The following is a 115,343-nucleotide window of genomic DNA, read 5'->3' as shown; positions in this document are numbered from 1 at the left end:
GCACGAGTAGATCTGTGACCAACTGTTTGCGCGGCCAGAATCCCGTGCCGTGAGTTCGACGAGCGATGTCCGGAAAGCGCTCAGCGTAGGTGATCGCGATCTGTTCGAGTTTGATCATGGACGGGTTCAGGGCGCGGCTCAGTGCCGTCCTCGCGATGGTGGTCAACGCGACTTCCAGATTGTCGAGATCAGGTGCAGGTGGTTCTGGCACAGGCCAATCCGTGCGTTGGACGGCCCAGCCGAGAACCGAGCGGAAGACTGCTTCCTTGGTGGGGAATCGTGTGTACAGCGTCGGTTTGGTAGTGCCGGCCGCGGCAGCGATGGCATTCATCGACGTCCCCTCGTATCCATGCTCGAGGAACATGGCGAGGGCGCCTTCACGTATGGCGTGATCCAGTGCGGTGGCTTGCTCGAGAGTGGGGCGCCCCCCGCGGCTTCGGCGTGCTCCGGCTGCGCCCGGTTCGGACCTGTGCGACGTCATGAACATCAGTGTGCCAGTCGAACTCAGCTATAGACAGAAAACTAAACCCATGGGTAAAGTTAATTCCGGGGGGCAACATCGACTGGAGGCACAATGTCAGGGACGACCACACAGCGAGATGAGATTGTCGAGCGACTCGACGCGCGATTCCAGGAACTGCGTCAGCAGGTACCGGTACTGAAGCAGCGGGCGGACGACGAGGGGATCACCGAAATCGCACGGCGTGAGGACATGATTCCGCTGCTGTTTCCGCATACCACGTACAAGAGCTACCCGGAATCGTTGATCGCTAAAGGTCAATGGGCGCAGCTTAATCGGTGGCTCGATTCGCTTTCGGCGCATCGCGTCGAGGGAGTGGACGTGTCGGACGTCGTCGACGTCGACGGGTATATCGATGCCCTCGAAGCTGTCGGGCACCTGGTGTCGAGTTCGAGTGGGACCAGCGGGAAGAGTTCCTTCCTCAACAAGTCCGTACAGGATCGCGAAGTGTCCATGCAGAACATGCTGGACTGCCTGACGGACTTGGGGATTCATCGCGACAACTCGTGGCACGTTATCCCGGTCGGGCCGGAAACGGGTCTGAGTGGACACAACGCCCTGCGTGATCTCATCTACAAGGAGTACGGCCGACCGGACGGAATCGAGCGGCCGTCGGGCGCGGAGGCAAGCGGTCACTATGCGTATATGGCGCGTCTGTCTGCCATGCGTAAGGCAATGGCAGACGGGACCGCGGCACCGGACGAGCTAGCTACCCATGAGGCGTCAGCCGCCGCGCGCCAGGCGGAAAACGAACGCCGTCTGCGGCATTGGGCAGAGCAGATCATCGAACACCGCACCGAGAAGATCTTTTTCAATTCTCAGTTCCCGAACCTGTTCCGCCTCACCGAGATTCTGCGAGAACTCGGAATGAAGGAGGGAGACATCACGGGGGAGAACGCGATGACTGCGGGCGGCGGGCTCAAGGGCATGTCACTGCCGGCTGACTACCAGAACCAGATCTTTCGAATGCTGAATATCGATCCGAGCCGGTTCTTTCACTACTACTCGATGCAAGAGTTGAATATTCGTTTGCCGAAATGCGCGTCGGGTCGGTACCACGTTCCTTCGGAGCTGGTTCTGTTCGTTCTCGACAAGAACGGCGAAGCGCTTGCACCCGAGTCGGATGGCAAGGTGGAAGGCCGCGCCGCGTTCTTCGACACTACCGTCGACGGACGTTGGGGCGGAACGATCACCGGAGACAAGATCTCGGTCGAACTCGGTGACTGCTCCTGTGGCCGAACCGGCCCCACGGTTGACGCAGACATCACCCGCTACTCCGATCTGGCAGACGACGACAAGATCACCTGTGCCGGCACCACGGACGCGTACGTCCGCGGATTCCTCGAGGACTGAGAGAAACTTCAATGACTACGTCATCAACACTCGCACCGAGTAAGTCCAAGATCCGTGTACCTCATTTCATCCGAGGCAAGCTCGTCTGGGGTGAGGACACCGAGTATCTGTCGCGGGACTTCGGGGTTCCGTTTGTCACGCCGGCTCTGGAACTGAACAGATTGTTCGTGCCACGCACCGAACCCGGACCGGCATTCGACGTGCCGGTCACGGACATCATCGACTTCCTGGTCGAGACGGCAAAGCATCTCACGCTAGAGACAAACGAGTACCTGCAGGAATCCCTCGAGATGACCCTTCAGGTCAGTGCGCTGCCCAGGAGAATCATCGAGAACACCTTCGCGCGGCCGGGCCAGTTCCTGACGCGGGAGGCGCTGGAATACCGTCTTGACCGCACCTTCGGTGATCGCAACCTCCTCGACGGATGGGTGGAGCGCACCGACCCCAACGGTCGTGTGAGCCGGGTCCGGGCATTCCCACCCCGCCTCGTGCACATGCTTGCCGGAAACTCGCCGAGCGCCGCTATGACATCGATCGCAGACGCGGCGCTTGTCAAGGCAGTCAACGTCTTCAAGATGCCATCGGCTGACCCGTTCACCACCGTGGCGGTACTGCGCACCATGTCCGACATCGAACCCGATCATCCGATCCTGCGCTCGATGTCCGCCGTGTACTGGCGCGGCGGTGACGAGAAGGTCGAGAGCGTGCTCTACCGCTCCCAGTACTTCGACAAGCTTGTGGCGTGGGGTGGTGGCCCCGCCATCGAGAACGCCGCGAAGTACGCCGGTCCCGGCTTTCAGCTGATCTCCTTCGACCCCAAGGTCTCGATGTCCGTCATCGGACGTGAAGCCTTCGAGTCCGAAGAGACTCTCCGCGAGGTCGCGGAGTTGGCAGCGTCCGACGCCACTATCTTCAACCAGGACGCCTGCCTCGCGGCGCGTCACATTGCCGTCGAGGGTGACATCGAGCAGGTGGATCGCTTCTGTGCGTTGCTGTGTGAGCGTCTGGGAGTCGACCGCGACTTTGCCGAGGCCGTTGGTCCCAAGACGCCGCGCGATATTCGCGAAGAAGTTGAGGGCATGCGATTCCTCGAGCCCGACTACCGCATCTGGGGCAGCTACGACGGCAGTGGTCTTGTTGTCCGCTCACCGGAACCGGTGGACTTCCACCCGACCAACAAGACGGTCAACGTCGTCCCCATTGCATCGATGGCCGACGCGGCGCATTTCGCGACGGTGGCAACACAGACCGTGGGTGTTTACCCGACACACCGCAAGGCCGAGGTACGAGATCGCCTGGCAACAGCAGGAGTTCAGCGTGTGGTGAAGCTCGGTAGCGCGTTGACCGGCAGTATGGGCAGCCCGCACGACGGCATGTACCCGTTGCATCGATTCGTCAACTGGGTAGTGGACGACGATGCCTGAAGCCGTGAGTGGTGCAGGCATGCCGCTGCGAGTGCTCGGCAGATCCGGACTACGAGTCAGCGAAATGTGTCTGGGCGCCATGACGTTCGGAACGGACTGGGGCTTCGGAGCCGACGAGTCCATTTGTCAGGATATCTACAAGGAGTTCCGCAGCGTCGGCGGTAATTTCATCGACACAGCCAACAATTACACCAACGGTGCGAGCGAGACGATTCTCGGGCGGCTGATCGCGTCCGAGCGTGACGATGTTGTCGTGAGTACCAAGTACACGCTGCCGACACATCCGGGTGATCCCAATTCCGGTGGAAATCATCGGAAAAGCTTGCGTCGCAGTGTCGAAGAGAGTCTGCGACGCCTCGGCACCGACTACATCGACTTGTTGTGGGTGCATGCGTGGGATCGGCAGACGCCGGCCGAGGAGACGCTCCGCGGACTTGACGATCTGGTCCGCAGTGGCAAGGTCTTGGCGATCGGTATCACCAATACTCCGGCCTGGGTGGTTGCCCGCTCGAACGCAATCGCCGAGTTGCGCGGTTGGAGCGCCTACTGCGCCATGCAGGTCGAATACTCCTTGGTGGCACGAAGTCCCGACCGTGAGCTTCTTCCGATGGCGAGCGAATTGGATTTAGCCCTGTGTGCCTGGAGTCCTTTGGCTCGCGGCCTACTTGCCGGAAAGGGAGACCCCGAACGACTCTCGCCTGCCGGTCGGGAGGCCCGAACCGTTGCCCAAGACATTGCGGCCGAACTGGGAGTCAGCCCCGCGCAGGTTGCCTTGGCGTGGGTCATACGTCGGGGGCTCATGCCGTCGATCGGCGCGCGCACGGTGGAACAGCTTCGAGACAACCTCGGCGCTCTGCAGGTGATGCTCGACGAAGGGCAGCAGGAGCGTCTCGACGCAGCATCGCGGGTGCGACTCGGCTATCCGCACGATTTCCTGAACGAGCGGCGCGCGGTGTTGGAGCCGCAGGAGTTGTAGCAGCTTCAATTTCTGAAAAGCATCGACAAAGGGTCGGCACTTTGTTAGATTCTCGACATTAGAGTCGGCTTATTACGTCATCTTGTAGATGGGAAGTGCGTTGGACAAGCTCGATCATTGGATCGCCGGTAGTGCGGTGATGCCGACCAGTGCCGACTACATGGCTGTCACAGACCCGGCAACCGGATGTGAGGCAAGGCAACTCGCGTGCGGCAATGCTCACGACGTCGACCTGGCGGTTCAGGCCGCATCTGCTGCCGAAACGGCATGGAAGCAGATACCGGCGCTTGCTCGGGCGCGGTTGTTCGGTGACCTCGCCCGGGCCATGCGCGCCGATTCTGCGGAGTTGGCCCGGTTGGAGATCAGTGAAACCGGTAAGCCGGAGGCCGTTGCACTGGCTGAAGTCGAGAACTCCGCGACGTACTTCGATTTCTACGGCGGGTTGATCGGCATGCCGGCCGGTGACACTCTCGACGTGGCACCGGATCAGCATGTGTACACCCGCCGTGAGGCTTTCGGAGTAATCGGAGTCATCACGCCGTGGAATGTGCCACTGAACCAGGCAGCGAGGGCGTGCGCACCAGCTTTGGCTGCCGGCAACACGGTGGTGGTCAAGCCGTCGGAGAGCACGTCGGCGTCGACGGTTCGGTTGGCTCAACTCGCGACCGAGGTGGGTTTTCCGGCCGGAGTCTTCAACGTGGTTCTCGGTACGGGGCAGGATGCGGGTGCTGCTTTGGTGGCCCATCCGGATGTGTCCAAGGTGGCATTTACGGGTTCCGTGGGAACCGGCCGTGCTATCGGGCATATTGCGGCAGACCGAATCATCCCGGTCACACTGGAATTGGGTGGAAAGTCCGCCAACATCGTCTTTGCCGACGCCGATGTGGAGAAGGCCGTCGCAGGTTCTCTCCTCGCTTTCACGGCCAATGCCGGCCAGGTGTGTTCCGCCGGCACAAGGCTCCTGGTTCATCGGTCGATCCACGACGAGGTCGTACAGAAATTGGCTGCGGGTGCCGCAGCGGTGCGTCCCGGGCGCGATATCGGTCCACTCATTACCAGGGCGCAGTTCGAACGAGTGCAGGAATACTTCAAGATCGCGGAATCCGAAGGTGCACAGGCTGTAACCGGAGGAACAGTCTCTGTGGTGGCACAGGAGACCGGCGGCTTCTACATCGATCCCACGGTGTACATCGGAGTCGACAACTCGGCCCGGATCGCGCGCGAAGAGATATTCGGACCCGTGGTTCTCGTGCTCGCGTTCGATACCGAAGACGAGGCGATCGAACTGGCCAACGACTCGGATTACGGACTGGTAGCCGGTGTTTGGACCAGCAATGTGTCGCGGGCACTGCGGGTCAGTGAGCGGATCCGAGTTGGTCAGGTGTTCGTCAACACCTGGTCAACCGGATCCGTGCAGACTCCGTTCGGCGGGTGGAAGAACAGCGGTTACGGGCGCGAAAAAGGTGTGGAGGCACTCCATCACTACAGCCAGGTCAAGTGCGTGACCATCAAATTCGAGGGAGATTCACAGTGACACAAGATAGCCCGCTCGATCTGGCTCACCAGACCGTCTTCGAGGCCGGCCTGGCGGTGCGTAGGGAAGTCCTCGGTGCCGAATACGTCGATGCGGCAATGACCCGTAATGCCGGGACTGACGGCGAAGAGTTGCAGAAGTTCGTGAGCGAGTTCGTGTGGGGCGGTGCCTGGACAAGGCCAGGCCTGGACCGACGGAGTCGTTCGCTGATCAATCTCGGAATTCTGATCGCCCTCAGCCAGCCCCATGAGTTGTCCGTCCACGTTCGCGTGGGTCTGAGCAACGGCCTGACTCGCACAGAGATCACCGAAGCTGTTATCCACGCCACCGCCTATGTGGGAGTGCCCATGGGTATGGCGGCGATGCGTGTGGTTCAGGAAACCCTGACTGCCGAACTGGGCCCCTCACCGCGGAGGTCTCGGCATGAGCGTGATTCCGTTGCCGGGTAAAAGTGTCGGTCTTGTCGGACTGGGTGCGATGGGCGGCCCGATAGCCCGCAACTTCGTCAACTCCGGCCAACCGTTGATCGTCCGTGACGCCGATGCCGCGTCGCAGCAACGGTTTCTCGACACTCATCCGAGCGCTGTGGGCACAACGGATTTCGCGGACTTCGCGAAGTGCGACGTGGTGGTGCTGGTCCTGCCGACCAGTGACATCGTAGATGCCGTGGTTCTCGGTGAGGGGGGACTACTGTCGCAACTGCAGGCAGGTAGCACCATCGTAGACATGGGGTCGAGCATTCCGGACCGCACTCAGAAGTTGGCTGGAATAGCCGCCGAGCAGGGTGTTCGAGTTGTCGACGCCCCGGTCAGTGGCGGAGTCGGACGTGCACTGAAGGCGGATCTTGCCGTGATGGCGGGCGGTGACGCCGATGTGGTTGCAGAGGTTCTGCCGCTCCTGCGTGCCACAGGAACGGCAATCATCCACGTCGGTCCGGTTGGGTCGGGGCACGCTGCAAAGGCACTCAACAACCTTCTTGCAGCCAACGGTCTTGTCGCCGCAGCGGAGGCCATGTTGGTGGGCCGCAAATTCGGTATCGATCCGACGACGCTCCTTTCGGTGATCAATGCCAGTAGCGGCCGGAACCAGGCAACGGAGACGAAGTATGAAAAGTTTGTTCTGTCAGGAACATTCGACTCAGGATTCGCCGCAACTCTGATGCGCAAGGACATCGGAATCGCTTTGGATTTGGCTCGTTCTCAGGACATATCCACTGTTCTCGGTGACACGCTCGGCAAGATCTGGGAAACCGCTGTCGACGGGTTGGCTCCAGGAGCAGACCAAACCGAGGTTGTGCGATACCTCGAGGAGCTTGCGCAGGTGTCGCTTCACGATTAGCTCCGTGTAGGTGATGCGAGGCGCGTACCCCTCATTCCACGACACCCCGTCGGATGCGAAGATGATTCGAATCCAACGGGGTTTCGAATTCAGCGGAGTGAGGTGGTCATGGCTTCATCGCCGCGGCGCGTGGGTGCCGAGAAGTCGAAGACGCGAGATGTTCTGCTGGACAGTGTCGAGAAGATGATGCTGGACACCGGCTACGCCAGCGTGACCTATCGATCTTTGGCAGCAGAGGCCGGTGTGACCGCGAGCCTGGTCCAGTATTACTTTCCCACTCTTGACGACATCTTCCGCGCCGCAATTGCGACGTACACCGATCGCAACCTCGCGGTACTGCAATCTGCGCTGCAGAAACGAGCCGAAGATCCGTTGCATGTGTTGTGGGAATACAGCTGGGATGAAGCCACAAGTGCTCTGATGACGGAGTTCATGGCTCTCGGCAATCACCGTGAGTCAATCCGTGCTGAAATCGCCGAAGTCACCGAACGGGTCCGGCAACTGCAGATGGACGCCGTGGCTCGCAAGTTCGGGCCGGGTGCTCGACCGGACGGCCGGCTGTCTCTCGGCGCAATGGTGTTGCTGATCACCGGGATTCCCAAGTTCCTCAATCTGGAATCGGGTATCGGCGTCGACACTGCGCATGCCGAAGTGGTGGAAGCACTCGAGGGCTACATCGATTCGGTGGAGCCTCGCATCACGCAGACTGCGCGCACCAAGCGACCGCGGACGTAAGAAACGGATCGCGAACTTTTCTCGAAAATTGGTACGACTGTATAGCAAGTGCGGTACTGTCCTGTAGTGCGCGAGCTCGCTTGACCTCAGACTGCTTACCGAGCGCCAAAAGTACCTCTTCCCAGTATTTTTCGAGAAACGTGCCGATCGAGGAGTTCTTCTTGCCTGCTTCCATACGTCCCATCACGTCGACCGTCGGACTGGAGGTCACAGGTCTGACTGCCGACGATCTCATGAAGTCGGACTCTGCCCGAGAGATTCGGCAACTCCTGGACCGGCATGGGGTCCTGGTGTACCGCGAGATCAACATCGACGACGACGCCCTGTTGGCTCTCAGTCGTGCACTGGGCACCGTCGTAGTCCAATCCACCGGCGAGCACCGCCTCCCGGAGATTCAGACCATCACCATGGATCCGTCCAAGACGAATGCAATTCTCGCGTCGTATCGAGCGGGAAACTTCCACTGGCACATCGACGGTGCCACACAAGTCATTCCGCAGCAGGCGACGCTCCTGAGCGCTCGAGAGGTCGATCCAGCCGGGGGCGACACCGAGTTCGCCAGTACGTACGCGGCCTATGACGGCTTGAGCGACGAGGAGAAGGCCGAGTTCGAGTCTCTCGAGGTTGTGCACACGTTTGGGCATGCACAGTCGCTGGCGAACCCGGATCCCGACGAAGCAACCAGGCGAGCCTGGGCGCGGGTACCAGCGCAGGTTCATCCGTTGGTATGGACCAGAAAGAATGGACGGAAGTCGCTGTTGCTGGGCGCTACCGCGTCCGAAGTTGTCGGTTGGCCGATCGAGCGAAGTCGTGCGTTGTTGGATCGACTGCTCGAGTGGTCCACACGCCCCGAATACGTCCTGCGCCAGGTGTGGCGCAAAGGTGACCTGGTCATCTGGGACAACACCGGAATGCTGCATCGAGCGACGGAGTTCGAGCCCTCGTCTCAGCGTCTCATGCACCGCACGACCTTGGCGGGGGAGGAATCAGTCTGTCGTGGTTAAGGTCTGTGGTGGTTGAGGATTGGCCGAGTCCGTGAACACTATTTGCGACTATGACATGCGTCTGGGCTTCGCATCGTCTTTGTTGGTGATGCGAAGCTTGCACGCCGTATATGGTTCTGGCAGAGTCGGGTTCAGTCTCGGTGAACTGGCCCTTGGCGGGTGGTGGAGCGGCGGCGTCGTTGTTTCGGGTCGATCGCGGCTGGTGGGATGAACCAGGGTTTGTGATCATCGCCCATTTTGATTTCCCAGATTCCGCGGAACCCGCTGGTGCTGTGAATCAATCGGTGGTGGCTACGGCAGAGGAGGGTGAGGTTGTCCATCACCGTCAGTCCACCGACCGACCAGGGTTTTATATGGTGCGCGTCGCACCAAGCAGGTACCGCATCACAGTTCGGGAAGGCGCAGCCTTTGTCCCGGACGATCAGCGCGGTGCGTTGTTCGGGTGTGACGAGGCGTTTGTGTGGGGTCGCATCGAGCGGTGCGCCGTTGCCGTCCATCAACACTGTGGAGAGCATGCAGTCACAGGCGAGCATCCGGGTCAGGCTCACACCGAGCGGACCCATCCACGGCATGTATCCGACGTCCAGATCTTCGACATCAGGCTCGTCACCATCGGATTCGCTGCGCATGGTGGCGCATTCGCGATGCTCCGCAAGATCTTTCGCGGTGATGTGCACGTTCACGTGCGGACGCTGACCACCGTCAACACCGGTGACGGCATTGTCGAGGTACCGGCGAATCAGTTCCGTGAAGGCGTCGGCGGTGCGCTTGGCAGCCGACCGCTGATCCGGGGTCCCATCCGCGGCCGGTTTCGGCATCGACAAACCCGAAAGAGCCGATAACAGCATTTCACCGGTGAGCGCGTCGAAATCACCCTTGATCGCGACCCGACCGTTAAGCGTCGGCGAAATCCGCAAGACGTTGAGATCGTCGTCCTCACCGGGCGGGGTGTCGTCGGATTCGAAGATCCGCTCCAGGACCGCAATCGCGTAGCGGAGTTTGATGGTGGTCGCCTCCACACCGGATGCCGCAGCGAGCAGAGTTGCCATGCAGGACGGTAACGCACTGTCGGGCATTCCTTTTGGCGGAGATTCGCAGAACGCGACGATTATTGCCGCATGATCGAGCGAAAGGTCCCCGGCCTCGAACTGCGCAGCAATGTCGGGGAACACCCGCAACGCGGCGCCAAGGGCAGCGATCTTGTTACCGGCCGCGTTCTGCAGCATCGTATTCGCCGCCAACCACCGACCCACACCGCGGTAGCACAGCACCTGCTCGTCCGGATTGAGTGCCAACTCGTCGACCGCGGCAACCCGAATCGCTTCCAACCGAAGAATTTCCGCCGATACGCAGACTGCAACGTCTCGAACCTCGGCCGCTCGTAGCCGCCACAACCTGCCACGCACACCCGCAGCCGAACCGGCTACAACATCCTCCACCGAAACAAAATCGCTCACCGTAGTCATCAAGGCCTCCCCACCCTGACCCAATTATAGTCGAACAAACATTCGAATCAAGAGACATTTCGGGCACATTTCGGCCGAATGATATTTGTAGCCAGAATCTTTGACCAAAGCCGAAGTGGTTTCAGGAGCCGTGACGACCGGCGCGCTGAATCGAGAGTCGATGCTCGTACCGTTCCGACGCATGCACCGTCAACGAGATCTCGACCGGAACTCCATTGCCGTTCCGGTAGACCCGCTCGATGTGCAGGGCGGGTCTGCCCGGCGGGGTGTGCAGAATTTCGGCGATGTCGTCGGATACGAGAATCGCGGTGACAGTTTCTTCAGCTCCGGCAACAGGACCCGCGACGCTACCGACCGAGGCAAGGATGGTCCCGGGAGTACGGACTGTCGGGATCAGGTTCTCCGATATCAGTGTTTCGGCGACGTCGGGCGGAAGAATGATCGTGTTGACCGCATACGGCTGGTTGTCGATCCAGCGCCGAACCTTCAACTGCGCCACAACAAGACTGTCGAGTTCGAGCTTCTCGGCGTGGACACGGTCGCGTTTGAGTTCGAGAGGCGAGATGACTTCCATCTCGGTGCCCGGCCACTCCTCGAGTTGTTCGATCGAATCGGTGGAGCGGACGGAGCGGCCGGTGCTGGGCTGATCCGTCGGAAATGTTCCCCGACCGCGGACGCGATATACCAGTCCGTCCGCCACAAGCTCCTGAAACGCTCGCCGCACCGTTTGCCGTCCGAGGCTGTACTCGGTCATGAGTTCGGTATCGGTGGGCAGCGGAGTGTCCTTGTCGTACCTGCCGGCAGCGACCGCTTCGGCGAGCGTCAGAGCCAGGCGCCGGTACCCCGGTAGATCGGTACTGCCCGACAGGACTGACCCGCCCATCTTGTTCTCCCAGATCATGGTCGATTGACTGCCGATAGTGTCATCGGCAACGCTATCCCATTCGGAAGAACCGGCGTGAGTCAGACGCGATTCGGTAGAGCGGCGTTGACCGCGTCGTCGAGCAGTCCGAGATTACCGTCCAGCTCGGTGACGATCTTTCGGACGACGCCCACGTCCTTGCTCAGGAAATCTCCGACCGAATCTGCGAATGCAGACACTGAGCCCTTGGCTGAAACACTGGTCAGTGCACGGCTGTTGGAACTGCCGTATGGCAGGGCCGCGAGCAGATCGCCCTCGTCGATGCCGAGTTGTGTTCCCAGTGCGACAGCTTCGGTGAGAAGGCCGATCTGAGCGGCGAACAGAGCATTGTTGACTAGCTTGACCCGCTGTCCGTTGCCAGTGGGGCCGACATAGAGAACTGGATCTGCGTAGCTTTCCAGGGTCGGCTGGATGCGTGCCAGGGTGTTGGCATCGCCGCCGACAAAGAGGGTCAACCTACCTGCGGCGATATCGTGCGGTCCACCGCTGACCGGTGAGTCCACGACTGCGACACCAAACTGTGCTGCGTGCTCGGTTACGGCTTCAGCTGTGCGCGGGCTTCCCGTTGTATGCAACACCAGGGTGGATCCGCGAGGCATCGACGCGAGCAAGTCGCTGCCGAGACATATCTCGCGAACCTGCTCGTCCGTGAAAACGCAGATGATCACGAGGTCGGTATCGCCGCCGACCTCTGCGAAGGTGGACACGGCCTGCGCACCGGAGGCTTCCAGCGCAGTTTTTGTTGCGGCGGAGCGTGCAAGCCCGCGAACCTCGTGACCGGCTTCGACGAGACGGCTGACCATCGGTCCGCCCATCCGCCCGGCGCCGATGAACCCGACGCGTGTCATCGGCGGTGATCCATGAGTTCGAGGGTGGCGTCAGCTGCGGTCAGGACGACTCCGGTGGGTGCTTGGGCTGTTGTCGCGAGATCTGCAATCAGCCCGACGTCCTTCTGCAGCAATGTGCCCGCGTGCTGGGCGATACGCTCGAGCGTTCCACCGGCAGAGACGATCCGGCTCAGCGCGAAGCTGTTTGCCGTGCCGTGTGAGATCACGTCTCCGAGGCGGTTGGGATCAACACCGAGCGACTGGCCGAGCGCAAGCGTGTTCGCGGCTGTAGCCAAATTTGCCGTGAAGAGGAGATTGTTGAGCAGCTTCGTGATCTGACCGGACCCCAAAGGTCCAAGGTGAACAACAGGATTCGCGTACATCGAGAATACGGGACGGACGCGTTCGAAGTCTTCGTCGCTGCCGCCCACCATCACCAGAAGGCGGCCCTCGGTTGCGGCGATGCCACCGCCACTGACGGGAGCGTCAACGACGGAGATTCCTCGAGTAGCCGCTATTTCCCCGAGTTCGCGACAGGTATCCGGGTGAACCGTGCTGTGCACGGCAATGATTCCACCTGGCTTCATGCCCGCGAGGACGCCGTCCTCACCCGTGACAACGTCGAGAACATCGGCGTCGCTGCCGACGCAGATGCACACGAGATCGCTTGCCGCGCCTAGTTCCGCCGCAGATTCGGCGAACTTGGCTGCGGTGTCGGCAAAGGGAACGCGGGCTTCGGGACGTCGTGCCCACAGCGTGGTTTCGTAGCCGGAGTGGACGATTCGCCGTGCCATCGGCGCGCCTTGGCTACCGAGTCCGATGAATCCTACGTGCATCGCGGGTCCTCCTAGAGTGATCATGAAACCTCCTGTAGCTGTGGCCGCCAGAACAAGCCGAGAAGTACGGCGGTGCCGACCGCGCCCACTCCGAGGGCGATACCGCCACCTGCCCACCCGGAGAGTTCGATGTTCAGTGCGCCGTCGAGCGATATGCTGCCTGGCCCGAGCATGGCTGCGGCGAGCGCTACAAGCGCGAGCACCATCACATACTCGTAGCCGTCACGAAAGATGAAGAATCCGTTGGGGCGGTGTGCCAGTATCCCGGCAACCAGCATGACCGAGATGACGGCCGCACAGGCAAACGGATTCAGGAATCCGACGATCAGCAAGACACCGGCACCGACTTCGGTGACCACGCTCATCCAGGCCTGGAATGTGCCGTTGCGTAGTCCGAGTCCGCTGAACCAGCGAGCCGTGCCCTCGATCTTTCCTCCACCGACCCAGTGATTGACTCCGTGAGCAATCATGGTCGAGCCCACGGCCAATCGGATCAGTAGAAGTGCAACATCTGCGGAATTCATGGGGTCACCTTCCGTGGCTCGCGTGCGCGGCCGTGCTGTCGTCTGTTGTCAGGTCTGCGAATTCGGATCGGCCGGCGATGCATTCCTCGACAAACGCCAAGACGCGGAGGTGATATGCAGTCGCGGTGTAGCCAAGGCTGAGGTTGTGTCCACCGTCGAACTGCTTGTCCACGACTACTCTCGGCGCAGCGGTGAACAACTCGGCGACGGTGAGCAACGCCTCGGGATCGTTACGCCACACATGCTCGTATTCGCCTGCAGTGAAATGGACGGGAATATTTACGCGTGCAGCAAGATTCGGAAAGTTCTCGCGGGGCCAACTTCGCACCACGTCACCTTCGTACTTCGGTGTCCGGGATGCGATCGGAAGACCGCCGAACAGTTCTTCCGGGTACAGCCGACTCGGCTGCCACAGCAACTCGCGCACGGCGATCGGATCGGCGTTGCGGGCGGTGACGCCCAGGATTTCCTGGGCAAGGGGCTGTTGCTCTCGGCCGGTGCCGGAGAGTTCGATTCCGAGGAAGGCGTCTCCGCGATCGTCCGCGGCCAACCTGGTGGCCAATTCGCAGCCGATGGAGTGAGCCAATACGAATATTCCTGCGCCGCGGTCGATTCCCTCGAGGTGACGCTCGAGCGCCGCATACGTTACGTCGACGCGAACATCGGGATCGACCAATTCGGTCGCATGGGGATTCGAGCTGCCGTAACCCGGCCGGTCGAGCGCCAGCACGGTGAATCCGAGGGCTGCTGCGGTGTGCAACAGCGACAGGCGGGGGTGCCCGGGGCAGTCGAAGTACGCAGAGTTTGTTGCTCCGCCATGCACAGCGAGAATGACCGCGCGCGGTTCTGGAACCTCGATCAGCAACGCGGACATGGGAATACCGTCGACATCGACGATCCGGTGTACGGGAACGGGGCCTGAAGCGGTCGTGCCAGCCGAACTGGCTACTACGGTATTCGTGGTGCTCATGTATCCGTCCTGAAAAATAGCGAGCAGGGTGAGCATTGAAACTTCGCCTTCACGAATGCGTTTCGTGAAGGCGAAGTCTCGAATCAGATGTGGTAGTCGTACGACTTCAGGTAGCCGCCGCCGTCGACGCGCATCTGCATGCCGGTGACGTAACGAGCTTGCTCCGACGCGAGGAAGAGGACGGTTTCGCTGATGTCCTCGGGCTCGACCCACGGGATCTGCATTGCCTGCTGAACCGGGAAGGACAGCACAGCGTCTTCACGGCCCGGGTTCTCGAGGTCGGGGCGGAATGACTTGTACATCGATTCGTTGTGCAGCATGTCGGTGTTGCAGTTGGTGGGGTGCACAACGTTTGCGCGAATTCCGCGAGGTGCGAGGTGCGTCGCCAGCTCGTGTACGTAGTGGGAGAGTGCACGCTTGGAGAATACGTAGGCAACTCCGCCGAGGTCCTTACCTGGTACATCGACCTTGCTGGTGTCGATCATGGACGCCGTCGAACCGGTGGCGATGATCGAGGCGCCCTTGCCCAGGTAGGGCAGCGCTGCCTGGATGGCATTGATGGTGCCGACGAGGTTGGTGTCGACGGTGTCGGACCAGGCCGCGATATCCGGTTCGCCGCGCATTCCGGCGACGCCTGCCTGCGCGACAACGATGTCGAGGTGACCCAACTCGGCAACGCCGCGCTCGAGTGCCGCACGCAGTTCGTCGACCTTACGGACGTCGGCCTTGGCAGTGACGATGCGGCGACCGTGCTTCTCGACGAGACGAGCGGTCTCCTCGAGATCCTCAGGAGTGGCCATCGGGTAGGTGATGGAATCGAAGTCGGCGCAGATGTCGACGGCGATGATGTCGGCGCCCTCTTCGGCCAAACGAACCGCATGGCTTCGGCCCTGACCTCGTGCTGCGCCGGTGATGAACGCAACCTTGCCTTCAACGCGTCCCATGGTGAATCCCTTCGTTTGATGTGTTGGGTTGTTCAAACTGGTTGCGCAACAGTGTTATTTGCCACGCGTGCAGCGGAAGGACTTAGGTGTTGCGGCCGCCGTTGACGCCGAGGATCTGACCGGTGATGTAGCCGGCCTCTTCGGAGATGAGGAACGCGCAGGCTGCGGCGATGTCTTCCGGTCGGCCGACGCGCCGAACCGGTGTCTTGGCAATGTGGTCTTCGACGGTGCCGCCCAGGAGGCGCTTGCCTTCGGCCGTACGCAGCATCGGGGTGTCGATGAATCCCGGTGGCACGGCGTTGACGGTTATTCCTTCGGGGCCGAGTTCCAGCGCCAAGGACTTGGTGAGTCCGTTGACCGCGGACTTGGACGCGACGTAGTGAGTCATGAACGGCTGCCCGGAATGCGCGCTGGACGACGAAATATTGACGATGCGTCCCCAGCCGGCTTCGAGCATGTCGGGGAGCGCCGCCTGGCAGCAGTGGAATACGCCGTCGAGGTTGACGTCGAGGACGCGCTTCCAATCGTCGAACGACAGTTTCGTGAATCGCTGGAATCCGTCGAGGCCGGCTGCGTTCACCAGAATGGTGACGGGACCCAACTCGGTGCGGATCTCCGCCAGAACCTCGTCCAACCGCGCGCGGTCCGTGACATTAGCTGTGTACGAATACTTTTCGTCCGACGGTGTGAGGTCGATCGTGGCAACGTTGTAACCGTCGGCGCGCAGGCGTTCTGCGACAGCGCGGCCGATACCCGAACTGCCACCGGTGACAACTGCAGTTCGCGTGATCTGAGTACTCACGTTTTCTCCGTTCGCGGATTCGCTCATGCCCACGGCTCATTGCCGAGGATGGTGGTGCGGTGCATCGTTCGCTCCGACTTGGGGTCGTAGGGAAGTGCGCGGTGCAGCATTCCGGTGTTGTCCCAGATGACTACGTCGTCGACCTCCCACGTATGGCTGTAGGAGAAGCGCTCCTGAGTGGTCCATGCGAGCAGTTCGTCGAGGAGCGCCCGGCTTTCGTCGGGCTGCATTCCGACGACGTGGTCAGCCGTTGCGCCGAGGACGAGTGACTTGCGTCCGTCGCGGTGTTCCCAGACCAAGGATGATTCATGGGTGGGCAGACGGCGCCAGGATGCAAGTTGCTCGTCCGTGGGGTTCGGCTCGATAAGTCGCTGCGCAGCTTCGAAGCTGTGTACGACGCGAAGATCGTCGTAACGCTTACGTTCCTGCTCCGGCAGGTTCTCGTAAGCCGCGTAGGTGCTGGCGAATTCGGTGCCACCGCCAGTCATGGCCACGTGCCGTGCCGTCAGCATTGTCGCCTTGGCCGGCACGTCGTTGGTGGTGTCGTCGATGTGCCAATTGAACGTGCCCCGAAGGTATTCGGCCGACGGGTTCTTGGCCGGGTCGAGCGTGACCTTGAAAATTTCCTTGCCCGCGGGGGCCAATACCGGTCCGAGCTTGCGGCTGAATGCGACCTGAGCCTCGTCGTCGAGGTGCAAACCGCGGATGAGCAGTACCCCGCGCCACTTCAATGCCTCCAGGCATCTCGCAACTACAGCCTCGTCGTCCAAGCTGTCGATACCGATGACCTCTACGCCCAATGCCGGGCTGAGCGCCTTAGTCTCCATCAGAAGAATCTCCCTTCAATTTATGAGAACCATACTCTCGCCTTCATGATGCCCGCAAGAGTCGAAGAAGGGCAGATCACTCGGGTGGAAGTCCGGCGATCGGGGAACGCGGTTCGTTCCTGTGGGGCTATGCGAGAGTCTGTCTGATTGCTACAATTCCCGGAGCGAGAATGCAGTATTCTCATTTGTGAGAATGACGTATTCAAATCAGAGGGAGGCGAGATGCACTCGATGGATATCAGGAGTGACCTCCTGATTTACCGCGTACCTGCTCTCGCTTGAAGTTCTGAGCGATTTTCACGATTACGGGGAGACTGGCATGTCATACATCGCTTCGATAGGGACGTACCTACCGTGTTGGGGAACGTCGGATTCCCGTGTGCCGGGTGACGACGAGGACGCGATTACTCTCGCGGTCGAGGCCGGCAGAGCGGCGTGTAGCACCAGCACCTCCGTAGAACACGTCATTCTGGTGAGCCGGGATCTGCCGCTGCTGGAAAGCAGTAATGCCGCGGTTCTGCTGGCCGGACTCGGACTCGATCCAGAGCTGGAGGTGGTCGAGCGCCTCGGCGGCGCACCCGCAACGCTCGACGCCGTCAGTAATGCTCGGCCGCGGACACTGATCATCGGCGTCGACCTTGAACCGGCAGGGGCAGCCGCCGTACTGACGTCGGACCACGGACTGCGAGTCCGCACCGCTGCTCGGGTGTCGCGCAGCCTTCCGGTGCGTACTCGTAACTCCATTGGCGTTGTACATGATTACGGCGATCCGCGGTTGCTCAAGGAACGCGGATTTGTTGCATCGCTGTCAGCTGCGTGGGTGGATGCACCGGTTGCGGTAGCCGGTGTCGAGCACAAGCAGGCCACGACGTTGTGCGCGGCAGAGCCGGTTCGGCTACCGACACTCGGCGCGAGTTCGGGTCTGTTTGCCCTTGCTGCCATGGTCGATTCGGGAAGCACCGGATCGCTCGTCGGTGTCGAGCAGGCCAGCCTCTCGGGAGTCCGGGTCGCGGACGGCACTGCTGAGGTACACCGCCGGGAGCCCGCGCCGCGTCCCAAAGTGGAAGGCCAGTTCGTGCCGGGCGCCGATATTCCGATTTCGCTGGCAGCCTATGAGCGTGCCTTCGACGCAAAAGTCCGGTGGGAAGCGGGAAAATACGAGGACAGCGACGACCTGGACTTTCCCCCTCGCTATCGGGTCGACAACGACGGCACATTGCAGACGGACTACACGTTTGTGCCACTACCACGAACCGGGTCGGTGTATACCGAAGTAACCGTGCATGTTCCGGTTCCCGGACTGAAGACTCCCTACTCCTTGGTGATCGTGGAACTCGACGACGTCGACGTTCGAGCGCTCGTCAAGGTGACCGGCGTCGAACCGGGAACTGTTGATCTCGGCGATCGTGGCCGGATGGTTCTACGCCGGGTGGCGATCCGCTCCGGGGTGCCGGACTACGGATACGCATTCGAACCGGAAACAGCATTTCTGATCGAGCAGGAGGCGGTATGAGAAACGTGGCGATAGTCGGCGCGGGGATGACACCCTTTGCCGAGCATTTCACCCTGGGTATCAAAGACCTGTTGCCCATGGCGTTCTCCGAATGCGCCGCCAGTATCGACAAGGGCTTGGACAAGTCCGATCTGCAGGCGGCCTGGTTCGGTGCGATGGGAACTCCAGACGGCTTTCCGTCCGGCATTCTCGCGGACACTCTCGGCCTGGCAGACATCCCCGTAACACGCATCGAAAACTCCTGTGCAACAGGCCATGATGCCGTGCGCAACGCGCTGTTCGGAATCGCGTCCGGTGCCTTCGACGTCGCAGTGGTCGTAGGAGCGGACAAACTCCGCGAGAGTGCGTCCAAAGACATGCTGTGGGAGTGGGAAGCTATGGCCCGCGACATGGCGTGGGATTACCCGCTCGGTCTGGTGGCTCCGGCCGGCTTCGCCTTGCACGTGCGTCGCTACCTGCACGAATCTCCTGCCACCCGGGAGCATATGGCCATGGTGGCCGTCAAGAATCATCTTCACGGCGTCAATAACCCGAAGGCCTGCAAGCGGTTCGAGATCACCATCGAGGAAGCTCTGAACGCACCGACCATCGTGACGCCGTTCAGTGCCTACGATTGCGCTCCACAGAGTGACGGCGCGGCAGCGTTGGTGCTGGCGGCAGAAGACGTCGTGGAGAGATACACCGATCGTCCGGTCTGGATCCGCGGCGTCGGCTTGGGCCTGGATTCCGTCATGCACCAGCACAAGCGTGACATGACGTCGTTCCCCGCCACGGTTCGCGCTGCGAAGCAGGCCTTTTCGATGGCCGGCATGACCCCTTCCGACGTGGATGTCGCAGAGGTACACGACTTCTTCACCGGCATCGAGTTGATCAGTTACGAGGATCTCGGCTTCGCCGACCGGTTCGAGGGGTTCAAACTCATCGAATCGGGAGCTACCGGAATCGGCGGCTCCATACCGGTGAATCCGAGTGGAGGTCTGATCGCCAAGGGGCACCCGCCGGGAGCAACCGGTGTCGCGCAGTGCGTCGAGTTGTTCGAACAGTTGCGCGGTGATGCCGTCAATCAGGTTGACGGTGCCCGGATCGGTTTGGCACACAACGTCGGTGGACCGACAGCCGTTGCAGCAGTGACCATTTTGGAGGGGCCGAACGTCTGACAGTAATAAGTACCGAGAACTTCAGGCAGTGGGCGAGCGTCGAGCGACGCTCTCCCGCTGCTGCCCAGAAGGCGACGCGCGAATCACCGACATGGTGTGTGAGCGCGTCGTCAATGGTGCTCTTTTGCAGTGCAACTGAAAGCTGATCGACTGTGTCGATAGCTCGAGATTTGCCGTAGCCGCCTGTGTTCACCCGCCAGGCGGCTGGTCTTGTTGTCGTGGCCCGTGTCGGGCGTTTTCACCAGTGGCGCCGAAGATCTCGATAATCGTCTGTGTGTTTCTTCCTTCCTGGGTACTCGATTCCGGTGACGTGGGCATTCATCGACGTGCGGACCTGCGCAGAACCATTTTCCTTGACACTTTGCGCAATAGTGTCTAGTTTTATGATCGCTCAGCCAGGTGCCGCTCAGCCAGATTTACTGCGGCAGGGTTTGCCGTTGCAAGCCGAGCCCGGGTGGGTTGATCTCCGTTCCGCGCATTTCTCGAGGGGGTAGCAGTGTCCGTGGGTGACGTGACGGAATTTTTTCTGGGCCGGCGGCGGGCGCCGATTTTACCGATTGCCTTGCAATAGACACTGATTCATTGCAGTGATCGAGGTGGGGTCGCGCTCCTGGTGTCGATTCGCCTTGTGAGAGTCGGTGTTTCAGTGTGTTCGACGGGGGAAATACTGTAATGCGCACTCGGCGACGAAGGTTCGGTACCCACTGTGATCTTGACCTCATTCGGCAACTCGTGCTAAGAAGGTGCTCAGCATTTTAGTGTGAAAGCTGAGATCCGCACAGGTGGTCATCATCTTTCGGGGGCAATGCTCAGTTCGGAAGGTGGAAGATCACTCGGTAGCGGTGACGGCAGGTTCGACGCAATGCGTGCCCACTCTCGTATGCGGCGGCGGACTGAACTTGTGGGCGAACGGAAAGTGGAAGATCCATGGAGATCCCAGATCGAAGTTTTGGCCAGAAGCGTTCTGCATCAAGTGAAATCACGAGTTGGATGCACGGGTATACGCGACGGCATCCCGTTGCCGCACTGGAAACGGTTGGTGGACAATGCGTTCTCGGGCTTCGTGCGATCCAGTACTTGGTGATCGACATCGCGACATTCCGCTTTCCAGTAGCGGAGTTCGTGCGTCAGACGGCCTTCATGGCGTCGGCATCCGCCGTTCCGACTCTGTTTGTCGCTATACCGATCGGCGTGACATTGTCGATTCAATTCGGCTTGCTCGCCGGACAGGTCGGTGCGACATCCCTGGCGGGCGCTGCCAGTGGCCTCGCGGTGATCAGACAGGGCGCTCCGATGGTCGCTGCATTACTCATGGCATCGGCAGCGGGATCGGCGATATGCGCTGACCTCGGATCTCGCAAGATCCGCGACGAGATCGATGCGTTGGAGGTCATGGGGATTTCGGTGATCCGCAGGCTTGTGGTGCCCAGGCTTGTAGCGGCGATTACGGTTGGTGTTGCACTGACGGGGCTCGTCTGTTTTGTGGGATTCTTTTCCGGCTACCTGTTCAACACCTTTGTCCAGAACGGCACTCCCGGCAGTTTCGTGTCGACATTTGCATCCTTTGCCACCGTCGGTGATTTCTTCCTGACGATGATCAAGGCAGTGCTCTACGGCGCGATCGTGGCAATCGTCGCCTGCCACAAGGGACTTACCACTCGCGGTGGACCCGCAGGCGTTGCCAACTCGGTCAATGCCACAGTGGTGGCGTCGATCTTGCTCCTCATGGTCGTGAACGTGGTCCTGACACAGTTATACGTGTTGATGTTCCCGCGGACGGGTTTCTAGATGGCATCGCGGTATTACCCGCCGGGTATGAGGTCAGCGGTCAAGGTGGTCTCGGCGCAGGCAACAGTTGTCATGCGTCTGGGTCACATGGTCACCTTTCTGGGCCGGGCACTGGCCGCAGTTCCCTGGACCTTGAGGCATTACCGGAAGGAATTTCTGCGGATTCTTGCCGATGTCACATGGGGCAACGGTTCGATCGTAGTTGGCGGCGGAACGGCGGGTGTGATCATCGTTCTGGGTGCCGCGGCGGGGGCGATCGTGGGAATCGAAGGCTACAACGCGTTGCATCTGCTCGGTTTGGAGCCGGCGACCGGGATGATCGCGTCGACCGCAACAACGAGGGAACTGGCACCCATCATGGCGTCGTTGGCTTTTGCCGCGCAAGCAGGATGCCGCTTCACAGCGCAACTGGGTGCGATGCGGATCTCGGAGGAGATCGACGCGATGGAAGCGCTGGCGATCCGTCCTATCCCGTATCTCGTGACAACGAGGCTGATGGCATCCGTGGTTGCGGTGGTGCCGCTGTATCTACTCTGCCTCGCCTTGAACTACGTTGCGGTGAAGGTAGTCATCGGGCTGTCGGGTGGGGTGTCGACAGGTACCTACGAGCACTACTTCCGCCTGGTTCTCAGCGCGACGGACATCGGTTACTCGTTGGTGAAAGCTGTTGTCTTCGTGATTATTACCTCTACCATTCAGTGCTACTACGGTTTCTTCGCGTCCGGTGGCCCACAAGGGGTCGGGACTGCCGCCGGCCGAGCGATGCGTGCCAGCATCTCTGCGATGATTGTCGTCAATCTGCTACTGACAGTAGCGTTCTGGGGCATCGGCTCCGGGGCAAGGCTCGGTGGGTAGCTGATGCCGATACTGTTCGAAGCCGACGGCCGAGGCCCCTCTGCGACAACACTTCTCCTGCACGGTGTTGGTGCGCTGATTGTCGTGGCGCTGCTGATCACCGGATTGATCGCGAAAATGAACGGAGTCTTCGACAAGGCATTCGAGGTTACAGCGGTTCTTGCCGATGTCGGGGACGGATTGCCTGCGCGCTCGGACGTGAAATTTCGAGGCGTGCTGGTCGGAGTGGTGAACAGTGTGGATACATCGAGCGGCGGCGAGTCGAAGTATGTCGACATCGCTCTGAAACCGGAGTACGCGGCCGGGATTCCGGCAACAGTCACGGCTCGTGTTGTGCCCAGCAACGTCTTTGCCGTGTCGTCCGTTCAATTGGTCGACAACGGGAGCGGCCCCCCGCTGTCACCCGGCACGGAAATCCCGCAAGACGAAAGTCTGTCGACGGTACAGTTGCAGACCGCGTTGACAAAACTCCGTGAAATCGTCTCTGCTACAGCACGTATCGGGACGGATCGCACACTCGGAATGCTCGCGGCCGTTGCGGCGGCAACAGACCGTCGGGGCGCCGATATCGTCACTGCAGGTGAGCAAGTCCGCCGAATTGCCGCCGAACTCGGTGAGTTGACCACACCGAACGGTGAACCTTCCAGCTTGGGTGCGTTGTCCTCTGCCATCCGCGGTCTCCAAGAAGCTGCACCCGACCTTCTTGATGCCGTACACCATTCCGTCGTACCCATGCGGACCTTGGCGCAGAAGGATGCCGCGTTGACCGCGCTGCTGACTGCCGGTTCGACAACACTGTCGGAAGTCGGTTCCGTTCTCGACAACAACACGGACAAGATCGTCGCTATCACCACACAACTTTCACCGGTTCTCAGCGTAGTTGCCGACGGCAGTACGGAATTCGCGCCCATCGTCACGCGGATGAAAGTCATATCCGACAAGTGGTTCAGCGAGTTCTGGCCGGTGGGTCAGCAGAACGCGACGGGAAAATTCCTGTTCCAATTCACACCGCACAAGATGTACACCCGCGCCGATTGTCCCCGCTACGGTGAGTTGGCCGGTCCGAGTTGCGCGACTGCGCCGGAGACCGCCGCGCCACCTGTGGTAGCTGACGGCGTTGCCCGTCAATTCGACTTTGCCCCGACGTCCGGAGGGAATGTCGGTCCGGTCGGAAGTGCCCAGGAGAAGGAACTTCTGGGCGATCTTCTGGGAGGCGAATCGACCCCTGCCGACGAGTTCATCCTCGGACCGTTGGCCCGGGGCAACACCGTGCAGGTGACACCCGAACCCGACGTGCCACTCGAACTCGAGCAGGGGATCCGATGAGCTATCGAAAACCCTTGATCGGAATCGCCGTGTTCCTGCTGATCTCCTGTGGCCTCACATGGACGGTGTTCGTCACACTGCAGCGCGGTGTTCAGGGCGAGACTAAATCCTTTACCGCGGTCTTCACCGACGTATCGGGATTACGCGCCGGCGACGACGTGCGGATGGCTGGGGTTCGGGTGGGGCGCGTCGATTCGGTCAGTCTCGACGGAACGCTCGCGCGGGTGGCTTTTCGGATCGAATCGGACCAAGCGCTGTACGGCAACACCAAAGCCGCGATCACGTATCAGAACATCATCGGACAGCGCTATCTCGGGTTGTCCCTCGGTGAGCAGGGGGAACCTCGAGTTTTGGTGAGTGGGGACGAGATTCCGGTGGAGAACACGGAACCATCCTTCGACATCTCGATTCTTCTCAATGGTTTCGAACCGCTGTTCAGCGTGCTCGATCCGCAGCAGATCGACAATGTCACAACCGCGATTGTCAGTGCACTGCAAGGTGATTCCGGATCGATCACCACATTGGTATCCGAGACGTCGACCCTTGCCGAGTCGTTTGCCGGCCCGGACAAGATTCTGGGCGACATCATCGTCAATCTGGACGGCATCGTTCACAGCCTCGCACTGCAGAGCACCAACGTCGACACGATGATCACGCAGGCACGGACGATCTTCGAACAGCTGGCAGCCAGGCGCGGCGAAATGGTCGACTCGTTGGATTCGATCGCGCTCGTTGCCGATCAAGTAGCGACACTGTCGAGCGACGTCGCCCCAGACCTGAGTGAGTTCCTCACTCGAGAACCGGGTTTCGCCCAGCACTTCCTGGACAACAAGGACACCTTCGGATACTTCGGTTTCAACTTACCGCCGATGTTGAAAGGGCTTGCGCGAGCGAGCCAGGACGGAAGTTACATCAACACGTACCTGTGCAATCTCAATGTCACCCTCGTCCCGGCGATCAGTGCCGTGATCCCCGCGATCGTTGCGCAGTCGACGCCCGGTGGTCAGATTACCCAGTCGAAGATTTGCAGGTAAGCGAAAGATGATCAGAGAAGCCACATCGAATTACGCTCGGAGACTGCGTAAGCCCCTCGAGGATCGCAGTGCACTGGGGATCGGGGTCTTGACGGTGGCAGGTCTTGCCATCGCGATGGTCGTTGCCCTCTGGGTTACATCTGCGGGAATCGGCAAGGTCAGCTACGACGCCGAATTCACTCAGGCCGCCGGAGTCAGCGCGGGGGACGCGGTCACCATCGCGGGTGTTCCAGTGGGAACCGTCGATGGTGTTCGACTCGCAGGAGATCACGTTGTCGTGACCATGCAGATCGACGAGGGTGTCTCACTGGGAGCCGGTACCGCAGCTTCCATCAAGTTGACGACGTTGTTGGGATCGCGATACGTCGAGATCCGTCCCGGCGGTGACGGTGACATTGCCGATCATCGGATCGGGTTGGCCAACACCGAAGTTCCCTACGATCTGCAGCAGACACTGGATAATGCGACCACCACATTCGAGCAGGTTGACGCGGAGAAGATCGGGCAAACACTTACCACGTTGTCCGATCAACTGGAGGGCACACCTGCGCTCGTACCGCAGGTACTCGCGAACATCGAGAACTTGTCTTCGGTGCTGGCCGAACGGCGCGGACAGATCGGTTCGCTGCTGACCAGTACAAGTGAGGTGACAACTGTAATCCGCGGGCAGCAGAACAGTCTGGGTGAGTTGGTGCGCAACGGCCGTGACGTGTTGGCTGAAATCAACGCCAGACGGGAAGTAGTCGACCAACTACTCGTATCGACCACCGCACTCGTAGACCAACTGCACAGCGTCGTTGTCAATGACAGTCCGGCAATCGACGAACTGATCAACAATCTGAATGGCCTGCTCCAAAGCCTGAGCAACAATGACGATCTGCTGCGCAACACATTGGAGATCCTGCCGGTTCCGTTGCGCAACTTCGCCAATACCTCCGGGACCGCCAACGAAGTCGATTTCACGGCCCCCGCTGGGCCTTTCATCGACTCGTGGATGTGCGCTGTCAGCGGCCATGCAAACGAGATGAACTTGCCGCCCTATCTGAAGGACTGCAAATGAGATCTCTCATATCGATAGCGAAGGTCGCGTTGGTAGTTGTTCTCGCTACTGCCGGTTGTTCGGGTATTCGCAGCGCAACCTCGATGGACAATACGATCACCGTCACGGCGCAATTCGACAGTGGCGCAGGACTGTACGAAGGGAACTCCGTCTCGGTTCTCGGCGTTCCGATCGGTTCGGTGACCAGCATCGTCCCCCGCGGCACCGTGGTGGAAGTAACGATGAGCCTCGACAGCGGAGTCAAGATCCCGGAAACTGCGCAGGCAGTAACTGTGTCGACGTCGGTGTTGACCGACCGTCATGTCGAAATCACTCCGCCATACCGGGACGGCCCGGTGATGACGGACGGCGACATCATCCCGATGGACCGAACAAAGACTCCCGTCGAATTCGATCGACTGATCGCCATGGCGGACAAGATGGCGATCGAGTTGCAGGGCGATGGAGAGGGTTCCGGCCCGGTCGCTGACCTACTCGGGATCGGCAGCGCGATGGTCGACGGGAACGGGCAAGCCATCAAGTCGTCACTGAGCCAGTTGGCGTCGGCGCTGCAACTGGGTAGCGACGGCGGCGCGCAAACACAGAATGCCATCACGACTGTTGTGGACAATCTTGCAGTCTTGACTTCCGTTGCCGCGAACAATGATCAGGACATTCGTGAATTCGGTTCAGCCCTGGCGCAAGTGAGTGATCTGCTCGGTGAGGCGGACTTGGGCTCGGGGGACACCGGTACCAAGCTCAACGAAATCCTTGTCGAGGCAGATAAACTTCTCGCGGCCAACCAGGGAACTCTGCAATCGACAGTGACCAACGCAAACACCGTGGTGACCGCATTGGCCGACTATCGGCGTGAACTTTCTGAATTTCTTACTGTCACCCCACTTTTGATGGACAACGCTTACAACGCAATCGATCAGGAGAACGGCGGTGCGAGGGTGCACGCTCAGCTGGAAAAGGTCTTTCTCGACGGGCAGTTGGTCAAGGAGATCTGCAATGTCCTCGGTCTGCGTCAGCTTGGCTGCAGTACGGGAACACTCGAAGATTTCGGCCCGGACTTCGGGATCTCCGGGATGCTCGAGGGCTTGGCGGGGTTGCCGCGATGACGCCCCGAGGGTGGCGGGTTGTTTCCGCCGGGGCATGCGCCGGTCTGATGCTGTCCACGGCAGCGTGTGGTGTGGGGCTCGAGAGTCTCCCGTTGCCGGCACCTGGAGTTTCCGGGGACTACTACACGCTGTACGCGCTCTTCGACAATGCACTCAATCTGCCCGCCCAAGCGAAGGTGAAACTCCAAGGCGCAGACATCGGCGAGGTCGAAGCGATGAGAGTGCAGAACTACGAAGCGATAGTCACGATGCGGATCAAGGATGGAATCAGCCTGCCGGTCGGGGCCGGCGCGGAATTGCGGTCGGCGACACCGCTGGGAGACGTGTTTGTCGCAGTGGAACCCCCGCCTGGACCTGCGTCGAACGGTGCTCTTCTGTCCGACGGAGACAGCATCCCGATTGCGTCGACTTCGTCTGCGGCGACGATCGAAGAACTCCTCACCACATCGTCTTTCTTGATCAACGGAGGCGTCCTGCGCAACCTGACGAAGGTTGTCAACGGGCTCGGAGAAGCTGTCGGCGGACGAGGTGAGGAAATGGCGGACCTGATCGGTGAATCGACCGCTCTGATCGGGACACTGTCGAGCCGGAGCAACGAGATTCGTGAGACGCTTGCGTCGACCAATCAGCTTCTCGTGACGGTGTCGGAGCAGCAATCGTCGATCGACGACGCGATTTCGGCGGCCGGTCCCGCGCTCGGCACTCTGAACGCCAACACTGCGCAAATGCTTGATCTGCTCGCACAGGTGGCGCAGGTAAGTAGTCAAGTGGGAAAGTTCCCGTCGGTGAGCGGTACCGGCGCAGGCGGGATGGTCGCCGACATCAACACAATCGCTGCAGAACTCAACGACGCGGCAACCGACCCCAACGCGAGCCTCGCAGCCGTCAACAGGCTTTTGCCGCCACTCCTCAAGATCACCAACTCGACGTCCGCACATGTCAATGCCGACCTGGAACAGCTCGCTATCGGGGCGATTGCGGATCCGAACCATCCCGCTGACCCTGGCAGCCGACTTCCGGATTCGAGCGACTGGGATGCGCTGGTGGGAACGATTACCTACACGCTGATGCGGTTGCAGGGCAGAGTGCTGGGGACCGGCCGATGAACAAGCAGATCCCTGACGGTGAGGGTGAGATGGGCCCGGTTGCGCGGCTGTCGGAAGTCCCCGCGGCAGCTCTCGTCAGCGCGGTCCGCTTCAGTAGCGCTCACCGACTCACAATGTCGGTGGTTGCACTCGCCGCAACGCTGGTTGTCGGCGTGGTGTACCTGACCTTCGGGGTCTTTCACCTGAGCCCGATCAGCTCGAAGATTACCGTGCGCGTGCATTTTTCGATATCCGGCGGGCTGCTGCCGCAGCAGGAGGTGATGCTCCGCGGAGTTCCTGTGGGAAAGGTGAATTCGGTCGAGTTGACCGACAGTGGTGTAGTTGCCGTCGCGGAGATCGACGGGGGTGTCGAGATTCCACTGGGCGGTGAAGTGCGTGTGGCGGGACTGTCGATGGCAGGTGAACAGTATCTGGACTTCAGGCCTACCACCGACAGTGGTCCGTATCTTGTCGACGGATCGGAAATCTCTTCCGAAGAAACGTCGACCCCGGTGCCGCTGGCGTCCATGTTGGGAAACCTCGACGGCATGCTGGCCCAAATCGATCCTGCCGAACTCGAGATGATCGTCGCGGAACTCGGCGTCGGACCGGAAGGGCCGAAGAAACTGTCGGCGATACTCGACGGCGGCGCCTTCCTCGTCTCGACGCTCGATTCGGTATTACCGCAGACGGCAACCCTTCTGCGCAGCAGCAAGGTTTTGCTCGGCACACTTGGTGACAGCGGCCCTGGGCTGCGCAGTACTGCGAGCAATCTGTCGGAACTTCTGCTCGGCGTCGAAGCGAAGGACACGGGGCTTCGTGAGTTCCTCGACGGTACGCCGTCGACTCTGAAGTCGATTGACGCGCTCATCGCCGACAACTCGCCGACAATGGTTCAGCTCCTCGGCAATCTGACGACGGTAGCCCAGATGGCCTACTTGAACGTACCTGCGCTGCAAGAGTTCTTCGTCCCGACATACCGTCAAGGCTCCACACTCGAAGCACTCACATCTGTTTTTCACGACGGTGGAATCTGGGCGTTTGTCAACATCTACCCGCGCTATTCGTGTGACTACGACTTGCCACGTCTACCGGCGACGGTTCCGGATTTCCCGGAACCGTACCTGTACACGTATTGCGACAACGAGGACCCGTCGGTGCTTGTCCGCGGCGCTCGGAATGCGCCACGTCAACCAGGTGACGACACCGCCGGCCCGCCTGCCGGTGTTGCACCCGACACACGAGCGTCGCCGACACCGATTGGGCCTCAATCGATTCCACTTCCCTATGGAGGTCCTGATCTCGAACAGAGCCCACCGGGGTGAACGCGGAAGAGCAGTTGAAACAGGAACATCGCAGCAGAGGAGAAGGAAAAATGAGCGAACGCGGTTCGACGACAACAATCGACAAGGCTGCAGATCTGGACCCGGAAGTAGACGAATCCGCAGCGGATGGCATGAGTGATGTGGGGTCGAGCGACACGGAGCCGGAGGTTCGCGTTCGCCGATGGGGGAGAGTAGTCGGAATCTCTGTGATCGCAGCCGTGGTGGCCATATCACTGTCCATGGCAGCAGTTTTCGGTTGGAAGCTACACGAAGCGCGCGCTGTCGACTCGGCAGCGGCCGCCGCACTCGATGCGGCGCGCCAGTACGCGGTGACTCTGACAAGTGTGAGTTCGGATTCGCTCGATCAGAACTTTGCAGCCGTACTCGACGGAGCCACCGGGGAATTCAAGGACATGTATTCCCAGTCCAGTGAACAGTTGAAGCAACTGCTGGTCGACAACAAGGCCGCAGCTCAGGGAGTTGTGATCGATGACGGGATCAAATCGGCGACCGCTACGGAAGTCGAGGTCCTGTTGTTCATCGACCAGACCGTCAGCAATACCGTCGCACCTGATCCGCGGATCGACCGCAGTCGAGTCGTGATGACGATGAACCTGGTGGACGGTCGCTGGCTCGCCGGCAAGGTGGATCTACCGTGACGCCGCGAGCGGGGAGCGGGGATGCCACTTGGACGGCCCCGCTCCGCACTCATTCACGTTCGGAGAGAGCCGCTCTGGGACATTGTGCAATCGACGTGCGAACTCGGTCTTCGGCGTCGTGCGGTACCTGGCCGGCAGTTACTTCCAGTTCCTCGTTGGTGTCGAGGGCAAATACTTCCGGCGCGTTTTCCACGCAGAGTGCATTTGCCTCACACAGATTCTTGTCGACGACGACGCGCATCCGGAGTCCTCCCTGATCAAGTTCACGGCTCGAATCCATGCCGTGTTGCACTGAGTGCGCGAACGAAATTGGTTCCAGCGGATCGGAACGCATACCCGCGTGAATGTAAAGTCATCCACCACCTTGGATACTGTACCTTCACAGAATAGATTGCAAGCCCCAAAAGGGTTAGGGCTGTGTCTAATTCGTGTCTTCGAGCCGTTTGCCTTCGAGTCGAACCAAATACTCCTCGACCAAGGCGAAGGTCTCCGCGTGCCCACCGAAAACGCCGAGTGACTCTTCCATCACGAGTACGCGTGACAAGCTTGTGATCAATACCAGCGCTGCGGCAGGCGGGCATGTTTTCGGATCGATACCATACTCCTGCAACACATTTCCCATTATTTCGAGTTGAGCTGCGCGGAATCGCTCGGAGTAGTCGGCGATTTCCGCCCGGATGACTTTCCGATGATTGGCGAGGGCGACAAACTCCATAGTGAAGGCGGTGCCCTCCGCTGCGATGCTGAACTCCCACAGTGCTCTCAGGGGTTGTGGCGATTTCAGTAGTTCGGCCTGACGCTCGAGACCTTCTACCGCGCGGCGACGAAACAGTTCGAGAAACAGATCGTCCATCGTGCGGAAGTAGTAGTACACGAGCGGCGGCTTCAGTCCGGCCTTCTTTGCGATGCGGCGAGAGCTGACCGCCGCATACCCCTCTTCCAGCATGACTTGTTCTGCGGCGTCGAGGAGGAGTGCTCGATTTTTTGCATCAGGTGCGCCGATTCTGCGTGGCGAAGTCATCCGTGGCTCCCTAAGCGTCAAAGGCTGGTCATGTGAACGGTTCTCGCTACAGCCTAATGCGAAGAAAACTCCGCTAGACCATTGCCTACACCCTAAGCTACGCATATGCTCAGCATTATGTTGATCGACTGATCAGCATTTGCCAGGCGACGTCGACAATTCGGCTCGCCTAGATGCCCGTCGACCCCGCCCGTCCCGAGGGTGCGCTGCCTTCCGACACACGTGCCCAGCCCCAAAGACGTCAATGCCCTGCTTTCCGACACAGGAGACCCGTAATGACTGAAATCGATCAGGTCGACTTCTTCACCGATCCGTCGATCGTGGATGATCCGTACCCGTACTTCGAATCCCTACGCGCGCAGTGTCCCGTCGTGCGAGAGCCACACCACGGTGTTGTTGCCGTGACGGGGTACGACGCGGCGACTGCTGTGTACCGCGACTCCGAGGTGTTCTCGTCGTGTGTTTCGGCAACGGGCCCCTTCCCCGGGTTGCCGTTCGAACCCGAGGGTGACGACCTCGGCGCTCTGATCGAGCAGTACCGCGATCATTTCCCGCTGCACGAGCATCTGGTGACCATGGACATGCCACAGCACGCGGCGCACCGGTCGTTGTTGAAGCGACTGCTGACGCCCAGGCGTTTGGCGGAGAACGAAGAGTTCATGTGGCGGCTCGCGGATCGCCAGATCGACGAGTTCATCGCCCGGGGCTCGTGCAACCTCATGAGCGACTATGCGCAACCGTTTGCGCTGCTTGTCATTGCTGATCTGCTCGGTGTACCGGAAGAGGACCATCAGGTATTTCGCGTGACGCTCGGCGCGCAACAGGCGGGCTCGATCGACGAGTCCGAGGCCTTCACGAGCAATCCGCTCGAGTTCCTGGCAGAGCGATTCACGTCGTACATCGAGGACCGTCGACGGGAACCGCGCGACGATGTTCTGACGGCCATCGCCACAGCCAAGTATCCCGACGGCTCGACTCCGGAGGTCGTCGATCTCGTGCACGTCGCGTGCTTCTTGTTCGCTGCCGGCCAGGACACGACGGCGCGGTTGTTGACCGCGTCCTTCCGATTCATCGCCGAGAATCCCGAACTGCAGCAACTGCTTCGCGACGAACCGGAACGTATACCCAATTTCGTCGAGGAGACACTTCGGATGGAGGGTCCGGTCAAGAGCGACTTCAGGCTTGCGAAGAACCCGACAACTGTTGGCGACATGGATGTTCCGGCCGGGACCATCGTCATGATCTTGAACAGTGCTGTGAACCGTGATCCGGAAAGGTTCGAAGATCCCGACACGTTCGACATCGAACGGCAGAATGCGCGCGAGCACATAGCTTTCGGTCGAGGAATCCACGCGTGCCCGGGTGGTCCGCTGGCCCGCGTCGAATCACGTGTCAGCATCACTCGACTTCTGGATCGACTGAAGGACATTCGGATTTCCGAGGCCGAGCACGGACCAGCTGACTCGCGGACGTACGAATACGAACCGACATACATTCTGCGGGGCCTCAAGGCGCTGCATCTCGACTACACCCCCGCGACGGAATCCTCGTCGGCGGAATCCGTGATGACTGAAACCCACTGACTAGCACCCACTAACTAGCACCCGTTGACTGAAACTCGTTGACGAACAAGGAGAACAACATGACTTCATCCACTCAGGGGACCTCCGCGAACGACCGTGTAGCGGTCGTGACCGGCGCTGGATCGGGTATCGGGCTGTCTGTGGCTCAGGCTCTTTCGGAGCAGGGTCACCGAGTTGCATTGTTGGACAGAAATATCGACGAAGCGCAACGTGTTGCCGAGAAGTTGAGTGCGGACGGCACCGAGGCCATGGCATACCAAGTGGATGTGACCGATCGTGTTGGTGTCAGGGCTGCCATGGACGCGGTACGCGGTGAACTCGGCCCGATCTCGATCATCGTCACCAGCGCGGGTGTCGAGACGTTCACACCGGTAACCGAGATCAGTGCGGAGGAGTGGGACCATATCGTCGCGGTCAACCTCACCGGAACCTTCACCTCCATTCAGGCAGTTGTTCCCGACATGATCGAAGCCGGGTGGGGTCGAATCGTCACCATCTCGTCGTCGAGCGCTCAGTCGGGCGCGCCGAACATGGCCCACTACGTAGCGTCCAAAGGTGGCGTCATCGCACTTACTAAGGCACTGTCCTTCGAGCTTGCGCCGCAGGGGATTACCGTCAACTCGATCCCGCCATCGATCATCGATACCCCGATGGCTCGTAAGTCCGAAGCGGACGGAGATTTTCCCGGCGTCGACGTCATCGCGAGTATGACGCCGGTCCGTCGTGCCGGATTGCCCAGTGATGTGGCTGCGGCGTGCGCGTTCCTCTGTACGGACAACGCGGGCTTCATCACGGGACAGCTCATCGGTGTCAACGGAGGTTGGTATATGTAAATTGTCCGTTTCCTGGTTTCTTTTCCAGTGGCACAGTACGATTCCGTTCAGATTTCGACTTACTCGACCCTCGCTCGTCGGAGATCCACCGGCCACGGGGTTCGGTCCGAATCCATTTAGGCGCGCTGCCTCTCCCACCCGTGGCCTTGGCACTCACGCCGCCGGCGTCCGCCGGTCTCTTCAGCCTGTATCGGTCGGCCCGTGGGGCCAAGTAACGAGGAGGAACGGTTGAAACTACAGCGAATACTTGTTGCCGTCGCGGCGACAGCACTTCTTGTCAGCGGATGTAGTGGCCGCGAGAGCGGCGGCAGCGAGAACATCGAAGGCGGTGGTGAGGGGGCTACCGCACAGTCTGCATCTGGCGACTTCGGTGATCTCCAGGACGTCTGTCAGTCTGGGGACGCCCAAGGCGGCACTGCTCAAGGTGTCACTGCCGACGAGATCGATATTGGAGTTTTCTCGGATATGGGATTCACCAAGAATGCCGAATTCGAGGAAGCGGCAAAAGTTTTCACGTCCTGGTGTAACGACGCCGGAGGTATCAACGGTCGTAAAGTGGTCGCTACCACCCGCGATGCGAAGCTGATGGAGGTTCGTCAGCGAATGGTCGAAGCCTGTCGTGACGACTTTGCGCTCGTCGGTGGTGGCGCCGCCTTGGATGCTCTCGGCGTCAAGGACCGGCTGACGTGTATGTTGCCGAGTTTCCCAGCTCAGGCCGTCCAAGAGCGTTCTGCCGGAGCTGATCTCGAAGTCAGTGCATCTCCCGCAAAGATCCCGGGCTATGACAATTACAACGGTTTCCGAACCTGGGTGGTGAACGAGGCGTATCCGGATTCGAAGGGTGCGGTGGGAATGATCAACGGCGATTCCGCTGTCACCAAAGCGATTGCGGGCGTTACCGCTGAGACCCTCGAGGCCGCCGGTGCCACGCTGGTCTACAACGAGCTGTATCCGGCGATGGGTGTGTCGGACTGGACTCCGTACGCGCAAGCAATCAAGAGCAAGGGCGTCAAAGGGTTGATCTTCATGGGTGAGTTCGGTCAGTTGGCCAAGCTCGAAGAGGTCCTCACCAACATGGACTACAAGCTCGACTGGATCGATGCCAACAATAACGCCTACAACGCGTCGTTCATCGAACTGCTGGGGAAGTCCGCCGACTTCCAGAACAACCTCGTAGATCTCAGTGGTGTGGCGCCGTTGGAAAGTGACGAGCCTGCGGTGGCGGAGCTCGAGGCTCTGTACGAGAAGTACGCACCGAATGCGCAGATCACACTCCCGGCGATGCGGGCGATGTCATCGTGGCTGCTGTTCGCGAAGTCGGCTGCCAGTTGTGGCGACGAACTTACCCGTGCTTGCCTCTACAAGGCAGCGACGGCCGAGACTGCTTGGACCGGAGGCGGTTTGCATGCCGCAAACGATATGGCGAATCCGATTCCACCGCAGCCGTGCTTCAATGTCGAACAGGCCACGTCGGACGGTTGGCAGGCAGCAGACTTCAATCCCGACAACGGTCTCTACCGCTGCGATATCCCGGCTCGCAAGTTGGTCGCCGACTTCGGCACGCCGATGACACTGGCAGACGTCGGTATGAGCATGGGCGATTTCGAGTAATGGAACAATTCGTCACCTTCGGGATCGTCGGTCTGAGCACGGCCGCGATCTACGCGATCATCGGCAGCGGCTTGGTGGTCACCTATACCACCACCGGAGTGTTCAACTTCGCACACGGCGCGACCGGCATGATGGCGGCATTCTCCTACTGGCAGCTCAGTGTCGGGTGGGGCTGGCCGGTGTGGTTGTCGGTAGCGACCGTACTTCTGGTTCTTGCACCGGCTTTCGGGCTTCTCGTCGAACTGTTGGTGCGGCCGGTTCAGGCTCTCGGCGAGGCCGAGAAGCTGGTGATGACGATCGCGTTGCTGAGCGGTCTGATTGCGCTCGCCCGATGGATCTGGAATCCGAACAAAGCTCGCTCGCTTCCCAGGTTCTTTGCCGAGCAGAACTCTTTTCACATCGGGTCAGCAACAATCAGTTGGCATCAAGCCTTGACACTGGTGGTGGCGATCGCCGTTGCGGTGTGTCTGCGAATACTGATGCTGCGCACCCGAACCGGAACCGAAATGCGAGCGACCGTCGATGACCGTGCCTTGGTGGGACTTACCGGGGCAGATCCGGTACGGGCCAACCGGGTTGCCTGGATTCTGGGAACCGTGTTGGCCGCAATCGGCGGTATCCTCATCGCTCCGATGGTTGCGCTCGACGCGACCCAACTGTCGCTGGTCATCGTCAGTGCTTATGCCGCAGCGATATTCGGTCGGTTGAAGAGCCTGCCCATGACATTTGTCGGCGCAATTGTCGTGGGCTGCATGGAGGCGTATCTGACCGGCTACCTCCCGCAGAATCCGTACCTCCCAGGTCTGCGGCTGGCGGCGCCGGCGATATTGCTGTTGCTCGCGCTGTTGCTCTTTCCGCACGGGCGACTTCGAGGACGCGACCGTCACCTCAGTGCGGTTCCGCTACCGAGCGTTCGAGGGACGTTAGCCTTCGCCGGGGTGATCGTCGCGTTCGGTCTCGTCTTGGCCACAGTGCTGGGTGAAGGTGATCTGATCACCTACGGACAGATCTTCGCGTTCGGCGTGATCGCGTTGTCCTTCGTTCCACTTGTCGGTTACGCCGGTCAGATATCACTTGCGCAGTTGACCATGGCGGGGGTGGGTGCAATTGTCTGTGCACGCTTGGGCGGAAATGGGCAGTGGTGGGCACTTTTGGCGGTGATGGTCATCGCGGGCATTGTCGGAGCGGTCATCGCGATCCCCGCGCTCCGGCTCAATGGTGTCTACCTGGCACTCGGGACGGCGGCCATTGCGGCCGTCTTCGACCGATGGATATTCACGATCCCGTCCTTCGAGGTGTTCGGAGTCGAGATCGTGCTGTTCGACCAGGGCTCAGTGGATTTGGTCGGCCCACGACTGTTCGGATTAGAGGTGAATACTCCGGCAGAACTGACGGTGTTCTCCGCGATCTGTCTTGCCCTCGTCACGATCGCCGTGGCCGCGTTGCGCCGCGGGCGACTCGGCCGCCGGTTGATTGCGCTGCGCGACAGTGAGGCTGCCTTCGCGACCCTCGGGGGCAGTCTGCTGTTGACCAAGATGCTGGTGTTTGCGCTTGCCGCTGGTATTGCGGGGCTTGGTGGGGCGCTGTACGGAATGCAACTGATGTCGGTCACCGCCGAACAGTTCAGTTTTGTTGCCGGGCTGGGTATTTTCCTGATCGCTGTCGTGGGTGGCCTGGGAGTTGTGGGTAACGGGCTCTTCACGGGCACGATGATTGCCGGCCCGTTGAACGCGATCGTGGCCTTGTGGCCGGCGGCCGCCAACCTCGTGCAGACGCTGCCCGCTGCTGCCGGCCTCGCTTACAGTTCCGGAGCGGTCGACGACGGAGTTGTGCCGAGCTTGCGCCGGCGCTGGGAATCGGCTCTCCGGGACCGCCTTGTAATGGCGGTCTTGCTGGGTTGGATTGCAGCGCTGTGGGTTTTGCGTGTCAATGACGTCGTCAACGGGTACGTACTCGTGGTGGGCGTAGTGATCGGGGCATTGGCCGCCCGCAGTTGGGCCGAAGCGCGGCATCGTCAGGTTCCGGCGGAGCCGGAAATTCCGGTGGAGTTGTGGGGCATATCGCGCCCATGGACCGCCGAAGACGGGGAGGTGCTCAGTCGTGAAGTCGCAGCTCGAAGTTGAGGACATCACGGTGATGTTCGGCGGTCAACGCGCGCTCTCCGGGGTCTCGCTGAAGGCGGAGCGTGGTCACGTGACCGGACTGATCGGACCGAACGGGGCAGGCAAGAGCACGCTGTTCGACGTCATTTCCGGGCTCCGCAAGCCGGCCACGGGAAAGGTGTTTCTCGGTGGCCGCGACGTGACCAGAGCCGGGCCGTCCCGGCGTGCGAAACACGGTCTGGCGCGGACGTTTCAACGACTGGAACTCTTCGGCCGACTCAGCGTCCGCGACAACCTCCTGGTTGCCGCGGAACTGGGGTCGCAGCGACGCAAGGCCGGATCCGTCGCCGACGACATCATCGATCGACTCGGATTAGGACTGGTTGCCACGACAACCGCGGACTCCTTGTCCACCGGCATGGGTCGCCTCGTCGAGGTGGCCAGAGCAATGGCCGTGAATCCCACCACCCTTTTGCTCGACGAGCCCGCCGCAGGTCAGGACCGCGAAGAAACAGAGCGGTTCTCGCTGATTTTGCGCTCTCTGGCGGAGGAGGGGATGGCTGTCCTGCTTGTCGAACATGACATGGAATTGGTGATGAACGTGTGCGACCAGGTGTATGTACTCGATCTCGGGAAGATCATCTCCGTCGGCCCGCCCGAACTGATCCGCCGCGACGACGCTGTTCTGGCAGCGTATCTGGGGGGATCATGAATCCGATCCTCGAATTGCGGCGTGTACGAGCGCGTTACGACGAGATCACGGTTCTGCACGGGATCGACCTCAGTGTGGCGCCAGGTCAGATAACTGCCTTGCTGGGGCCCAACGGTGCCGGGAAGACGACGACTCTCCGAGTCGCTGCCGGAGTTCATCCGATCACCTCGGGGCAACTCGTGGTTGGAGGGCGCGATGTCAGTGGGATTCGTCCTCGGGATCTGGCCAGATCCGGTGTCTGCCTGATCCCGGAAGGCCGTGGTGTGTTTCCCAACCTGAGCGTTCGGGACAACTTGCTCATGATGACGTTCACGGGTCGCACGCGCGAGGAAATCGAGGAGATCGCGTTTGCTCGGTTTCCGATCCTCGCCCAGCGCGCATCGCAGACGGCAGGCACACTGTCCGGCGGTGAGCAGCAGATGCTCGCGCTCGCCCGCGGTCTCGCGACGGACCCCGCTGTCCTTCTCCTCGACGAGTTGTCGATGGGGCTCGCGCCGTTGATCGTCGGCCAACTCTACGAGCAGGTCGCCCTGATTGCCAGAGCGGGTGTCACCGTACTGGTGGTCGAGCAGTTCGCGAACACCGTGCTCGAATTTGCCGATCACGCAGCAGTTCTGGTGCGTGGCCGGATCCAGAAGCAGGGCAGCCCCGATGGCGCACTGCGTTCCGAATTAGCTGCCCTCTACCTTGGGAGTGTCACATGACCGCGACTGAAACCCGCGCCGACCGCTTCACTCGCGAGTTGGCCGAACAGAAGATTCCCGATCCCTCCGCCGGCCGATCCGCCCTTTGGCTCAGGTTGGGACTGGTGCTGATGGTGATCGGTCCGGCCTTGGGTATCGCGTCGTACTTTCTCTCGCACAACACTTCCGATCCCTTGGTGCAGCGCGACGCGATCATTCTTGCCCTCGTCGGGATTTCACTCGGCGTGAGCGGGTCGGCACTGTACATCCGCTATTCCATTACCGGATTCCTCAGGTTCTGGATGGCCAGGCAGTCATACGACCTGAGCCTGGTGGGAGATCGACTCTCCGAGCACGATATTCAACCCTGACAGCCGCAGCTGCCGTTGTTCCTCGCGGCGGTTCGGTGCGGACGGGCGCGTCCGTGAGCTGGTGAAAGTTTTTTGCAACCACGGTGTTCCGAAACATCGTGGTGGAAAGCCCATGGTGGGTGGAACCCGTCCGCCCATCGGAGAGGATCCGTCATGCGCAATTCGGTAATTCGTCGAGTCGTGGCCGCCGCCGGTTTTGTTGCCGTCGTGGCCGCCACGGTCACAGGCTGCAGCAGTGATTCCGACAGCGACACCGCTGACACCACAACAACTTCGGCAGCGGCCACGAAGACTTCGGGCACGTCGTCTGCGGGGACCACCGCGGCGGCTGCGGCCGACGACGCGACGACCAAGGAGATCACGGACGTCTTTGTCACCTTCTTCAACGGAACTACTCCGCCCGCGGATCGTGCCGCTCTTGTCGAGAACGGTGACGTGTTCCTGCCGACTCTCGAAGCGCTGACGGCCAATCCGCAGGCCACGGCAACCACGGCAACGGTTCAAGGTGTCGAGGCCACCGGCACGAACGCTGCCGTGAAGTGGACGCTTCTGATGAACGGGGCTCCGGTTCTGCCGGACCAGTCCGGTGAAGCGCTAGAGCAGGCCGGTGAGTGGAAGGTGTCGGCCGCGACGTTCTGCACGCTGTTGGCGATTCAGGGCGGCGGGGCGCCGGTTCCCGGTTGCTGATCGCCCACAACGACGCGACGTCGACGCCGGTAGCACCGGCGTCGACGTCGCATGCACGTGCACGCCAACAGATGTCAGCTCAAGTATCGAACCAGATTTTGTGCGACACAGGCGGGCCGCTCGGACCCTTCGGCGGTGATCGTGACGGTGCGCTCCACTTGGATTCCGCCGTCGATGTCGGTGACGGAAGTGAGCTCCACTGTTCCCCGCACCCGGCTGTCCACCAAGACCGGGCTGATGAACCGCACTTTCCCCAGTCCGTAGTTGAGCGCCATGCGGGCGCAACTGACGGCCATGACTGTCTGAACTATCGGTGCCAGCAATGACAATGTCAGGAATCCATGTGCGATGGTGGCGCCGTACGGTCCGTCTGCAGCACGGTCCGTATCGACATGTATCCACTGGTCGTCGTCGGTGGCTGCCGCGAAGAGATCGATCCGTTTCTGATCGATCGTGATCCAATCGCTGGTGCCGATCGTTGTCCCGACAGCGGCTCGGATATCGTCGAAGGTGGTGAAATCAGTCTGGTCCAAACCACTCTGGGTGCTCAACCGGCCAGCCTGAGTTCAACGGGGTTCAGTCGCAGATCGCAGATGTACGCGAGTTCTGCCGCGATCTCGGGTGAGAGGTCGCTCTGCTCTCCGACCTCCAGGATGCTGTGGAGGCGACGGAAGAATTGATCAGGCGTGATCCCGAATTGGACAAAAATGTCTTCGGCGGGTCCGCCGTTCCAATGTCGCCACTTCAGGGCGAACGTCAATATCGCATCATGGTCGTTCATTACACGCCTCCTCAATTCAAACGTGAGTTCGGTTATCTCAATTGGTCTTTCATGACTTTGCCAGTCGCATTGAGTGGCAGTGCGTCGAGGAACTCGACAGTGCGAGGAGCTTTGAACCCGGCCATCCGCTCGCGGCTCCAGGAGAGTAGGTCTTCCGCTGCCACAGGATGTTTGGTGACGACAAAGGCTTTGCCGACCTGCCCCATTCGTTCGTCGGGAACGCCGATCACGGCAACCTGATCGACTGCCGGGTGTTCGAGGAGGAAACCTTCGATCTCGGCTGGATATGCGTTGAACCCGCCGACGATGAACATGTCCTTCTTGCGGCCGACGATACTGAGCCGTCCCTCGTCGTCAAGCTTTCCGAGATCGCCGGTGTGCAGCCAACCGTCCGTGTCGATCGCTTCGGCGGTTGCCTGCGGATCGTCAAGGTATCCCTGCATGACGTTGTATCCGCGAATCAGTACCTCGGAATCATCTGCGATTCGCAATTCGATTCCGTCACATGGTGTACCGACGGTAGTTGCTATCTGCTCGAACGAGTCGCCGGGGCGCGACGCGGTTGCCGTTCCCCCTTCGCTCAAGCCGTAACCCGTCATGATGGTCTGGAACGGAAGTTCCTTTGCGACCCGGCGGATGAGTTCTACCGGAATGTCCGCCGATCCGGTGACCGCAGCACGTAGTGACGACAGATCTCGGGTGCTGGGAGCGGACAGCAGTGACTGGTAGAGCGTCGGCGGTCCCGGGAGCATGGTGATCTTCTCGGTCTCGACCAGTTCCAGTACCTGATCCACGTCGAGAACGGCTACGGGCAGGATGGTGGCGCCGCGAATCAACGACGCGACAACGCCTGCTTTGTAGCCGAACATGTGGAAGAACGGGTTGACGACCAGGTAGCGATCGCCTTCCCTCAGGTCTGCGAGATCGCACCACTCCGAGAACATTCGCAGTGTCTGGTGATGGTTCATCATGACGCCCTTGGGGCGGCCGGTCGTTCCCGACGTGTACATGATGTCGGCGATGTCGTCGCCGCTGATCTCGCATTCGAAAGGTGCACCGCTGGAAAGGAAATCCGACTTCAAGTCGATGACCGGTACGTCATCGGGTGCACTGTACTCGAGGCCCAGGAACCCCTTCTGGACGAGTACGGCTTTGGCGCCGCTCCGTCGGATGATGTCGGCGGCCTCGTCGGCCTTGTACCGCGTGTTGACGGGAACCAGCACTCCGCCGGCGGTCAAGATGCCGAATGCGGCGATGATCCATTCGGCGGAGTTGGGCGCCCAGATCGCCACTCGATCGCCCTTGTCCACGCCGATCGAGGCCAGAGCGCCAGCGGCCCGGCGGACCCGATCAGCGAGTTCGACGAAGGTGATCCGGACGGGCCCGTCGACGACCGCTTCGGCAGTGCCGAAGCGGTCGGCCGCACTCAGGACCATCTCAGGGATGGTCTGCCACTTCACAGCGAAAGGAGCCCTGCAAGGTTGCCGCCCATGATCTTTGCCTGATCCTTCTCGTCCAGGTGCCCGAGCATGTCCGCGAAGTGCCGCGGCTCTGCCAAGCCCTCCGGATGCGGGTAGTCCGAGCCGAAGAGCACTCGGTCGACTCCGACGAGATCGATCAGATCGGTCACGCCCTCCTCGTAGAACGGGCTGACGTGGACCTGGCGCTTGATCGCAGCGACGGGATCCTGCATACCGAAGCCTTCAGGTGCCTTCTTGAAGGTGTCGGCGAGGCTGTCCAGAAGTGGCCGCAGCCAGGCAGATCCACTTTCGATGACCGCAAGCTTGAGGTCAGGGAAGCGGAACAGTGCGCCGTGGCAGACCCACGATGCCACGGTGTCCTGTACGGGACGCCACTCGTTGACCATGCGGAACGTGTTGGTCTGGAACGGCAGCATCTCGCCGTCCGTGCCTTCCCACTCGGCGTCGAAGCGCGCGTATCCGCTGTCCGACGAGTGCATCGCGACGAGGAGGTCGAGCTCAACGACGCGCTTCCAGAAGGGGTCGAACTCCGGCATGGCAAACGAACGAGGGCCCTTGAATCCGGGGACGGGTGCCGGTCGCACGAGAATAGCCCTTGCGCCGCGCTCGGCAACCCACTCGAGTTCTTCGAGTGCCTTGTCGAGGATCGGCAGGCTGATCACCGGGGTGGTGAAGATGCGGTCCTTGTAGTTGAACTGCCATGTCTCGTACAGCCACTCGTTGAGTGCGTGCACAACAGCGTGAATCAGGTCCGGATCGTCACGCATCCGCTCTTCGACCAGGCTGGCGAGGGTCGGGAACATCAGCGTGCGGTCGACGCCCAACTCGTCCATGAGTTCCAGGCGCGGGCCCGGCTCGCTGAAGGCGGGGATTGCCTTCATGGACTTACCGAAGATCTCGCGACGGCTCTTGCCTTCGGGGTTTCCGTTCTTGAAGTACTCCTCCATGGAACCCGGGCGTGCAACGACGCTGAACGTGGGGTTGGGGATGTACTCACTGATCTGTCCGCGAATGGCGATCTTGGTGCGTCCGTCGACCTCGACGTACTTGATGGCGTCCTTGTACTTCGCCGGGAGGTACTTGGTGAGGGCCTCGGCAGTCTCGTACAGATGGTTGTCTGCGTCGAACAGCGGGTAAGGCAGGTCCTTCGGGGGCATGAGATTCTCCTTTGCGTTTGATGAGAACACTATTCTCTTTTTTAAACGGTCGCAATATCCTGGCGGACCAAAAACTTCTGAATCTTGCCGCTGGCCGTCCGGTGGAAGTCGTCCACCTGGTGCAATTCCTCCGGCCACTTCTGTTTTGCGACGCCGGCTCGGTCGAAGTGAGCGCGGAGTTCGTCCATCGTCGGCAAGCTGTGGCCGGGCAGCAGGCGCAGCACCGCGGCAACGTGTTCGCCGAGGCGCTCGTCCGGGGCGGATACCGCTGCGGCTTCGGCGACTCCCGGCATCGAGAGAAGGATTTCCTCGACCTCGAGTGCGCTCACGTTCTCGCCGCCGCGAATGATGATGTCGGACTTGCGGTCCGTGATCGTCAGGTAGCCGTCCTCGTCGATTTCACCGATGTCCCCGGTGTGGTACCAACCGTCGGCGTCGAATGTCGCGTCGGTGAGCGCCTGGTCGGTGTACCCGATGCAGAGATCGGGTCCACGGCTGAGGATTTCTCCGTCATCGGCAAGCCGGATCTCCGCGCCCTCCATGACATTTCCGTCGGTGAACAACCGCTTGTCTTCCGGGGCAAGGTGGCTCGATCCCGTGATCGACGGATGTTCGGTGCTCCCGTACGAGCGGAAGACGGTGATGCCGAAGTCGGCCAGTCTTCTCGTGACCGCCGCGGGGACGGACGAGCCGCCGAGTCCCGCATATTTCATGCACGCGAGATGTTCCGGCGTGAACTTCGGATGATCGAGCAGGCTGGTGAGGAAGTAGGTTGCGCCGCCGCCGACGGTGAGTTGATCGCTGGTCATCAACTCCAGTGCCTGTTCCGGATCCCACGCATCGGTGAGGTTGATCGGGGAGCCGTCGACGACTGGAATGAGGAAGGCATTGACCATGCCGATGAAGTGACCGACCGGGGCCGACGTGAGTTGCTTGCCAAGGTCTTTCGGGTACAGACCCAAGAGCTGACGGGTTTCGTGCCCGAGTGTCTGATGACTGTGGATGACGCCCTTGGGGGCGCGCGTCGTGCCGGAGGTGAAAGCGATGAGCACGGCGGAAGTGGGGTCTGTGTCGATGTTCTCCGCCAGTGGTACGTCGCTGAGCAGATCTTCGAAATCGCGACCGACAACTCCGACGACGGGGATGTTCGCGCACAGATCCGGCTGGTACTCGGTGCGTCCGAACTTCTCGGCCGTGATGAAGACCTTCGGCTTCGTCTCGTCGAGGATGTAGGCAACTTCCTTGCGGCCGTAGAAGTGAACGATGGGAACAACCGTTGCGCCGAGGAAGGTCGAGGCCCAGAAGACCGCTGCTGCTTCCATCCAGTTCGGAAGCTGGAACGCGACGACATCACCCGCGCCGACGCCCCGTTCGCGCAGGCCGCCGGCCAACCTGCGTGCCACCAGGTCCACGTCGGCAAAAGTTCCGGTCCACGGACGGATCTTCGAGTGGATACGAAATTCGGTGTCGGGGGCGGCAGCGAGGCCTCGGGTGAGCATCGTGCCGATCGTGTCCTGAGTCCACCAACCCTCTTCGAGGTACCGGGTGGCAAGCGTGGTGGGAATGTGCCGCATATGAGCTCCAATGCAGGTAACCGGGCCGCTCCTAGGCCGAACTGCGGCACGAGACGGGAGCGGTCGAACTGGCTTCTGCCAGTCGTGAATATGTTATTCTCACAAAACAAGAATGCCAATATCGTAACGGAGAACATCTTGGTTATCGTTGAAATGGACGGCGAGTTGGCGATCATCACCATCGACCGTCCACAAGCACGCAATGCCATCGCGCCGGAAACGATGGACCAATTGGACGAGGCACTCGACTCGGTTCGCGGGGCCCGCGCCCTGGTGATCACCGGCGCTGGTGATCGTGCGTTTGTCTCCGGTGGCGATCTCAAGGAACTGGCCAAACTTCGGACGCTGGAACAGGCGGCGGACATGGCCCGGCGGATGCGGTCGATCTGTGACCGCATCGCACAATTCCCCGGACCCGTCATCGCTGCATTGAACGGGCATGCGCTCGGCGGCGGCGCCGAAGTTGCCGTGGCGGCAGATATTCGAATTGCCGCGCACGACATCAAGATCGGCTTCAATCAGGTGAGTCTCGGAATCATGCCCGCGTGGGGTGGAGCCGAGCGGCTTGCCGCACTTGTCGGGCGCGGTCGGGCATTGATGCTGGCCGGTTCCGGAACGATCATGGGTGCTGCTGACGCGGAATCGCTCGGACTCGTCGATCGCGTCCTGCCCCGAGAATCCTTCGACGAGGGCTGGCGCTCACTGGCGAAGTCTCTTGCCAACGCTCCGGCCGAGAGCATCAAACGGGTGATGTCCGGGGTTGCTCCTCCGGAAGCTATCGACGCTTTTGCGCGCTTGTGGATTACCGACGAACACTGGGCAGCAGCAGACCGGGTTATGAACCGCAACAAGTGAACTGAAATCCTACGAGTGCGTGCGAATCGGTGCCGCACTTTCCGACCAGTTACGGACTCCACATGACTTTTGTGATCACTCAACGATGCTGCAACGACACAAGTTGCGTAGCGGTGTGCCCGGTCGACTGCATCCGTCCGCGGCCCGGAGACCCCGGATACACCACCGCTGAGATGCTGTACATCGATCCGGACACCTGCATCGACTGCGGGGCATGCGTCGACGCGTGTCCGGTGGATGCGATCTACTCCGAATACGATCTCAGTGAGTCGATGAGTCGGTACACGGAGATCAATGCGGCGTACTTCGAGCAGAATCCATTGGACACCGATGACGTTGCATTCCCCACTCCGCCGAAACGCCCGTCAGCGGATCTGCCTCGAATACGTGTTGCGATAGTCGGATCCGGTCCGGCAGCGTGCTACTGCGCTGCCGAACTGCTGGCGCGGGGATCAGTGGAGGTCGAGATGTTCGACCGCTTGCCCTCGCCTTGGGGGTTGGTGCGCAGTGGAGTTGCGCCGGATCATCAGGAAACCAAAGGCGTCGTGAGTGTCTTCGGGTCTTCGTTCAAATCGGAGTCGTTTCAGTTCTACCTCGACGTCGAAGTGGGCAAGCATATTTCGCACGACGAGCTACTGCGGCACCATGATGCCGTGATCTATGCCGTTGGCGCCGCAACCGATCGCAAACTGGGCATCCCCGGAGAATCATTGCCCGGCAGTCATTCCGCGACGGAATTCGTGTCCTGGTACAACGGGCATCCGGACTTTTCGGATCGTGAATTCGACCTTTCGGGGGAGCGCGCGGTTATCGTCGGAAACGGCAACGTGGCACTCGATGTCGCGCGTGTTCTCACGTGCGATGTCGACGAACTCGCAAGAACCGACATTGCTGACCACACGTTGGACGCCCTGCGCAACAGCAATATCCGTGAGGTTGTTGTTCTCGGACGACGGGGCCCACTCCAGGCCGCGTACTCCGCCCCGGAGTTTCTCGCGCTGGGTCACCTGAACGGTGTCGACGTCGTGATCGACCAACAGGACGTCGTGCTGGACGCGGCAAGCGCAGCAGCCCTGGATGATCCCGATGCGCTGCTGTCCGACAAACTCAAAGTTGACCTTGCACGTGAGTACGCACAGAAGCCGGCGGACGGAGGCAATAAGCGAATCGTCTTCCGGTATCTCGTCGCGCCCACCGAACTGCAGGGCACCGACCGCGTCGAATCGGTGACGTTGGTGCACAACACACTTGACGACGACCTTGCGGCATCGGCGACCGAGAAGGTCGAGACACTGGAAGCGTCGCTTGTTCTGCGGTCGGTGGGTTATCGCGGCGAACCAGTCGCTGACGTTCCGTTCGACGAAGCACGGGGAATCATTCCCAACCATCAGGGCCGGGTGGACGGCGCGGTCGGCGTCTACACCAGCGGCTGGATCAAGCGGGGCCCGCGCGGTGTGATCGGCACCAACCGAGTCGACGCGAAGGAAACCGTCGCGCAACTACTGGCAGACTTCGACGCCGGATTGCTGACCGCGCCTGAACTCGACCGGACATCCTTGGTCGAACTGGTGACGGAACGTCAACCCGACATGATCGACAAGGCGGGGTGGGCGGCCCGGGACGCACAAGAGAAGGCGGCCGGTAAAGCTGCCGGCCGCCCTCGCATCAAGATCACTGCACGGACTGTAAGTCGTTAAGGGGGGTTACTTTCCGGAACCCAGGACCGACGTGGCGTCGGCGTAGCGCTGCGCCACGTCGTCCCAGTTGATGACATTCCAGTATGCCTTCACGTAGTCGGCCTTGACGTTCTTGTACTGAAGATAGAAGGCGTGCTCCCACATGTCGAGCATCAGGAGCGGGACAATGCCGATGCTGATGTTTCCCTGCTGATCTGTGAGCTGCTCGATGATCAGACGCTGACCGATCGTGTCGTAGGCCAGTACGGCCCAGCCGGAGCCCTGCAAAGTGGTTGCGACCGCGGAGAAGTGCGTCACGAACGCGTCGAATGACCCGAAATGTTCGTCGATGGCAGCAGCCAGTTCTCCTTCAGGTCGCTCACCACCGTTGGGGGAGAGGTTCTTCCAGAAGATCGAGTGATTGGTGTGGCCGCCGAGGTGGAAGGCGAGGTTCTTACTGAGTTGCGGAGCCTTGGCTGCGATCGTGCCGTCTTCTCGTGCGGCGGCCAACTGCTCGATTGCACTGTTTGCGCCGGCGACGTAGGTCGCGTGATGCTTGCTGTGGTGCAGCTCCATGATCTCGCCTGAGATGTGAGGTTCGAGGGCTGCGTAATCGTAATCGAGCTGGGGCAAGACGTATTCGGTCATTGTGGTGTGCCTTTCGATCGGTGATGAGTCGCTGGGGTGAGATGGTGGTACGCCCGGTTGTGGTAGACGAGTGGGGCGAGAGCACGCGTCGGCGCGATGACCTCGACAACTTCTGCCGTGACGATGAGCGCCGAACCACAAGCGGTGGCGCCGAGTGGGACCGCGCGGAGAGCATGCGCCGTTCCGTGTAGGAACGGTTCACCGGTCGACAGGAACGACCAGTCCATGTCCGCGCCGAATCGGACGGCGCCACGCGTGGCAAATGTTTCTGCCAGCTCTACATTGTCGGAATGCGCAAGGTGAACAAGGAAACTGGACGCGGCCGCGATCGCTGCAGCAGATCCTCGCAGGGATTGTAGTGAGAACGCGAGTACAGCGGGGTCGGCACTGATCGACATCACCGACGACGACGTAATCCCGACCGGGCCGTCTTCGCCGGCGGCAGTGATAATGGCGACGCCCGCAGGATGTCGACGGAAGGCATCGACAAAAGACTTACGAATCGACGGTTCCGGTATCGAATCGGTATGCGGTCCAACTAGTTCCGTCGTCACGTGAGAGTTCACCTTCCGCTACTCGGGTAATTCCGCCGATGCACGTGGCCTGTGCTGTATTGACGGTAAAACCTCGAGCGCGCTTGAGATCAAGGTGATGTGACGGGGTTCACCGTCCTAGCTTGGCGGCCAATCTCTTGATGTATTCCACAACGTCGGTGGGAGCGGCGTCCGGCGTGCCGAACATTGCCTCGGTAACTCCGATGCTCTCCCAGTGAGCGAGCTTGTCCGCCTCGGGCTTTCCGGCGAGGACGGTGATTTCAGGTTCGCCGACTCGACCGGCTTCGGACCAGATCTTGCGAAACAGCTCTACGTTTTCCTCGATCTCTTGCTGGATCGGCGTCGTGATCCAGCCGTCGGCGGACTGTGCGATCCACTTGAAGGTCTTTTCGCTCGCACCGGCGCCGAGGAGGATGGGTGGACGCGGTTTCTGTACGGGCTTGGGCCATGCCCAACTGGCCCCGTACTTCACGAACTGGCCCTCGTAGGATGCCTCGTCCTTCGACCAGAGTTCACCCATTGCTTCGAGGTATTCGCGCAGAGCCGTACGACGTTTGTTCGGGGGTACCCCGTGATCGGCGAGTTCCTCTGCATTCCAGCCGAATCCGACACCGAAGACAACACGTCCATCGGACAGGTGATCCAGCGAGGCGATGGTTTTTGCCAGAGTAATCGGATCATGTTCGAGGGGGAGTGCCACCGACGTGCCCAGGCGGATGGTGCTGGTGACCGATGCTGCAGTGCCGAGCGCAACCCAGGGGTCGAGGGTGCGCATGTAGCGGTCGTCCGGAAGTTCCGCGGATTTGGTCCCCGGATGATCCGACGCCCGTGATGCCGGGATGTGCGTGTGCTCGGGAACGTAGAAGGCGTCGAACCCGGCAGCTTCGGCGGCAACGGCCGCATCAGCAGGGCGAATGCCGCGGTCGCTGGTGAACAAGCTGACTCCGTAGCGCACAGGCTTCTCCTTCGATGGTCCGTCGAAAAACTGTAACTTGTTGCAGGTTCGTTCGGGGTGGTTTTGGGCCTTCGGCCCTGTGCGCCTTTCTGGTAGTCGGCGCTACCGAAAAGGCGCACGGGGCGAAGCCCTACCCTGCGCGTCTGCCGCTACATGGTCACGTCGATAATGTGAAGGAGAACGTGCAGGACACGAGGAACTAAGGAGTGGTCATGGCAACTGAGGTGGAGTCCGGTGACCTCGTACAGGCGGCCGACCATGCGGGTCCGTGGACGGTAGTCGAAGTCCGGCAGGGTATGGCGTTGCTCGAACACGGTGACGGGCACAGGCTGTCGCTACGGACGACCAGTCTGACTGTCGTGCGTAAGGGTGGCGGCAAGAAGATCGCCCCCGCCGAAGGTGCTTCCGACGAGGGCGTGTCACCGACACTGTTCGACTGACGGTCAGGGCATATTGAACGGTGCCGCGTATTTGAACGTGCCAACCTGATCTGGGGTGTGCGCAGACAGGGCGCGAATCTGGAAATGGGCACCCCATTCGGCTTCCGGTGATTCGACGCCCACTTTCGTGCTGGTCACAAACCCGAACCGTGGGTAGTACTCAGTGCTGCCCAGTAGTGCGAGCAACGGCACGTCCAGAGCGTCCGCCGCGCCGATGACCGCGTGCATCAACGCAGAGCCGACGCCGGACCGTTGGTTTTCGGGTGTCACTGCCAGCGGGCCTAGGCCCACAGCCTCCACCTCGCCGACCCATCCCCGGGTTCCGATGACGAAGCCGAGAATCTCGCCGTCTGCCTCGGCCACCAGGGACAACTTCGGCAGGTACTCGTCGGACACAAAGAGTTGGCGCGTCAGTTCGATTTCGTACGGCGTTTCGCCCGGCGGTGCCTGATCCGCAAATGCAGCGTCGAGAAGTGAGTAGACGGCGTCACGGTCGGACGGGCATTCGCGGCGGATGTACATGGAGTACGAAGCTACCCGAGGTAGCTGCCGTCGTGCGACTCTATATTCCGCGTTCACCAACTCTTTGGCTCGAAATACTCAGTGATGCAATGGCTTTCTCAATGGCATCATCGCGACAGCAGTTCGGTGATCGATGTGGGTATCTGGCGGTATCCGCCGAATCTGATGCGTTGGCAACCGTCGAGTTCGGCAAGAACTTGGGTTCCCCCGGAGCCGTCAGCTCGACGGAGATCGATCGACGCCACCTGTTGCGCGATCTGATCGCAGGGTGGGGCGATGGGTGCTGTGGACGCCGCGTGCATCAGCTCGGCACTGTCTGCCAATGTCAGGCGGATATGCGAGGACCCCTGGCCCAGGTTGTAGCGGCATACCTGCAGTCGGCCGACGTCGTCGACGGGTGTGGCCAACGGACTGTCGAGAGGTGAGTATCCGGTGTTCTCGGAACGCACTGATCGCTCGACGTCGTCGGGGGTGGTGAGATCGAACAACGATCCGATCGACGTTGTGCAGATTCCCGGTTCGTCCGCCGATATGGCGTCGATCGGGTGCTGCTGACGGCTGACCTCATGCAAGGTGTCCAGCGTTTCGAGAGGTGCGTCCTGGAATCCGCACGGCGCTGACGGCCAAGCTGGACGAAATGCGTTACCCGACGCGTCGACGAACCACAGGCCGACGGGGACGATTTCCCGTATCGCGCAGTCAGCAGAGATGTTGTCGCGGAACCGCTGCGAGTCGGTTCGGAATGCTTCGGCTACTGCAGATACGTCGCCTTCAAGGCGAACCGCGTCGATAGTCAACCCACCGGCGGCGTTTTCCCCGCGTTCGCACCGGATGAGCGCTACCGGTTCGAAATCCGATGGCGGATAGCCGGGTTCGGTTGTTGGCGGGAATTGTGAATCCATCTGAGCGAGCCCGCTGAGTGGTCCGGAGATATCGGGTGTAGTGCATTCCGCATGGTCGACTACCGACGCCACGGCAGGAGTGAACGCGACGCTATCTCCGCGCACGGAAAGGTACATCGCTGCCACTGCGAACACGCTCACCGCGACAATGAACGTGACAGCCAGGAATTTGCGCATTCTCAGACCAGGCCGGCGCGTTCGAGGAATGCCTTGGCGGTTACGGCATTCGGAAAAACGGCGCTCGAGGTGATGTGGAGCCCGCTGTCGGAGTTGGCGTACTCCGTGGTGCTGACGGCGTCTCGATACTCGATGCGGGCGGCTGCGGTACGCGAGCGGTTCTCAGTGATGAGTTCGGGCCGCTCGTTCTCGCGCCAGTCGATGAGTGTTTTACCAGCTTCGGTCTGGTTCACCCAGGTGATGAAGACGATGTTGTAGTCGGTTGAGACGCTCTGGGCGAGAGCTGACCCGGAGTCGACCGTGCAGAGTAGGTACAAGTCGCCGGTCGAGTTGAGCGAGCCCGGCGAGCAGATGCTCGCCTCGGCAAGGGCCGGCGGGAACGTCCCGACGATGGCTTCGGCGCTGTTGTGGGTTCCACCATTCGTAGCGGTGAGTGATCCTGATGCGGTGCCGGCTTCACGGTTGTCACCGCCGAGTGAGAGGACCGCGGAGATGACTACGCCGACGGTGGCGACTCCCATGAGTGCGGACCGGACCAACAACCCGCTTCGCGTTTTCGCCGACAGGGTAGTTGCTACTCGCGTTCCGAGTGGTGCCATCGCTGCATTATTCATCACGAAATTCTGGATGCGGGCACACGCAACATATTTGCCGCACGGTGCAAAGACGATCGGGCATACTCGAGTGACTTGGAGCGAGTCGATCGTGGAGAGGGTGACCGACCATGAAGAAGGACGCAGCAGGGGGTACCCCCTCGGAATTGATCGACGCGAGGATCGAGGAACTCGGTGACTGGCGAGGGGAGATGCTCGCTCGGATCCGGACTTTGGTCAAGGAAGCCGACCCCGATGTGGTCGAGGAGTGGAAATGGCGTGGAGTTCCGGTGTGGGAACACGACGGCATTCTCTGCACCGGTGAGACGTACAAGAAGGCTGTGAAGGTGACGTTCTTCAAGGGGGCGACATTGGATGATCCGACGGGAATGTTCAACTCCAGCCTCGAAGGCAACACCAGGCGTGCCATCGACTTCAACGAAGGCGACACCATCGACGAGAAAGCCTTCACGGCCCTCATTCACGCCGCGATTGCGCTCAATACGGCATAGGTGCTCTAGCTCAACAGTGCTCGGAGCATTCCGCCTATTTCGACAACCGCCGCACGCGATCGGGCACTGGGGCCGAGAACATTCACGAACCCGTGGATGAATCCGGGATAGCGCCGCGCGACAACGCGAACTCCGTTGTCGCGCAGCAGCTGTGCGTATGCTTCACCTTCGTCGCGCAGTGGATCGAATCCAGCTGTCACCACAATTGCCGGTGGAAGATCGTTGTGGCTTTGGGCACGCAATGGAGACACCCACGGGTCCAGCCGATCCGAGTTCTCGCCGAGGAAACTGCGCTCGTAGAAGTTCATATTTGCCTCGGTCAGAAAGAATCCTTCGCCGAACGTCGTTCGGGACGGCCTTCTCTCGTGAAAGTCGGTGGCCGGATAGATCAGCAACTGGGCTGCCGGTGACGGATATCCGTCATCGCGGGCGCGGAGTGAAACAACAGCCGACAGGTGCCCACCCGCGCTGTCGCCACCCACCGCAATGCGAGCAGGGTCGACGGCGAACTCGGTTGCCCGAGAAACAATGTCGAGGTACGACGCATAGGCATCGTGTACCGGTGTGGGGAAAGGGAATTCGGGTGCAAGTCGATATTCGACAGCGACGATTCTGGCCCCTGAGGTTTCAGCCAACAGTCGGCACGGTGCGTCATGTGATTCGAGATCACCCTGAACCCAGCCGCCGCCGTGGAAGAACACCAGCAGTGCCCCGGACTCGTGGGTGGGCACGTAGAGGCGAGCGCGAAGTGGGCCGTCGGCGCCTTGTACGGAGATGTCTTCCGTGTGCGCCGACGCCGGTCGGCCGGCCATCAACATCGCCGTTCGCGTCAATTCGGCGCGCGCGGCGGAAAGTACATGTGGCTCCGACGACAGTGCGGGCCGTGGGCGTGCCTTGGCGAGAGTCAACAACATGTGCGCGTCGGCGTCGAGAGTGTGCCCGTCTCTGTGCACCGGCGGTCCGGTGATGCGGCGTTTTACGGCTGCAGGCAGCGCGAATGCTGCTGCAACCAGGCCTGCCTCGGCGAGGCCCCGAACTGTGCGATCACTGGCGCTGTTCCACGATTCCGGCACGTGGCGCACACTACCAATCATGAGTACAAAGGCACTGTCGATCACGCAGATCGACAACACACACCTCGTTCGATGTGGGCACGCAAATTGGGTTCTCGTCGAGGAAGGCTCCGATCTCACTCTGATCGACGGTGGGTATCCCGCCAACGGCGGTGACGTTGAACGGTCGATCGAGCAGATCGGTCACAGCATCGGCGATGTGCGCGCCGTGCTTGTCACTCACGCCCATATCGATCACATCGGCGGGATCGCGGACATACTGACCCGCCACGACCTACCGGTACTGATGGACCCGTTGGAAGTACCGCATGCGCGACGCGAATACCTGCAGCAACTCGGGCCGGTCAAAGTTCCGTTACTGCTGTGGCGCCGGGGCGCGCCGAAGTGGCTGTTCGACGTGATCGGCGCCGGCGCGCTGAAGGGAGCGAAACTGCCTCAGGCACAGGCTTTTGCGGAGGGTAGTGCCTTGGACGTTCCCGGCCGTATCGTGCCGATTCCCACGCATGGGCATACCGACGGACACAGTGCGTACCTGATTCCCGGTGCCGGCGTCGTTGCTTCGGGTGACGCTCTGGTGACTGGCCATGCCACGTCCCGGCAGACGGGGCCGCAGTTCCTGGTGTGCCCGTTCAATCACCACCGGGAAGCAACGGACGAGGCGTTGGACGCAATTGCGGAAACCCCGGCCGGTGTCATTTTCCCGGGGCACGGGCCCGCGTACGAGGGGACGATGACGGCGGCAGTCGAGCAGGCCCGCGCGGGCCGGACGAGGATGCGACCATGACCACCTTCGAGACCGTCGACCGCGGTGAGCTGCAAGGATTCCTGCATCGGCCGGATACGGACCCGATCGCGACTTTGGCTCTGACACACGGCGCCGGAAGCAACTGCGACACGGTGCTCCTTCGCGCTGTTGCCGATGGTTTTGCCGAAGCCGGAGTGCAGGTTTTGCGATTCGATCTTGCCTACCGGGTGCGCCGCCCGAAGGGGCCACCGCACCCGTCCCGTGCCGCCGAAGACCGATCGGGAATCGCTGATGTTGTTGCGACACTGCGTAAGGACTACCCGAGCGATGGACCTCTACTTCTCGGTGGACATTCGTACGGTGGACGCCAGTCCTCGATGGCGGCGGCCGAGAACCCTGGTTTGGTGGATGGGCTGATCTTGCTGTCCTACCCATTGCATCCGCCGAAGAAGCCGGAGAAACTGCGCACCGAGCACCTTCCGGCACTGACCACCCCCACGGTGGTGGTCCACGGTTCGAAGGACGAATTCGCGACGACGGACGAGATGCAGTCGGCACTTGACTTGATCCCCGCAGCAACGACGTTGGTGGAGTTCGACGGCGCCAAACACGACCTCGGGGTGACCAAGTTTCCCGTGGTCGAACAGACTGTCGCGGCGGCATTCGGGCTCTTCGGAATCAGGCCACGCTGACGCCGGTTGCTCCTGTCGGTGGCACCTGGTGAGATCGAACTATGAGTGCCCAGCAATATCAGCCCAGTGCCCTGTCCGACGTGACCGTAACCGTCGACGGCGACGACACGGTTGTCACCTTCCCGAGAACGTTGCCGTATCCCGTGGATCAGGTGTGGGCGGCGGTGACCGATCCGGAAATGTTGGCCCAGTGGACTCCGTACACGGCTGATCGCAACTTGGGCAGCGTCGGCGAAGTGGTCATCGCCATGCTGTCGGAGGAAGGCGATCCGGAGATGTCGTTTCCGGCGTCCGTCCGCGTGGTCGACGAAGCTCGTCGACTCGAACACGAATGGGGCCCGGACGAATTGATCTGGGAGCTCACTCCGGTCGAGGGCGGAACCAGGGTGGTTCTGACGCAGCGTTCGCGCGCCGAGGGAATGGCATCCGCGTTGGCGGCGGGGTGGCACCTGTGTTTCGACGTTCTCGACGGGCTGCTTGCCGGTTCGCCGTTCGGTCCGATCGTGGGAGCGAAGGCACGCGAGTACGGCTGGGACGATCTCAACTCGCGCTACGCCCGTCAGTTGGGGATCGAGGAATCCGAAGTCTGGTAACGCGTCGATGCCCGCACGATCAGTTCGATCGGCAGCTTTACAGATTCGACGCTCCGTCCTGCCATGAGGGCGAGTAGATTCTGCACCCCGGTTGCGCCGATCTTGCGGGCGGGTGAGCGAACCGTAGTCAGTGGAACCGGAAGTTGCGAGACCACGGGAATGTCGTTGTAGCCCACCAGCGCAAGGTCGTTCGGAATACTCAGTCCCAGATCGCGGGCAACACCGAGAACGCCGATGGCGATGGTGTCGCTGACGGTGAAGATGGCGTCGGGACGCGTCGGGGTGCTCAGCAGTTGTGTTGCTGCTCGAACGCCGCCCTCCACTTCGAAATCGGAGGCAACGATCCGGTGCGGCGGTAATTCCAGGCCTGCTTCGGCGAGTGCGTCGCGAAATCCGGCGACGCGTTCGCGCGAGGTGCTGGCGTGATCCGGCCCCGCGATCACGCCGAGGTCGCGATAGCCGCAGTCCAGCAGGTGTCTGCCCGCGAGGTACCCACCGCGGCGGTCGTCGCCGCTGACATAGGGGAGCCCGACGTCGATGTGGCGGTTGAGGAGCAGAACTGGGAGCGAACGGATGGGGAGCGAACTGACAAAATCGGTGCCGGGCAGGTGGATGCTGCTGAGCATGAGGCCGTCGACCTGACGGCTGATCAGGAATTCGACGGCTTTGCGCTGGGCATCGAGATCGTCGGGCGGGCTGGACAGCAGAACCGAATAACCGGCCGCAGTCGCGGCTTCCTCGATGCCGCCGAACATGGTGGCGACGACGCCGTCGGTGAGTCTCGGCATGACCACACCGATGGTTGTCGTTTTGCGTGTTCGTAGACTTGCTGCCCAGAGATTTGGCTGGTAGCCGAGTTCTTCGGCGACCTGGCGCACACGCTGAGCCGAGTCCGACCAGCCGTCGACAGGTTCGGGTTGGCGCAGGACGCGCGATGCCGTCGAGATGTGGACGCCCGCCTTGTCTGCGATCTCACGCAGCGTCGGTGGGCGTCCGCTGCTGCGGGTCGACGGGTCCGGCGACATCAACTCGGGGGCTCCTGAGGCATATTTCGGGGATTGACGTGATGCTAGGTCGGTCCCTACTCTAGGTGATGCAAACGATTGCACAATCGTTCTCGCACACCTGATGAATCCCGTACGTACAGCCTTGGAGGCAACGTGAACACGCCGCAGTCCCTGTCCGAACTGTTTTCCATCGACACGCTGCTCGACGCCGAGGAAATCGCGATCCGCGACACGGTGCGCGCGATGGTCGACAGCCGTATCCGCCCGAACATCGGTCAGTGGTTCGAGGACGCGGCACTGCCGGTGCGCGAGTTGGCTCAGGAACTCGGATCGTTGGGTGTGCTGGGAATGCACCTCGAGGGATATGGCTGCGCCGGAACGAGTGCAACCGCCTACGGTCTGGCGTGCCAAGAACTCGAAGCCGTCGATTCAGGTATCCGCAGTCTGGTTTCCGTTCAGGGTTCGCTGGCGATGTTCGCGATTCACCACAATGGCAGCGAAGAGCAAAAGGAAGAGTGGCTTCCGCGGATGGCGGCGGGCACGGCCCTCGGCTGCTTCGGTCTCACGGAACCCGACTTCGGTTCCAATCCCGGCGGTATGCGCACCAACGCCAAGCGCGACGGTGACGACTGGATTCTGAACGGCACCAAGATGTGGATCACCAACGGATCCGTCGCTGACGTCGCCGTGGTCTGGGCGCGAACCGAGGACGGTGTGCGCGGATTTGTAGTTCCGACAAACACTCCCGGGTTCTCGGCCCCCGAAATCAAGAACAAGATGTCGCTGCGTGCGTCCGTTACCTCCGAACTCGTGCTCGAGGATGTACGACTGCCCGCGTCTGCGATGCTGCCCAAGGCCCGCGGACTGTCCGGGCCGCTCGGGTGCCTCAACGAGGCCAGGTTCGGCATCATCTTCGGCGCGATGGGCGCTGCCCGCGACTGCCTCGAAACTGCAATTGCCTACGCCCGCGATCGACAGGTTTTCGACAAGTCACTGGCGGCTTACCAGCTCACGCAGGCCAAGATCGCCGACATGGCAGTCGAATTGGGTAAGGGGCAGTTGCTCGCGATTCATCTCGGACGCCTCAAGGATGCCGGCACAGTACGTCCCGAGCAGGTCAGTACCGGCAAACTGAACAACGTGCGTGAAGCCATCAAGATTGCCCGACAGTGCCGAACGATCCTGGGCGCCAACGGCATCACCTTGGAGTATCCGGTCATCCGTCACGCCAACAATCTCGAATCCGTGCTCACGTACGAAGGCACCTCCGAGGTTCACCAGTTGGTGATCGGCCGGGCACTGACGGGTGAGGAAGCATTCCGGTGACAACGCCTGGCGCACTGGACGGACTGGTGATCGCCGACTTCGGCCGGGTACTCGCCGGACCGTACGCCACCATGATCCTGGCGGATCTCGGCGCCGAGGTGATCAAGATCGAGCGTCCCGGTGTTGGTGACGACACCCGCAGTTGGGGTCCACCGTGGGTGGGTGAGGAGTCGAGTTACTTTCTCTCCGTGAACCGCAACAAGAAGTCGGTAACCTTGGACTTGCGCGACGCTCAGGACCTGGAAGTTGCACAGGACCTGGTGCGCACGGCGGATGTTGTGGTGCAGAACTTCCTTCCCGGGACCATGGACCGGCTCGGATTGGGTTACGACGCTGCGCGAGAGATGAATCCGTCGATCGTGTACTGCTCGATCAGCGGATTCGGTGGAAACAACTCACTACCGGGATACGATTTGTTGATTCAGGCCGTCGGCGGGTTGATGAGCATCACCGGGCCGGACCCGCGCTCGCCTACCAAGGTCGGTGTTGCGGTGGTGGACGTCATCACCGGACTGCATGCCAGTGTCGGAATCCTTGCCGCGCTGCGTCATCGGGACCGGACGGGTGAAGGTCAACACGTCGAGGTCAATCTGTTGTCCTCCTTGCTGTCGGCACTGGTCAATCAGTCGTCCGGCTACGTCGCTGCCGGGGTGGTTCCGCAGGCGATGGGTAACCGTCACCCCAGTATCGCGCCCTACGCACTGTTCGACACGGCTGATCGGCAGCTCGTCTTGGCGGTGGGAAACGATCGTCAATTCGCTTCTCTGGTAGACGTTCTGGGAAGGCCTTCACTGGCGACCGACGCACGTTTTATGACCAACCGTGAGCGGGTTGCGCATCGCGAGGAACTGTTCGACGCGTTGACACTCGCGTTGGCGTCTCACACCGCCGACTACTGGTTCGAGAGATTGACGGCGCGCGGTGTTCCGTGCGGTCCACTCAACAACATTGCCGACGCGATGGCGCTGGCCGAACGCCTGAACCTCGATCCGGTTGCCACTATCGATGATCCGCGCCGTGCGGCACCGATCCGGCAGGTGGCCAATCCGATTCGGCTCAGCGCCACTCCGGCCACCTACCGCACCGCGCCGCCGCGCCTGGGGGAGGATTCGGCTACACCCGCAGAACCAGCTTTCCCGTGTTAGCCCCTGCGAAGAGGAGATTGAGGCTGTCACCAAACGCATCGATGCCACCGTCGACGATGTGTTCGCGAGCCGTGAACTGACCGCTCTTGATCCACTTCCCGATCTGTTCCTGGGCTTCGGAGTACCGATCGAGATAATCGAAAACCACGAATCCGGCCATGGTTGCCCGGTTTACGAGAAGCGACAGATAGTGCGACGGGCCCGGCTGCGGCTCGGTGGCGTTGTAGCCGGCAATGGCGCCGCAGATGACAACGCGAGCGCCCAGACGCAGGCGGGAGAGTGCGGCGTCGAGGATTTCACCGCCGACGTTGTCGAAGTACACGTCGATTCCGTCGGGCGCCGCAGCGCGTAGGGCCTTGTAGACGGATTCGTTCTTGTAGTCGATCGAGACGTCGAATCCGAGTTCGTCGGTGAGCCAGGCGCACTTCTCGGGGCCACCGGCGATGCCGATCACCTTGCAGCCGTGGATCTTTGCTATCTGGCCGACGAGACTGCCAACGGCACCAGCGGCGCCGGAAACGACCACGGTGTCGCCGTCTTTCAGCTTTCCGACCTCGAGGAGGCCGAAATAGGCTGTCACACCCGGGAATCCGAGTGCGCCGAGCCAAGTGGGCATGGGTGCGATCGATTCGTCGACCCGCGTGACGTCGGTACCGTCGGAGAGCCCGTACTCGGCTGCGCCGAAAGCTCCGGCGACAACATCTCCGACCTTGAACTCGGGATGCTGAGTTTGCGTGACGTGGCCGACGCCGTGAGCGCGCATGACGGAACCGAGTTTCACCGGCGGAACGTACGACTTGACGTCGTTGAGCCAACCACGCATAGCGGGGTCGAGCGAGAGGTATTCGACCTTGACGACAAACTCGCCCGGCCCGGCAACGGGGATGTCGGAATCGACGTATTCCCAGGTGGAAGCGTCGGGGAGTCCCGTCGGTCGGGCGGCGAGGCGTACTTGGCGGTTCGGCATGTGTCCCTCTCGGTTGAACAATTGAACTTGAGGCCGGATTCAATATAGGCGATGTTGTGGTTACAGGGGAAGGGCTCCGAAGGGATCGAGACGGGTGGGTTATGTTCAGGAAATGAGCAACACGAGCGTCGAAGAGGCGCAGCAGGCGCCGGAGTGGTTCACGAAGGCGTTGTCGACGCCCGCCGAAACAGGCTCGGTTGATGTCGAGGGTGTAGCCGTACGATTCCGCGCCTGGGGGCCCGTCGGGCCGGGAATCGTGCTGGTTCACGGCGGCGCCGCCCACAGTCGGTGGTGGGATCACATCGGCCCGCAGCTGGCTGCCGATCGCAGAGTTGTCGCACTCGACCTGACCGGGCACGGAGACAGCGGCACCCGGGAGAGTTACGGACTGGCGATGTGGGCGCGCGAGATCGTCGAGGCTGCGCGAGCCGGCGGGATCGAGGGAAAGCCGATCCTTGTTGGGCACAGCATGGGCGGGATCATCTCGTTCGTGGCCGCGGACCTGAACGGCGACGAACTGGGTGGTGTCGTCATCATCGATTCGCCGGTGCGGGCATTGACCCCGGAAGAAGAAGCCAGCCGAAAAGAAAACGCCTTCGGTCCGAAGAAGGTTTATCCGACTCGTGAGGACGCGAAGGCGCGCTTCCGCTTTGTTCCGGCACAGGACACCGGATTACCGTGCATTCGAGACCACGTTGCCGAGACCTCGATGGAAGCCGTCGACGGTGGTTGGTCGTGGAAGTTCGATCCGAGAGTGTTTGTGCGCGAGGGTACGGGCAACGTCACCGATCACCGTCCACGTTGCCGCACAGCATATTTCCGAGCGGAGAACGGAATTGTCTCCGAGGAACTGATGGCCGACATCCGAATCCTGTTGGGACCGGAATCCATCGTCGCGGAGATTCCCGAGGCCGGCCACCATGTGATGATCGATCAGCCACTTCCGTTGGTAACCGGAGTGCGGACCGTGCTCGGTGCGTGGGCTGCGGCCGACAGATCGACAGCTCCGATCTAGGCCCGCGCGGCTGCTACGAATCTCTCGATCAACGCGTGGTCTTTGACCCCGCGCGAGGACTCGACGCCACTGGACACGTCGACACCCCAGGCTCCAGTGGCGTCCAGCGCGGCACGGACGTTGTCGGGGCCGAGACCGCCGGCCAGAATCCACTGGCCGGCGGGCCTGGACTGCTGCTGCGCCCAATCCCAGGCCACTCCGGAACCGGCGTCGGCTCCGTCGATGAGGAGTTCGTCCTCGCCCAGGTCGAGGCTGTAGCCGTCGCGAACCCGGCCGGAGACGACGGCACGAATCACCGTGAGACCCGCGTCGTGTAGTTGCTTCACCTGCTCGGATGACTCGAGATCATGGACCTGGACATACTTCAGCCGCGTGGACTTGGCGATCTCGAGGATCTGGTCGAGCGGGTTACCGAGAAACACGCCGACAGCTCTGATGGTGTCGGGAACTCGGGCAATGAGGTCGGCGGCAAGCTCGGTGTCGACTTTGCGGACGCTCTCGGCAAAGACAAAACCAATGGCATCGACGCCGAGTCGGACGGCGAGGTCGACGGTATCGGCGTCGCGGAGGCCACAGATCTTGATGAAAGTCACCTGCTTCAGGGTACTAGCCGTACCCGAGAACCCCTCGATCGTGGCGAACCCTCGATTACGGCTCTAGGCTTTCGACGGACAGGCGTAGCGGCATTACGAGAGGCGACACGTGGACTGGCTCTACCGGACGAGTGTGATCTCTGGACCCGTGCCTGTGGTCCTGACGATTCTGGGCGTACTCGGCGGAGTGTGGTTGCTCAGCGGGAAGCCTCGGTGGTTCTACCGCTACGCGATCCCGGTGTGCGGTGTTGCGGCGCTGGTGATCATGGTGGCGGCGTGGATTCTGGTGGAGAAGGTGATCGTGCCTTTCCCCGATCCGATTGCGATGTCGATCTACGTGTGGATCGGTTTTGCCGTGTACGGGCTGTTGCTTCTCGGCCCGCGCATCAAGGCCGGGGGCAGTATCGCTAGCGCAGTGCTGTCCGTGGTGGCAGCGCTGCTGATGGTGCTTACGGCCGCGGTACAGATCAACCTCGAGTTCTCCGCATATCCGACCGTGGGAATTGTGTTGGGCCACGACGATTTCGACCGGATCGAGCTCGCGGACGTACCCGGTCCGACCGATCCTGTTATCAGCGGTGATCCCACGGATTCGGTCTGGAAAGCCCCGGAAGACATGCCGAATCGTGGCCGGGTGACGACTCTGCCTGTCCCCGGCGCGATTTCGGGATTCACCGCGCGCGATGCCGAGGTGTATCTGCCACCGTCGTACTTCACGAATCCTCGTCCGCTGCTTCCGGTTCTGGTCCTGATGGCCGGGCAACCCGGAAGCCCGCAGGACTGGCTGCAAGGCGGGAAGATCGCCGCCACAATGGAATCCTTCGCCCGCGAGCATTCCGGGCTGTCGCCGATCGTCGTGATGGCGGACGCCACCGGGACGCAGTTCGCCAATCCTTTGTGCACCGACTCGCCGGCAGGAAATGTGGCGACGTATCTCGCCAAGGATCTGCCCGCGGCAGTCACCTCGGCATTCCAGGTCGATACCGATCCCAAAGCCTGGGCCATCGGCGGACTCTCGTACGGCGGGACATGCTCGCTCCAGATGGCGACCAATTTCCCGGAAATCTACCCGACGTTCCTGGACTTCTCCGGGCAGGTCGAGCCATCGCTCGGTGATCGGCAAAGGACAGTCGATCAGATCTTCGGCGGCAACGAGGCCGCGTTCGAGAAGGTCAATCCGATGGACATCATGGCGAACCGGAAGTTCCCCGATTCTGCCGGGATCGTGGTGGTCGGAACCGACGACAACGACTTCAAGTCCGGGCAGCAGAAGATCTACGACGCGGCCAAGGCAGCGGGAATGAACGTCAAGTATCTGGAACTGCCCGGAGCCCACAGTTTTGTCGTGTGGTCGGCCGCTATGAAGCAGGAATTGGAGTGGCTATCGCAGCGGATGGGACTGATCGGCTGAGTTTCATCCACTCAGTTCTACCCCACCAATTGGAACGTGTTCTATATTCGGAGTGAGGCTGCTTTTCCGGCAGCCAACCGTTCAGCGAGTGGAGTGCACGCACATGTACGAGTGGTCCGACACCGACCTGATGTTCCGCGACGCCTTGCGGGGCTTTATCGACAAGGAGGTGCGGCCCCACGTCGACGAACTCGAAAGCGGAGCGCTCCCGCCCTTCGACATCATCCGCAAGCTGTACGCGACCTTCGGTTTGGCCGATATGGCACGCGAGGGCCTCGAGAAATCACTTGCCCGGGAGCGCGGCGACGCACCAGCCGGTGACGGTGAGAAGGGCAGCGCCTTCAGCGGGGCCGGGAGCATGGGCGTCGTGCTCAACAGTGAACTGGCCGGGGTGAGCCTCGGCCTGGTCGCGTCGCTGGGCGTCAGCCTCGGGCTCGCGGCCGGAACGATCCGCAGCCGCGGCACCCTCGCTCAGAAGGAACGTTGGCTGCCCGGACTGGTCACCTTCGAGACCGTCGGCGCCTGGGCGATCACCGAACCCGACTCGGGATCCGACGCTTTCGGCGGCATGAAATCCTACGTTCGCCGCGATGGCGACGACTACATCCTCAACGGCAACAAGACGTTCATCACCAACGGACCGTACGCCGACGTCACCATCGTCTACGCCAAACTCGACGAAGGTGACGCCTCCGTCGACCGTCGTGACCGCAAGGTGCTCGCGTTCATCCTCGACAAGGGCATGGAAGGGTTCACCCAGAGCCCGCCCTTCAAGAAGATGGGCATGAACTCCTCACCCACCGGCGAGCTGTTCTTCGACAACGTCCGCATCACCAAGGACCGCCTGCTCGGCGAAACAGAAGACAGCGGAAAATCCGACGGAAAGTCCAGTGCCAAGGAAAGCTTTGCCGCCGAACGCATCGGCATTGCATCCCTGTCCCTCGGAATCATCAACGAATGCCACCGGCTCTGCATCGACTACGCAAAGTCCCGCAAACTGTGGGGCCGCGAAATCGGACAGTTCCAGCTCATCCAACTCAAGCTCGCCGAGATGGAAGTAGCTCGAATCAATGTGCAGAACATGGTCTTCAACGCGATCGAGCGAACCGCAGCAGGCGACAAGGTGACCCTGGCGGAGGCGTCGGCGATGAAGCTGTACTCCTCGCGCGCGGCAACCGAAGTTGCCATGGAGGCCGTCCAGTTGTTCGGCGGAAACGGCTACATGGCCGAGTATCGCGTCGAGCAGTTGGCTCGCGACGCGAAGTCGCTCATGATCTACGCCGGCAGCAACGAAATCCAGGTCACGCACATCGCAAAGGGACTGCTCGGCTAGTGCCGGCCCAGAAACGGAATCAACGACGCTAGAACGGCGTCAGAGGCCACGACGGCGCTGGCGTGGTCGGTGCCGTCGATGACAGTCAACGAACAATCCGGAATCAGGGATGCGGCGTGCTCGGTATCGGGCCGCCGCTCCCGGTCTTTGGACCCGACGAACATCAATGTCGGAGTGATCATCTCGCGAAGCACGGTGTCGTCGATACCTGGTTCGACGTCGGACCGTCGCATGTACGCGGCCAAGGCGAGCGGATCGTTCCGACGAAATGCTGCCGCGGTCTGCGGATCAACCGGCTTGCCGCGCCTAGCGCCCCATCCGTCGAGAAAGCCCTCGATCCCGCCTTGCTCGAGGGCGTCGACGCAGCCTGGGAAGAACAGTGCGTCGAACGCGCCGGTCATGGGTCGGCTGCTCCCACCGCCGACGGTCAACGACCGCACTCGTTCGGAGTGCTCGATAGTCAACGACAGTGTCGCGCGCCCGCCGAACGAATACCCCAGGACGTGGGCGGGTTCGAACGGCGACTCGGAGTCGAGGATCTCGAGGAGATCGCCGACCACCAGATCCATCGCGTACGAATCGGGCGTGTGCGGCTTCTCACTGCGACCGTGCCCGCGCATGTCGACCAGGATCATCCGATACCGATCCTGCAGGGCTTTGACGTAACCGAAGCCGCGCCAGATCGAATGTGACAGAGCACTGCCGTGAACCATCAGCAGGGGGATGCCCGTCCCCACAACCTGATACGCGATCCGGGTACCGTCAACGGGGTTTCTCGCGTCCTGCATCACCGATCCATTATGGACGTGTGAATGGCGTCATTGCCATTCGGGATCGATTTCCTGAATTCCGTTCTCGTCCATCCTGATCCACCGGGTGATGTTGATCTCCCGCAGAAACGGCAGATCGTGACTGACAACAACGAGTGCACCCCGGAAATCGTGAAGCGCTTGCGTGAGATGGGCAAGGCTGGGGAGATCCAGATTATTGGTCGGCTCGTCCAGGATCAGGAGTTTGGGTGCGGGCTGCGCGAGGAGGATGGTCGCCAGCGCTGCCCGGAGACGTTCGCCGCCGGACAGGGCGGAGGCTGTCACATCGGAATCCGTTCCACGAAAAAGGAATCGAGCCAGTTGGCCACGAATTTCCTCGCTGGTTGCGTGTGGCGCCGCCAGTGCAACGTTGTCCGCCACCGACAGATTTTCGTCGAACACGTCCAATCGCTGGCGCAGTGCGCGGCAGGGAACAAATGGCTTTGCCTCCTCCAGGGCGTCGAGAAGGGTTGTCTTCCCAATTCCGTTGGGCCCCACAATCGCGATCCGTTCGGGACCGGTGACATGCAGCGATACAATCTGGCCGCTGCGCAGCGCAACATCCTCGAGCGTCACTACCTGCTGGCCCGGATGTACCTGTGTATCAGGAAGATCCAATCGTATTTCGCGATCGTCGCGAAGCAGCTTCTCCGCATCGGCAAGAGCGGACTTCGCGTCGTCGACCTTGCCGATATGGTTGACCGACAGCTTTCCCGCCGAAACTTCGGCTTTACGCTTGCGAGTTTGCGCCAGGATCGGCGGTAGCCGCTTCTCGTCTTGGATCTTCTGGCCGTATCGCTTACGTCGGTCCAGTTTGATTCGCGCCTCGATCAATTCGCGGTTCTGCTTTGCCAGATCGGTTTTGGCGTCGCGAACCGCGGCCAAGGCGTTTTCCTGTTCCGCCGTTGTCGCCTCCTGGTACAGCGAGTAGTTGCCGCCGAATGTCCGAAGATTGCCGCGACGCAGTTCAACGGTGGATTCCATGCTGTTCAACAACTCCCGGTCGTGGCTCACCACCACGACGGTGCCGGGGAACTGTTGGACAGCGGCATGAACCCGGGCGCGCGCCATCCGGTCCAGATTGTTGGTCGGCTCGTCCAGTAGCAGTACCTGCGGATTTTTCAGCAGGGTCGCGGTGAGGCCGAGGAGTACCGTCTCGCCACCGGACAGCGTGCCGACGGTGCGTCCCAGGGCTTCGATGTCGGGTACAACGCGTTCGAGTCCAAGGCGGTGCAGCGTCGAGATCGCACGCTCCTCGATGTCCCAGTTACCTTCGGTCACAGCGAAGTCTTTCTCTGTGCCCTCACCGGATTCTATGCGGTGCAAGGCAATACGCAGATCACCGATCTCCAGGATGTCGTCGACTCGAACATTCGGGTCGAGGGTGATGTCCTGGCGCAGGTAGCCGATCTCGCCGGAAGCGTGGACTGAACCGGCATCGGGTGTCAATCGACCGGCGATCAGGCGCAACAGCGTGGACTTCCCGGATCCGTTCAATCCCACCAGACCGATTCGGCCGCTGGGGAACACAAAGCTCAGACCGGAGAAGACAGGCTCGCCGTCGGGCCAGGTGAACGTGAGGTCGGACAGAGACAGAGAGGAATGAGAGTGGGTCATGTGAACTCCAGAGGGTGCGGGGACCACCCGGCTCAGCCGCAACTGATGGGTGTGGATGCCTTCGCGTAATGAACCTCTAGATGAGCAACGGCCGGTTTCCTGTTCGTCGGGGATGATTCGACGTCGACGCTACTCGATGACCGTTGACGTAGGCAATCGAATTAACGTGTGATGTGCATCGTCAGATCTTCGGTCCCTCCGTCCGCAGATCGTCGACCTTCTTCATCGCGTCCCGCAGTTCCGCGAGCCACTGTTCGCTGTGCTGACCGGCCAGGCGGACTGTCCACTTGAGTGCGTCGGCCCGCGACCTGGCAACACCCGCATCCACCAACGTGTCGAGTACCTTGCGCTCGGGTTGACGCAATCGCGTCATCACCGGTACCGCGAGATGTGTGAACAGGACCGTCTTTTCGTCGAGTTTCACACCCCATGCCACCTTCCGGCCGTATCGGGCCTCGGCCTCGTCGGCGATGCGCATGCGATCGGCGCGCGTGGTTTCACGAAAGCGTGAGATACGACCTTCCGCTGCCGCAGACCCGCCCTCGACGGGTGGTAGTTCCCCGATGACAACGATCTCCTCGCGGTCCACCTGGACGTCGGCCGGGCCGGTGAACCAGGTGTCGGGGAGCCTGCCGGCAAACCAGTCGCCTGCATCACCCGCGTCGGGAACCGATGCTTGTTGCCAACCTCCGGGGCGTCCGAATCCGCGCTCGCCGGGGCCGTGTGAGTTCTTCATGACGTTCTCCTGAAAGTCGTCGGGAGCATTTATTGCTCTGATTACATGATTACACCGATATTCCGGCGTTCGCCACAATTTCGGGCATGATCGAGAAGGTGCGCCCATCGAGAGTTGATATTCGCCACCCATTGATCCGAAAAATCACCGTGTTCACGGTGATCGGAGTAGCCGCCGCGAGCAGTATCGTCGCGTGCAGTAGTGGCCCTGACCAGCCGCGATCAGTGGCTGAGCAGTTCGCGACTGCCCTCACCGACGACGATGTGTCGGCGGCGGCAAACCTGACTACCGATCCCGCGGCGGCTTCCACCGCGATCACCGCCATGATTGACGGACTGGGGAAGGACGAGGGAACGTTCACGGTTTCCGAAGCCGAACAATCCGGCGATGACGCCGGCACCTTCACTCTCGATGCGGCCTGGAACTTCGGAGAAGGCCAGGACTGGACGTACTCGACACACGGGAACGCATCGGTCAGTGGTGATCAGTGGTTGATCGAGTGGGATCCGGCATTGCTCGCACCGGATCTGAGGGCGTCGACCACCCTGCGGTACACACCCACTACCGGTGCACCGCCGTCGGTTCTCGATTCGGCCGGGCAGCCCGTCATGGAGCAACAGGTGGTGACACTGGTCAATCTCGAGCCCACAGTTGATGCCGCTGCCGTGGCGGCGCTCATCTCCCCGATTGCCCCGACAATCACGGCGGATTCGTTACGCAGTGACCTCGCCGCGGCTGCCGGAAAACCGATCACTGCCATCACGCTTCGTGCGGAAGATCTTGCGCCCATTGAAGATCGGTTGGCTTCCCTGCCCGGAGTGACGCTTGCGCCACAGGCCCGGTTGCTGTCCGTCGACAAGGCTTTGACCTCGCCGACCTTCATCGGACTGAGCGACCTGTGGCAGGAAGGGCAGGACAAATCCGCCGGCTGGGCGGTGCAGATGGTGAAGGAGAACGGGTCGGCGACCACTATCGCCGGACAGGACGGCCCGGTTGCGCCGAATATCGCAACAACAATCGACCGCAACCTTCAACTGGGCGCGGAGAACGCACTCGCCGGGGTGACACAGCCTGCGGTGATCGTGGCGCTGCAACCGTCGTCCGGCGCTGTTCTGGCCGTGGCCCAGAACTCGGCCGCCGATGCTCAGGGGCCGATCGCGCTCACAGGTCTGTATCCGCCTGGTTCGACATTCAAAACCGTGACAACGTCGGCGGCGCTGCAAGCCGGGGTGGCGACCCCCGACACAATTCTGCCGTGTCCTGGCACCGAGAACGTCGAGGGACGACAGATCCCCAACGACGACGAATTCGATCTCGGGTCGGTGCCCCTGCACACCGCATTCGCGCATTCGTGCAACACGACGATGGCGCGCCTAGCCGTCGGTCTGCCTGCGGACGCACTGCACAATGCGGGACTGCAATTCGGATTGGGCGTCGACTACGTCACTCCGGGCCTGACGACGGTGACCGGAAACGTACCGGACGCGAACACTCCGGCCGAACGCGTCGAATCGGCGATCGGACAGGGAACTGTCACTGCGACGCCGTTCGGGATGGCGTTGGTCGCGGCGTCGATCGCACACGGTGAAACGCCGACCCCGATGCTCGTGAAAGGGCAGCCCGGGGTTGCCGATCAGACCGCGGCGCCCACTCCCGCGGTGGTGACCGAACAGTTGCGGACCATGATGCGTGAGACCGTCACCGGTGGTACCGCGACGACTCTCGCAGATATCGACGGACTGCTGGGCAAGACCGGAACAGCCGAAGTTGACGGCGGTCCCGCGCATGGATGGTTTGTCGGAATCAAGGGAGATCTGGCGTTTGCGGTTTTTATCGCCGGGGCAGACAGCTCCGCTCCTGCAGTGCAGGTCGCGGGCACTTTTCTGCGGTGAAACCTGATTTCGATTGCAGTTCGATGACACCGCCGTGGCTCAACCGTGACACGTTCGTAGGCATCCCGTGCTTGTTACGGCTGTGACAGAAGTGAAGAGTTGCACCAATGGGGCCCGGAGCACAGAAAAGCAGCCGTGGAAAATACGTCATTGCTTCGATAGCTGCTGTTGTCATGACAGTGGCACTCGCGTCGTGCGTCGTCGGGGGAGAAGAGGAAACTGACGCCGCGACGGTCGTCGAAGACTTTGTCACCGCACTCAACAATCACGACGTGGACGCGGCCGCCAACCTCACGTCGTACCCCAATGCCGCACGCGCATCCATCTCGCAGATGTTCGAGGGATTGGAAGCACGTTCCACCGACTTCGACGTCGCCCAGGTCATCGACCTCGGTAGTGACTCCGGATTCTTCACCCTTGACGCAGCCTGGAACTTCGGCGAAGGCAAGGACTGGACGTACCAGTCCCAGGGGGAGGTCCGGGACCTCTCCGTCGGTTGGCGAGTGTCCTGGGATCCGTCGGTCATCGTCCCCGGCCTCGGCAGCGGACGCACCGTCGACTACACCCGGACCGACGCCGCCCCGCCCAAGGTGGTCGATGCAGGCGGGACTCTGCTCATGAACGAGCAGACCATCAACGCCATCACTCTCGACCCGGCATCCATGCCCGATCCCGTCGACTCGACGCGCCGGCTCGCGAAAGTCATCGAACCCGTCGCTCCGCTGGTGACCAGCGAATCGATGCTCGCTGATCTCGCGGCGCACCCGGGGCAGTCGATTACAGCAGTGCTCCTGCGCGACCCCGACTATCTGTACCTCGAAAGCGACTTCGCCATCCCCGGAGTTGTTGTCGTGAAGACGCCCAAGCTCATTGCGTCGGATCGCCGGATCAATTCGCCGCTCCTGGACCCGTTGCGTACCGCGTGGCAGGCAAACCGCGACGCCACCGCAGGTTGGGCGGTCAATCTTGTCGACCAAAACGGAGCAGCAGTCAAACAAGCCGGTTTCCAGGGACCTTCAGGACCCGACGTTGCCGCGACCATGGACTCGCACACACAACTCGCGGCAATCGAAGCTGTGGTGAGCGCTGGAACGCCGGCGGCGATAGTCGCGATCCGACCCTCGGACGGCGCGATTCTCGCTGCTGCACAGAACAATCAGGCCATCGAGCAGGGGCCGATCGCCTTCACCGGGCTTCGTCCGGCAGGCGGCGCGCTGGACCTCGTGCGGTTGGCTTCGTCGATGCAGAACGGCGTCGAGCCGCGTGCCGTGTCCGGCGAACAGCTGGCCGACACGGCGCGGCAACTCGGTCTGGGCAACGGATTCCACATCCCCAGCCTCGAGCAGCAGACGGCCACGTTTGCGTCGGATGGTTCCGGCGGAAACGAGTCGGTGAACAATATCGTGGCTAATCGGACATCCTCCGGTGCCGGTGAACCTCAGGTCACGCCATTCGGTATGGCTATGCTCGCGGCGTCCATTGCCCGCGGCAGTGCGCCGACGCCGATGATGGTGTTCGGTCAGCCCGCGACCGCCGATACCGCGGCGTCAGCGCTGCCGGAGGACGTGACCAACCGACTCCGTGATTCCATGCGCGGCGCGGGCGGCTTGGTCGGATACCCGGATCTGATCGCTGCCGGTGCGGCAAGTGGTGACGATCGCTGGTTCTTCGGATCACGTGGTGACCTGGCCTTTGCGGTCTTCGTCGCTGATGCCGACGGCAATGATCGGGCACAGCAGATGACGGAGAAGTTGTTCCAGGAGCTGGCAAAGCCTGCCGACAAATAGATGAGAGCGTGACTTTCAAATATGTAATCGCTATTCTCATCTCTGGAAGAGTATCTGCCAGAGAGGGCGCACTCGGTGACAATGCGATTCATCTACCACTACCCGGAAATAAGCGGTCTGGACGGAGACGTCCTCGATCCAGGGCCGTTGCGGGACGTGGCCGTTGCCGCTGAGCTGGCGGGATTCGACACGCTGTCTCTCAGCGAACACCCGATACCCGGCGCAAAATGGCTGGCCTCCGGCGGGCACCAGACGCTCGATCCATTTGTTGCCCTCGGCTACGTCGCCGCCGCAACCGAACAGTTGCGGTTGCTCACGTATCTGGCGGTGGCGCCGTACCGAAACCCCTTCCTGCTGGCAAAATCCGCGTCGACCCTCGACAAGCTGTCCGGTGGCCGCCTCACACTCGGGCTCGGAACGGGATATCAGAAGAGCGAGTTCCATGCTCTCGGAATCGATTTCGACGAGCGCAACGAACTCTTCGACGAGGCGCTCGATGTGCTTCCACTGCATTGGAGCGGTGAACCGTTCACGTATCGAGGCAAGCACTTCAGTGCCCTCGACGTCATCGCCCGGCCGAGGCCGATCCAGAATCCGATCCCCATCTGGATTGGCGGCAACTCCAAGCTGACTCGTCGCCGAGTAGCCGAGCGCGCACAGGGATGGATGCCGATGTCCGGTGGGGCAGAGTTGAGCGCTACCGCGCGAACACCCACGCTCGGATCGGTTGATCAGATCGGCGGCCACATCACCGAACTGCGAAATGCGGCGCTCGCCGCCGGACGCGCCGAGCCCATCGACGTTGTGTACTCCTATCACGGCGACGGGATACACACCCCGACAGTCGAATCCGATCGACACCGCGAAGTGTTCGACGACCTCGAAGAATCAGGCGTCACCGCAGTGGTGGTTTCCGGTCCCATCGACGGTTTGGCTGCCACCGTCGAATTCCTCGAAGCGTTCGGGTCCACGTACCTGTCATGAGCACGCGATGGTTCGAAGATCGGGCCGGGTTCGCCGGATGCGTAGCCGTCATCACCGGCGGCGCCGGTGGGCTCGGCAGTGCGATTGCCGCTGATCTTGCCGAAAACGGTGTGCGGCTTGCCGTCGTCGACATCGATGCAGAGGCTGTCGAGCGTCTGCGTCGTGAGTTGGCGGAGGGCGGATGCGACGCCGTCGTACATCACGGTGACGCGCGTGATCCGGACGAGTTGAACGTGTTGTTCGAGGCTGCTCACGAGCGGTGGGGCAGGCTCGACATCCTGGTCAACGTTGTCGGTGGCACCTTCCGAACACCATTTGCGGAATCGACACCGAAAGGGTGGGACGCGCTTTTGCGCACGAACTTCCATCACGTCCTACATGCGTGCTCCCTCGCGGTGCCGATGATGAAAAGCGGTGGGCGAGGCGGCAGCATCGTCAACGTGACAACCATCGAAGCGCACCGCGCGGCGCCCGGTTTTGCCGTCTACTCTGCGGCAAAGGCTGCCGTCGAGCAGTTTTCGCGGACACTGGCCGTCGAACTGGCCCCGGACCGGATTCGCGTGAACAACGTTGCACCGGACTTCGTCCCGACGCCAAATCTTGCCCGATTCGGCAGTGGGGACCATTCGATGGCAACCCCGGTGGGGGCTCGGGTGGCCATACCGATGGGACGAGTCGGGCATGTCTCCGATGTCTCGAACAGCGTCGTCTTTCTTGCTTCCGGACTATCCACCTTCATCACCGGGACAACACTCCATCCTGACGGCGGAACATTGGCGTCGTCCGGGTGGTTCAACTGGCCGGACACGGGTTGGGCGAACTACGCACCGACGCGGTTTCTGGAGGGGCACGCGTAGGCGCGTGGCGCGGGTGAGAATCCGCGCCCGGTAGGTTCATGAGCTGTGAACCTGCTCGATTTCCTCTTTCTTGTCGTAGCGGGATTCTTCAGCGGTCTAGTCGGCTTTGTCACCGGACTGGCGTCCATCGTGTCGTACCCGGCGCTGCTCAGTGTCGGGTTGTCGCCTGTCAGCGCCAATATGACCAACACCGTGGCACTGGTGGCCGTCGGAGTCGGCGCATTGGCGAACTCATCGCGCGAAGTTGCCGATACGGGACCCAAACTTGTTCGCTGGTCTCTGTATTCGGCTGCGGGCGGCATCATCGGTGCGTTGATTCTGTGGCTCGCACCGGAGGGTTCGTTCGAATCGGTTGTGCCGGCGATGGTTGCGTTTGCGGCGCTGGCACTGCTGCTTCAACCGAAGATTCGTGAACTCTCCGGGGGCGGCGACCGTCCGGGAATCTACTCGGCCGCCCTGTTTGCCGTGGCCGTGTACGGCGGGTATTTCGGCGCGGGTGCCGGCGTCATCTTTCTGGCGGCAACCCTCATCCTCACATCCGAAACGGTGTGGCGGGCCACAATTCTGAAGAGCTTCTTCCTCGGCATTGCGAATCTGGTTGCCGCCCTCATCTTCGCTTTTTCCGGGCAAGTGCACTGGGTGGCCGCGCTGGCCATGGCTCTCGGCGCATTGGTGGGTGGCTGGTGCGGGCCACCCGTCGTGAAGAAAATCCCGCCATCGGTACTGCGGGTGGCAGTAGCGATAGCGGGATTCGCTTTGGCGCTGTGGCTGTGGGTCAAATAGCGGGCAGGGTCAAATAGCGTTTACTGCACGCCTTGCATCAGCTTCTTGATCCACGGCGACGCGGCAGCAAGCACTACGCCGATTCCGATCGACGAGAATCCGATGATCAGGAAGAACGGCTTGCTGTCGTCTATGTCGAAATGACCGGCAAGGGTTCCGGCCATCGAGGATCCCAACGCGACGGACAGGAAGAACAACGCGACCATCTGCGTGTGGAAACGCTCCGGCGCCAGTTTGGTTGCGAGCGACAATCCGACAGGGGAGAGGAACAGCTCCGCAAACGTGAACAGCAGAAGGACTCCGGCCAGCCCGAGGAGCGGTGCACTGTTCGGACCGCCGCCGGTGATCGGAATGAAGGCGAGGAAAGCCAGGCCCATGATCCCGGTGCCGATTGCGAACTTGATGGGCGACGACGGCTGCCGTGGGCCGAGTTTGGTCCACATCGCCGCGAACACGCCTGCGAAGACGATGATGAACACGGGGTTGATGGACTGAACCCAGCTCGGCGGGAAGTCCCAGCCGAAGAGGTTGCGGTCCAGAAGCTTGTCCGAGATCAGCGGAACCGTCGTGAATTGCTGCTGGAACAGCGACCAGAAGGCAGCGCTGGCAATGAACATCGGGATGAACGCAAACACACGGCTGCGTTCGACCTTTGTGATCTGCTTGCTGGTCAACATCAGAAGGAAATATCCGACCGATGCAATGACAGTCAGACCGACCACAACGTCGGACATGTTGTCCGCGGTGATCAAACCGGTAATCGATGCGATGGCGACCACAACGATCGCAGCAACACCGATTCCGATGTAGAGGGTGCGCTTATCCGCGGGAAGCGGGTTGCCCGGTGCGGCGCCGATTCCGTGAAGGTGCTTGCGGCCCAACGTGTACTGGATAAGGCCGAGCGCCATGCCGACGGCCGCCAGAGCAAATCCGGCATGGAATCCCCAGGCATCCTGCACTGCGCCGGTCAACAGCGGACCGACCAAACCGCCGATGTTGATGCCCATGTAGAAGATCGAGAAACCGGCGTCGCGGCGCTCGTCCGTCGGCGAATACAGATCGCCGACCAACGAGGTGGCGTTGGCCTTGAGGCCACCACTGCCGAAGGCCACCATGACAAGACCGATGCCAACGCCCCACAGACCGGGGAACACCGCCAACGCGATGTGGCCGGCCATGACCAGCGAAGCACTGTAGAAGAGCGTCCGCTCCGACCCGAGAAGGCGGTCGGCCACCCACGCACCGAGGATCGTGGACAGGTACACGGTGCCGCCGTACGCGCCGACAATGCTTGTCGCGGCGGCCTGGCTGATACCGAGACCACCGTCGGCGACGGTGTAGTACAAGTAATAGATCAGGATGCCTTGCATCCCGTAGAAGGAGAACCTCTCCCACATCTCCACGCCGAACAGATTGGCCAATGCAAACGGTTGGCCGAAGAAGCCCTTGTCTTCCTTCTCGGTCCGTTCGGCAGGCTCCGTAGTGTTACTCATCCGAAAAGTGTCCTACTTCGTAGCGCAATTCGGGTAGTTCCGGACCGCTCGACACGGTTACGACCTGGCACGAATTTTTGCGATGACCGGAACCAGTGCGCGCCACCCGAGTAGGAATGCGCCGAGGACAAGCGTGGCGACCACGATGAAACTGAACTGCGTACCTTGACCGCTGAGCACTCGCAGGACCATGCCGATGACGACGGTGGAGAGCCATACGACTATGCCGGTGGGGAGTAGGAGAACGGCGTTGAACTTGTCGCGGTACAGCGCGAACGTGGCAGACCATCCGATTACCAGGCCGGTCAGGAACGGCCATGATGTCTTCGCCAGGCCGGCGAGCGCATTGGCTTCTTCGTGTGTACGGCGCCCTATCGCGCAAAAGATAATGACAAGAACGGCGTCGATCAGCAGGAATGGTGCGTACTTCTTCACCTGGTCACCATACGACTGTGCGCCTTTCCGGTAGTTGGCACTACCGGAAAGGCGCACGTGGCCGAAGGCCCTTATGCCTGCAGACCAGCCTCGATCTCGAGGGTGATGGTGATCTTGTCGCCGACAACTGCTCCGCCGCCTTCGAGGGGCATCTCGATGGAGATGTCGAAGTCCTTGCGGTTGATGACGGTGGTGGCTTCGAATCCGGCAACCGGGCCGTTGCCCATACCGGGGTTGACGCCGTTGAACTCGAGGTTCAGCTCGACCTCGCGGGTGACACCGTGGAGGGTGAAGTCGCCTGCGAGTACGAAGTCGCTGCCCTTGGCGCGCACTGCGGTGGACTTGAAGGTAGCCGTCGGGTACTTCTCGACGTCGAAGAAGTCAGCGGACTTGATGTGGCCGTCACGCTGCTCGTTCTTGGTGTTGATGGAGGCGACCGAGATTTCGGCTTCGACGGCCGGGGTGCCGTCCTCGGCAACCGTGATGGCGCCCGAGAACTCGTCGAACGTGCCGCGAACCTTGGACACCATGAGGTGGCGAACCGAGAAGCCGACGGTCGAGTGGACCGTGTCGATAACCCAGGTTCCTGCGGTCAATGCGGGCAATGTGGTGGTAGCGGCGGTCATCGAAGCTCCTTGATAAGTAGTTGAATGTTCAATTGCTTGTAGGTTCAACTATGAACCCTCGAGAATCCTTCCGCAAGTTCGTGTGACTGTCATCACATGTGCGGGATGCGGCCGCGTAGACGGCATGGAGCGCCGACGCCGTGACGGACTGATGAACAGCCACTCCCCAGTGCTGGACTCCGTTGACCAGGGCTTCTGTGATGGTGACTGCCGAAGTTGCACTGGCCGGAGAATCCGAGTGGCCGGGAAGTGAATGCTGCGTGAGTGACAGAACTTCGATGCCGGTGCCGTTCTCGGTCAGGATCCTGGCCATCGCCTCGACGGGCCCGGACGCACTGGCCTGTGCGGTAATTTCCTTGCCGTCGCGATCGAGGACGACAAACAGATGATCACCACCGGAGTCGTGTTCCACCGAATATCGGCGCATTCCTCCGTTGTACCCGTACTCGCGCAGCAGGAGGTTCCACAGCTGGTCGGCGGTTATCTCGAGTCCGGAGCCATCGGTTTCACGTTGAACGCGCGCCGCAAAATCGATTTGCAGGCGTCGAGGGAGTTCGACGCCGTATTCCGATGCCAGCAAGTAGGCGATGCCTCCCTTGCCGGACTGGCTGTTTACCCGGATCACGGCCTGGTAGTCACGACCGACGTCAGCGGGATCGATCGGCAGGTACGGCACTTCCCACGGCGCCTGCGACGGGTCGATGCCAAGGATTTCCGCGCGCTCGTAGTGATGCGCAAACCCCTTCTTGATCGCGTCCTGGTGGGTTCCCGAGAATGCGGTGTACACCAGATCGCCGCCGTACGGGTGGCGCTCGTGCACCGGAATTCTGTTGCAGTACTCCACTGTTCGACGAATTTCGTCGATGTCGGTGAAGTCGATTCTCGGGTCGACGCCCTGTGCGTGGAGGTTGAGCCCGAGCGTCACCAGATCGACATTGCCGGTGCGCTCACCGTTACCGAACAGGCAGCCTTCGACCCGCTGAGCGCCGGCGAGTACTGCCAGTTCGGCGCACGCCACTCCGGTGCCACGATCGTTGTGTGGATGTACGGACAGGATTACCGAATCGCGTCGAGCGAGATGGTGGTGCATGTATTCGATCTGGTCCGCGTAGATGTTAGGAGTGGCGATTTCCACTGTGGCAGGCAGATTGTGGATGACCGGGCGATCTGGGCTCGCATCCCAGAGTTCGCTGAGGCTGTTGCAGATCTGCAGCACGTAGTCCGGTTCCGTCAGGTTGAAGACCTCGGGTGAGAACTCGAACCGCCACCCGTCGTGAGCGTCACCGCCGCGAGCGACATCCTCGGCGGCGCGAAAGATCATGCCGTGCAGTTCGTCTCGTTCCTTCCCCAGGACCACATCGCGCCAAGTTGGTGCAGTAGCGGTGTACATGTGAACTACCGCGTTCGGCAGTCCGGCGATGGACTGGTAGGTTCGCTCGATCAAATCTGTTCGGGCTGCGGTGAATACAACGATCGTGACATCGTCGGGAACAAGGTCGAGGTGGACGAGGTCGCGAACGAAGTCGAAGTCCGTCGCACTGGCGGAAGGGTAGCCGACCTCGATTTCCTTGTAGCCGATCGCCACCATCAGTTCGAACATCCGGCGTTTGCGGGCCGGGTCCATCGGTTCGGCGAGGGCCTGGTTGCCGTCGCGCAGATCCACGGGAACCCACAGGGGTGCTTCGGTGGTGCGATTGGCCGGCCAGGTTCGATCGAATGCCGGAATGTCGACTCGATCCCACGCGGCGCGATAACGCGCGGACGGCATGGGGGAGGGTTTCTGGTTGTTCCAGGTGGTGCCCTGCTTGTTCCAGGTGGTGCTCATCGGGGGTTCTCCTGCGGGTCTTGGTGAGAGACCGGCCATGGCGGAACCCCGCGGAGGGGTGCCGGTCTTTTCAGGCCCCGCCGCGGCAGTCGAGAAGGAGTCCTCGGTAAGCCATGAGGGCTACACTAGAACGAAATCACTTATCAGACAACCTGAGGAGTTTCCGTGCCGCCGATGGTCGAACGCCGTCTACTCACCGATCAAGCCGCTGAGCTTCTTCGTGCTCGTATCATCGGTGGCGAATGGGCAGTCGGTGACAAACTTCCAGGTGAAACCACTCTGGCGGCGGAATTGGGTATCGGTCGTTCCACGATCCGCGAAGCCGTTCGCACCCTCGCCGGACTCGGCATGCTGGAATCGCGTCAGGGCGCCGGAGTGTTCTTGCGCAGTACAACTCCACCCGACCAGTGGCCTCGGGTCCTCGAATCAGAAGCCATCCTGCATGTAGTCGAAGTGCGCAACGCCGTCGAGGTGGAGGCAGCTGGATTGGCAGCCAAACGACGCGACGACACCGATATCGCAGAACTCAGGCGTGCGCTCGGCGGTAGGGCCGCGGCCGCGAATTCCGGTGATGCCGCCTTTGTCGACGCCGACATCGCGGTGCACCGCGCGGTGGTCGAGGCGGCGCACAATCCGGTTCTGTCTGAGTTGTTCGAAACGTTTGTCCCACGACTTCGGACTGCGTTGATCGAGCTGATCGGCGTCCTCGATCTCAATCCGCACAGCCAACCCGATGCCGACGAACACCGAATGTTGGTGGACGCCATCGAAGCCGGTGACGCGGAGGCTGCCGTGCGAATCAGCCGTGCCCATCTGGATGACATGGCAGCAGCGTTGCGACGCTAAACGCCGGGTTGTTCGCCGCGTTCGAAGTCGATGGTCATGTCGGCGTCGTCGCGATGCGTCGCTCGGAACGAAATCAGGAAGACGACCCACCCCACGAGCGCCACGAGTACAAGACTCACCATTCGGTAGACGAAGACCGCCGCGAGAGCTTGTGCGCCGGTCGCTCCGGCGATGGTGAGCGCAGTGATCAGTGCTGTGTCCACGTATCCCAAACCACCGGGCATCAGAGGAATACTCCCGACGGCCTTGGCTGCGGTGAATGCGATCAGCAAACCGGCAAACGAGGGGTGCGCACCCACAGCCCAACAGGCAAACCCGAGACAGGCGACGTCGGCAACACGATGGATCGCCGACCAGCCGAAAGCGATGACGGTATCGGTGCGCCCGAGTTCCACGGAATCGAGTTGAGTGAGAATCTCGGACCAGCGTGACACTCCACGGTCTGGATGATTACCGCGAAAGCTGTTGTACCGAGCCAGGACCCAGTGTCCTAGGCGTTCGAGGCTACCGGGGTTCTGGGCGATATATCGCAGGCCGACGAATAGAAGCGCCACGCAGATAATCGAGATGGTCAGCGTAACTGGACTGACCTTGGTGCCGAAAGCCAAAGCGCCGGTTGCGCCGAGAAGTGCCAGCGTTGCTGCGGCGATCACACCGCACATAGCCAATTGCCACGACGCGACAATGGGCGTCGCACCCCACTTGCGGGTCTGCTTGTATGTGAACGCGGTGGAGAAAACCTGCCCCGCAGGCAATGTGAGCGCCATCGCGGTACTTGCGTAGATCACGGAGAGATTTTTCAGGTGGCCGGCCACCACACCGGCAGCATTGAGAAGCCGCTGCTGAACCGACGCGTATCCGCTGAGTGAGACGGCCTGGGCGGCGATGCAGGCCGCAACCCAGCCCCAGTGGATTTCCGTCAGTGCCTGCCATGACTCATTGAGCTTTGGCCACAGCAGTGTCCCTTCGACAACCAGCAGAGTGATCAGCGCCAGCCCGAGAACATACTTCAGCCACCAGAATCGCCCACGAACCCGACCGGGCTCGGCGACGGACGGCGGGGGCCGTCTCAGTCGCCACGGGGTCTTTCCAGGTAGTGCCATCGATTCAGACTAACCAATCTGTTCTGGATCTACCTCGGGATATTTCTGTGGCCAGGCTAGATGAGTGAGCCGTCTGCGCCCACGAAGTTGAACCTGCTCGCCCAGTTCCCACTCGGCCTGCTCCTCCTCGTCCGCAAAATACAGCGCACTCGTCGACGCCAGGACTCTGCTGGGACGGAACTTCGCGAGCTCCGTCAAACGCGAGGCCTCGTTGACCGGGTCGCCGATCACGGTGTACTCGAAACGTTCCGCCGCACCGATATTTCCCGCGACCGCCAAACCTGCGCTCACACCGATACCGATGTCGAGGCCGGTGATCGCGTCGAGCTTGAACCGCAACTCGCGCGCAGCAGCCAGCGCAGCCGTCGGTGCGTCGGGTCGATCGAGGGGAGCGCCAAAGATCGCGAGCGCCGCATCGCCCATGAACTTGTTGACAAAGCCGTGGTGACGGTCGATCACGTCCACGACGATGCGGAAGAATTCGTTGAGCAATTCGACGACCTCGCCGGGCGGACGTTCAGCCGCAGCGCCCGTCGACCCGACCATGTCCACGAACAGAACCGCGACAAAGCGTGTTTCACCGCCCAGTTCCGTACCGAACTGCAAAGCGCGTCGAGCGACGTCCTCGCCGACATGTTGGCCGAACAACTGGCGCAGCAGACGACGCTCGTCCGACTCCTTCATCATGCGGTTGAACCCGACCTGCAGACGCCCGATCTCACTGCCGTCGAACACCTCGACACGAACGTCCGTCGCACCGCGCTGGACCCGCTCGATGGCGCGTCGAAGTTGGCGGATGGGGTCGGAGATCTGGCTGGCCGTCAGCATCGACAGCGCAAATGCCTGCACGATCGCCATGATCGAGATCAACAAGATCGCCCACGCCAACGAGTTGGGTGAGAACTCGAGATCAGTGGTGAGTTGGGTGGCGCACAGCAAGATGATGCCGGCGACGGGCATGAGCGTGCCCAATCCCCACGTCATTGCCAAACGGGTGCCGACGCCTGGGGCCATGGTCCGATCGAACTCGCCCTCGCTCAATGCGAGTGCAGCGACGGGACGCAGGATTCGCTCGCCGAGCATGTACGTGAACCCGAACGTCGTGGTCGCGGCCATGCAGACGGTGACAATCACCGCGATAGCCAACCCGGGCATCTCGTTGATCGTCAGAATGACGAAGATGATGCCGCCGAGGAACCAGAGAACAAGGTGGACGATCGCTTGGCGCAGCGGCGCATGCAGCGCTGCCATCTGCTCACTGCGCGTCGGGGGACCGCCGCGCAATCTCCACCGGATGACCTTGCGGAGCATCATGGCTGCCGCCGTCAGACTGACAACACCGGCAAACGCGAGGTAGATGCCGAACACCGCGAAGTTCCGGACATGATCGGCAACGATCGCGTCGGATTCCTCGATGGGGACGCCGTACCGCACAAAGGCAAAGACCAGCACCGCGCCGATCAGGTTGGCTGCGAGCATCGAAACCATATAGATGGGCCATCGACTGCGGATCGTCACCGCTATCGCTCTGTATGAAGCCCGCACAGCGTTCAATTTAGCTGGCCAGGGTCGAAGTACTGGTATGCGCGTCCCATTTGTGTCTGCCCACGGTTGTCGGCTCAGGCGGTTAGGCTCCCGAAGGGAACGCAGGATAAGGGGAATGCGGAGGGGATTCGGCCCATGAATGAGTTCGAGAATGAGTTCGAGCGGGAATGAACAAGCCCATCACGTCCGACGCGAAGTCGGTTCATCCCGGCGTGCGGATCGCAGCCGAGTGGTCGTGGCGCCTGATCGTGATCTTTGCCGGCTTGGCGGTCCTCGGATACGTCGTGCTGCGGCTCGAGACGGTGCTGATTCCCGTCGGCTTGGCGCTCCTGGCGTCGGCGCTGCTCATTCCGTTCGTAGACCGGATGCAAACGTGGGGCGTGCCGCGATCAGCTGCCGTTGTAGTGGTGTTGCTCGGTGCCCTCGGCATCGTTGCCGGAATCATGACGTTTGTGGTCGAGCAGTTCATCGACGGTCTTCCAGAGCTCACCGATCAATTTGCTGCCAGCGTCACACAAATCCAGAACTGGTTGACCAGCGGCCCGTTCCATTTCAGTGAGGACCAGATTCGCCAAGCGGGCGATTCCGTCGTCAAATCGGTGCAGTCCAATCGCGAAGAACTGACCAGTGGCGCACTGACCACCGCGGCGGTTGTCACCGAGATCTTCACCGGCGCGCTGTTGACCTTCTTCACCCTGATCTTCTTCCTGTACGGCGGAGACCAGATCTGGGAGTTCGTCACCCGGATCGTTCCGCGCGATTCGAGGCGTCGGATCCGGATCGCGGGCGCCGCCGGCTTCGGTTCACTCATCGGATACGTACGTGCAACGGTTGCCGTCGCCGCAGCGGACGCCATCGGTATCGGCGCTGGCCTCGCGATTCTGGGAGTCCCGCTGGCGTTGCCCCTGGCATCGCTGGTGTTCATCGGCGCGTTCATCCCGATCGTCGGTGCTTTTCTCACGGGTTTTCTTGCAGTCCTCGTCGCCCTGGTCACCAAGGGATTCCTGACCGCCCTGATCGTGCTCGGCATCATCATCGGCGTCATGCAGCTCGAAGCGCACGTCATGCAGCCCCTGCTGCTCGGCCGCGCAGTCAGGCTTCACCCGCTGGCCGTGGTTCTCGCGATCACCGCGGGCATCGTCCTTGCCGGGATAGTCGGCGGGCTCCTCGCCGTACCGATCGTCGCGGTCCTCAACACGGCTATCCGCTCACTGCTCGCCGACGATCCCGACGCCGTGTACGCCCAACTGCACGTCGAAGATCCGGAGACACCGCTCTATCCGGCGGAACCCGACGAACCACGAACCGAACCGCGCATCGAAAATCCGATCCCACCCGACCAGGCCACCCACGATGACTGACCCGACCCGCCGACGCCGATTGCACTACCGGCCCACCGTCCGCGAAGCATCCGGAATAGACACCGACCCTGACGCACCGCTGTGGCGGGCCGCGCAGGCCTTTCGGCTGGTCACTCTGGTGTACGCGATCAGCTACCAGTTCGCTTCGGCGTCGGACTACACCAACGCACGTCTGAGTTGGTTCTTCGTCGCGCTCATGGCGGTGTGGTCCGGTGCCTCCGCAGTCATGTTGGCCGCTGAAACGGTCCCACGAAAATATGTCGTACTGGCAGATCAGCTGATCGTCATCGCGCTCATGGCGTCGACGAGGCTTGTGTCAGATCACGAGTGGTACCAAAATCACCAGACCCTACCGACGACGCTGTGGGCCACCAACGCCGTGATCTCGGCGGCGATCCTCGGCGGGCCGTGGCTCGGAATCGCATCAGGCGTTGTCATCTCCTCGGCCAGCGCGATCATTCGGGACCAGATCAATCTTGATCTCTGGCGCGACGCCACAGCCCCGGTCCTCGTATCAGTCGGCTTGGCGCTGGGCCTCGCCACCACCACCGCACGGCGCGCACATCGCCAACTCGAACAAGCCGTGCGCCTCGCCGCAGCCACCGAAGAACGCGAAAGACTCGCCCGTGAAGTCCACGACGGAGTACTCCAAGTTCTCGCGATGGTCCGAAGACGAGGCGCAGCGCTCGGCGGTGAAGCCGCAGAACTCGCAGAACTGGCCGGAGAGCAGGAAGTGGCACTGCGCATGCTCATCTCCGAACAGGGCTCAGGCGCAACCGCCGACACGGGAGGTCAGAGCGTCGACCTGTGCCCACTGCTCACCACTGGGGCGAGTGCGACGGTATCCGTCTCGACACCAGCCGACCCTGTCATCCTCGACCGCGACCGCGCCATCGAACTGGCCGCCATCGTCGACAACGCCCTGTCCAACGCAGCCCTCCACGCCGGCTCGGGCGCCAAGGTTTTCGTACTGCTCGAAGATCTACCGGGCGAGGTCATTGTCAGCATCCGCGACGACGGAGTCGGTATCCCCGACGGCCGGTTGGCCGAAGCCGAAGCCGAAGGCCGCATGGGAGTATCGAAGTCTATTCTCGGACGCGTCGCGGTGCTCGGCGGTACCGCGAGTCTGCACACCGGACCCGGGGAGGGCACAGAATGGGAAATCACGGTGCCGAAGGAAAGTAGTGGAAGTGACTGAGCAGCAGGGTGTAGCAGGGGTGTCCGTCATGGTGGTCGACGATCACCCGATGTGGCGAGACGGAGTGTCCCGCGACCTCGAAGCAGCCGGATTCATCGTCGCAGCCACCGCAGACGGCGTCGAGCGTGCCCGAAACCGCGCCGCTGCAGTGACACCGGACGTTGTTCTCATGGACATGCACCTCCCCGACGGAAATGGCGCAGACGCAACCGCAGCCGTGCTCGAAGTTTCGCCCCACAGCAAGATCCTTGTGCTGTCGGCGTCGTCGGAACGCGACGACGTACTGGACGCGATCAAGGCGGGAGCGTCCGGTTACCTGGTAAAGAGTGCTTCCGTCGACGAACTCCTGGGAGCCGTACGCGCAACCTACGACGGGCAAGCTGTCTTCACCCCTGGCCTTGCCGGACTGGTACTCGGTGAATACCGACGCATGTCCACCGCCCCTGCCGACGACCGTGCACCCGAGGTCCCGAAACTCACCGAACGGGAGACCGAAGTGCTGCGACTGGTCGCGAAAGGGCTCAGCGCCAAGCAGATTGCGACCAGGCTCTCGCTGAGCCACCGAACCGTCGAAAACCACGTACAAGCCACGCTACGCAAACTTCAATTGGCCAACCGCGTCGAGTTGACGCGTTACGCAATCGAGCAGGGTCTTGACTGATATCCGGGAAAGTCTCGATTAACGCTTATCCTGGAAACCATGGAGGCCAGGAATCTACGCGTATCGGATGCAGAACGAGAGCACGTCGGCGAATTGCTGCAGAAAGCCGTCGGTCAGGGGATGCTCTCACTCGGTGAGTTCACCGAACGTATGGACACCGCGCTGGCTGCAAAGACCAGGGGCGAACTCAACGTCGTACTTGCCGATCTCCCGGGTATCACCTTGATCTCGGATTACGAGCCTCCCGCGTATCCCGCGTCGGCCGGCCAGTCCGGTTATCAGTATCCGGCCCCGGGTTACCAGCAGCCGCCGGTTCATCAGCAGGTTCAGTATCCGCAGCCGCAGCCCTATGCCGGACAGAGTGGGCCTCCGGCGGCCGGTGCCTACGGCGCAGCCAATGCCGCGATCATCCGCGGACGGATGTCGACAGTGACGCGCAACGGCGCGTGGATCGTCCCGCCGGCCGTTGTGATCGACACTCGAATGTCCAGTGTCACCGTAGATTTCACGCGTGCGGTCATGCAAACACAGATCGTGCATGTCTCGATCAACGACTATGCAAGCTCGATCTCGCTGATCGTCCCCGAAGAAGCCACGGTGGACATGAACGATGTCGAAGCCATCGGTGGCAGCGCTTCCAACAAGGTGCGGTCCGGGCCTCAGATGGGCCCGCTTCACGTAGTGGTGCACGGCAAGGTGCGCTTCGGTAGCGTCACTGCAAAGCATCCCTTCGGAACCACCTTTCGCAAGTTCCTTGGGTCCTAGATCGAAAGGTGTGCTCACCGAAAGCCCCTATGTCGGTCGAGTAGTACTACTCATTCAATCGAGGATTGACTGAAGCAAGCTCGGTGTATGACCACACCAAGTTCTCCTGCCGTCGATCCGCGACTGGTGACCGCTCTGTCGGACGAATGCGAAAGCATCGGACGGCAGTTGCGCCACATGGGGCAGAACCTGTCGATTCTGCAGACGCAGCTGACCACGATGCGGCCTGCAGCGCCGGCTGCGGCGCCCGTTCAGGTTCCCGCGTACGTTCCACAGCCGGCCCCGCAGCACGTGGCCTCGCAGCACGTTGCCCCGCAACCGCAGTACCTGCGCCCGCCAAGTCCGCCAATGCAACCGAGTCCACCGAAGCAGCCCAGTGTGCCGTGGTGGCAACGTGACGGCGTGATCAGCCGACTCCTCGCGATTGCCGGGGTGGGAGTCACCTTGATCGGTGTTGTCATGCTGTTGGTTCTGGCAGCCCAGGCCGGTTTCTTCGGACCACCGCTTCGAGTGATCGGCGGAGCAGCCCTGTCCGGTGCCCTGATCTTCGCAGGGTTCCGGGTGTACGGACGCCCGGGCGGCAGGGTGGGAGCAATCGCGCTGGCGGCCACCGGATTTGCCGGTCTCTACCTCGACGTGATGGCAGCGTCGGTCCTGTACGGCTGGATCGTCTCGCCGCTGTCGATGGTGATTGCCTTCGGTATCGCTGCTGCCGGAGTCTCGGTGGCGGTCAGGTGGAACTCCGAACCTCTTGCGCTGCTGATCGTGCTCGGCGCGGCATTGGCAGCCCCCGCCTTGGCCGGCGCACTGACGTTGTCGCTCATCGGTTTTCTTGTTGCTCTCCAAGTGGCAGGGTTCTCTGCTCAACTCGGTCGCGACTGGAAATATCTTGGCATGGCCCGGACAGTGCCGGTTGTGATCGTATTGATCGCAGCAATCATCGGAGTGTCCCTCTTCGATGGAATGCAGGTTGATTCATCGGCATTGACGTTCAGTGCTGTTGTTGTCTCCCTGATCGGACTGAGCGGTGCAGTTGCCTTGCAGTGGAAGGGATCCCCGTCGCGTGACGGTGTTGCGGGCGCCTGGTCGAGTGCGACGTTCATTGTCGCAACGCTCCCACTGCTGGGAGTCGACGTACTCCTCGGTGATCAGATGGCCTCCCTGCTCTACGGCGTCATGGCACTGGTGCTCCTGTCCGGTGCTGCAGTCGGCACGGCATTATCGACTCACCTGCGCATGGGTATCGCCGGTACCGGTGCAGTGGCTCTGCTGCTGTGCTGTGTTGCCGGGTCGCCGCAGTCGTTGACTGCTGCAGTTCTGCTTGCCGTCGCCACCGTCTTCATCGTGATTGCAGGTTCGACCGGATCACGTTTCGTCTGTGCGCTCGGATCCGTTTTTGCCGCAATCGGATTGATCGGATTCCTGGAATCCGCGTCGCCGTCCATGTTGATGACGTCCCGTGCCGCGTCTGCCCATCTCGATGCGCTGACGGCACTCACGAGCCTGACGGCGATCGGAGTGCTCGTGGCATTCGTGTGGGTCATGAGTCGATTGGCATTGGTCTCGGAGAACAACATCGCCGTCGCCTGGGCCATCAGCGGAATGGGCATCCTCTACGCCGCTACCTGCGCACTGGTTGCTTCGGGCATCGAGATATGGGGCGGCACAACAGGGTTTGTGTTCGGCCACAGTGCAGCAACGGTCGTATGGATGCTGGCCGCCACATCCGCACTCGTATTCGGACTGAACAATCGCGAGCACGCACACACGATGCTGGGAACCGGCCTGACGCTGACCTGCGCAGCGCTGGCAAAACTCTTCCTGTTCGATCTCGCCACCTTGAGCGGACTGGTTCGCGGTGTCGCGTTCCTGGTGGTCGGGCTACTGCTCCTGCTTGTCGGGACGCGCTATGCACGCGCCTTCGGCAAGGCGGACCAGATCAACTCCGCTTCTGCCGCGCGATGAGCTCGCTGACGCTCACGGCATTACCGTCGTCGGGGCGGTGGCGTCCGCTGACTGCGTTGCCGGACGACGGACCGTTGGGCGTGGATTCAGACGCCGCGCCGGTGGTGGCCGCTCCGTTACTGCCTGCGCCGTTGGTCGCTGCGCCGTTGGTTCCAGCCCCGTTGGTTGAAGCACCATTGGTTCCAGCCCCGTTGGTTGAAGCACCATTGGTGCCGGCACCGTTTGTTGCTGCACCGTTTGTTGCTGCACCGTTGGTCGGTGCCGAAGTGCGGACGGCCGGCAATGGCCTCGATGCAGGTTGCGCCTCACCCGGGGTGCGCAGGTCCGACAACCAGCTTTCGATCGGTCGTTCAGTGGAAGCCGGTGTAGCGGGGGAGGTGCGGCGGGCGGTCGGAGCCGGTGTCGGTGTTGCCGTTTGTTCCGGCTTGGCCGCCTTGTACGTCGGGTTGGGGACCGGTGCTTCGATCAGGTCCTGCGGCGCACCGGCCGGTCGGTCGGTACTGCGGCGGCGGGGTGTCTCGCCGGGCGCGTATGTCCTGGGCGTTGGCGCCTTGACCGACATCTCGCTGAGGGGGATGGGCTCGGTGAGGGGATCGGGTTCGCGCTTGCCCCCGACCGTTGCTGGGGGCGGGAGTACCCGCGACGGCGTCGCAGCTTTTGCCTGCGCTGACTCGGTGATTTTTGCCTGGCCGGGACCGGCGATCGCGCCGACGGGCGTGAGCTGGGGGACATCGACGAGCGCAAGTTCGTTGTCGAGGATCGGCTCGCCCAGTCCGATCTTCTCCTGGATTCGTTTCATCCAGGCCGGGGCCCACCAGCAGTCGTCGCCGAGCAGTTTCATCGTGGCGGGCACGAGGAACATGCGGATGAGCGTGGCGTCGATGACCAGGGCCGCGATCATGCCGTACGAGATGTACTTCATCATCACCAGTTCGGACAGGCCGAACGCGCCGGTCACCACGATGAGGATCAACGCCGCCGCGGTGATGATGCGGCCGGTGTGCGCTGTTCCGATGCGGATGGATTCGGTGGTGCTCGCACCCTGCGCGCGCGCTTCCACCATTCGTGAGAGTAGGAAGACTTCGTAGTCGGTGGAAAGCCCGTAGACGATCGCGATGATCAACACCAGAACTGGCGACATGATCGGGCCGGGTGTGAAGTTGAGCAGTTCGCTGCCGTGGCCGTCGATGAAGATCCACGTCAAGATGCCCAGCGTCGAACCCAGTCCGAGAGCGCTCATCAGGGCTGCCTTGATCGGCAGGACCAACGATCCGAAGGTCAGGAACATGAGCAGTGTGGTCAGCAAGATGACCGTGACGACCATCAGCGGTAGACGGTCGAGTAGAGCGTCGACGCTGTCCTGCTCGATGGCGGGGGTGCCGCCGACAAGGACCGTCGTGCCTTCCGGCCAGTCCGCGGCGCGGAGGTAGTCGATGGTGGGGCGAGCTTCGTTGCGCTCGGTCAGGCCGGCTTTGAGGACGTTGACGCCGTCCTTGGTGGCCACTTCGGGGGTGAACTTCTCGACCAGGCCCGGTGCGTTGTTGGCGGTCTTCGCTATCTGGCCGAGCGCGGTGTTGTCTGCGCCCTGGATGACCAGACGGACAGGTTCGGTTCGGTTACCCGGGAAGAGCTCGTCGAACTCGGCTTGAGCTACGCGCGTGGGGCTGTCGGGCGGCAGGTACGTCTCGTTGATGCCACCGAACTTGATGCCGGTGAGCGGAATGATCATCAGGAGCAGTGCGGCCACGATCGGAACGGCAACCTTGAGCGGATGCCGCATCACGAACCTGGTGAGGTTGCCCCAGAAGCCGTTTTCGATTTCCTCGTTGGTCTTGGTCTGGCGAAGCCTCTTGAACGTCAACGCATCGATCCGCTTGCCGAGGATTCCGAGGATGGCAGGCAGGATCGTGACGGACGAAATGGCCGCAAGCATGACGGCCGCGATTGCGCCGTACGCAACGGATTTCAGGAAGCCCTGGGGGAACAGCAGAAGGCCGCCGAGGCTGACGGCAACCATGGTCGCCGAGAACATGACAGTGCGGCCTGCGGTCATGACCGTTCTGCGGACCGCCGTCGGCGTCTCGTGCCCTTCGGCGATTTCTTCACGGAAACGACTGACGATGAACAGCCCGTAGTCGATGGCCAGACCCAGCCCGACCAAGGACACCACGGGCGCGACAAACGCGTTGACCTCGGTGAAATTGGTGATCAGACGGATGATGCCGTTGGCACCGATGACGGTCAGGCCGCCCACGATCAGGGGCAGGGCAGCAGCGACGACGCCACCGAACACGAAGAAGAGCAGCACACCGACAGCAGGAATTGCGAGCATTTCCATGCGCTTGATGTCGTTGGCCATCGTGTCGTTCAACGAGTTCGCGACCGGCTGCAGACCGGCCAACTGCACGTTGACACCGTCGATGTAGAACTCGCTCTCGACATCGCGGAAGTTGTTGGACACCGCGGTGTCGTTGTCGCCGGCAATGGCCACGCTGGCAACGGCATGTTGCTTCGTCGGGTCCGCCAAGGCGGCGACGGAAAGTCCGTCACCGACCTTGAAGTACGAACCGTTGATCTTCATGATCTGATCCGGATGGTCCGAGACCAGTCGTTGCAGGCTGTCGATGACCTTCGCTTGGAACTCCGGGTCGTCGACGGTTTTTCCTTCGGGCGCTGTGTACAGCGCCAGAACGTCGCCGGCGGTGCTACGTCCGAACGTGCCGTCGGCGAGCTTTGCAGCCTCGACCGATTGTGACCCCGGATCGTCCCAGCCGCTCTGGCTGAGATGGTCCTGCAGGCTCATGCCGTACGCGGCAAGCCCGAGGAGTCCCGCCACCATGACAGCGATGACGGTGAAGCGGGCACGATAGACGATGCTTCCCCAGCTGGCGAACACTGATCAACTCCTACTCGGCAACACTTTTTCGCCCGATGAGCAGGGCGGAAAGCGGTCGGAACGGCTGCAACCAGGCGCCCTCGTCGGGCAAAGTATCCAGGCTTACCCGCGGCAGAGGCTCGCGGAAGACACCGGGAATGTCCTCGAGATCGACGAAGTCCAGGATGTCGGACGACACAGCCCAGCTGGCGTGCTCGCGGAATCCGAGTACCTGAACCGGAATGCCGGTCGCTGCGATGTCTTCCAACGGTTCGCGGAATGCTTGACCGTCGGCGGACGCGACCATGATTCCGGCCAGTCCCTCGCCGTACCGCAGAGCGATGTGCTCGAGCATGTCTGAATCGACATCGCTGTCCTCATCGACCTTCGGCTTGGCGAACACCGCAAAACCCACGTTACGCAACGCTTCGACCCATGGGCGCACAACGTCGGCGCTGCCCGTGGCGATGTTGGTGAAGACCGTTGCTTCGGGTTCGAGGTTGCCGGACTCACGCGCGGACAGTTCAGCGGTCCGTGACAGCAACCAACGTCCGAGTGCGTCGAATCGTGGCCGGTAGGCAGCGGTAGGTCGGCCGCCGAGGATGGCGCCGAGGCCCATGTCCAGGTTGGGGGCGTCCCACACCAGGAGAACCCGCTTGGGGTGGCGGGAGTCACGACCGAGGTCGAGGGGAGATCCTGACGACTCGAGGTCGTCGGATAACTGTTCGCTGACGCTCATGCTCTGATCTTCCCCCATATAAGCTCGGTAATTGCGCTTCCGACCTTATGGGCCTTGTCTTCGAACTTCGTGACTGGGCGCTCGTGGGTCATCGGTGATTCCCAGTCGAGAGCGCTCAAGAGCGGTTCGGCGTTTCCGGTTTCCTCGATCCACTCCGCGTATTCGGCGTGGTCGGTGGCAACGTGGAGGACTCCGCCTGGCTTGAGGCGATTGGCGATCAACGAGAACGTCGGGGCCTGCAACAGGCGACGCTTGTGATGGCGAGCCTTGGGCCACGGATCCGGGAAGAACACCCGAACACCCGTCAGCGACTCCGGGGCAATCATGTTTTCCAGTACGTCCATCGCGTCACCGCGCAGGACGCGGACGTTCGGGATCTCTTCGCGTTCGACCTGCTGGAGGAGTTGCGCGAGCCCGGGGCGGTAGACCTCGATGGCAATGAGATTGACGTGCGGTTCGGCTTTGGCCATCGCAGCGGTCGCGGTTCCGGTGCCCGATCCGATCTCGATGATCAGTGGGGCATCGCGTCCGAACCAGGCGGTCGCGTCGAGGGGAGTGTCGGACACATCGGCGCCGATAAGGGGCCACTGGCGGTCCCAGGACTTCTGCTGTGCGTCGGTCAGCGCACCCCTGCGCGAACGGAAACTTGTCACGCGCGGATGGAGACGGGAACCCTTGGAGTCTTCCGTCTCGCCCGCGTTCGGGGTTGGCAGTGCGTGCTGATCGGCTTCGTTCACGCGTCCATTGTCACGCATGACTGCCGTATAGCGCAGACGGGTCTGAAGTTCGAGTTGAGACTTTCTGGGAAAATTCCGGAGAACAGCCCGCGAAATCGGACAGCTGAACGTGAGATGACCTGCCGGGAACAGCCGTGTCGTCGTAAACCTGACAGAATCTGCCCATCACGAAGGGGAACGTGGGGTGGGGATGAACACAGGGGAAAATGTGAAGGTGTGGGCTCGAATTGTGCCCGCAGTCTCACTCGACGACGCTTGCGCGCCGCCGATGGACGAGTTGCGACGGCTTGCCTACCGGTTGATGTCGATCGATCAGCACGCCGCGGAGGCGGTGCATTCGATAGTCGGATCGTTGACAGCACCGCTGCAGGTACTGGTTGCCGGTCGTAGCGGAGTCGGCCGGTCCGCGGTGACCACGTTGCTCGAGAGTGATGTCTTCGCGAGCCATCGAGTGGGAGGCGCGCCGGTTATTCCGACGGAGACGAGGGCGTTCGACGTGCCCGGTGCGATAGATCCGGATCTGAGTAGTCACTGCGTTGTGGTCGTCGTGGTCGACGCACTCCGAGACGCAGATCGACGCGCGGTCGGTCGCGCGTCCGATCACTGCCTTGCCGTTCTGAACAAAGCCGACCACATCGGTGACGGGTGGGAGAATGCGCTCACGCGTGCAGCCGAGATTTCCGGTGAGCTCTCCGCCGTCACCGTTCCTCTGGTCGCGTTGACCGGACAAGGTCGAGAGGCGTTCTTCGGTGAGTTGTCGCCGCTACTCGAGATGTGGTGGTGGCGCAGAGTCGACGGAATTCGATCGATACTGGAGCGCGTTGCTGCCGGCGCCGAGGCGGCGGAGGTCGCCGGTGCCCGAGATGAGATCGAACAGTATCTACGGACCGATTCCGGTCTGATCTTTGCCGCGACGGGTGCGCTGGTGCGTCCGGAACTGCGTGGGTTTGTGGCAAGCGCACCGCCTGCGCCGACAACGGTCGAGGAAGCGCGCAGATGCGCTCAGTGGTGGGGCGGGCCGACGCAACGTGAACATCGCGCATGGGCCGACGCGATATCGCTGGTCCACCGGGCGTACGTCAGGCGGTGGGTGCTTCTCGGCGGTGAGCGAGAGCGGTCGGAGATGAGCGCGTGAGCGATGTAGCTTCCGTGCTGCCGGCGGCGGTCCATCCTGTGGTTCGGAGATGGAACCCAGCTGGGCTCTCTGGTGATGTCGATGTCGCTTGGGCTGATGAATCATCAAGTAATGCAAGTGTTTTCGTTCTCGGCCTGCCGCGATGTGGTCGCGAAGAGGTCGAAATGCTCCTGAGCGTGGCGGGCCGATACACGAGCGTCGATCATGCAAGCGATGCCATCATCGTGCTGCTGGTGGTCGACGCGGCAAGTGTGATCGGGCGGGAAGAGTTGGAACTGCTCGACGAGTCCGGAGTGGGAGGCTTGCCGTTTGTGGTTGTGATGACCAAGACGGATGTGAACCCGGACTGGGAATCGGTTCGCGACCGCGATCAGCGCATTCTTGCAGATCACAGTGATGTTTACGGTGGGGCGGCAATCATCGTCCTGTCCGAGCATGGCGGTGTCGCACCGTTGTTCCACGCCGTCGACGCAGTTCGTCGACGCGCCGTATCTCAGCCTGGCGGCGGTGTGATCGCGGAAACCCGACGGATGATCGACCTCGAGGTTCGAAACCTGCGCGAGAGCGATCCCGGCGGCGAACTGCGTGCGGAGCGCAGCGAATTACTCACCGACCGTGACGGTCGACGTAGTGAACGACTTGCTCAGATGAGGACCAGGCTCCAGCGCGCGCGAGCCGAACTTTCGCAGCAGATCGCGGACACCACTCGAACGACAGTGGCGTCGGCGCGCCTGTGGATCGACGAGTCCACCCGAAGCGAACTCGACAGTTTGCCGGCACGTCTGCAACACGAAGTCGAGAGCAACACAGTGGCTTTCGACGCTGCGATCGCCACAGCAGTCGGAATCGGCGAAACGGGTGTAAGCGTCGCACTCCCACATTTTCCCGACGACCCCGCGACACGGCCGCGTGGTAACGAAGAGCGCATCACCGTGTTGGTCGGTGCCTCGGCGGGGCTCGGTTTGGGGCGGATCGCGGTCATTCCGCTGGAGATGGTGCCGGCCCTGGACATCGCGAGCATTCCGGTAACTCTGGTGCTTGGCGCAACTGCGGCGTGGTGGTTGAGCCGCACGAGAGGAGTTGCGGCAGATCGGGCGCACGCTCGTGCGTGGCTGGCGGAAACGATGGCCACCGTCAGAGCGCAATGGGAGCAGCGCGTGCTGAACCGACTCCTTGACGCGGAAGTGGATCTCGGCAGCGCGATCCTGGCGGAGAGCCGAGAGCTGGTTGCGTCGGCGCAAGCGCGAATTGCGGAGATCGATGTCGAGCTCCGAGCACTGGGACAGGCACGTTCCGGACAATTGGCCGCCTGTGAACGTGACCTGGCAATTCTGAACGGTGCCGGGGCCTGAACGAGTTGTCCACAGGCCCGGATTTTTGTCGGTGACTGTCGACGGAAATCTGGTAGTACTGATGCATCTCGGTAGGGGTTGCCGGGAGAAGACACCAGCAAGATCAAGCACAGGGGGAAGTAATGGACGGATTTCTGATCACCGCCGACGTCGTCGACATGGGACGGTTCGACGTGCCGGCAGATCATCTACCGGCAGAGGGCATCGACCCGGCAACGTTCGGACCGGGTACGGGGACTGTCGACGTCGGTGATCTGACGACGACATTCGACGCATTCGATCTCGATGGCGACGGGATCGTCGACAGTCGCGTCGTGTCGCCGGACAACGATGCAGCTGCCATCGTCGTGGTGTCGGATTTCGATCGTGACGGCGCTGCCGACCGCGTGACGATGGTGGAGTCGGACGGAGACTTCGCGGCGTGGGAATGCCACCGAGACACGCACGGTGCGTTGGTGTGGGATCGCATCGATTCTGGCACTGTGTGACACCGAAAATAGGCACTGAGTGACACGCAAAATAGGCACTGAGTGACGTACCTAGAGGACTGTTCGCCTTGCGATCCGGGACCGTTTGCCTCTATTCGAAGCCGGGTACGCGTTGTGGATACACCATCTGAATCGTTTCTGTGACATTTCTGACCGCACCCGATTACCTGCAGGTGAACAGCCAGCGTTAACCTCAGTACATAGGACACCCGGCGTCCGTGAAATCCACGTGAGTGGATGACGCGGCTGGACCCCGTCGAGAGGGGGACACCGGGATCAACTGGTATCGGGGAGCTGCAGTTTGCATCCGGTGTCACGAGAACCCGGTTCCGGCTCACCCCAGGAGAGTTTGATGACCTCAGCGACCATTCCCGGTCTCAACGGAACTGACGGCACGCCCCCCACGCAGCACAAGGAACTGCTTGCATGGGTGCAAGAGGTTGCCGAACTCACCCAGCCCGCTCGCGTCGTCTTTGCGGACGGCTCGGACGAAGAGTGGGACCGGCTGACCGACAAGCTGGTCGAGGCAGGCACGTTCACGCGCCTCAACGACGAGAAGAAGCCGAACTCGTTCCTCGGTAATTCCGATCCTTCCGATGTGGCTCGCGTCGAATCGCGCACCTACATCTGCTCGAAGGAAGAAATCGACGCAGGCCCCACCAACAACTGGATGGACCCGTCGGAGATGCGCACCCTCATGGGTGACCTGTACCGCGGTTCCATGCGCGGACGCACCATGTACGTCGTGCCGTTCTGCATGGGTCCCCTCGACGCCGAGGATCCGAAGTTGGGTGTCGAGCTCACGGACTCCGAGTACGTCGTCGTCTCCATGCGCGTCATGACCCGCATGGGCAGCAAGGTTCTCGACAAGCTCGGCACCGACGGATTCTTCGTCAAGGCGCTGCACTCGTTGGGCGCTCCGCTCGCCGATGGCGAAGCCGATGTCGCGTGGCCGTGCAACGACACCAAGTACATCACTCACTTCCCCGAGGATCGTGAGATCTGGAGCTTCGGTTCCGGATACGGCGGAAACGCTCTCCTCGGCAAGAAGTGCTACTCGCTGCGTATCGCTTCGGCAATGGCGCACGACGAGGGCTGGCTGGCCGAGCACATGCTCATCCTCAAGCTGATCTCCCCCGAGGACAAGGCCTACTACATCGCGGCGGCATTCCCGTCCGCCTGTGGCAAGACCAACCTCGCGATGATCCAGCCGACCATCCCCGGATGGCGTGCCGAGACTCTCGGTGACGACATCGCGTGGATGCGTTTCGGTGACGACGGACAGCTGTACGCCGTCAATCCCGAATTCGGTTTCTTCGGCGTGGCACCGGGCACCAACTGGTCCTCGAACCCCAACGCGATGCGCACCATCGACCAGGGCAACACGGTGTTCACCAACGTTGCACTGACCGACGACGGCGACGTCTGGTGGGAAGGCCTCGAAGGCGACCCGCAGCACCTGATCGACTGGAAGGGCAACGAGTGGACGCCTGAATCCGGTACGCAGGCCGCTCACCCCAACTCGCGTTACTGCACCCCGATGTCGCAGTGCCCGATCATGGCTCCCGAGTGGGACGACCCGAAGGGCGTGCCGATCTCGGCAATCCTGTTCGGTGGACGTCGTAAGACGACGGTTCCGCTGGTCACCGAGGCCCGCGACTGGCAGCACGGCGTCTTCATGGGCGCCACGGTCGGCTCCGAGCAGACCGCAGCAGCCGAAGGCCAGGTCGGTACGGTTCGCCGCGACCCGATGGCAATGCTTCCGTTCCTCGGCTACAACGTGGGCGACTACTTCCAGCACTGGATCGACCTCGGCAAGTCTGCCGACGAGTCCAAGCTGCCCAAGGTCTTCTACGTGAACTGGTTCCGCCGCGGCGACGACGGACGCTTCCTGTGGCCAGGCTTCGGCGAGAACTCTCGCGTCCTGAAGTGGATCGTCGAGCGTATCGAGCACAAGGCTGCCGGTATCGACACCCCGATCGGCGTCGTTCCCACGGGATCGGCACTCGACATCGACGGCTTGGACGTGTCGGACGCCGACATCACCGAGGCCCTCGCCGTGAACATCGACGAGTGGAAGGCCGAGATCCCGCTGATCGAGGAGTGGTTCGACTTCGTCGGCGAGAAGCTGCCCACCGGTATCCGTGACGAGTTCGAAGCTCTGAAGCAGCGCCTGGGCTGAGTCCCTCGCGATTCTGTTCTGCGTAACCCGAATGCCGCATCTGATCGAACAGATGCGGCATTCGGCATTCGAGGAGATTATTTTGGTAGTTCTCGGGTTTTTACCGGCCCGGTTGAGCTATAGGACACACCGAATGATGCAATAACGTCATTAACGAAACGACCCGGTCGACACTGCGGCCACATGGAGGTACGGAAATGACCGGTATTTACAACAACGTCACCGAATTGGTCGGGCGCACCCCGCTGGTGCGACTCAACCGCCTGACCGAGGGTCTGGACGCACAGGTTGTAGTGAAGCTCGAGTTCTACAATCCGGCCAACAGCGTCAAGGACCGGATCGGTGTTGCGATCATCGACGCTGCCGAGAAGTCCGGAGCACTCAAGCCCGGCGGAACCATCGTCGAGGGCACCAGTGGTAACACCGGTATCGCACTTGCCATGGTCGGCGCTGCTCGTGGCTACAAGGTCATCCTGACCATGCCGGAGACGATGTCCACCGAGCGTCGCGTCATGCTGCGTGCGTACGGCGCCGAGATCGTGCTGACCCCGGGCTCCGAGGGCATGGCCGGCGCAGTCGCCAAGGCCAAGGAAATTGTCGAGCAGACTGAAAACGCTGTCTCGGCCAGCCAGTTCGCAAACCCCGCCAACCCGGCCATCCACGAGGTGACGACCGGTGAAGAGGTCTGGGCCGACACTGACGGCGCCGTCGACATCTTCGTTTCCGGTATCGGCACCGGCGGCACCATCACCGGCGTCGGACGCACTCTCAAGAAGTACAAGCCCGAGGTCAAGATCGTCGGCGTTGAGCCCGTCGATTCGCCGATCCTCAACGGTGGCCAGCCCGGCCCCCACAAGATCCAGGGAATCGGTGCGAACTTCGTACCCGAGATCCTCGATCGTGAAATCTACGACGAGATCATCGACGTCTCGTTCCCCGATTCCATCGAGGTCGCTCGCGCTCTCGGAACTCAGGAAGGCATCCTGGGTGGCATCTCGTCCGGCGCCATCGTGTGGGCCGCCCTCGAGTTGGCAAAGCGCCCCGAGAATGCGGGCAAGCTGATCGTGGCGGTTGTTTGCGACTTCGGTGAGCGTTACATCTCCACCCCACTGTTCGAACACATCCGGGACTGAGATACGTGAGTATCCTCGGCGTCATTCGCGAGGACCTACAGGCTGCGCGCGGTCAGGATCCTGCCGCGCGCAGCAATGTGGAGAATGCCCTCGTTTACTCAGGGCTGCATGCCATCTGGTCGCATCGGATCGCACACAAGCTGTGGGCTGTGCCCGCTCTGCGCGGTCCGGCCCGGGTGTTGTCGCAGCTGACACGTTTTGCCACGGGCATCGAGATCCATCCCGGCGCGACTATCGGTCGACGGTTTTTCATCGACCACGGCATGGGCGTCGTAATCGGTGAGACGGCTGAAATCGGCAACGACGTCATGCTTTATCACGGTGTCACGCTCGGCGGCCGTTCACTCGAGCAGGTCAAGCGCCATCCGACGCTCGGCGATCGGGTCACCGTGGGTGCGGGTGCCAAGATCCTGGGACCGGTTGTCATCGGCGAAGGTAGTGCTATCGGCGCCAATGCTGTTGTGACGCGTGATGTTCCAGCCGATTCCATTGCGACGGGTATTCCGGCAGTGGCTCGGCCGCGGACCGCCAAGGAGAAGTTGGTGGATCCGAACAGCTACATCGATCCTGCGATGTACATCTGACTCTGTTCTGACGGTGGCCGCCCCTCGTTTCGACGGTGGGGCGGCCACCGGCGTCTTTTCAGGCTCGCGTCAGGTGCCACCCGCGGCGCCCCATCAGCGCAGCCGTCAGAGCGCCCAAACCTGCTCCGAGGAATGGGAAACTGGCAAGCAGGAACCAATTCCTCGACGCATTCGATTGAGAATCGAAGTAGAGGTTCAGCGACGATTCGTAATCCCGGCTCATCTGCACATTTGTTAGCGGTGCGTACCCTCCCTGGTACACGATGTCCTGGTCCGAACTGGTCATTACGTCGATCAGGACGCCCAACAAGGGAATTCCCCCGACGACAAATCCGAGGACCATCAGTACAACGACCAGTGCGCGCATCAAGGGAGCGTATCGCTCAGACCGTGATCGACGGTTCTTCTGGTGTCGAGAGCGTCAGAATCGCCCGTACGACGCGTGGGCTCTGCTCGAGTGTGCGCTCGAGGTCGCGCAGTGTGTGGGCTACTCGAGATTCGGCGTAGTCCCCGACGACATCGATGCTGGCAACCAGGTACACCTGCCGTGGTCCCAGGTATTCCATGCGCAGGAACGTGATTCGGTTGACGTCGGGAAGCTGTGTCAGTGCCTCGATGCCGGCGGCGCGCAGGGTCGGTGACGCTTCCTCACCGACCAGAAAACGTCGGTTGCGGTCGATCAGGATAATCGCGATGACGCCGAGCAGGATGCCCACGCAGATGGATCCGAGGGCGTCGGGGATCGGTGAACCAGTGATCTGGTGCAGCAGGACGCCAGCGAACGCGATGATCAAACCGATTAGTGCCGCAGCATCTTCGGCGAACACAGCCCGGGTAGTGGGGTCGGAAGTATTGAGAGCTTGCGTGAGAACATCGCTGTTGACGGCCGAAGCTTCTGCCCGCAATTGTTTGTAGGCCTGGCGGAACGAGATGCCTTCGAGGATGAAGGAGACGCCGAGGACTGCGTAGGCAACTCCGAAATCGGTGGCCGGTTCCGAATGGAACAGTTCCTGGACTCCGTGGGTGATCGACACTCCGGCACCAAGCGCAAAGAGTCCGAGGGCCGCGAACATCGACCAGATGTAGGCTTCGCGGCCGTAGCCGAGGGGTTGATCGCGATCGGGAACGCGCTTGGATCGTCGGTTTGCGATGAGGAGCAGGATCTCGTTGCCGGTGTCGGCCCACGAGTGGGTGGCTTCGGCAACCATCGACGCCGATCCGGTGACGATCGCGGCCGCTGTTTTTGCTCCGGCGATCAGCGCGTTTGCGGCAAAGGCCAGGACAACGGTGGTGGTGCTCTCGTCAGCCGATGCTTCCGTTTCGGTGGTCACGGAGCTAAGGCTAAGCCCGCTCGGACGGTTATGTCTGGGGAGTGAGCACAGCTTCTATGAAGTGAGCACCCCTTCCGTCGTGCTGGAAGGGGTGCTCACTGTGTGCAACGGGTGCTAACTCAGCTCGTGTATCCGGGCGGCATGAGCACGGACTTGGTTTCGCAGAAGGCTTCGAGGCCCTCAGGTCCGTTCTCGCGGCCGATTCCGGAGTTCTTGTAACCGCCGAACGGTGAACCGGCGTCGAAGGCGTACCAGTTGATCGCGTAGGTGCCCGTGCGGATCTGCGCCGCGATTTCGAGGCCGTGATCGATGTCGGTGGTCCAGACGGATCCGGCGAGGCCGTAGTCGGAATCGTTGGCGATCTTGACGGCCTCGTCCTCGGAGTCGTACGGAATCACCGACAGCACGGGTCCGAAGATCTCTTCGCGGGCGATGGTCATGGAGTTGTCGACGTCGGCGAAGATGGTCGGCTCGACGTACCAGCCCTTGTCGAGTCCGGCGGGACGACCGCCGCCGAGGACCAGTCGAGCGCCCTCTTCCTTGCCCTTGGCGATGTAGCCCTCGACGCGCTCGCGCTGCTTCTCGGAGATCAGCGGGCCGAGCTGCGCGGCCGGATCGGACGGATCGCCGACGGTCATGTAACCAGCCGCGGTCTTGAGGCCCTCGATGACCTCGTCGTAACGCGAACGGGGAGCGAGGATTCGGGTCTGCGCGACGCACGCCTGACCGGTGTTCATCAGGCCCGACATGACAAGCATCGGCATTCCGGCAGCGAGATCGGCGTCCTCGAGGATGATGGCGGCGGACTTGCCACCGAGTTCGAGGGAGCAGCGCTTGAGGTTCTGGGCGGCGATGGCGCCGATCTTGCGCCCGACCGCACTCGAGCCGGTGAAGGTGATCTTGTCGATGTCAGGATGCGAGACCAGGTATTCGCCGGTCTCGGCGCCGCCGGGAAGCACGGAGATGACGCCGGCGGGAACGCCTGCCTCAGCAAAGATTTCCGCGATCACGTGGACCGAGAGCGGTGACTCGGGGGCCGGCTTGAGCAGGACGGTGCAGCCGGCGAGCAGCGCGGGGGCCAGCTTGTTGATCGCGAGGAACAGCGGAACATTCCACGCGAGAACGGCAGCGACAACGCCGACGGGCTCGCGGGTGACCTTGGTCTGCCCGAAGACGCCGGTGCGCTTCTCTTCCCACGCGAACTTGTCGGCAAGTTCGGAGTAGAAACCGAGCGTCGCCATCGACGGGGTCTGCTGCATCATGCCGACCATGGCGGGCGGCTGGCCCATCTCGTTGGAGATGAGCTGGTTGAGATCTGCGCTGCGCTCTTCGAGGAGCTTGGCGGCCTTCGCGAGGATCGCACCGCGCTCGGCAGGGGTCGTCTTGGCCCATGGTCCGTTGTCGAAAGCGTTGCGCGCAGCGGAGACTGCGGCGTCGATGTCTGCCGGAGCGGCGACGGGACAGCTTCCGACGCGCTCCTCCGTTGCCGGTGAGAACACCTCGAGTACCTGGTCGGTGGCGGGGGCTACCCACTCGCCGCCGATGTAGAGCTTGTCGTAGTTCGTCATCACAATCTTTCCTCGGTGTTGTCGGTCTCGCGCTCTGGTGCCATATCGATGAAACTGGTGAAGCCGTAACGCTCGTGGGGTCCGATGGCAGCGACTTCGAAAAGGCCGGTGCCGTCGAAGGTCTGATCACCCTCGGTGAGATGGAATTTGCTGAGATTGTCCACGGGGGAGAACATGCGCTGCATGGGTTCGAATTCGTGGACCTTGTGTCGCAGGCCTTGGACAACCAGTTCGCCTTGCCACATGCCGTGGCGCCAGTCCTGTTCGAGGCCGTACCCGGTGCCGATGCCGATGTGGTTGGCCAGCAACAGTTCACAGTCGACGGTCAGAACCTCACCGCTGGGCCGGTGGAAGGTGAGGGTAGCTCCGGTGACGTCGCGGGTGGCGGGGCAGAAGATCAGGTCGTGCTCCGGCCGGCCGAGCCATTCCGGATCGCGTCCTTCTTCCGGCCAGATTCGCATCGCTTCCTCGACGATGCGACGGCCTTGCTCGTCTTCCTGCATGATGACCGAGATGGTGAACTCGTCGAACTGCATGACGGAGTAGATCCAGAAGAAGTTCTGGATACCGTCGACGGCGCGTCGGCCGGGTGGCTCGGCTTCACCGACCGGCCGTACGCCCCAGGAGCGGTCACGATTTCCGCGCCAGGTATCGGGGTCGATCGAGATTTTTTCCCCGTCGACGGTGAGGTTGCCGGTCCACGTTCCGGTCTGCAGGAAACGGGACGTGTCGAAGGTGACGCGTTCGAGTTGGCGTCGAAAGTGCTTGGGCTCGAGCGCTGCCGGGATGGTGGCGTCGAAGGTGATGTCGAAGGAGAGATCGTATTCGCTGCTGGGTTCGAGGACGACACGAAGTTTCTGCAGGCCCTCCAGCACTTCGATGCGCAGTGGTCCGACCGTGGTGTCGGTGCGATCGGCGCCCAGGGCTTTCGACATGCGGGCCACGATGTGGTAATCCCCGTGGCGTAGGACGGCAAAACCGTCCATGACACCGAGATTGGGGTACTGGCCCAGACCGACGATGAGGAAGGTGTCGTTGTTGCCGGTGGGGTAGCAGTTGAAGTAGTAGCGGTCGTAGAAGTTTCGGTCCGAGGTGGCGACGTGGCGGACCGGTTCCGCGATCTGGTGAATGGGGTAATCGTCCATCGGCGACAACATGGTCAGTTCAACCTCTCCCAGTAAGTGCCGTCGAGCATCGCGGTGAGCGATGCGCGGTGCATGATCATGTCGTCGGGGTCTGCGGGTTGCTCGGCTTGACCGAAAGCTATGGCACGGGCCTGAATTCGCCACATGATGACGGCCTGGCGCAGCGCTGCGTACGTAACGTAGAACTCCAGATCGTGTGGTGTGTGACCGGTGATGTCGGCGTAAGTTGCCGCGATGTCCGGCAGTCGCAGGAAGTCGGGAAGACCGGGCAGGTTTGCCAACCCGGCAATGTCCTCGAAGAACCTGTGCAGGAAGGCCATCCAGCCCAGGTCCATCTCACGCGGGCCGAGAGTTGCCATTTCCCAGTCGAGTACGGCAACTGGTGCAAAGTCCTGGTACATGACGTTGCCGATGCGTGAGTCGCCCCAACAGAGCACGGCCGGTGAATCGTCGGCGGGATTGTGTGCTTCGACCCAGTCGAGTGCCCGCTCGATGAGTGGCGATCGGACGCCATCCTTGACGACCCACTCGTAGTATGCGCGCTGCTCGGCGATGTGCGCCGAGAATGCCTCTCGCGCAGTCGGTCCCGAACCAGGCAGTTGGAGGAAATCGAAGCGCTCGATCGGATTGTCGATGGCGTGCAATTGCGCCAGGACGTCGACCGAGTTCTGCTGGAGAGTCTTTCGCTGCGCCGGGGACGCTTCGGTGACCCACGATCCGAAGTTGTACGGCATGACGTCGGGAGGCACGTCACCGGAGATGCGCTCCATGACGAAGAACGGCGCACCCAACGCATCCGGGTCGGATTCGGACCAGTACACCGTCGGTACGGGCACCGCGGAGTGCTCGTGCACCTGCGCCATGGTGCGGAACTGGGATTCGAGGTCGTAGGTCGGAAACACCGGCATGGTGGTCTCTGCCGGGGCGACACGGGCGACCAGCGGATGATGATCGCCGTCCCAGGTCGCGTCGAAGAGGATGGTTTCGCTGGACATGCCGTTGGCTGCGGGCAGGGTGACATCGGCGACGGTCACGGTGGATCCGGCCGGCACCTTCCCGGCCATCCAGCGTTCCAGGCGTTCGCGGAGGTCTTCGGTGTCGCGGAGGGAATCACTTGGTCGGGCGACCTGTGCGTGATGCTCGGCTTCTGTCGAGGAAACATCGGGGCTCACGGTCACCTCCTTCCCGCTTGTGTCACGCGCAATGCCCGTAACGGTGTGAGTCAGAACACTAAAACACGTTACAGAAATTGGGAACAGGTGGCACCCGTTTAGTGGGACTCCCTGCGGATTTCTCGGAGAAGAACGCGTGTCAGATGGCGGCGACGAGCGACAGGAGCCCCGCGCCGGTCAGAGTTCCACGCTCACCCAACTCGGCGGAGACGATTCGTAGGTCCTTGATGAACGACAAACGGGCATGTCGGGCAGCCGATTCGCGGAGAGGTTCCCACAGGGCTGAGCCGGACTGGGAAAATCCGCCGCCCACCACCGCAAGATTTACATCCAGAAGTGCCACAGCCGACGCGATGGCAACACCCAGCGCGGTTCCGGCACGGTGAAGCGCTGCCCGGGCGAGGGCGTCGCCGCGGTGGGCGTCGTCGGCAAGCTCGAGGCCCGTGGTGCCGGTCCACCCCTGACTGCGAGCCCAACGAACTGCTGCCGGACCACTCGCGACCGTCTCGAGGCAGCCGACGCCACCGCACGAGCAGGGTTCGTCGGCTCCAGGGACAACAAGGTGCCCGATGTGGCCGGCATTTCCCGTACGACCAGGTGCGATGCGACCGCCAAGGACAACTCCGCCGCCGACGCCGGTGGAGACGACCAGACTCAACAGGTCCAGGGTTCCGCGTCCGGCGCCGTGGTGATGTTCGGCCAGTGCGGCGGCAGCCCCGTCCATGGCCAGAGCGGTTCGAGCGCCCGGGAAAACCCTGCGTACCGCGTCCTGCAGGGGGAAGCCGCCAGCCCACTCGGAGATGTTGATGGGTGCCACAACACCGCCGACGGTATCGACCGGGCCGGCGCAGGCGATTCCGACGGCGTCAACCGCGCGTCCGTCGGCAACGCTCTGAAGTAATGCCGCGCAGGCTGCCCACGTATCCGTTTTCGGTGTGGGAACCGTGCGGAATTCGGGAACGCACCCGTCCTCGGAAGCCAAACCGGCAGCCATCTTGGTGCCGCCGATGTCGAGGGCGAGGCGAATCATGTCAACGCTTCTCGAGGACCACAACGAGGTTGCTCACGAGGAATTCGCGAAGGCCGGGAACACGAACCATCCACCACGCCCAAGACGGGTGATATCGGGGGATCGCGGCGAGTAGTTCACCTTGGTCTGTTCCGCGGGCCCAGCGCAAACCGTCGGTGGCACCCACTTTGAACAGGGACTCTCCGTACCTGTTCTTCGGTTCGCGGCCGGTTGTGCGGCGGTACCGCTTGGCTGCGTATTCACCACCGAAAGCGTGCCACGGACCGGTCTCGTGCCCTCCGAACGGACCCCACCACAGGGTGTACGAGAGGACCATCAGTCCGCCGGGTTTGGTGACGCGCAGCATTTCCTCCGCCATGAGCCACGGCTCGCTGACGTGTTCCGCCACGTTCGAGGAGAAGCAGATATCGACCGACGAATCCCGAAAGGGCAACGCCAGGCCTGATCCGCGCACCGCGCCGCCGACGGTCAGGCCCGCGGCATGCATCTCCGACGGATCGGGTTCGACCGGGATGTAGCGGGCACCGGCAGCTTGGAACACTTCCGCGAAGTAGCCCGGTCCGCCGCCGACGTCGAGGACGGTGAGGCCGTCGAGCGTGTGACCGGTGTGACCTTCATGCAGGTCGGAGATCAATTCGACGGAATCGCGAGCGAGCGCGCCGTAGAAGATGTCAGGCGCGGTCTGCTCGTGGCGGAAGTCGCTGAGCAAGCCGACGGATCGTTTGAGGGTTGCCCGTCGGCCGAAAATGCGGGTCACTGCGGGCTTGGTCACGAGAATCAACTTTAGCGACTGCGACTTCTGCTCCATGAACACCGTCAATTTCACTGTGAGGAGCGCGGCAATACGGACGCGGAAACAGTTAGGGTGTTCCGCAGGGTTACCGACCGGTCAGGGTGGGCATCCCCCGCAGGACCACTCGCATCCGCGCCGGTCACCGACGAGCTCTAGGGAGTAACGCACGTGCACGAGGTTCTGTTGCTCTGTTGGCGTGACACCGGGCATCCGCAGGGCGGCGGAAGTGAGCGGTACCTCGAGCAGGTCGGAACCCAGTTGGCGGCGCGCGGCATCAAGGTGACTCTGCGGACGGCGTCGTACCCGGGTGCGCCCGCCACCGAGTATCGAGACGGCATCACCATCAGTCGTTCCGGCGGACGTTTCAGCGTGTACCCGCGGGCACTGGCCGCGATTGCGGCCGGACGCCTCGGGTTCGGTTCCCTGAAAGGCCTTCACCCCGACGCCGTGGTCGACACGCAGAACGGGATTCCCTTCTTCTCGAAGATGGTGGCCGGTGCGCCGGTCACGCTGCTCGTGCACCATTGCCACCGCGAACAGTGGCCGGTGGCAGGCACACTCGTCGGACGGATCGGGTGGTGGGTGGAATCGCGCCTGTCGCCGAAGCGTCACAGCGACAACCAGTACTTGACGGTGTCACTACCCTCGGCAGAGGAACTGGTGGATCTGGGCGTCGACCGCGATCGAATTGCCGTGGTGCGCAACGGAGCTGATCGTCTTCCGATGGGCGTCGACGCGGGTGGTTCGATCACCCGGGCGATCCGGCCTACCATGTCGGTGCTCTCGCGGTTGGTGCCGCACAAGCAGATCGAAGACGCGCTCGAAGCGGTTGCCACACTTCGCCCGACGCAGCCCGAACTTCACCTCGACGTCATCGGCGGCGGTTGGTGGGAGCAGAACCTGCGTGATCGCGCTGCCGAACTCGGGATCGGCGACGCGGTGACATTCCACGGGCACGTCGACGAGTCCCGCAAACACGAACTGTTGGCGCAGTCCTGGATTCACCTCATGCCGTCCCGCAAGGAAGGGTGGGGCCTCGCCGTCATCGAGGCCGCGCAACACGGAGTTCCGACTGTTGGTTACCGCAGTTCCAAGGGGTTGACCGATTCCATCGTCGACGGCGTGACGGGTCTTCTGGTAGGCGGCGAAAGTGTCGGCGACGGCGATGTGGCGGAATTGACGCAGGCTGCAGGCACCCTGTTGCAGGATCACGAACTGCGGACGGTGCTCGGTGAGAAAGCTCGGGTGTGGTCGAGCGAATTCTCGTGGGAACAAACGGGAACCGGTGTTTTCGAGGTTTTGTCGGCGACGACGGTCGGACAGCGTGTTTCAGGTCTTGTCACGTCGCGCGAGTCGAATCCGGTTCTGGTTCAGTCCGAGCACGAGTAGAGCCGCAACGCCCGTCATCACCCAGGCGATGTGGGCGAGCGCGACGATGATCCGGGCAGATGCCGAAGCCTGGTGCAGTGCAACATCTCCGGGCACCCGGTATAGCTCGAGATAGTTGTCTGCGAACACTCTCTCGAGGTTGCGCAGCGCCGCGTCGTCGGATCGGCCAGGAGTGTCGAGTTCCACCAGCACCCAGCCGACGCCAAGGGACGCGAGTTCGGTGTTGCTTCCGCCCGTGAGGAGGAGTTCCTCGACCTGGGCGGCGCGTGTTCCCTCGCCGCCGACAGAGCCACCGGCCACGATCAGTTCGCCGGTCTGCAGTACATCGAGCGGGAGAAATCGCGGAGCCGGATCGAGAACCGGAGCGTCACCGGTGTAGGAGAAGGCTCGAAACATTCCGGTGGGAAGCACTGCCACATCACCGGTTTCGCCTCGCAACTGCTCGGCGACAACGGTCCAGGACTGCGGATACTGCACCGGTTTCAGAGCCCCGCCGACGCCCCACGCGAGGTCGGGCAGAGCCATGACCGTCACGACAACAGCGGCGATCGACCACGTAGGGCGCGGAAGCGTGAAGCGTCGCTGTGCCCACATCACGCCCGCTGCCGCGGACAGTGCGTAGAACGGCGCCGCCAGCGCCACCCATTTCTGGGAATCGCGGAGCAGGCCTGCGCCGGAGAAGTATTCGACCGACCAGCGACCAACACCCAGGCCCCACGGTGTCGCGCCGAGTGCCGGGGCCAGGACCGCGACGAGTGCCAGCCCTGCCAGGGCGGTGATCACAGGATTGCGACGCCGTCGCCACAGCGCGGGAATGCCGCTGAGCACCACGATCAGGAGTAGTAGCGTCCCTGCCGCCGCGAAGAGTGTTGTGCGAGAGTCCGGGACGGCAGCGGAGTTCCAGACACCGCCCAGCCCGGCGAGGCTGCCGAGCGTTCCGAGGCCCGGTTCCGCGCGGGCGGCAAAGGCTGCCACACCGGCGGGATCGGAACCGTCGGAGGCGCCGCTCGACAGAAGTGTTGCCGCGAGCCACGGCGAGGCAGTGATCAGGAAGAGCGCGAAGACGCCGCTGACGCGTCGTAGAACCGACGTTCGCCCGCCTGGGGAGGCTACGGCCACCAACGCGATGGTCAACCCCAGGAGCGCGCCGGTAGGTGTCAGGCCCGCGAATGCCAGCGATGCGGCCAATGCCCACCAGGCGCCGGGCTGAGCGCGTCGAACCCCGATGCCCGCGATCACGATCCACGGCAAAGCGCCGTACCCGGCCAACAGGCTCCAATGTCCTTGCAGCAGACGCTCGGCCACGTACGGGTTCCACAGCATGACCGTTGACGCCACCAACTGCGGCCCGAGCCCGGCTGTCGGCAGCAGGGCTCGGACCAAGCGGGCAGCGCCCAACCCCGCCAGCCACAGTGCGGCGAGGAGCAGCGCCTTCACCACCAACCCACCGTCGACAACCGTGCTCACTGCCGCGATCAGCGCATCCTGCGGCACGGCCCGGGCGGCGGCGTCGGTGAGTCCGAGGGCGGAGTCGGTGAGGTACGACCGGGGAGTGCTGACAGCGTCGCGCAGCAGTAGATAACCGGGACCGAGCAGTGGTCCGAGGATCAACAATGTCAACGCCAGGCTGTACACCGCGGCCACGACGCTGTGGTGTTTCGGCCGCACTGTCATGACGGGCACGATACGTGGTGCATCATTGGTCGCATGGCCCGCCAACCTCTTGATCGTTCCGCTGCGGCCGGGGTCAGTATGGTGTTGGCCGGTTCGATGACGGCAAATGTTGCGTCGTATCTGCTGGCCTGGTTGGCAAGTCGCTGGTTGGGTCCGGCGGGCTACGGAGAATTCGCCAGTCTTCTCGCCGCGCAGTTGGTGCTGGCCGTGCCGGCGTTGGCGCTGCAAACAGTGGTCGCCCGAGAGGCTGTGCGCGGCAAGAGCGCTGACACATTGCGATCGCTCGGGTACAGATGCGCAGCGATCGTGGCTGTTCTGGCGGTGGTGCTGACCCCGGCGATGGCGTGGCTACTCGACACCGGAATAGTCGCAGCGTTCTCGGCTCTGGTGACGGCGCCGATGCTGGTGCTGCTGGCGACGGAGCAGGGATTGTTGCAGGGGCACGGCCGGTTTGGCGTGCTCAGCGCAGTCCTGGCCGGTGCGGGTGTGATGAAAGTTCTTCCCGCAGTGGCAGTCCTGGCGCTGGGCGGAGCTGCGGCCGCGGCGTTGGTGGCGAGCGCGGCCGGAACGGCGGTTCTGGTCGCGGTTGTCCGGGTGCTGGACCGCACGGCGCCGGTGAGCGAGAACAAAACAGTGCGGATCGGTGTTGTATCCGTGCTCGCCGCCTCCCAGGTTCAGCTCGCCCTGATTGCGTTGTCGTCGCTGGACCTGCTTGTCGTGCGCGTGGTTCTGAGCGAATACGACGCGGGTGTGTACGCACTGGGCGCCGTCGCGACCAAAGCCGCGTTCTGGCTGCCACAAGCGGTTGGTGTTGTCCTGTACCCGAAGATGGCCAATCCAGCCCAATCGGCGCAGGCCGTTCGCACAGCTTTGGCTGTGTTGGTGGGAATCGGGGCTGTGCTGGTGCTCGGCGCGGCCCTCGCCGGTCCGTTGGTACCGATCCTGGTGGGCGACGCCTACGCTGCCGTGGCACCGATGCTGTGGGCCTTTGCATTGCACGGTGCCGTCCTTGCAGTGCTGCAGTGCGCCCTGCTGTCCGCAATCGCGTCGGAACGCACGAGAGTCGCCGTGCTGGCCTGGATCGGATTGGCCGTCGAGGCCGTCGTGATGCTCCTGTGGGCAACGACGCCGGGGCAGTTGATCGGGACAGCGGTTGTCGTGGCGTCGGTGACGGCTGTGGCGGTCTCTGTTGCTGCAGTGCGCAGTGCGGACCGGGCAAGCGCGAGCTAGCAACCCCTGTATGAAGCGAGCACCCCTTCCGACTAGCTGGAAGGGGTGCTCGCTTCATACAACCTGTGCCAGGTTCACTGGCGACGTGCTATTCCTTGCGCAGATCCGGGCGCGGGATCACCTGGGTGTCGTCGTTGGTCCAGTCGTGCTCGCCGGGAGCGGGGGTACCTGCTCCGCTCGGAGACTGGCCACCGCCGCCGTGTGCAGGCGCCGGGGTTCCGCCCTTACCGCCGCGCACACCGAGGAAGATGCCGGCGATCAGAGCGATCACGCCGAGGACGCCGGCGACGATCGGAACGGTGCGGCCGACAAGGTTGAGCGTGTCCATGCCGTCCTGCGCCTGTTGGATCTGGTACTCGATGGTCTCTTCGTCGAACGGCAGCGTGACGTTGAGGACGTCGACGTCGACGGAGTTCTTGTTGCGGCCGTAGTACTGGTGCAGCTGCTCCTGGCCCTTGATGACAACACCGGTCTTGGGCTCGACCCACAGGTCACGGACGTTGGTGTACCAGCGTGTCATCGTGACGGGGGTGGTGCCGCCGGGAACGCCCCAGGTGTCGGCAGGCAAGGTGAGCTTGTTCGTGGGGGAGTTGACGACCTTGGACAGGTCGACGGGCTCGATGGTCTGGTTGAAGTGGTAGACCTTCATGCCGTTGATCTCGGTCTCTTCGACGAAGTTGATGTCGTAGTTCGCGCGAGCGTTGAGATCGAAGTAGGGGTAGGTCTGCTGCTCCGTGTTGAACGGGAACTTGTACTGCAGACCCTCGCGGGAAACTTCTTCCGCCGGCTGATCAGCTGACGTCTGGATCGTTCCGACCGGATCGTTGGTCGGCATCGAGCTGACGCGGTCCAGGGTGACGGTGTCGACGGTTGCCGTCAGCAGGCCGCTCTCGCCCTGCTTGTCGGTGCGGATGACAGTCTGGCCGGCCTGGACGGTGATGTCGTCGGCGTTGGACGGTTCCTGCGTTGTGACGTAGCGCTGAGCAACGATCGGGACGTTCTTGTCGACCTGAGCTTTGCCGGCAAGTAGCGCGGCAGAGTTGAGGACGTTGCCGTTGCCCGTGGCGATCGTGGTGACCTCGAGGTCGAGCGGCGTCTTCTCCAACTTGCCGACCATGTAGGTGGGAATGAGAACAGCGATGGCCAAGAGGAAGGCGCCGAGACCTACCAGAATGCAAGGAAGTATCCGGCTCGACCCTGAGCGTTCCGCCATGCTGGGACTCCTACCCGTTAGTAGTTTAGACGTGGTGCAACCTGCACAATATGAGTTGTGCTGGCCGTATGGGGTCACAGTAGAACCCATGTGTGGCAGAACACTAACAGTCCAGCGGCCCGGTTTGTCGCATGAGGTGGCGATTTGGCCTCGCATTTTTTTACAGGGCGTCCGGATGGTTTAAGGCGAACGTACCCCGGTGCACACTTATCCGTGATGATGAGTCCCGTGAATTCTTCCGCAGCCGTCCCGCCGCAGGCCCGTGGCTTCGTTCCGGCCTTGGACGGTATGCGAGGTTTGGCAGCGCTCGGGGTTCTGGTGACCCACGTCGCGTTCCAGACGGGCGAGGCTCAGTCGGGCGCGATCGGTCGGGCTTTCGGGCGGCTCGACCTGGCCGTTGCAGTGTTCTTTGCGCTGTCCGGGTTTCTGTTGTGGCGTCCGCATGCGGCCGCTGCCCGCGGAATCGGTCGGCCACAGGCCACCGTGCGGTACTGGATATCCCGAGCGACGCGCATTCTTCCCGCGTACTGGGTGGCAGTGACGCTGATTCTCCTGTTCCTGCCAGGTGCAGGCGGTGGTTATCAGGTGTGGCTGGCGAACCTCGGCCTGGTGCAGGTCTTTGTTCCGCTCACCCTCACCGAGGGGCTCACTCAGATGTGGAGCCTGTCGGTCGAGGTGATGTTCTATCTGTTGCTGCCGTTGTTCGCGGTTCTCCTGGTACGCCTGCGCGGGAGCAGTGCCCGGTTCCGGATCCCACTTCTCACCGTTGTCTCGCTGATTGCTCTCAGTTGGGCGTTCCTGCCGATTCCCGCGCCGGATTTCATCCACCACGACAATTGGTTGCCGGGATACCTGCCGTGGTTCGGGGTCGGCATGGTGTTGGCCGAACTCGCCGTCGGAGATTCGACGTGGGTTCACCGTCTGGCGCACCGCCGGCTTCTGCTGACCGGTGTGGCGTTGGTGGCGTTTGTTCTCTCGTGCACCGACCTCGCCGGCCCGGAAGGTCTGGTACGTCCCGAACCTTGGCAGTTCGCCGTCAAGATCGCGCTCGGAGCAATCATCAGCTTTTCGTTGATCGCACCGTTGGTTCTGCGGGACGAGGCGCAGCACCGATTCCTGGCAAGTCCGTTTGCCTTGGCGATCGGTCGCTGGTCGTACGGAATCTTCATCTGGCATCTGGCGGTGCTCAATGCGGTGTTCCCGGTGTTCGGCATCGCGCCGTTCTCCGGCAGCTTCTTCTACGTACTTGCCTTGACGCTTGTTCTGAGTGTGGCTGTCGCGTCGGCCAGCTACGCCTTGGTGGAGGAACCTGCTCGTTTGGCAGTCAAGCGCTGGGAGAACCGTCGCCACATCGGTGAACCCGCAAATGGCAACGCCGCCAACCCCGTGACCACCAACGCCAGCAACATCACGAACTGAATCAGGAACGAATCGCCCACGTATCCGCCGGGTGCTCGCCATGGTCCTGTGGAAAGAAGCGTGATTCCGGCAATTGCTGCCACGCCGGCGGTGCCGACCAGAATTCGGGCTGTGCGATCCGGGCCGACTGCTCGCACGAGCGCCAGCGCGACGAGTGAGCACGCCACGAAGATCCCGGTTCCCACGACGCCGCCGATCACGGTGGCAGCCACAGCCACACCCAGCCACCCCGCTGCGACGCTGTGCCACGGGCGCGGCGGCTCGGTGGGCTTCGGTACACGCCGCACCGGAATCAGGGCAGCGAGGAACAGGGGGATCAGCAGCATCAGGCCGCCGAAGATGCCCAGGCGGTACCAGCGGTCGCTGGGGAAATCGAGGGTGATCGTTCCGGACGTGCCTGCGGGCACTATCCAGCCTTGCTGCCAACCGTTCACCACTACCGGAGTCAGCTCGGAACCGTCGGGCGCGGTAGCGATCCAGCCGATGCTGGTGCTTTCGGGGTTCACGATCAACTGATCGGACGTCGACGCGGTGACGGCAAGTTCGCGATGGTTTTCTGTCCATGCTGTCGAGGTGAGAGCGCTCTGGCTCTGTAGTGGGAGCGGACCGGAGCCAACTGTCGTGAGATCCAGGTTGTCGACGGAGAACGCCGCTCCCGGCTCGACCGAGACCTCCGGCTGACCCGCTGGTAACAGTGCCGTTCCGGTGGGGCCGCACACGCTCACCACGATGGGAGCGCCGGTACGGAGCTCATGCGCCGTGGTCTCGATCGACGTCGGGAACTGTTGCCCGGCAATGGTGATCGTGGGACCGATACCGCACGGGACCGTGATCTGACGGTTATCGAGCCTGTTGTCGGTCTGCACACCGGAATCGGCGACGGCTGTGCCGTCCGCACCGATCACGCCGACTTCCGCAAACCCGGTGGGCTGTACCTGAGCGAAGCCGAGCGCGTTCTGATCGAGAACGGGATCCCAATCGGTGATGCTCAGGACGATCGTGTCGGTGACAAAGGGGGATAGGGGCACTCGCGTGTCGCCCTCCGGCAACTCGCGAACCTGAGGCCCGTTCCCGAGGTTGACGGCAACACTGGTGGGCGGTGACGGCAGGATTCCGACGCTGGGGGTGATATCCAGTGCTGTCACCAGTGTCGGTTCCGGAAGAGTCAGCGTGAGAGTCGGTTTCGGGCCACCCGGCTCGGTGGTGCTCTGCGGCGCCGACCACGTTGTCCGAGCGTCGCCGTCGGTGGCGGCAAAGGCTGAACCACGGGTGTCGCCGATGTCGCTCGAGCCTGATGCGGTGATGCGGCCGGGGACGGTGAGAAGTGAGTCCAGCTCGCTGCCCTGTCGGGCCCGAACCGTCAGTTCGGCTGTGACAGAAGTATTTTCCGGGACACTCAGAGTACGCTGGAATCGACTCGGCTCCTCGGTGATCGCCATGAAGGCGTTGCTGCAGCGCACTCGATCGGCGCTGTCGGCGCAGGAATCTCGGCCCGGGAACTCCTGCGTCAGATTCCAGGACGTCACCGACGCGTCGTTGGGAACCGCTGGCAGCACGGTGTCGAACGTGATGGGCACGAATGTGGGCGCACTGCGGTCGGAGAAGTCCTCCACCGACAGTTCGCTGATACCGAACTGTGTTCCCGCCGAGCCATTTTCGGTGTGTGTCGCTGTTACTCGCACCCAAGGTGTGGTGCCGCCCGGAATCGATACCGCGACGGGTTCACCCGGCCGGTCGACCTTGACAGCCTTGGTTCCGTTGGGAGTGGATATCTCGAGCCACTTGACCGGAGCGCCGATCGCAGCTGCACTGGTGGTCAGGTGCAGTAGACCGCTCGAGATGGGAGTGTCGAAGTCGATCTGCAGCCACTGCCCCAACGCGCGCTCGATTCCGTTGCTGAACCATCCGGTGCCCGGATCGCCGTCAACCGTTGCGGCAGGGCTACTCGACGGCGAGGTCCCGCCAAGCTGGGTGGCGTCGGAGGCGCTACTGGAGACTGTGATCTCGGCGCCGTTCCAACGGCCTTGCACCAGCGGCGTATCGGTGACGGGGTAGTCGGGAACCAGGTTGTACGTGCGTCGCTCACTGTCCGGTGTCCGCAGAGCCGAACTGTGATTGTCGACCTGTCCGAAATCGGTTTCACGGTCACGCGGTGTGTCGGTGACGGTGAGCGCATCGACCGGTAGTCCGGCCGCCGCGGCGTCGGCGGCAAAAACGACGGGACCGGTGCCGGGAAGTGTTCCACTTTCATGAAGGCGGAGAACGGCTTCCGGTCCGCCCTGAACCACGGGAACCTGATCGAGATCCACCGAGTACGGGCCGCTGAGCGCAGTGCTTCCGTCAGGCGGCGTGACCGCGAAGATCTCGATCGGTGAGTAGTCGGGTCGCAGGTCGCTGTCGGCCACCAGCCCGTCGATGGGCTCGGGGTGGACGTTCTCACCGAACTCGGCGACCTTCGTGATGCCGGGGGAACCGTCGACGGCTTGGTGAACGAGGAGCGGGCGGGCTGAGCGTGAGGTGTCACCGTCGAGGTCGTTGCGCATCACGAGGTAGTGGATGCCCTGGCCGAGCAGAGTCTGCGCGAGACCGTCGGAGGGGCGACCGTCGGCGATCAGGCGCTGTACCGAAT

General features: G+C 61.9%; 107 protein-coding genes and 1 pseudogene (2 of these 108 running past the window's edge). 59 read left to right on the top strand and 49 right to left on the bottom strand.

What is annotated here, in order from left to right:
• A protein-coding gene (locus C7T36_RS08740; protein WP_033231872.1) for a TetR/AcrR family transcriptional regulator crosses the window boundary here: on the bottom strand, positions 1-481 show its 5' portion. Its footprint begins 185 nt before the window's first position; 481 of the gene's 666 nt are visible here — the first part of the coding sequence; it begins with the start codon at positions 479-481; its stop codon lies beyond the left edge, outside the window.
• A gap of 93 nt (positions 482-574) precedes the next feature.
• On the opposite strand from C7T36_RS08740, the gene C7T36_RS08735 reads away from it, so the two are divergent.
• The 8 genes from C7T36_RS08735 to C7T36_RS08700 all read left to right on the top strand — a co-directional run bounded on the left by C7T36_RS08735 (position 575) and on the right by C7T36_RS08700 (position 8,884).
• Positions 575-1,873, top strand: a complete 1,299-nt coding sequence (locus tag C7T36_RS08735) for a hypothetical protein (RefSeq protein WP_033231783.1) — start codon at positions 575-577, stop codon at positions 1,871-1,873.
• Positions 1,874-1,884: 11 nt separating this feature from the next.
• Entirely contained in the window at positions 1,885-3,297 is a 1,413-nt protein-coding gene (locus tag C7T36_RS08730) for an acyl-CoA reductase (RefSeq protein WP_033231782.1), read from the top strand.
• Positions 3,290-4,273 carry an aldo/keto reductase gene (locus C7T36_RS08725; RefSeq protein ID WP_084702450.1) on the top strand — a complete coding sequence of 328 codons (984 nt, stop codon included), beginning with the start codon at positions 3,290-3,292 and terminating at the stop codon, positions 4,271-4,273. Before C7T36_RS08730 ends, C7T36_RS08725 begins: the two co-directional genes overlap by 8 nt.
• A gap of 88 nt (positions 4,274-4,361) precedes the next feature.
• Complete coding sequence (locus C7T36_RS08720; protein ID WP_084702448.1) at positions 4,362-5,807, top strand: aldehyde dehydrogenase; 1,446 nt, start codon at positions 4,362-4,364, stop codon at positions 5,805-5,807.
• Positions 5,804-6,256, top strand: a complete 453-nt coding sequence (locus C7T36_RS08715; protein ID WP_239654625.1) for a carboxymuconolactone decarboxylase family protein — start codon at positions 5,804-5,806, stop codon at positions 6,254-6,256. Before C7T36_RS08720 ends, C7T36_RS08715 begins: the two co-directional genes overlap by 4 nt.
• Positions 6,231-7,145 (top strand): NAD(P)-dependent oxidoreductase, encoded by a 915-nt coding sequence (locus C7T36_RS08710; protein ID WP_045064739.1) that lies wholly within the window; start codon positions 6,231-6,233, stop codon positions 7,143-7,145. The genes C7T36_RS08715 and C7T36_RS08710 overlap by 26 nt, the downstream gene beginning before the upstream one ends.
• Positions 7,146-7,253: 108 nt before the next feature.
• Complete coding sequence (locus tag C7T36_RS08705) at positions 7,254-7,880, top strand: TetR/AcrR family transcriptional regulator (protein ID WP_045064737.1); 627 nt, start codon at positions 7,254-7,256, stop codon at positions 7,878-7,880.
• Between the two features lie 161 nt (positions 7,881-8,041).
• Positions 8,042-8,884: a TauD/TfdA family dioxygenase gene (locus tag C7T36_RS08700; protein ID WP_106939746.1), complete on the top strand. Its 843-nt coding sequence runs from the start codon at positions 8,042-8,044 to the stop codon at positions 8,882-8,884.
• 131 nt (positions 8,885-9,015) lie between these two features.
• On the opposite strand, the gene C7T36_RS08695 is transcribed toward C7T36_RS08700, so the two are convergent.
• The 9 genes from C7T36_RS08695 to C7T36_RS08655 all read right to left on the bottom strand — a co-directional run bounded on the left by C7T36_RS08695 (position 9,016) and on the right by C7T36_RS08655 (position 17,002).
• Positions 9,016-10,350, bottom strand: a complete 1,335-nt coding sequence (locus tag C7T36_RS08695) for an HNH endonuclease signature motif containing protein (RefSeq protein ID WP_045064735.1) — start codon at positions 10,348-10,350, stop codon at positions 9,016-9,018.
• 121 nt (positions 10,351-10,471) lie between these two features.
• Positions 10,472-11,233, bottom strand: a complete 762-nt coding sequence (locus C7T36_RS08690; protein ID WP_162487724.1) for a GntR family transcriptional regulator — start codon at positions 11,231-11,233, stop codon at positions 10,472-10,474.
• Between the two features lie 80 nt (positions 11,234-11,313).
• Complete coding sequence (locus tag C7T36_RS08685) at positions 11,314-12,120, bottom strand: NAD(P)-dependent oxidoreductase (protein WP_033231778.1); 807 nt, start codon at positions 12,118-12,120, stop codon at positions 11,314-11,316.
• Entirely contained in the window at positions 12,117-12,935 is an 819-nt protein-coding gene (locus C7T36_RS08680) for an NAD(P)-dependent oxidoreductase (protein WP_045064732.1), read from the bottom strand. The genes C7T36_RS08685 and C7T36_RS08680 overlap by 4 nt, the downstream gene beginning before the upstream one ends.
• Before the next feature lie 20 nt (positions 12,936-12,955).
• Positions 12,956-13,459 (bottom strand): DoxX family protein, encoded by a 504-nt coding sequence (locus tag C7T36_RS08675; protein ID WP_033231776.1) that lies wholly within the window; start codon positions 13,457-13,459, stop codon positions 12,956-12,958.
• 4 nt (positions 13,460-13,463) lie between these two features.
• Positions 13,464-14,429 carry an alpha/beta hydrolase gene (locus C7T36_RS08670; protein ID WP_045066686.1) on the bottom strand — a complete coding sequence of 322 codons (966 nt, stop codon included), beginning with the start codon at positions 14,427-14,429 and terminating at the stop codon, positions 13,464-13,466.
• A gap of 83 nt (positions 14,430-14,512) precedes the next feature.
• The gene (locus C7T36_RS08665) at positions 14,513-15,373 is read right to left on the bottom strand and encodes a mycofactocin-coupled SDR family oxidoreductase (protein WP_033231775.1); all 861 of its coding nucleotides are present in this window, start codon (positions 15,371-15,373) and stop codon (positions 14,513-14,515) included.
• An 82-nt stretch (positions 15,374-15,455) separates the two neighbouring features.
• Positions 15,456-16,175: an SDR family NAD(P)-dependent oxidoreductase gene (locus tag C7T36_RS08660; RefSeq protein WP_230590010.1), complete on the bottom strand. Its 720-nt coding sequence runs from the start codon at positions 16,173-16,175 to the stop codon at positions 15,456-15,458.
• A gap of 23 nt (positions 16,176-16,198) precedes the next feature.
• Positions 16,199-17,002 carry a TauD/TfdA family dioxygenase gene (locus C7T36_RS08655; RefSeq protein ID WP_080711616.1) on the bottom strand — a complete coding sequence of 268 codons (804 nt, stop codon included), beginning with the start codon at positions 17,000-17,002 and terminating at the stop codon, positions 16,199-16,201.
• A 319-nt stretch (positions 17,003-17,321) separates the two neighbouring features.
• On the opposite strand from C7T36_RS08655, the gene C7T36_RS08650 reads away from it, so the two are divergent.
• From C7T36_RS08650 to C7T36_RS08600, 11 genes are all read left to right on the top strand, one after another.
• Positions 17,322-18,515, top strand: a complete 1,194-nt coding sequence (locus C7T36_RS08650) for an OB-fold domain-containing protein (protein WP_033231773.1) — start codon at positions 17,322-17,324, stop codon at positions 18,513-18,515.
• Positions 18,512-19,672, top strand: coding sequence for a thiolase (locus C7T36_RS08645; RefSeq protein WP_033231772.1), 1,161 nt, complete (start codon positions 18,512-18,514; stop codon positions 19,670-19,672). The genes C7T36_RS08650 and C7T36_RS08645 overlap by 4 nt, the downstream gene beginning before the upstream one ends.
• Before the next feature lie 927 nt (positions 19,673-20,599).
• Positions 20,600-21,460 carry an ABC transporter permease gene (locus C7T36_RS08640; protein ID WP_033231771.1) on the top strand — a complete coding sequence of 287 codons (861 nt, stop codon included), beginning with the start codon at positions 20,600-20,602 and terminating at the stop codon, positions 21,458-21,460.
• Positions 21,461-22,315, top strand: coding sequence for an ABC transporter permease (locus tag C7T36_RS08635; RefSeq protein WP_033231770.1), 855 nt, complete (start codon positions 21,461-21,463; stop codon positions 22,313-22,315).
• Positions 22,316-22,318: 3 nt separating this feature from the next.
• Positions 22,319-23,641, top strand: a complete 1,323-nt coding sequence (locus tag C7T36_RS08630; protein ID WP_045064729.1) for an MlaD family protein — start codon at positions 22,319-22,321, stop codon at positions 23,639-23,641.
• Positions 23,638-24,675 (top strand): MCE family protein, encoded by a 1,038-nt coding sequence (locus C7T36_RS08625; protein ID WP_033231769.1) that lies wholly within the window; start codon positions 23,638-23,640, stop codon positions 24,673-24,675. Before C7T36_RS08630 ends, C7T36_RS08625 begins: the two co-directional genes overlap by 4 nt.
• A gap of 7 nt (positions 24,676-24,682) precedes the next feature.
• Positions 24,683-25,735 (top strand): MCE family protein, encoded by a 1,053-nt coding sequence (locus C7T36_RS08620; protein ID WP_045064727.1) that lies wholly within the window; start codon positions 24,683-24,685, stop codon positions 25,733-25,735.
• Positions 25,732-26,838, top strand: coding sequence for an MCE family protein (locus C7T36_RS08615; protein WP_174557320.1), 1,107 nt, complete (start codon positions 25,732-25,734; stop codon positions 26,836-26,838). Before C7T36_RS08620 ends, C7T36_RS08615 begins: the two co-directional genes overlap by 4 nt.
• On the top strand, positions 26,835-27,944 hold the full coding sequence (locus tag C7T36_RS08610; protein ID WP_045064724.1) for an MlaD family protein: 1,110 nt from the start codon (positions 26,835-26,837) through the stop codon (positions 27,942-27,944). The genes C7T36_RS08615 and C7T36_RS08610 overlap by 4 nt, the downstream gene beginning before the upstream one ends.
• Positions 27,941-29,248 (top strand): MlaD family protein, encoded by a 1,308-nt coding sequence (locus C7T36_RS08605; protein WP_084702446.1) that lies wholly within the window; start codon positions 27,941-27,943, stop codon positions 29,246-29,248. The genes C7T36_RS08610 and C7T36_RS08605 overlap by 4 nt, the downstream gene beginning before the upstream one ends.
• A 50-nt stretch (positions 29,249-29,298) precedes the next feature.
• Positions 29,299-29,907: a hypothetical protein gene (locus C7T36_RS08600; RefSeq protein ID WP_045064722.1), complete on the top strand. Its 609-nt coding sequence runs from the start codon at positions 29,299-29,301 to the stop codon at positions 29,905-29,907.
• 49 nt (positions 29,908-29,956) lie between these two features.
• Here the strand turns inward: C7T36_RS08600 and C7T36_RS08595 are convergent, their stop codons facing one another.
• Together C7T36_RS08595 and C7T36_RS08590 are read right to left on the bottom strand one after the other, a co-directional pair.
• Complete coding sequence (locus tag C7T36_RS08595) at positions 29,957-30,187, bottom strand: ferredoxin (protein WP_371851286.1); 231 nt, start codon at positions 30,185-30,187, stop codon at positions 29,957-29,959.
• Between the two features lie 141 nt (positions 30,188-30,328).
• Entirely contained in the window at positions 30,329-30,928 is a 600-nt protein-coding gene (locus tag C7T36_RS08590; RefSeq protein WP_033231766.1) for a TetR/AcrR family transcriptional regulator, read from the bottom strand.
• A 275-nt stretch (positions 30,929-31,203) separates the two neighbouring features.
• Between C7T36_RS08590 and C7T36_RS08585 the strand changes: the two genes are divergently transcribed.
• The 8 genes from C7T36_RS08585 to C7T36_RS08550 all read left to right on the top strand — a co-directional run bounded on the left by C7T36_RS08585 (position 31,204) and on the right by C7T36_RS08550 (position 39,510).
• Complete coding sequence (locus C7T36_RS08585; protein ID WP_045064720.1) at positions 31,204-32,511, top strand: cytochrome P450; 1,308 nt, start codon at positions 31,204-31,206, stop codon at positions 32,509-32,511.
• 59 nt (positions 32,512-32,570) lie between these two features.
• Positions 32,571-33,344: an SDR family NAD(P)-dependent oxidoreductase gene (locus C7T36_RS08580; protein WP_033231765.1), complete on the top strand. Its 774-nt coding sequence runs from the start codon at positions 32,571-32,573 to the stop codon at positions 33,342-33,344.
• A gap of 228 nt (positions 33,345-33,572) precedes the next feature.
• Positions 33,573-34,955: an ABC transporter substrate-binding protein gene (locus C7T36_RS08575; RefSeq protein WP_239654624.1), complete on the top strand. Its 1,383-nt coding sequence runs from the start codon at positions 33,573-33,575 to the stop codon at positions 34,953-34,955.
• On the top strand, positions 34,955-37,078 hold the full coding sequence (locus C7T36_RS08570; protein WP_045064717.1) for an ABC transporter permease: 2,124 nt from the start codon (positions 34,955-34,957) through the stop codon (positions 37,076-37,078). Before C7T36_RS08575 ends, C7T36_RS08570 begins: the two co-directional genes overlap by 1 nt.
• The gene (locus C7T36_RS08565) at positions 37,056-37,769 is read left to right on the top strand and encodes an ABC transporter ATP-binding protein (RefSeq protein ID WP_230590008.1); all 714 of its coding nucleotides are present in this window, start codon (positions 37,056-37,058) and stop codon (positions 37,767-37,769) included. Before C7T36_RS08570 ends, C7T36_RS08565 begins: the two co-directional genes overlap by 23 nt.
• Positions 37,766-38,473, top strand: a complete 708-nt coding sequence (locus C7T36_RS08560) for an ABC transporter ATP-binding protein (RefSeq protein WP_045064715.1) — start codon at positions 37,766-37,768, stop codon at positions 38,471-38,473. Before C7T36_RS08565 ends, C7T36_RS08560 begins: the two co-directional genes overlap by 4 nt.
• Positions 38,470-38,823 (top strand): hypothetical protein, encoded by a 354-nt coding sequence (locus C7T36_RS08555; RefSeq protein WP_033231762.1) that lies wholly within the window; start codon positions 38,470-38,472, stop codon positions 38,821-38,823. The genes C7T36_RS08560 and C7T36_RS08555 overlap by 4 nt, the downstream gene beginning before the upstream one ends.
• 153 nt (positions 38,824-38,976) lie before the next feature.
• Positions 38,977-39,510 (top strand): hypothetical protein, encoded by a 534-nt coding sequence (locus tag C7T36_RS08550; protein ID WP_045064714.1) that lies wholly within the window; start codon positions 38,977-38,979, stop codon positions 39,508-39,510.
• Positions 39,511-39,584: 74 nt separating this feature from the next.
• On the opposite strand, the gene C7T36_RS08545 is transcribed toward C7T36_RS08550, so the two are convergent.
• The 5 genes from C7T36_RS08545 to C7T36_RS08525 are packed head-to-tail and all read right to left on the bottom strand — an operon-like array spanning position 39,585 to position 44,503.
• Positions 39,585-40,061 carry a MaoC family dehydratase gene (locus C7T36_RS08545; RefSeq protein ID WP_033231760.1) on the bottom strand — a complete coding sequence of 159 codons (477 nt, stop codon included), beginning with the start codon at positions 40,059-40,061 and terminating at the stop codon, positions 39,585-39,587.
• The gene (locus C7T36_RS08540) at positions 40,058-40,291 is read right to left on the bottom strand and encodes a hypothetical protein (RefSeq protein ID WP_033231759.1); all 234 of its coding nucleotides are present in this window, start codon (positions 40,289-40,291) and stop codon (positions 40,058-40,060) included. The genes C7T36_RS08545 and C7T36_RS08540 overlap by 4 nt, the downstream gene beginning before the upstream one ends.
• Before the next feature lie 32 nt (positions 40,292-40,323).
• Positions 40,324-41,751: a FadD3 family acyl-CoA ligase gene (locus C7T36_RS08535; RefSeq protein WP_084702444.1), complete on the bottom strand. Its 1,428-nt coding sequence runs from the start codon at positions 41,749-41,751 to the stop codon at positions 40,324-40,326.
• Positions 41,748-42,929, bottom strand: coding sequence for an amidohydrolase family protein (locus tag C7T36_RS08530; RefSeq protein WP_033231757.1), 1,182 nt, complete (start codon positions 42,927-42,929; stop codon positions 41,748-41,750). The genes C7T36_RS08535 and C7T36_RS08530 overlap by 4 nt, the downstream gene beginning before the upstream one ends.
• Positions 42,930-42,970: 41 nt before the next feature.
• On the bottom strand, positions 42,971-44,503 hold the full coding sequence (locus C7T36_RS08525) for an AMP-binding protein (RefSeq protein ID WP_045064708.1): 1,533 nt from the start codon (positions 44,501-44,503) through the stop codon (positions 42,971-42,973).
• Positions 44,504-44,593: 90 nt separating this feature from the next.
• Between C7T36_RS08525 and C7T36_RS08520 the strand changes: the two genes are divergently transcribed.
• Both C7T36_RS08520 and C7T36_RS08515 read left to right on the top strand, forming a co-directional pair.
• Positions 44,594-45,358, top strand: a complete 765-nt coding sequence (locus C7T36_RS08520; protein WP_045064706.1) for an enoyl-CoA hydratase/isomerase family protein — start codon at positions 44,594-44,596, stop codon at positions 45,356-45,358.
• Between the two features lie 62 nt (positions 45,359-45,420).
• On the top strand, positions 45,421-47,055 hold the full coding sequence (locus C7T36_RS08515) for an FAD-dependent oxidoreductase (protein WP_033231857.1): 1,635 nt from the start codon (positions 45,421-45,423) through the stop codon (positions 47,053-47,055).
• Between the two features lie 6 nt (positions 47,056-47,061).
• Here C7T36_RS08515 and C7T36_RS08510 read toward each other — a convergent pair whose 3' ends face one another.
• The 3 genes from C7T36_RS08510 to C7T36_RS08500 all read right to left on the bottom strand — a co-directional run bounded on the left by C7T36_RS08510 (position 47,062) and on the right by C7T36_RS08500 (position 49,191).
• The gene (locus C7T36_RS08510; protein ID WP_033231754.1) at positions 47,062-47,682 is read right to left on the bottom strand and encodes a superoxide dismutase; all 621 of its coding nucleotides are present in this window, start codon (positions 47,680-47,682) and stop codon (positions 47,062-47,064) included.
• A complete protein-coding gene (locus C7T36_RS08505) occupies positions 47,679-48,236 on the bottom strand; it encodes a flavin reductase family protein (RefSeq protein ID WP_045064704.1) in 558 nt (185 codons plus the stop codon). The genes C7T36_RS08510 and C7T36_RS08505 overlap by 4 nt, the downstream gene beginning before the upstream one ends.
• 109 nt (positions 48,237-48,345) lie before the next feature.
• Complete coding sequence (locus tag C7T36_RS08500) at positions 48,346-49,191, bottom strand: LLM class F420-dependent oxidoreductase (protein ID WP_033231753.1); 846 nt, start codon at positions 49,189-49,191, stop codon at positions 48,346-48,348.
• Between the two features lie 212 nt (positions 49,192-49,403).
• Between C7T36_RS08500 and C7T36_RS08495 the strand changes: the two genes are divergently transcribed.
• Positions 49,404-49,631 (top strand): hypothetical protein, encoded by a 228-nt coding sequence (locus C7T36_RS08495; protein ID WP_033231855.1) that lies wholly within the window; start codon positions 49,404-49,406, stop codon positions 49,629-49,631.
• Positions 49,632-49,634: 3 nt separating this feature from the next.
• On the opposite strand, the gene C7T36_RS08490 is transcribed toward C7T36_RS08495, so the two are convergent.
• The 3 genes from C7T36_RS08490 to C7T36_RS08480 all read right to left on the bottom strand — a co-directional run bounded on the left by C7T36_RS08490 (position 49,635) and on the right by C7T36_RS08480 (position 51,846).
• Complete coding sequence (locus tag C7T36_RS08490; protein WP_045064701.1) at positions 49,635-50,153, bottom strand: GNAT family N-acetyltransferase; 519 nt, start codon at positions 50,151-50,153, stop codon at positions 49,635-49,637.
• A gap of 107 nt (positions 50,154-50,260) precedes the next feature.
• Positions 50,261-51,232, bottom strand: coding sequence for a hypothetical protein (locus C7T36_RS08485; RefSeq protein ID WP_045064698.1), 972 nt, complete (start codon positions 51,230-51,232; stop codon positions 50,261-50,263).
• A gap of 2 nt (positions 51,233-51,234) precedes the next feature.
• Complete coding sequence (locus tag C7T36_RS08480; RefSeq protein WP_143547521.1) at positions 51,235-51,846, bottom strand: hypothetical protein; 612 nt, start codon at positions 51,844-51,846, stop codon at positions 51,235-51,237.
• 110 nt (positions 51,847-51,956) lie between these two features.
• On the opposite strand from C7T36_RS08480, the gene C7T36_RS08475 reads away from it, so the two are divergent.
• On the top strand, positions 51,957-52,337 hold the full coding sequence (locus tag C7T36_RS08475) for a DUF1801 domain-containing protein (protein ID WP_045064694.1): 381 nt from the start codon (positions 51,957-51,959) through the stop codon (positions 52,335-52,337).
• A 5-nt stretch (positions 52,338-52,342) separates the two neighbouring features.
• Here C7T36_RS08475 and C7T36_RS08470 read toward each other — a convergent pair whose 3' ends face one another.
• Positions 52,343-53,410: an alpha/beta hydrolase gene (locus C7T36_RS08470; RefSeq protein WP_239654623.1), complete on the bottom strand. Its 1,068-nt coding sequence runs from the start codon at positions 53,408-53,410 to the stop codon at positions 52,343-52,345.
• Between the two features lie 19 nt (positions 53,411-53,429).
• Between C7T36_RS08470 and C7T36_RS08465 the strand changes: the two genes are divergently transcribed.
• Genes C7T36_RS08465 through C7T36_RS08455 form a run of 3 tightly spaced genes read left to right on the top strand, consistent with a single transcriptional unit; the run spans position 53,430 to position 55,440 of the window.
• Positions 53,430-54,194 carry an MBL fold metallo-hydrolase gene (locus tag C7T36_RS08465; protein WP_045064689.1) on the top strand — a complete coding sequence of 255 codons (765 nt, stop codon included), beginning with the start codon at positions 53,430-53,432 and terminating at the stop codon, positions 54,192-54,194.
• Positions 54,191-54,847, top strand: coding sequence for an alpha/beta fold hydrolase (locus C7T36_RS08460; RefSeq protein WP_045064687.1), 657 nt, complete (start codon positions 54,191-54,193; stop codon positions 54,845-54,847). Before C7T36_RS08465 ends, C7T36_RS08460 begins: the two co-directional genes overlap by 4 nt.
• Before the next feature lie 41 nt (positions 54,848-54,888).
• Positions 54,889-55,440 carry an SRPBCC family protein gene (locus tag C7T36_RS08455; protein ID WP_033231745.1) on the top strand — a complete coding sequence of 184 codons (552 nt, stop codon included), beginning with the start codon at positions 54,889-54,891 and terminating at the stop codon, positions 55,438-55,440.
• Here the strand turns inward: C7T36_RS08455 and C7T36_RS08450 are convergent.
• The gene (locus tag C7T36_RS08450) at positions 55,407-56,465 is read right to left on the bottom strand and encodes a LacI family DNA-binding transcriptional regulator (RefSeq protein ID WP_045064684.1); all 1,059 of its coding nucleotides are present in this window, start codon (positions 56,463-56,465) and stop codon (positions 55,407-55,409) included. The genes C7T36_RS08455 and C7T36_RS08450 overlap by 34 nt on opposite strands.
• A gap of 135 nt (positions 56,466-56,600) precedes the next feature.
• On the opposite strand from C7T36_RS08450, the gene C7T36_RS08445 reads away from it, so the two are divergent.
• Together C7T36_RS08445 and C7T36_RS08440 are read left to right on the top strand one after the other, a co-directional pair.
• Positions 56,601-57,773, top strand: a complete 1,173-nt coding sequence (locus C7T36_RS08445; protein ID WP_033231743.1) for an acyl-CoA dehydrogenase family protein — start codon at positions 56,601-56,603, stop codon at positions 57,771-57,773.
• Positions 57,770-58,918: a CaiB/BaiF CoA-transferase family protein gene (locus C7T36_RS08440; protein WP_033231742.1), complete on the top strand. Its 1,149-nt coding sequence runs from the start codon at positions 57,770-57,772 to the stop codon at positions 58,916-58,918. Before C7T36_RS08445 ends, C7T36_RS08440 begins: the two co-directional genes overlap by 4 nt.
• Here C7T36_RS08440 and C7T36_RS08435 read toward each other — a convergent pair.
• On the bottom strand, positions 58,887-59,885 hold the full coding sequence (locus C7T36_RS08435; protein ID WP_045064682.1) for an NADP-dependent oxidoreductase: 999 nt from the start codon (positions 59,883-59,885) through the stop codon (positions 58,887-58,889). The two genes, C7T36_RS08440 and C7T36_RS08435, sit on opposite strands and share 32 nt — an antisense overlap.
• A gap of 112 nt (positions 59,886-59,997) precedes the next feature.
• On the opposite strand from C7T36_RS08435, the gene C7T36_RS08430 reads away from it, so the two are divergent.
• Positions 59,998-60,900: an alpha/beta fold hydrolase gene (locus C7T36_RS08430; protein ID WP_045066682.1), complete on the top strand. Its 903-nt coding sequence runs from the start codon at positions 59,998-60,000 to the stop codon at positions 60,898-60,900.
• Here C7T36_RS08430 and C7T36_RS08425 read toward each other — a convergent pair.
• Positions 60,897-61,493 carry a phosphoribosylanthranilate isomerase gene (locus C7T36_RS08425; RefSeq protein ID WP_045064679.1) on the bottom strand — a complete coding sequence of 199 codons (597 nt, stop codon included), beginning with the start codon at positions 61,491-61,493 and terminating at the stop codon, positions 60,897-60,899. The genes C7T36_RS08430 and C7T36_RS08425 overlap by 4 nt on opposite strands.
• Before the next feature lie 109 nt (positions 61,494-61,602).
• Between C7T36_RS08425 and C7T36_RS08420 the strand changes: the two genes are divergently transcribed.
• Positions 61,603-62,904, top strand: coding sequence for an esterase family protein (locus tag C7T36_RS08420; protein ID WP_045064677.1), 1,302 nt, complete (start codon positions 61,603-61,605; stop codon positions 62,902-62,904).
• Between the two features lie 103 nt (positions 62,905-63,007).
• On the top strand, positions 63,008-64,237 hold the full coding sequence (locus tag C7T36_RS08415) for an acyl-CoA dehydrogenase family protein (RefSeq protein WP_045064674.1): 1,230 nt from the start codon (positions 63,008-63,010) through the stop codon (positions 64,235-64,237).
• On the opposite strand, the gene C7T36_RS08410 is transcribed toward C7T36_RS08415, so the two are convergent.
• The 3 genes from C7T36_RS08410 to C7T36_RS08400 all read right to left on the bottom strand — a co-directional run bounded on the left by C7T36_RS08410 (position 64,234) and on the right by C7T36_RS08400 (position 67,399).
• A complete protein-coding gene (locus C7T36_RS08410; RefSeq protein WP_045066681.1) occupies positions 64,234-65,025 on the bottom strand; it encodes an alpha/beta fold hydrolase in 792 nt (263 codons plus the stop codon). The genes C7T36_RS08415 and C7T36_RS08410 overlap by 4 nt on opposite strands.
• A gap of 30 nt (positions 65,026-65,055) precedes the next feature.
• Positions 65,056-66,663, bottom strand: coding sequence for an ABC-F family ATP-binding cassette domain-containing protein (locus C7T36_RS08405; RefSeq protein WP_045064672.1), 1,608 nt, complete (start codon positions 66,661-66,663; stop codon positions 65,056-65,058).
• 181 nt (positions 66,664-66,844) lie between these two features.
• Positions 66,845-67,399 carry a hypothetical protein gene (locus tag C7T36_RS08400; RefSeq protein WP_033231734.1) on the bottom strand — a complete coding sequence of 185 codons (555 nt, stop codon included), beginning with the start codon at positions 67,397-67,399 and terminating at the stop codon, positions 66,845-66,847.
• A gap of 86 nt (positions 67,400-67,485) precedes the next feature.
• Here C7T36_RS08400 and C7T36_RS08395 point away from each other — a divergent pair, with 86 nt between their 5' ends.
• The 5 genes from C7T36_RS08395 (at position 67,486) to C7T36_RS08375 (ending at position 73,702) form a co-directional block, all read left to right on the top strand.
• Positions 67,486-69,291, top strand: coding sequence for a penicillin-binding transpeptidase domain-containing protein (locus C7T36_RS08395; RefSeq protein ID WP_045064670.1), 1,806 nt, complete (start codon positions 67,486-67,488; stop codon positions 69,289-69,291).
• A 107-nt stretch (positions 69,292-69,398) separates the two neighbouring features.
• Entirely contained in the window at positions 69,399-71,078 is a 1,680-nt protein-coding gene (locus C7T36_RS08390) for an NTF2-like N-terminal transpeptidase domain-containing protein (RefSeq protein WP_045064667.1), read from the top strand.
• Positions 71,079-71,159: 81 nt separating this feature from the next.
• Positions 71,160-72,062 carry an LLM class F420-dependent oxidoreductase gene (locus C7T36_RS08385; RefSeq protein WP_045064665.1) on the top strand — a complete coding sequence of 301 codons (903 nt, stop codon included), beginning with the start codon at positions 71,160-71,162 and terminating at the stop codon, positions 72,060-72,062.
• Positions 72,059-72,919 carry an SDR family NAD(P)-dependent oxidoreductase gene (locus tag C7T36_RS08380; RefSeq protein ID WP_045064662.1) on the top strand — a complete coding sequence of 287 codons (861 nt, stop codon included), beginning with the start codon at positions 72,059-72,061 and terminating at the stop codon, positions 72,917-72,919. The genes C7T36_RS08385 and C7T36_RS08380 overlap by 4 nt, the downstream gene beginning before the upstream one ends.
• 45 nt (positions 72,920-72,964) lie before the next feature.
• Entirely contained in the window at positions 72,965-73,702 is a 738-nt protein-coding gene (locus tag C7T36_RS08375; RefSeq protein ID WP_033231729.1) for a sulfite exporter TauE/SafE family protein, read from the top strand.
• 20 nt (positions 73,703-73,722) lie between these two features.
• Here C7T36_RS08375 and C7T36_RS08370 read toward each other — a convergent pair whose 3' ends face one another.
• From C7T36_RS08370 to C7T36_RS08355, 4 genes are all read right to left on the bottom strand, one after another.
• Complete coding sequence (locus C7T36_RS08370; protein ID WP_033231728.1) at positions 73,723-75,195, bottom strand: peptide MFS transporter; 1,473 nt, start codon at positions 75,193-75,195, stop codon at positions 73,723-73,725.
• Positions 75,196-75,252: 57 nt separating this feature from the next.
• Positions 75,253-75,630 carry a DUF3054 domain-containing protein gene (locus C7T36_RS08365; RefSeq protein WP_033231727.1) on the bottom strand — a complete coding sequence of 126 codons (378 nt, stop codon included), beginning with the start codon at positions 75,628-75,630 and terminating at the stop codon, positions 75,253-75,255.
• Positions 75,631-75,701: 71 nt separating this feature from the next.
• The gene (locus C7T36_RS08360; protein WP_033231726.1) at positions 75,702-76,256 is read right to left on the bottom strand and encodes a YceI family protein; all 555 of its coding nucleotides are present in this window, start codon (positions 76,254-76,256) and stop codon (positions 75,702-75,704) included.
• 28 nt (positions 76,257-76,284) lie between these two features.
• Complete coding sequence (locus C7T36_RS08355) at positions 76,285-78,081, bottom strand: 2-isopropylmalate synthase (RefSeq protein ID WP_084702443.1); 1,797 nt, start codon at positions 78,079-78,081, stop codon at positions 76,285-76,287.
• A gap of 165 nt (positions 78,082-78,246) precedes the next feature.
• Between C7T36_RS08355 and C7T36_RS08350 the strand changes: the two genes are divergently transcribed.
• The gene (locus C7T36_RS08350; protein ID WP_080711612.1) at positions 78,247-78,927 is read left to right on the top strand and encodes a FadR/GntR family transcriptional regulator; all 681 of its coding nucleotides are present in this window, start codon (positions 78,247-78,249) and stop codon (positions 78,925-78,927) included.
• Here C7T36_RS08350 and C7T36_RS08345 read toward each other — a convergent pair.
• A complete protein-coding gene (locus C7T36_RS08345; RefSeq protein WP_051730285.1) occupies positions 78,924-80,030 on the bottom strand; it encodes a TIGR00374 family protein in 1,107 nt (368 codons plus the stop codon). The genes C7T36_RS08350 and C7T36_RS08345 overlap by 4 nt on opposite strands.
• A 9-nt stretch (positions 80,031-80,039) precedes the next feature.
• On the bottom strand, positions 80,040-81,518 hold the full coding sequence (locus C7T36_RS08340) for an adenylate/guanylate cyclase domain-containing protein (protein WP_033231724.1): 1,479 nt from the start codon (positions 81,516-81,518) through the stop codon (positions 80,040-80,042).
• A gap of 224 nt (positions 81,519-81,742) precedes the next feature.
• On the opposite strand from C7T36_RS08340, the gene C7T36_RS08335 reads away from it, so the two are divergent.
• The 5 genes from C7T36_RS08335 (at position 81,743) to C7T36_RS08315 (ending at position 87,525) form a co-directional block, all read left to right on the top strand.
• Positions 81,743-82,936 carry an AI-2E family transporter gene (locus C7T36_RS08335; RefSeq protein ID WP_033231723.1) on the top strand — a complete coding sequence of 398 codons (1,194 nt, stop codon included), beginning with the start codon at positions 81,743-81,745 and terminating at the stop codon, positions 82,934-82,936.
• Positions 82,929-84,134 (top strand): MacS family sensor histidine kinase, encoded by a 1,206-nt coding sequence (gene macS, locus C7T36_RS08330; RefSeq protein ID WP_045064659.1) that lies wholly within the window; start codon positions 82,929-82,931, stop codon positions 84,132-84,134. Before C7T36_RS08335 ends, macS begins: the two co-directional genes overlap by 8 nt.
• A 28-nt stretch (positions 84,135-84,162) precedes the next feature.
• The gene (locus tag C7T36_RS08325) at positions 84,163-84,795 is read left to right on the top strand and encodes a response regulator transcription factor (RefSeq protein WP_045066679.1); all 633 of its coding nucleotides are present in this window, start codon (positions 84,163-84,165) and stop codon (positions 84,793-84,795) included.
• Between the two features lie 39 nt (positions 84,796-84,834).
• Entirely contained in the window at positions 84,835-85,560 is a 726-nt protein-coding gene (locus tag C7T36_RS08320) for a DUF1707 domain-containing protein (RefSeq protein WP_045064658.1), read from the top strand.
• An 87-nt stretch (positions 85,561-85,647) separates the two neighbouring features.
• A complete protein-coding gene (locus C7T36_RS08315) occupies positions 85,648-87,525 on the top strand; it encodes a DUF2339 domain-containing protein (RefSeq protein WP_045064657.1) in 1,878 nt (625 codons plus the stop codon).
• On the opposite strand, the gene C7T36_RS08310 is transcribed toward C7T36_RS08315, so the two are convergent.
• From C7T36_RS08310 to trmB, 3 genes are read right to left on the bottom strand one after another with little or no spacing between them, the layout of a single operon-like run.
• Positions 87,500-90,421 carry an MMPL family transporter gene (locus C7T36_RS08310; RefSeq protein WP_045064655.1) on the bottom strand — a complete coding sequence of 974 codons (2,922 nt, stop codon included), beginning with the start codon at positions 90,419-90,421 and terminating at the stop codon, positions 87,500-87,502. The genes C7T36_RS08315 and C7T36_RS08310 overlap by 26 nt on opposite strands.
• A gap of 10 nt (positions 90,422-90,431) precedes the next feature.
• Positions 90,432-91,139 carry an NYN domain-containing protein gene (locus tag C7T36_RS08305; protein ID WP_033231717.1) on the bottom strand — a complete coding sequence of 236 codons (708 nt, stop codon included), beginning with the start codon at positions 91,137-91,139 and terminating at the stop codon, positions 90,432-90,434.
• Positions 91,136-91,894 carry a tRNA (guanosine(46)-N7)-methyltransferase TrmB gene (gene trmB, locus C7T36_RS08300; protein ID WP_045064652.1) on the bottom strand — a complete coding sequence of 253 codons (759 nt, stop codon included), beginning with the start codon at positions 91,892-91,894 and terminating at the stop codon, positions 91,136-91,138. The genes C7T36_RS08305 and trmB overlap by 4 nt, the downstream gene beginning before the upstream one ends.
• Positions 91,895-92,066: 172 nt before the next feature.
• Here trmB and C7T36_RS08295 point away from each other — a divergent pair, with 172 nt between their 5' ends.
• The 6 genes from C7T36_RS08295 to epsC all read left to right on the top strand — a co-directional run bounded on the left by C7T36_RS08295 (position 92,067) and on the right by epsC (position 98,750).
• Entirely contained in the window at positions 92,067-93,011 is a 945-nt protein-coding gene (locus C7T36_RS08295; RefSeq protein ID WP_239654622.1) for a hypothetical protein, read from the top strand.
• A gap of 164 nt (positions 93,012-93,175) precedes the next feature.
• Positions 93,176-94,363, top strand: coding sequence for a hypothetical protein (locus C7T36_RS08290; RefSeq protein ID WP_052683358.1), 1,188 nt, complete (start codon positions 93,176-93,178; stop codon positions 94,361-94,363).
• A 122-nt stretch (positions 94,364-94,485) separates the two neighbouring features.
• Positions 94,486-94,851 (top strand): DUF6802 family protein, encoded by a 366-nt coding sequence (locus tag C7T36_RS08285; RefSeq protein ID WP_051730283.1) that lies wholly within the window; start codon positions 94,486-94,488, stop codon positions 94,849-94,851.
• Positions 94,852-95,203: 352 nt separating this feature from the next.
• Positions 95,204-97,033, top strand: coding sequence for a phosphoenolpyruvate carboxykinase (GTP) (locus C7T36_RS08280; RefSeq protein ID WP_033231714.1), 1,830 nt, complete (start codon positions 95,204-95,206; stop codon positions 97,031-97,033).
• 197 nt (positions 97,034-97,230) lie between these two features.
• Positions 97,231-98,166 (top strand): cysteine synthase A, encoded by a 936-nt coding sequence (cysK, locus tag C7T36_RS08275; RefSeq protein ID WP_045064648.1) that lies wholly within the window; start codon positions 97,231-97,233, stop codon positions 98,164-98,166.
• Between the two features lie 5 nt (positions 98,167-98,171).
• Entirely contained in the window at positions 98,172-98,750 is a 579-nt protein-coding gene (epsC, locus tag C7T36_RS08270; protein ID WP_033231712.1) for a serine O-acetyltransferase EpsC, read from the top strand.
• A gap of 58 nt (positions 98,751-98,808) precedes the next feature.
• Here the strand turns inward: epsC and C7T36_RS08265 are convergent, their stop codons facing one another.
• The 7 genes from C7T36_RS08265 to C7T36_RS08235 form a co-directional block, all read right to left on the bottom strand.
• Positions 98,809-99,117: a hypothetical protein gene (locus tag C7T36_RS08265; RefSeq protein WP_045064645.1), complete on the bottom strand. Its 309-nt coding sequence runs from the start codon at positions 99,115-99,117 to the stop codon at positions 98,809-98,811.
• 16 nt (positions 99,118-99,133) lie between these two features.
• A complete protein-coding gene (locus C7T36_RS08260) occupies positions 99,134-100,081 on the bottom strand; it encodes a cation diffusion facilitator family transporter (RefSeq protein ID WP_045064643.1) in 948 nt (315 codons plus the stop codon).
• Between the two features lie 119 nt (positions 100,082-100,200).
• Entirely contained in the window at positions 100,201-101,649 is a 1,449-nt protein-coding gene (locus C7T36_RS08255) for an aldehyde dehydrogenase (protein WP_045064642.1), read from the bottom strand.
• Positions 101,649-102,806 (bottom strand): hypothetical protein, encoded by a 1,158-nt coding sequence (locus C7T36_RS08250; protein WP_045064641.1) that lies wholly within the window; start codon positions 102,804-102,806, stop codon positions 101,649-101,651. Before C7T36_RS08250 ends, C7T36_RS08255 begins: the two co-directional genes overlap by 1 nt.
• Before the next feature lie 2 nt (positions 102,807-102,808).
• Positions 102,809-103,972 carry a phosphotransferase family protein gene (locus C7T36_RS08245; protein WP_045064638.1) on the bottom strand — a complete coding sequence of 388 codons (1,164 nt, stop codon included), beginning with the start codon at positions 103,970-103,972 and terminating at the stop codon, positions 102,809-102,811.
• A gap of 133 nt (positions 103,973-104,105) precedes the next feature.
• Positions 104,106-104,996 (bottom strand): ROK family protein, encoded by an 891-nt coding sequence (locus C7T36_RS08240; RefSeq protein ID WP_045064636.1) that lies wholly within the window; start codon positions 104,994-104,996, stop codon positions 104,106-104,108.
• 1 nt (position 104,997) lies between these two features.
• Positions 104,998-105,804, bottom strand: a complete 807-nt coding sequence (locus C7T36_RS08235) for a class I SAM-dependent methyltransferase (RefSeq protein WP_045064632.1) — start codon at positions 105,802-105,804, stop codon at positions 104,998-105,000.
• A 153-nt stretch (positions 105,805-105,957) separates the two neighbouring features.
• Here C7T36_RS08235 and C7T36_RS08230 point away from each other — a divergent pair, with 153 nt between their 5' ends.
• A complete protein-coding gene (locus C7T36_RS08230; RefSeq protein WP_045064630.1) occupies positions 105,958-107,178 on the top strand; it encodes a glycosyltransferase family 4 protein in 1,221 nt (406 codons plus the stop codon).
• On the opposite strand, the gene C7T36_RS08225 is transcribed toward C7T36_RS08230, so the two are convergent.
• Positions 107,119-108,852 carry a hypothetical protein gene (locus C7T36_RS08225; RefSeq protein WP_045064628.1) on the bottom strand — a complete coding sequence of 578 codons (1,734 nt, stop codon included), beginning with the start codon at positions 108,850-108,852 and terminating at the stop codon, positions 107,119-107,121. The two genes, C7T36_RS08230 and C7T36_RS08225, sit on opposite strands and share 60 nt — an antisense overlap.
• A 33-nt stretch (positions 108,853-108,885) precedes the next feature.
• Between C7T36_RS08225 and C7T36_RS08220 the strand changes: the two genes are divergently transcribed.
• A complete protein-coding gene (locus C7T36_RS08220) occupies positions 108,886-110,082 on the top strand; it encodes a polysaccharide biosynthesis protein (protein ID WP_045064626.1) in 1,197 nt (398 codons plus the stop codon).
• Positions 110,083-110,170: 88 nt separating this feature from the next.
• On the opposite strand, the gene C7T36_RS08215 is transcribed toward C7T36_RS08220, so the two are convergent.
• Positions 110,171-111,295: a DUF3068 domain-containing protein gene (locus tag C7T36_RS08215; protein ID WP_045064624.1), complete on the bottom strand. Its 1,125-nt coding sequence runs from the start codon at positions 111,293-111,295 to the stop codon at positions 110,171-110,173.
• Between the two features lie 216 nt (positions 111,296-111,511).
• Between C7T36_RS08215 and C7T36_RS08210 the strand changes: the two are divergent.
• Positions 111,512-112,561: pseudogene (locus tag C7T36_RS08210) on the top strand (acyltransferase family protein); the annotation flags it as partial.
• Positions 112,562-112,584: 23 nt separating this feature from the next.
• On the opposite strand, the gene C7T36_RS30715 reads toward C7T36_RS08210, so the two are convergent.
• Positions 112,585-115,343, bottom strand: partial view of an alpha-(1->3)-arabinofuranosyltransferase gene (locus C7T36_RS30715; RefSeq protein ID WP_045064619.1) — the 3' portion only. Its footprint extends 1,540 nt past the window's final position; only the last 2,759 of its 4,299 coding nucleotides appear in the window; the start codon falls outside the window, past its right edge — the gene reads right to left on this strand; its stop codon occupies positions 112,585-112,587.

It is taken from the genome of Rhodococcus sp. AD45-ID (genome assembly GCF_003023755.1).
GTDB classification, from domain to species: domain Bacteria; phylum Actinomycetota; class Actinomycetes; order Mycobacteriales; family Mycobacteriaceae; genus Rhodococcus_F; species Rhodococcus_F globerula.
This window is presented reverse-complemented; position numbering and strand designations above follow the sequence as displayed.

Coding starts and splice junctions, on each gene's coding strand:
- C7T36_RS08315 (WP_045064657.1), top strand. CDS start 85,648: ATGACCACACCAAGTTCTCCTGCCGTCGATCCGCGACTGGTGACCGCT.
- C7T36_RS08355 (WP_084702443.1), bottom strand. CDS start 78,081: ATGAGCACCACCTGGAACAAGCAGGGCACCACCTGGAACAACCAGAAA.
- C7T36_RS08720 (WP_084702448.1), top strand. CDS start 4,362: ATGGGAAGTGCGTTGGACAAGCTCGATCATTGGATCGCCGGTAGTGCG.
- C7T36_RS08345 (WP_051730285.1), bottom strand. CDS start 80,030: ATGGCACTACCTGGAAAGACCCCGTGGCGACTGAGACGGCCCCCGCCG.
- C7T36_RS08290 (WP_052683358.1), top strand. CDS start 93,176: ATGCTCCTGAGCGTGGCGGGCCGATACACGAGCGTCGATCATGCAAGC.
- C7T36_RS08540 (WP_033231759.1), bottom strand. CDS start 40,291: ATGAACGACCATGATGCGATATTGACGTTCGCCCTGAAGTGGCGACAT.
- C7T36_RS08410 (WP_045066681.1), bottom strand. CDS start 65,025: ATGCAGGACGCGAGAAACCCCGTTGACGGTACCCGGATCGCGTATCAG.
- C7T36_RS08320 (WP_045064658.1), top strand. CDS start 84,835: ATGGAGGCCAGGAATCTACGCGTATCGGATGCAGAACGAGAGCACGTC.
- C7T36_RS08285 (WP_051730283.1), top strand. CDS start 94,486: ATGGACGGATTTCTGATCACCGCCGACGTCGTCGACATGGGACGGTTC.
- C7T36_RS08625 (WP_033231769.1), top strand. CDS start 23,638: ATGAGCTATCGAAAACCCTTGATCGGAATCGCCGTGTTCCTGCTGATC.
- C7T36_RS08635 (WP_033231770.1), top strand. CDS start 21,461: ATGGCATCGCGGTATTACCCGCCGGGTATGAGGTCAGCGGTCAAGGTG.
- C7T36_RS08370 (WP_033231728.1), bottom strand. CDS start 75,195: ATGAGTAACACTACGGAGCCTGCCGAACGGACCGAGAAGGAAGACAAG.
- C7T36_RS08655 (WP_080711616.1), bottom strand. CDS start 17,002: ATGGAGACTAAGGCGCTCAGCCCGGCATTGGGCGTAGAGGTCATCGGT.
- C7T36_RS08455 (WP_033231745.1), top strand. CDS start 54,889: ATGAGTGCCCAGCAATATCAGCCCAGTGCCCTGTCCGACGTGACCGTA.
- C7T36_RS08390 (WP_045064667.1), top strand. CDS start 69,399: ATGGGGCCCGGAGCACAGAAAAGCAGCCGTGGAAAATACGTCATTGCT.
- C7T36_RS08280 (WP_033231714.1), top strand. CDS start 95,204: ATGACCTCAGCGACCATTCCCGGTCTCAACGGAACTGACGGCACGCCC.
- C7T36_RS08325 (WP_045066679.1), top strand. CDS start 84,163: ATGGTGGTCGACGATCACCCGATGTGGCGAGACGGAGTGTCCCGCGAC.
- C7T36_RS08735 (WP_033231783.1), top strand. CDS start 575: ATGTCAGGGACGACCACACAGCGAGATGAGATTGTCGAGCGACTCGAC.
- C7T36_RS08490 (WP_045064701.1), bottom strand. CDS start 50,153: ATGTACATCCGCCGCGAATGCCCGTCCGACCGTGACGCCGTCTACTCA.
- C7T36_RS08435 (WP_045064682.1), bottom strand. CDS start 59,885: ATGCCGAACCGCCAAGTACGCCTCGCCGCCCGACCGACGGGACTCCCC.
- C7T36_RS08725 (WP_084702450.1), top strand. CDS start 3,290: ATGCCTGAAGCCGTGAGTGGTGCAGGCATGCCGCTGCGAGTGCTCGGC.
- C7T36_RS08400 (WP_033231734.1), bottom strand. CDS start 67,399: ATGAAGAACTCACACGGCCCCGGCGAGCGCGGATTCGGACGCCCCGGA.
- C7T36_RS08550 (WP_045064714.1), top strand. CDS start 38,977: ATGCGCAATTCGGTAATTCGTCGAGTCGTGGCCGCCGCCGGTTTTGTT.
- C7T36_RS08295 (WP_239654622.1), top strand. CDS start 92,067: ATGAACACAGGGGAAAATGTGAAGGTGTGGGCTCGAATTGTGCCCGCA.
- C7T36_RS08395 (WP_045064670.1), top strand. CDS start 67,486: ATGATCGAGAAGGTGCGCCCATCGAGAGTTGATATTCGCCACCCATTG.
- C7T36_RS08525 (WP_045064708.1), bottom strand. CDS start 44,503: ATGCGGCACATTCCCACCACGCTTGCCACCCGGTACCTCGAAGAGGGT.
- C7T36_RS08220 (WP_045064626.1), top strand. CDS start 108,886: ATGGCCCGCCAACCTCTTGATCGTTCCGCTGCGGCCGGGGTCAGTATG.
- C7T36_RS08685 (WP_033231778.1), bottom strand. CDS start 12,120: ATGACACGCGTCGGGTTCATCGGCGCCGGGCGGATGGGCGGACCGATG.
- macS (WP_045064659.1), top strand. CDS start 82,929: ATGACTGACCCGACCCGCCGACGCCGATTGCACTACCGGCCCACCGTC.
- C7T36_RS08730 (WP_033231782.1), top strand. CDS start 1,885: ATGACTACGTCATCAACACTCGCACCGAGTAAGTCCAAGATCCGTGTA.
- C7T36_RS08430 (WP_045066682.1), top strand. CDS start 59,998: ATGAGCAACACGAGCGTCGAAGAGGCGCAGCAGGCGCCGGAGTGGTTC.
- C7T36_RS08570 (WP_045064717.1), top strand. CDS start 34,955: ATGGAACAATTCGTCACCTTCGGGATCGTCGGTCTGAGCACGGCCGCG.
- C7T36_RS08475 (WP_045064694.1), top strand. CDS start 51,957: ATGAAGAAGGACGCAGCAGGGGGTACCCCCTCGGAATTGATCGACGCG.
- C7T36_RS08650 (WP_033231773.1), top strand. CDS start 17,322: ATGTCATACATCGCTTCGATAGGGACGTACCTACCGTGTTGGGGAACG.
- trmB (WP_045064652.1), bottom strand. CDS start 91,894: ATGCGTGACAATGGACGCGTGAACGAAGCCGATCAGCACGCACTGCCA.
- C7T36_RS08665 (WP_033231775.1), bottom strand. CDS start 15,373: ATGGGACGCGTTGAAGGCAAGGTTGCGTTCATCACCGGCGCAGCACGA.
- C7T36_RS08385 (WP_045064665.1), top strand. CDS start 71,160: ATGCGATTCATCTACCACTACCCGGAAATAAGCGGTCTGGACGGAGAC.
- C7T36_RS08630 (WP_045064729.1), top strand. CDS start 22,319: ATGCCGATACTGTTCGAAGCCGACGGCCGAGGCCCCTCTGCGACAACA.
- C7T36_RS08640 (WP_033231771.1), top strand. CDS start 20,600: ATGGAGATCCCAGATCGAAGTTTTGGCCAGAAGCGTTCTGCATCAAGT.
- C7T36_RS08265 (WP_045064645.1), bottom strand. CDS start 99,117: ATGCGCGCACTGGTCGTTGTACTGATGGTCCTCGGATTTGTCGTCGGG.
- C7T36_RS08690 (WP_162487724.1), bottom strand. CDS start 11,233: ATGGGCGGGTCAGTCCTGTCGGGCAGTACCGATCTACCGGGGTACCGG.
- C7T36_RS08215 (WP_045064624.1), bottom strand. CDS start 111,295: ATGGCGGAACGCTCAGGGTCGAGCCGGATACTTCCTTGCATTCTGGTA.
- C7T36_RS08305 (WP_033231717.1), bottom strand. CDS start 91,139: ATGAGCGTCAGCGAACAGTTATCCGACGACCTCGAGTCGTCAGGATCT.
- C7T36_RS08595 (WP_371851286.1), bottom strand. CDS start 30,187: ATGGATTCGAGCCGTGAACTTGATCAGGGAGGACTCCGGATGCGCGTC.
- C7T36_RS08610 (WP_045064724.1), top strand. CDS start 26,835: ATGACGCCCCGAGGGTGGCGGGTTGTTTCCGCCGGGGCATGCGCCGGT.
- C7T36_RS08615 (WP_174557320.1), top strand. CDS start 25,732: ATGAGATCTCTCATATCGATAGCGAAGGTCGCGTTGGTAGTTGTTCTC.
- C7T36_RS08675 (WP_033231776.1), bottom strand. CDS start 13,459: ATGAATTCCGCAGATGTTGCACTTCTACTGATCCGATTGGCCGTGGGC.
- C7T36_RS08240 (WP_045064636.1), bottom strand. CDS start 104,996: ATGATTCGCCTCGCCCTCGACATCGGCGGCACCAAGATGGCTGCCGGT.
- C7T36_RS08450 (WP_045064684.1), bottom strand. CDS start 56,465: ATGTCGCCGGACCCGTCGACCCGCAGCAGCGGACGCCCACCGACGCTG.
- C7T36_RS08225 (WP_045064628.1), bottom strand. CDS start 108,852: ATGACAGTGCGGCCGAAACACCACAGCGTCGTGGCCGCGGTGTACAGC.
- C7T36_RS08695 (WP_045064735.1), bottom strand. CDS start 10,350: ATGACTACGGTGAGCGATTTTGTTTCGGTGGAGGATGTTGTAGCCGGT.
- C7T36_RS08530 (WP_033231757.1), bottom strand. CDS start 42,929: ATGCCCCCGAAGGACCTGCCTTACCCGCTGTTCGACGCAGACAACCAT.
- C7T36_RS08585 (WP_045064720.1), top strand. CDS start 31,204: ATGACTGAAATCGATCAGGTCGACTTCTTCACCGATCCGTCGATCGTG.
- C7T36_RS08250 (WP_045064641.1), bottom strand. CDS start 102,806: ATGTTGTCGCCGATGGACGATTACCCCATTCACCAGATCGCGGAACCG.
- C7T36_RS08520 (WP_045064706.1), top strand. CDS start 44,594: ATGTTATTCTCACAAAACAAGAATGCCAATATCGTAACGGAGAACATC.
- C7T36_RS08460 (WP_045064687.1), top strand. CDS start 54,191: ATGACCACCTTCGAGACCGTCGACCGCGGTGAGCTGCAAGGATTCCTG.
- C7T36_RS08415 (WP_045064674.1), top strand. CDS start 63,008: ATGTACGAGTGGTCCGACACCGACCTGATGTTCCGCGACGCCTTGCGG.
- C7T36_RS08495 (WP_033231855.1), top strand. CDS start 49,404: ATGGCAACTGAGGTGGAGTCCGGTGACCTCGTACAGGCGGCCGACCAT.
- C7T36_RS08335 (WP_033231723.1), top strand. CDS start 81,743: ATGAACAAGCCCATCACGTCCGACGCGAAGTCGGTTCATCCCGGCGTG.
- C7T36_RS08560 (WP_045064715.1), top strand. CDS start 37,766: ATGAATCCGATCCTCGAATTGCGGCGTGTACGAGCGCGTTACGACGAG.
- C7T36_RS08510 (WP_033231754.1), bottom strand. CDS start 47,682: ATGACCGAATACGTCTTGCCCCAGCTCGATTACGATTACGCAGCCCTC.
- C7T36_RS08360 (WP_033231726.1), bottom strand. CDS start 76,256: ATGACCGCCGCTACCACCACATTGCCCGCATTGACCGCAGGAACCTGG.
- C7T36_RS08380 (WP_045064662.1), top strand. CDS start 72,059: ATGAGCACGCGATGGTTCGAAGATCGGGCCGGGTTCGCCGGATGCGTA.
- C7T36_RS08485 (WP_045064698.1), bottom strand. CDS start 51,232: ATGCGCAAATTCCTGGCTGTCACGTTCATTGTCGCGGTGAGCGTGTTC.
- C7T36_RS08255 (WP_045064642.1), bottom strand. CDS start 101,649: ATGACGAACTACGACAAGCTCTACATCGGCGGCGAGTGGGTAGCCCCC.
- C7T36_RS08670 (WP_045066686.1), bottom strand. CDS start 14,429: ATGAGCACCACGAATACCGTAGTAGCCAGTTCGGCTGGCACGACCGCT.
- C7T36_RS08600 (WP_045064722.1), top strand. CDS start 29,299: ATGAGCGAACGCGGTTCGACGACAACAATCGACAAGGCTGCAGATCTG.
- C7T36_RS08555 (WP_033231762.1), top strand. CDS start 38,470: ATGACCGCGACTGAAACCCGCGCCGACCGCTTCACTCGCGAGTTGGCC.
- C7T36_RS08405 (WP_045064672.1), bottom strand. CDS start 66,663: ATGACCCACTCTCATTCCTCTCTGTCTCTGTCCGACCTCACGTTCACC.
- C7T36_RS08710 (WP_045064739.1), top strand. CDS start 6,231: ATGAGCGTGATTCCGTTGCCGGGTAAAAGTGTCGGTCTTGTCGGACTG.
- C7T36_RS08340 (WP_033231724.1), bottom strand. CDS start 81,518: ATGGTTTCGATGCTCGCAGCCAACCTGATCGGCGCGGTGCTGGTCTTT.
- C7T36_RS08590 (WP_033231766.1), bottom strand. CDS start 30,928: ATGACTTCGCCACGCAGAATCGGCGCACCTGATGCAAAAAATCGAGCA.
- C7T36_RS08680 (WP_045064732.1), bottom strand. CDS start 12,935: ATGCACGTAGGATTCATCGGACTCGGTAGCCAAGGCGCGCCGATGGCA.
- C7T36_RS08515 (WP_033231857.1), top strand. CDS start 45,421: ATGACTTTTGTGATCACTCAACGATGCTGCAACGACACAAGTTGCGTA.
- C7T36_RS08235 (WP_045064632.1), bottom strand. CDS start 105,804: ATGGAGCAGAAGTCGCAGTCGCTAAAGTTGATTCTCGTGACCAAGCCC.
- C7T36_RS08620 (WP_045064727.1), top strand. CDS start 24,683: ATGATCAGAGAAGCCACATCGAATTACGCTCGGAGACTGCGTAAGCCC.
- C7T36_RS08605 (WP_084702446.1), top strand. CDS start 27,941: ATGAACAAGCAGATCCCTGACGGTGAGGGTGAGATGGGCCCGGTTGCG.
- C7T36_RS08705 (WP_045064737.1), top strand. CDS start 7,254: ATGGCTTCATCGCCGCGGCGCGTGGGTGCCGAGAAGTCGAAGACGCGA.
- C7T36_RS08480 (WP_143547521.1), bottom strand. CDS start 51,846: ATGAATAATGCAGCGATGGCACCACTCGGAACGCGAGTAGCAACTACC.
- cysK (WP_045064648.1), top strand. CDS start 97,231: ATGACCGGTATTTACAACAACGTCACCGAATTGGTCGGGCGCACCCCG.
- C7T36_RS08580 (WP_033231765.1), top strand. CDS start 32,571: ATGACTTCATCCACTCAGGGGACCTCCGCGAACGACCGTGTAGCGGTC.
- C7T36_RS08645 (WP_033231772.1), top strand. CDS start 18,512: ATGAGAAACGTGGCGATAGTCGGCGCGGGGATGACACCCTTTGCCGAG.
- C7T36_RS08465 (WP_045064689.1), top strand. CDS start 53,430: ATGAGTACAAAGGCACTGTCGATCACGCAGATCGACAACACACACCTC.